110 protein-coding genes and 2 tRNA genes (1 of these 112 cut by a window edge) are annotated in these 102,960 nt (G+C 66.1%); 72 read left to right on the plus strand and 40 right to left on the minus strand.

The features are described from left to right. The 4 genes from ctaD to FQU96_RS20990 form a co-directional block, all read right to left on the minus strand. Positions 1-159, minus strand: the beginning of a protein-coding gene (ctaD, locus tag FQU96_RS20975; protein ID WP_146543273.1) for a cytochrome c oxidase subunit I. 1,461 nt of this gene lie to the left of the window's left edge; only the first 159 of its 1,620 coding nucleotides appear in the window; its start codon is at positions 157-159; the stop codon falls past the left edge of the window. Continuing rightward, entirely contained in the window at positions 156-674 is a 519-nt protein-coding gene (locus FQU96_RS20980; protein ID WP_146543274.1) for a group III truncated hemoglobin, read from the minus strand. The genes ctaD and FQU96_RS20980 overlap by 4 nt, the downstream gene beginning before the upstream one ends. A 131-nt stretch (positions 675-805) precedes the next feature. Continuing rightward, positions 806-1,258, minus strand: coding sequence for an Rrf2 family transcriptional regulator (locus tag FQU96_RS20985; RefSeq protein WP_146543275.1), 453 nt, complete (start codon positions 1,256-1,258; stop codon positions 806-808). Between the two features lie 95 nt (positions 1,259-1,353). After that, complete coding sequence (locus FQU96_RS20990; RefSeq protein ID WP_146543276.1) at positions 1,354-2,406, minus strand: alcohol dehydrogenase; 1,053 nt, start codon at positions 2,404-2,406, stop codon at positions 1,354-1,356. Between the two features lie 58 nt (positions 2,407-2,464). On the opposite strand from FQU96_RS20990, the gene FQU96_RS20995 reads away from it, so the two are divergent. Genes FQU96_RS20995 through FQU96_RS21015 form a run of 5 tightly spaced genes read left to right on the plus strand, consistent with a single transcriptional unit; the run spans position 2,465 to position 6,205 of the window. Beyond that, complete coding sequence (locus tag FQU96_RS20995) at positions 2,465-2,968, plus strand: MaoC family dehydratase (protein WP_146543277.1); 504 nt, start codon at positions 2,465-2,467, stop codon at positions 2,966-2,968. 24 nt (positions 2,969-2,992) lie between these two features. Next, positions 2,993-3,769, plus strand: coding sequence for an SDR family oxidoreductase (locus tag FQU96_RS21000; protein ID WP_146543278.1), 777 nt, complete (start codon positions 2,993-2,995; stop codon positions 3,767-3,769). Between the two features lie 26 nt (positions 3,770-3,795). Beyond that, entirely contained in the window at positions 3,796-4,080 is a 285-nt protein-coding gene (locus FQU96_RS21005; protein WP_146543279.1) for a putative quinol monooxygenase, read from the plus strand. Positions 4,081-4,108: 28 nt separating this feature from the next. Then, positions 4,109-5,176 (plus strand): magnesium/cobalt transporter CorA, encoded by a 1,068-nt coding sequence (gene corA / locus FQU96_RS21010; RefSeq protein ID WP_146543280.1) that lies wholly within the window; start codon positions 4,109-4,111, stop codon positions 5,174-5,176. Positions 5,177-5,200: 24 nt separating this feature from the next. Further along, on the plus strand, positions 5,201-6,205 hold the full coding sequence (locus tag FQU96_RS21015; protein WP_146543281.1) for a glutathione S-transferase family protein: 1,005 nt from the start codon (positions 5,201-5,203) through the stop codon (positions 6,203-6,205). A 114-nt stretch (positions 6,206-6,319) separates the two neighbouring features. Here the strand turns inward: FQU96_RS21015 and cynS are convergent, their stop codons facing one another. From cynS to FQU96_RS21035, 4 genes are all read right to left on the minus strand, one after another. Next, positions 6,320-6,766 carry a cyanase gene (cynS, locus tag FQU96_RS21020; RefSeq protein ID WP_146543282.1) on the minus strand — a complete coding sequence of 149 codons (447 nt, stop codon included), beginning with the start codon at positions 6,764-6,766 and terminating at the stop codon, positions 6,320-6,322. Between the two features lie 158 nt (positions 6,767-6,924). Further along, positions 6,925-8,163 (minus strand): hypothetical protein, encoded by a 1,239-nt coding sequence (locus FQU96_RS21025; RefSeq protein ID WP_146543283.1) that lies wholly within the window; start codon positions 8,161-8,163, stop codon positions 6,925-6,927. A 73-nt stretch (positions 8,164-8,236) separates the two neighbouring features. Further along, the gene (locus FQU96_RS21030) at positions 8,237-9,484 is read right to left on the minus strand and encodes a hypothetical protein (RefSeq protein WP_146543284.1); all 1,248 of its coding nucleotides are present in this window, start codon (positions 9,482-9,484) and stop codon (positions 8,237-8,239) included. A gap of 80 nt (positions 9,485-9,564) precedes the next feature. Next, positions 9,565-10,890, minus strand: a complete 1,326-nt coding sequence (locus tag FQU96_RS21035) for a hypothetical protein (protein WP_146543285.1) — start codon at positions 10,888-10,890, stop codon at positions 9,565-9,567. 205 nt (positions 10,891-11,095) lie between these two features. On the opposite strand from FQU96_RS21035, the gene FQU96_RS21040 reads away from it, so the two are divergent. Further along, positions 11,096-12,091 carry an AraC family transcriptional regulator gene (locus tag FQU96_RS21040; protein ID WP_178130614.1) on the plus strand — a complete coding sequence of 332 codons (996 nt, stop codon included), beginning with the start codon at positions 11,096-11,098 and terminating at the stop codon, positions 12,089-12,091. A gap of 86 nt (positions 12,092-12,177) precedes the next feature. Here the strand turns inward: FQU96_RS21040 and FQU96_RS21045 are convergent, their stop codons facing one another. Beyond that, the gene (locus FQU96_RS21045) at positions 12,178-12,696 is read right to left on the minus strand and encodes a DUF2867 domain-containing protein (protein WP_178130615.1); all 519 of its coding nucleotides are present in this window, start codon (positions 12,694-12,696) and stop codon (positions 12,178-12,180) included. 77 nt (positions 12,697-12,773) lie between these two features. Between FQU96_RS21045 and FQU96_RS21050 the strand changes: the two genes are divergently transcribed. After that, complete coding sequence (locus FQU96_RS21050; protein WP_146543288.1) at positions 12,774-13,379, plus strand: glutathione S-transferase family protein; 606 nt, start codon at positions 12,774-12,776, stop codon at positions 13,377-13,379. A gap of 116 nt (positions 13,380-13,495) precedes the next feature. On the opposite strand, the gene FQU96_RS21055 is transcribed toward FQU96_RS21050, so the two are convergent. Beyond that, positions 13,496-14,734 (minus strand): acyl-CoA dehydrogenase, encoded by a 1,239-nt coding sequence (locus tag FQU96_RS21055; protein ID WP_146543289.1) that lies wholly within the window; start codon positions 14,732-14,734, stop codon positions 13,496-13,498. Between the two features lie 250 nt (positions 14,735-14,984). Between FQU96_RS21055 and FQU96_RS21060 the strand changes: the two genes are divergently transcribed. From FQU96_RS21060 to FQU96_RS21075, 4 genes are all read left to right on the plus strand, one after another. Then, the gene (locus tag FQU96_RS21060) at positions 14,985-15,668 is read left to right on the plus strand and encodes a helix-turn-helix domain-containing protein (protein WP_218574786.1); all 684 of its coding nucleotides are present in this window, start codon (positions 14,985-14,987) and stop codon (positions 15,666-15,668) included. Positions 15,669-15,812: 144 nt separating this feature from the next. Next, on the plus strand, positions 15,813-16,997 hold the full coding sequence (locus FQU96_RS21065; RefSeq protein WP_146543290.1) for an ABC transporter substrate-binding protein: 1,185 nt from the start codon (positions 15,813-15,815) through the stop codon (positions 16,995-16,997). A gap of 235 nt (positions 16,998-17,232) precedes the next feature. Then, complete coding sequence (locus FQU96_RS21070; RefSeq protein ID WP_146543291.1) at positions 17,233-17,544, plus strand: EthD family reductase; 312 nt, start codon at positions 17,233-17,235, stop codon at positions 17,542-17,544. Between the two features lie 31 nt (positions 17,545-17,575). Further along, the gene (locus FQU96_RS21075; RefSeq protein WP_146543292.1) at positions 17,576-18,514 is read left to right on the plus strand and encodes a PLP-dependent cysteine synthase family protein; all 939 of its coding nucleotides are present in this window, start codon (positions 17,576-17,578) and stop codon (positions 18,512-18,514) included. Positions 18,515-18,531: 17 nt separating this feature from the next. Here the strand turns inward: FQU96_RS21075 and FQU96_RS21080 are convergent, their stop codons facing one another. Genes FQU96_RS21080 through FQU96_RS21095 form a run of 4 tightly spaced genes read right to left on the minus strand, consistent with a single transcriptional unit; the run spans position 18,532 to position 21,153 of the window. Continuing rightward, positions 18,532-19,503 carry an alpha/beta hydrolase fold domain-containing protein gene (locus FQU96_RS21080; RefSeq protein ID WP_146543293.1) on the minus strand — a complete coding sequence of 324 codons (972 nt, stop codon included), beginning with the start codon at positions 19,501-19,503 and terminating at the stop codon, positions 18,532-18,534. A 9-nt stretch (positions 19,504-19,512) separates the two neighbouring features. Further along, positions 19,513-20,253, minus strand: coding sequence for a GIN domain-containing protein (locus FQU96_RS21085; RefSeq protein WP_146543294.1), 741 nt, complete (start codon positions 20,251-20,253; stop codon positions 19,513-19,515). A 19-nt stretch (positions 20,254-20,272) separates the two neighbouring features. Beyond that, the gene (locus FQU96_RS21090) at positions 20,273-20,830 is read right to left on the minus strand and encodes a DUF1700 domain-containing protein (protein WP_178130616.1); all 558 of its coding nucleotides are present in this window, start codon (positions 20,828-20,830) and stop codon (positions 20,273-20,275) included. Next, positions 20,827-21,153, minus strand: a complete 327-nt coding sequence (locus FQU96_RS21095; protein ID WP_146543296.1) for a PadR family transcriptional regulator — start codon at positions 21,151-21,153, stop codon at positions 20,827-20,829. Before FQU96_RS21095 ends, FQU96_RS21090 begins: the two co-directional genes overlap by 4 nt. A 277-nt stretch (positions 21,154-21,430) precedes the next feature. Here FQU96_RS21095 and FQU96_RS21100 point away from each other — a divergent pair, with 277 nt between their 5' ends. From FQU96_RS21100 to FQU96_RS21150, 11 genes are all read left to right on the plus strand, one after another. Next, positions 21,431-22,345: a branched-chain amino acid ABC transporter permease LivH gene (locus FQU96_RS21100; protein WP_146543297.1), complete on the plus strand. Its 915-nt coding sequence runs from the start codon at positions 21,431-21,433 to the stop codon at positions 22,343-22,345. A gap of 2 nt (positions 22,346-22,347) precedes the next feature. After that, positions 22,348-23,799: a high-affinity branched-chain amino acid ABC transporter permease LivM gene (gene livM / locus FQU96_RS21105; RefSeq protein WP_255468425.1), complete on the plus strand. Its 1,452-nt coding sequence runs from the start codon at positions 22,348-22,350 to the stop codon at positions 23,797-23,799. Positions 23,800-23,905: 106 nt separating this feature from the next. Further along, the gene (locus FQU96_RS21110; RefSeq protein ID WP_304623181.1) at positions 23,906-24,757 is read left to right on the plus strand and encodes an ABC transporter ATP-binding protein; all 852 of its coding nucleotides are present in this window, start codon (positions 23,906-23,908) and stop codon (positions 24,755-24,757) included. After that, positions 24,750-25,502, plus strand: coding sequence for an ABC transporter ATP-binding protein (locus FQU96_RS21115; RefSeq protein WP_146543298.1), 753 nt, complete (start codon positions 24,750-24,752; stop codon positions 25,500-25,502). Before FQU96_RS21110 ends, FQU96_RS21115 begins: the two co-directional genes overlap by 8 nt. Before the next feature lie 11 nt (positions 25,503-25,513). Next, positions 25,514-25,867, plus strand: coding sequence for a DUF6867 family protein (locus FQU96_RS21120; RefSeq protein WP_146543299.1), 354 nt, complete (start codon positions 25,514-25,516; stop codon positions 25,865-25,867). Positions 25,868-25,980: 113 nt separating this feature from the next. Next, positions 25,981-27,102: a branched-chain amino acid ABC transporter substrate-binding protein gene (locus tag FQU96_RS21125; RefSeq protein ID WP_146543300.1), complete on the plus strand. Its 1,122-nt coding sequence runs from the start codon at positions 25,981-25,983 to the stop codon at positions 27,100-27,102. A 224-nt stretch (positions 27,103-27,326) separates the two neighbouring features. Continuing rightward, complete coding sequence (gene rpiB, locus FQU96_RS21130) at positions 27,327-27,752, plus strand: ribose 5-phosphate isomerase B (protein ID WP_218574787.1); 426 nt, start codon at positions 27,327-27,329, stop codon at positions 27,750-27,752. A gap of 21 nt (positions 27,753-27,773) precedes the next feature. Beyond that, positions 27,774-29,078: a serine hydroxymethyltransferase gene (gene glyA, locus FQU96_RS21135; RefSeq protein ID WP_146543302.1), complete on the plus strand. Its 1,305-nt coding sequence runs from the start codon at positions 27,774-27,776 to the stop codon at positions 29,076-29,078. A gap of 51 nt (positions 29,079-29,129) precedes the next feature. After that, positions 29,130-29,591 (plus strand): transcriptional regulator NrdR, encoded by a 462-nt coding sequence (nrdR, locus tag FQU96_RS21140; RefSeq protein WP_146543303.1) that lies wholly within the window; start codon positions 29,130-29,132, stop codon positions 29,589-29,591. A 103-nt stretch (positions 29,592-29,694) separates the two neighbouring features. Continuing rightward, complete coding sequence (locus tag FQU96_RS21145) at positions 29,695-30,369, plus strand: response regulator transcription factor (protein WP_146543304.1); 675 nt, start codon at positions 29,695-29,697, stop codon at positions 30,367-30,369. After that, complete coding sequence (locus tag FQU96_RS21150) at positions 30,366-31,721, plus strand: HAMP domain-containing sensor histidine kinase (RefSeq protein ID WP_255468426.1); 1,356 nt, start codon at positions 30,366-30,368, stop codon at positions 31,719-31,721. The genes FQU96_RS21145 and FQU96_RS21150 overlap by 4 nt, the downstream gene beginning before the upstream one ends. Positions 31,722-31,748: 27 nt before the next feature. Here FQU96_RS21150 and FQU96_RS21155 read toward each other — a convergent pair whose 3' ends face one another. Beyond that, positions 31,749-32,786, minus strand: coding sequence for an alpha/beta hydrolase (locus tag FQU96_RS21155; protein WP_146543306.1), 1,038 nt, complete (start codon positions 32,784-32,786; stop codon positions 31,749-31,751). Positions 32,787-32,876: 90 nt separating this feature from the next. Further along, a complete protein-coding gene (locus tag FQU96_RS21160) occupies positions 32,877-34,664 on the minus strand; it encodes an NAD(P)/FAD-dependent oxidoreductase (RefSeq protein WP_146543307.1) in 1,788 nt (595 codons plus the stop codon). Positions 34,665-34,841: 177 nt separating this feature from the next. Between FQU96_RS21160 and FQU96_RS21165 the strand changes: the two genes are divergently transcribed. Further along, complete coding sequence (locus FQU96_RS21165; protein WP_146543308.1) at positions 34,842-35,834, plus strand: AraC family transcriptional regulator; 993 nt, start codon at positions 34,842-34,844, stop codon at positions 35,832-35,834. A 16-nt stretch (positions 35,835-35,850) separates the two neighbouring features. Further along, positions 35,851-36,144, plus strand: coding sequence for a putative quinol monooxygenase (locus FQU96_RS21170; protein WP_146543309.1), 294 nt, complete (start codon positions 35,851-35,853; stop codon positions 36,142-36,144). A 12-nt stretch (positions 36,145-36,156) separates the two neighbouring features. On the opposite strand, the gene FQU96_RS21175 is transcribed toward FQU96_RS21170, so the two are convergent. Then, positions 36,157-39,255, minus strand: a complete 3,099-nt coding sequence (locus tag FQU96_RS21175; RefSeq protein WP_146543310.1) for an efflux RND transporter permease subunit — start codon at positions 39,253-39,255, stop codon at positions 36,157-36,159. Further along, complete coding sequence (locus FQU96_RS21180; protein WP_146543311.1) at positions 39,252-40,394, minus strand: efflux RND transporter periplasmic adaptor subunit; 1,143 nt, start codon at positions 40,392-40,394, stop codon at positions 39,252-39,254. Before FQU96_RS21180 ends, FQU96_RS21175 begins: the two co-directional genes overlap by 4 nt. 85 nt (positions 40,395-40,479) lie before the next feature. Between FQU96_RS21180 and soxR the strand changes: the two genes are divergently transcribed. After that, entirely contained in the window at positions 40,480-40,968 is a 489-nt protein-coding gene (soxR, locus tag FQU96_RS21185; protein ID WP_146543312.1) for a redox-sensitive transcriptional activator SoxR, read from the plus strand. A 70-nt stretch (positions 40,969-41,038) separates the two neighbouring features. Here soxR and FQU96_RS21190 read toward each other — a convergent pair whose 3' ends face one another. After that, positions 41,039-41,836, minus strand: coding sequence for an enoyl-CoA hydratase-related protein (locus FQU96_RS21190; protein ID WP_178130617.1), 798 nt, complete (start codon positions 41,834-41,836; stop codon positions 41,039-41,041). A 69-nt stretch (positions 41,837-41,905) separates the two neighbouring features. Then, positions 41,906-42,853 (minus strand): polysaccharide deacetylase family protein, encoded by a 948-nt coding sequence (locus FQU96_RS21195; RefSeq protein ID WP_178130618.1) that lies wholly within the window; start codon positions 42,851-42,853, stop codon positions 41,906-41,908. Between the two features lie 90 nt (positions 42,854-42,943). Between FQU96_RS21195 and FQU96_RS21200 the strand changes: the two genes are divergently transcribed. The 3 genes from FQU96_RS21200 to FQU96_RS21210 all read left to right on the plus strand — a co-directional run bounded on the left by FQU96_RS21200 (position 42,944) and on the right by FQU96_RS21210 (position 45,583). Beyond that, entirely contained in the window at positions 42,944-43,912 is a 969-nt protein-coding gene (locus tag FQU96_RS21200) for a lytic transglycosylase domain-containing protein (RefSeq protein ID WP_255468427.1), read from the plus strand. A gap of 236 nt (positions 43,913-44,148) precedes the next feature. After that, positions 44,149-44,913, plus strand: coding sequence for a hypothetical protein (locus FQU96_RS21205; protein WP_146543315.1), 765 nt, complete (start codon positions 44,149-44,151; stop codon positions 44,911-44,913). Positions 44,914-45,037: 124 nt separating this feature from the next. Next, on the plus strand, positions 45,038-45,583 hold the full coding sequence (locus FQU96_RS21210) for a DUF3592 domain-containing protein (protein WP_146543316.1): 546 nt from the start codon (positions 45,038-45,040) through the stop codon (positions 45,581-45,583). A 124-nt stretch (positions 45,584-45,707) separates the two neighbouring features. Here FQU96_RS21210 and FQU96_RS21215 read toward each other — a convergent pair whose 3' ends face one another. The 5 genes from FQU96_RS21215 to FQU96_RS21235 all read right to left on the minus strand — a co-directional run bounded on the left by FQU96_RS21215 (position 45,708) and on the right by FQU96_RS21235 (position 50,779). Further along, the gene (locus FQU96_RS21215; protein WP_218574798.1) at positions 45,708-47,981 is read right to left on the minus strand and encodes a xanthine dehydrogenase family protein molybdopterin-binding subunit; all 2,274 of its coding nucleotides are present in this window, start codon (positions 47,979-47,981) and stop codon (positions 45,708-45,710) included. A gap of 41 nt (positions 47,982-48,022) precedes the next feature. Beyond that, complete coding sequence (locus tag FQU96_RS21220; protein WP_146543317.1) at positions 48,023-49,009, minus strand: xanthine dehydrogenase family protein subunit M; 987 nt, start codon at positions 49,007-49,009, stop codon at positions 48,023-48,025. Then, positions 49,006-49,515 carry a (2Fe-2S)-binding protein gene (locus tag FQU96_RS21225; RefSeq protein WP_146543318.1) on the minus strand — a complete coding sequence of 170 codons (510 nt, stop codon included), beginning with the start codon at positions 49,513-49,515 and terminating at the stop codon, positions 49,006-49,008. The genes FQU96_RS21220 and FQU96_RS21225 overlap by 4 nt, the downstream gene beginning before the upstream one ends. Before the next feature lie 68 nt (positions 49,516-49,583). Further along, complete coding sequence (locus FQU96_RS21230; protein WP_146543319.1) at positions 49,584-50,018, minus strand: MarR family winged helix-turn-helix transcriptional regulator; 435 nt, start codon at positions 50,016-50,018, stop codon at positions 49,584-49,586. Between the two features lie 170 nt (positions 50,019-50,188). Continuing rightward, positions 50,189-50,779, minus strand: a complete 591-nt coding sequence (locus FQU96_RS21235; protein WP_218574788.1) for an AraC family transcriptional regulator — start codon at positions 50,777-50,779, stop codon at positions 50,189-50,191. A gap of 317 nt (positions 50,780-51,096) precedes the next feature. Between FQU96_RS21235 and FQU96_RS21240 the strand changes: the two genes are divergently transcribed. Together FQU96_RS21240 and FQU96_RS21245 are read left to right on the plus strand one after the other, a co-directional pair. After that, complete coding sequence (locus tag FQU96_RS21240; protein WP_146543321.1) at positions 51,097-51,588, plus strand: DinB family protein; 492 nt, start codon at positions 51,097-51,099, stop codon at positions 51,586-51,588. A 71-nt stretch (positions 51,589-51,659) separates the two neighbouring features. Further along, positions 51,660-52,049 (plus strand): hypothetical protein, encoded by a 390-nt coding sequence (locus FQU96_RS21245; RefSeq protein WP_146543322.1) that lies wholly within the window; start codon positions 51,660-51,662, stop codon positions 52,047-52,049. A gap of 16 nt (positions 52,050-52,065) precedes the next feature. Here FQU96_RS21245 and FQU96_RS21250 read toward each other — a convergent pair whose 3' ends face one another. Continuing rightward, positions 52,066-52,464: a DUF3037 domain-containing protein gene (locus FQU96_RS21250; RefSeq protein WP_146543323.1), complete on the minus strand. Its 399-nt coding sequence runs from the start codon at positions 52,462-52,464 to the stop codon at positions 52,066-52,068. Next, positions 52,442-53,197 carry a HipA family kinase gene (locus tag FQU96_RS21255; RefSeq protein WP_146543324.1) on the minus strand — a complete coding sequence of 252 codons (756 nt, stop codon included), beginning with the start codon at positions 53,195-53,197 and terminating at the stop codon, positions 52,442-52,444. Before FQU96_RS21255 ends, FQU96_RS21250 begins: the two co-directional genes overlap by 23 nt. 210 nt (positions 53,198-53,407) lie before the next feature. On the opposite strand from FQU96_RS21255, the gene FQU96_RS21260 reads away from it, so the two are divergent. From FQU96_RS21260 to thiL, 7 genes are all read left to right on the plus strand, one after another. Beyond that, positions 53,408-54,544, plus strand: coding sequence for a hypothetical protein (locus tag FQU96_RS21260; protein ID WP_146543325.1), 1,137 nt, complete (start codon positions 53,408-53,410; stop codon positions 54,542-54,544). A 557-nt stretch (positions 54,545-55,101) separates the two neighbouring features. After that, positions 55,102-56,226 (plus strand): bifunctional diaminohydroxyphosphoribosylaminopyrimidine deaminase/5-amino-6-(5-phosphoribosylamino)uracil reductase RibD, encoded by a 1,125-nt coding sequence (gene ribD, locus FQU96_RS21265; protein ID WP_218574789.1) that lies wholly within the window; start codon positions 55,102-55,104, stop codon positions 56,224-56,226. A 10-nt stretch (positions 56,227-56,236) separates the two neighbouring features. Further along, a complete protein-coding gene (locus FQU96_RS21270) occupies positions 56,237-56,848 on the plus strand; it encodes a riboflavin synthase (protein ID WP_146543326.1) in 612 nt (203 codons plus the stop codon). Between the two features lie 45 nt (positions 56,849-56,893). Beyond that, entirely contained in the window at positions 56,894-58,003 is a 1,110-nt protein-coding gene (gene ribB, locus FQU96_RS21275) for a 3,4-dihydroxy-2-butanone-4-phosphate synthase (protein WP_146543396.1), read from the plus strand. A 3-nt stretch (positions 58,004-58,006) separates the two neighbouring features. Then, a complete protein-coding gene (ribH, locus tag FQU96_RS21280) occupies positions 58,007-58,489 on the plus strand; it encodes a 6,7-dimethyl-8-ribityllumazine synthase (protein WP_146543327.1) in 483 nt (160 codons plus the stop codon). Further along, positions 58,486-58,998: a transcription antitermination factor NusB gene (gene nusB, locus FQU96_RS21285; RefSeq protein WP_178130620.1), complete on the plus strand. Its 513-nt coding sequence runs from the start codon at positions 58,486-58,488 to the stop codon at positions 58,996-58,998. The genes ribH and nusB overlap by 4 nt, the downstream gene beginning before the upstream one ends. Before the next feature lie 96 nt (positions 58,999-59,094). Next, a complete protein-coding gene (gene thiL / locus FQU96_RS21290) occupies positions 59,095-60,045 on the plus strand; it encodes a thiamine-phosphate kinase (protein ID WP_146543329.1) in 951 nt (316 codons plus the stop codon). A 130-nt stretch (positions 60,046-60,175) separates the two neighbouring features. On the opposite strand, the gene FQU96_RS21295 is transcribed toward thiL, so the two are convergent. Both FQU96_RS21295 and FQU96_RS21300 read right to left on the minus strand, forming a co-directional pair. Continuing rightward, on the minus strand, positions 60,176-60,949 hold the full coding sequence (locus FQU96_RS21295; RefSeq protein ID WP_178130621.1) for a slipin family protein: 774 nt from the start codon (positions 60,947-60,949) through the stop codon (positions 60,176-60,178). Positions 60,950-60,964: 15 nt separating this feature from the next. Further along, complete coding sequence (locus FQU96_RS21300) at positions 60,965-62,317, minus strand: nodulation protein NfeD (RefSeq protein WP_146543330.1); 1,353 nt, start codon at positions 62,315-62,317, stop codon at positions 60,965-60,967. Between the two features lie 160 nt (positions 62,318-62,477). Between FQU96_RS21300 and FQU96_RS21305 the strand changes: the two genes are divergently transcribed. From FQU96_RS21305 to FQU96_RS21325, 5 genes are all read left to right on the plus strand, one after another. Then, positions 62,478-62,861, plus strand: coding sequence for an encapsulin-associated ferritin-like protein (locus FQU96_RS21305; RefSeq protein ID WP_146543331.1), 384 nt, complete (start codon positions 62,478-62,480; stop codon positions 62,859-62,861). Beyond that, positions 62,858-63,673: a family 1 encapsulin nanocompartment shell protein gene (locus tag FQU96_RS21310; RefSeq protein ID WP_146543332.1), complete on the plus strand. Its 816-nt coding sequence runs from the start codon at positions 62,858-62,860 to the stop codon at positions 63,671-63,673. The genes FQU96_RS21305 and FQU96_RS21310 overlap by 4 nt, the downstream gene beginning before the upstream one ends. Positions 63,674-63,772: 99 nt before the next feature. Further along, positions 63,773-64,987, plus strand: a complete 1,215-nt coding sequence (locus FQU96_RS21315) for an MFS transporter (RefSeq protein ID WP_146543333.1) — start codon at positions 63,773-63,775, stop codon at positions 64,985-64,987. Positions 64,988-65,235: 248 nt separating this feature from the next. After that, complete coding sequence (locus tag FQU96_RS21320) at positions 65,236-67,356, plus strand: sodium-translocating pyrophosphatase (RefSeq protein WP_146543334.1); 2,121 nt, start codon at positions 65,236-65,238, stop codon at positions 67,354-67,356. A 147-nt stretch (positions 67,357-67,503) separates the two neighbouring features. Continuing rightward, positions 67,504-68,202: a hypothetical protein gene (locus FQU96_RS21325; protein ID WP_146543335.1), complete on the plus strand. Its 699-nt coding sequence runs from the start codon at positions 67,504-67,506 to the stop codon at positions 68,200-68,202. Between the two features lie 74 nt (positions 68,203-68,276). On the opposite strand, the gene FQU96_RS21330 is transcribed toward FQU96_RS21325, so the two are convergent. Then, positions 68,277-68,741 carry an outer membrane protein assembly factor BamE gene (locus tag FQU96_RS21330; protein ID WP_178130622.1) on the minus strand — a complete coding sequence of 155 codons (465 nt, stop codon included), beginning with the start codon at positions 68,739-68,741 and terminating at the stop codon, positions 68,277-68,279. A 115-nt stretch (positions 68,742-68,856) separates the two neighbouring features. Between FQU96_RS21330 and FQU96_RS21335 the strand changes: the two genes are divergently transcribed. The 8 genes from FQU96_RS21335 (at position 68,857) to FQU96_RS21370 (ending at position 73,735) form a co-directional block, all read left to right on the plus strand. Further along, complete coding sequence (locus FQU96_RS21335; RefSeq protein ID WP_146543337.1) at positions 68,857-69,384, plus strand: ubiquinol-cytochrome C chaperone family protein; 528 nt, start codon at positions 68,857-68,859, stop codon at positions 69,382-69,384. A 9-nt stretch (positions 69,385-69,393) separates the two neighbouring features. Continuing rightward, positions 69,394-69,945: a DUF177 domain-containing protein gene (locus tag FQU96_RS21340; RefSeq protein WP_146543338.1), complete on the plus strand. Its 552-nt coding sequence runs from the start codon at positions 69,394-69,396 to the stop codon at positions 69,943-69,945. A gap of 111 nt (positions 69,946-70,056) precedes the next feature. After that, positions 70,057-70,242, plus strand: a complete 186-nt coding sequence (gene rpmF, locus FQU96_RS21345; RefSeq protein ID WP_146543339.1) for a 50S ribosomal protein L32 — start codon at positions 70,057-70,059, stop codon at positions 70,240-70,242. A 43-nt stretch (positions 70,243-70,285) separates the two neighbouring features. After that, a complete protein-coding gene (gene plsX, locus FQU96_RS21350; RefSeq protein ID WP_146543340.1) occupies positions 70,286-71,359 on the plus strand; it encodes a phosphate acyltransferase PlsX in 1,074 nt (357 codons plus the stop codon). Further along, positions 71,356-72,327, plus strand: coding sequence for a beta-ketoacyl-ACP synthase III (locus FQU96_RS21355; RefSeq protein WP_146543341.1), 972 nt, complete (start codon positions 71,356-71,358; stop codon positions 72,325-72,327). The genes plsX and FQU96_RS21355 overlap by 4 nt, the downstream gene beginning before the upstream one ends. Positions 72,328-72,696: 369 nt before the next feature. Next, entirely contained in the window at positions 72,697-73,020 is a 324-nt protein-coding gene (locus FQU96_RS21360; protein ID WP_146543342.1) for an integration host factor subunit alpha, read from the plus strand. Then, on the plus strand, positions 73,020-73,520 hold the full coding sequence (locus FQU96_RS21365) for a MerR family transcriptional regulator (RefSeq protein ID WP_255468428.1): 501 nt from the start codon (positions 73,020-73,022) through the stop codon (positions 73,518-73,520). Before FQU96_RS21360 ends, FQU96_RS21365 begins: the two co-directional genes overlap by 1 nt. Before the next feature lie 138 nt (positions 73,521-73,658). Further along, positions 73,659-73,735, plus strand: a tRNA-Pro gene (locus FQU96_RS21370). Between the two features lie 110 nt (positions 73,736-73,845). Here FQU96_RS21370 and FQU96_RS42735 read toward each other — a convergent pair. Next, the gene (locus tag FQU96_RS42735; RefSeq protein ID WP_255468429.1) at positions 73,846-74,292 is read right to left on the minus strand and encodes a hypothetical protein; all 447 of its coding nucleotides are present in this window, start codon (positions 74,290-74,292) and stop codon (positions 73,846-73,848) included. Positions 74,293-74,324: 32 nt separating this feature from the next. On the opposite strand from FQU96_RS42735, the gene cutA reads away from it, so the two are divergent. After that, positions 74,325-74,657: a divalent-cation tolerance protein CutA gene (cutA, locus tag FQU96_RS21380; RefSeq protein ID WP_146543343.1), complete on the plus strand. Its 333-nt coding sequence runs from the start codon at positions 74,325-74,327 to the stop codon at positions 74,655-74,657. Between the two features lie 117 nt (positions 74,658-74,774). Continuing rightward, complete coding sequence (locus tag FQU96_RS21385) at positions 74,775-76,091, plus strand: MFS transporter (RefSeq protein WP_146543344.1); 1,317 nt, start codon at positions 74,775-74,777, stop codon at positions 76,089-76,091. Between the two features lie 9 nt (positions 76,092-76,100). Here FQU96_RS21385 and FQU96_RS21390 read toward each other — a convergent pair whose 3' ends face one another. Together FQU96_RS21390 and FQU96_RS21395 are read right to left on the minus strand one after the other, a co-directional pair. After that, positions 76,101-76,700 (minus strand): glutathione S-transferase family protein, encoded by a 600-nt coding sequence (locus FQU96_RS21390; RefSeq protein WP_146543345.1) that lies wholly within the window; start codon positions 76,698-76,700, stop codon positions 76,101-76,103. A 137-nt stretch (positions 76,701-76,837) separates the two neighbouring features. Beyond that, positions 76,838-78,151, minus strand: a complete 1,314-nt coding sequence (locus FQU96_RS21395) for an O-acetylhomoserine aminocarboxypropyltransferase (RefSeq protein WP_146543346.1) — start codon at positions 78,149-78,151, stop codon at positions 76,838-76,840. Between the two features lie 130 nt (positions 78,152-78,281). Here FQU96_RS21395 and FQU96_RS21400 point away from each other — a divergent pair, with 130 nt between their 5' ends. Together FQU96_RS21400 and FQU96_RS21405 are read left to right on the plus strand one after the other, a co-directional pair. Then, entirely contained in the window at positions 78,282-79,544 is a 1,263-nt protein-coding gene (locus tag FQU96_RS21400) for an alanine--glyoxylate aminotransferase family protein (protein ID WP_178130623.1), read from the plus strand. Positions 79,545-79,592: 48 nt separating this feature from the next. Then, positions 79,593-80,369, plus strand: coding sequence for a class II aldolase/adducin family protein (locus tag FQU96_RS21405; RefSeq protein ID WP_146543347.1), 777 nt, complete (start codon positions 79,593-79,595; stop codon positions 80,367-80,369). 12 nt (positions 80,370-80,381) lie between these two features. Here the strand turns inward: FQU96_RS21405 and FQU96_RS21410 are convergent, their stop codons facing one another. After that, positions 80,382-81,599, minus strand: a complete 1,218-nt coding sequence (locus FQU96_RS21410) for an MFS transporter (RefSeq protein WP_146543348.1) — start codon at positions 81,597-81,599, stop codon at positions 80,382-80,384. A 396-nt stretch (positions 81,600-81,995) separates the two neighbouring features. Here FQU96_RS21410 and FQU96_RS21415 point away from each other — a divergent pair, with 396 nt between their 5' ends. Both FQU96_RS21415 and FQU96_RS21420 read left to right on the plus strand, forming a co-directional pair. After that, the gene (locus FQU96_RS21415; RefSeq protein WP_178130624.1) at positions 81,996-82,877 is read left to right on the plus strand and encodes a tripartite tricarboxylate transporter substrate binding protein; all 882 of its coding nucleotides are present in this window, start codon (positions 81,996-81,998) and stop codon (positions 82,875-82,877) included. 38 nt (positions 82,878-82,915) lie between these two features. Then, positions 82,916-83,542, plus strand: coding sequence for a LysE family translocator (locus tag FQU96_RS21420; protein ID WP_146543350.1), 627 nt, complete (start codon positions 82,916-82,918; stop codon positions 83,540-83,542). Positions 83,543-83,549: 7 nt separating this feature from the next. On the opposite strand, the gene FQU96_RS21425 is transcribed toward FQU96_RS21420, so the two are convergent. The 3 genes from FQU96_RS21425 to FQU96_RS21435 all read right to left on the minus strand — a co-directional run bounded on the left by FQU96_RS21425 (position 83,550) and on the right by FQU96_RS21435 (position 85,930). Next, positions 83,550-84,557 carry an LLM class flavin-dependent oxidoreductase gene (locus tag FQU96_RS21425; protein ID WP_146543351.1) on the minus strand — a complete coding sequence of 336 codons (1,008 nt, stop codon included), beginning with the start codon at positions 84,555-84,557 and terminating at the stop codon, positions 83,550-83,552. Between the two features lie 99 nt (positions 84,558-84,656). Further along, complete coding sequence (locus FQU96_RS21430; RefSeq protein WP_146543352.1) at positions 84,657-85,013, minus strand: hypothetical protein; 357 nt, start codon at positions 85,011-85,013, stop codon at positions 84,657-84,659. Further along, complete coding sequence (locus tag FQU96_RS21435) at positions 85,010-85,930, minus strand: DnaJ C-terminal domain-containing protein (RefSeq protein ID WP_146543353.1); 921 nt, start codon at positions 85,928-85,930, stop codon at positions 85,010-85,012. Before FQU96_RS21435 ends, FQU96_RS21430 begins: the two co-directional genes overlap by 4 nt. A 349-nt stretch (positions 85,931-86,279) precedes the next feature. On the opposite strand from FQU96_RS21435, the gene FQU96_RS21440 reads away from it, so the two are divergent. Both FQU96_RS21440 and FQU96_RS21445 read left to right on the plus strand, forming a co-directional pair. Then, positions 86,280-87,557 carry a dicarboxylate/amino acid:cation symporter gene (locus tag FQU96_RS21440; RefSeq protein ID WP_146543354.1) on the plus strand — a complete coding sequence of 426 codons (1,278 nt, stop codon included), beginning with the start codon at positions 86,280-86,282 and terminating at the stop codon, positions 87,555-87,557. 9 nt (positions 87,558-87,566) lie between these two features. Further along, a complete protein-coding gene (locus FQU96_RS21445; protein WP_178130625.1) occupies positions 87,567-88,472 on the plus strand; it encodes an amino acid ABC transporter substrate-binding protein in 906 nt (301 codons plus the stop codon). A gap of 70 nt (positions 88,473-88,542) precedes the next feature. On the opposite strand, the gene FQU96_RS21450 is transcribed toward FQU96_RS21445, so the two are convergent. Both FQU96_RS21450 and tyrS read right to left on the minus strand, forming a co-directional pair. After that, complete coding sequence (locus FQU96_RS21450) at positions 88,543-89,133, minus strand: Spy/CpxP family protein refolding chaperone (RefSeq protein WP_178130626.1); 591 nt, start codon at positions 89,131-89,133, stop codon at positions 88,543-88,545. A gap of 90 nt (positions 89,134-89,223) precedes the next feature. After that, a complete protein-coding gene (gene tyrS / locus FQU96_RS21455) occupies positions 89,224-90,477 on the minus strand; it encodes a tyrosine--tRNA ligase (RefSeq protein WP_146543356.1) in 1,254 nt (417 codons plus the stop codon). 114 nt (positions 90,478-90,591) lie between these two features. Here tyrS and FQU96_RS21460 point away from each other — a divergent pair, with 114 nt between their 5' ends. Further along, on the plus strand, positions 90,592-91,716 hold the full coding sequence (locus FQU96_RS21460) for an anhydro-N-acetylmuramic acid kinase (RefSeq protein WP_255468430.1): 1,125 nt from the start codon (positions 90,592-90,594) through the stop codon (positions 91,714-91,716). 1 nt (position 91,717) lies between these two features. On the opposite strand, the gene FQU96_RS21465 is transcribed toward FQU96_RS21460, so the two are convergent. Then, on the minus strand, positions 91,718-92,386 hold the full coding sequence (locus FQU96_RS21465; RefSeq protein ID WP_146543357.1) for an alpha/beta hydrolase: 669 nt from the start codon (positions 92,384-92,386) through the stop codon (positions 91,718-91,720). Between the two features lie 291 nt (positions 92,387-92,677). Between FQU96_RS21465 and FQU96_RS21470 the strand changes: the two genes are divergently transcribed. From FQU96_RS21470 to FQU96_RS21530, 13 genes are all read left to right on the plus strand, one after another. Further along, complete coding sequence (locus tag FQU96_RS21470) at positions 92,678-93,190, plus strand: Rrf2 family transcriptional regulator (RefSeq protein WP_146543358.1); 513 nt, start codon at positions 92,678-92,680, stop codon at positions 93,188-93,190. 36 nt (positions 93,191-93,226) lie between these two features. After that, positions 93,227-94,357, plus strand: a complete 1,131-nt coding sequence (locus tag FQU96_RS21475; protein WP_146543359.1) for a cysteine desulfurase family protein — start codon at positions 93,227-93,229, stop codon at positions 94,355-94,357. A 16-nt stretch (positions 94,358-94,373) separates the two neighbouring features. Next, positions 94,374-95,612 carry an IscS subfamily cysteine desulfurase gene (locus tag FQU96_RS21480; protein WP_146543360.1) on the plus strand — a complete coding sequence of 413 codons (1,239 nt, stop codon included), beginning with the start codon at positions 94,374-94,376 and terminating at the stop codon, positions 95,610-95,612. A gap of 28 nt (positions 95,613-95,640) precedes the next feature. After that, complete coding sequence (iscU, locus tag FQU96_RS21485) at positions 95,641-96,063, plus strand: Fe-S cluster assembly scaffold IscU (RefSeq protein WP_146543361.1); 423 nt, start codon at positions 95,641-95,643, stop codon at positions 96,061-96,063. A gap of 5 nt (positions 96,064-96,068) precedes the next feature. Beyond that, on the plus strand, positions 96,069-96,461 hold the full coding sequence (locus FQU96_RS21490; protein ID WP_218574790.1) for an iron-sulfur cluster assembly accessory protein: 393 nt from the start codon (positions 96,069-96,071) through the stop codon (positions 96,459-96,461). 39 nt (positions 96,462-96,500) lie between these two features. Continuing rightward, complete coding sequence (gene hscB / locus FQU96_RS21495; RefSeq protein ID WP_146543362.1) at positions 96,501-97,136, plus strand: Fe-S protein assembly co-chaperone HscB; 636 nt, start codon at positions 96,501-96,503, stop codon at positions 97,134-97,136. After that, a complete protein-coding gene (hscA, locus tag FQU96_RS21500) occupies positions 97,133-99,025 on the plus strand; it encodes a Fe-S protein assembly chaperone HscA (protein ID WP_146543363.1) in 1,893 nt (630 codons plus the stop codon). Before hscB ends, hscA begins: the two co-directional genes overlap by 4 nt. A 31-nt stretch (positions 99,026-99,056) precedes the next feature. Further along, entirely contained in the window at positions 99,057-99,392 is a 336-nt protein-coding gene (locus FQU96_RS21505) for a ferredoxin family 2Fe-2S iron-sulfur cluster binding protein (RefSeq protein WP_146543364.1), read from the plus strand. Positions 99,393-99,423: 31 nt separating this feature from the next. After that, positions 99,424-99,627: a Fe-S cluster assembly protein IscX gene (gene iscX, locus FQU96_RS21510; RefSeq protein ID WP_218574791.1), complete on the plus strand. Its 204-nt coding sequence runs from the start codon at positions 99,424-99,426 to the stop codon at positions 99,625-99,627. Positions 99,628-99,701: 74 nt separating this feature from the next. Then, complete coding sequence (locus FQU96_RS21515) at positions 99,702-100,202, plus strand: glycine zipper 2TM domain-containing protein (RefSeq protein WP_146543365.1); 501 nt, start codon at positions 99,702-99,704, stop codon at positions 100,200-100,202. A gap of 68 nt (positions 100,203-100,270) precedes the next feature. Further along, positions 100,271-101,416, plus strand: coding sequence for a tRNA 2-thiouridine(34) synthase MnmA (mnmA, locus tag FQU96_RS21520; RefSeq protein WP_146543366.1), 1,146 nt, complete (start codon positions 100,271-100,273; stop codon positions 101,414-101,416). Positions 101,417-101,453: 37 nt separating this feature from the next. Then, positions 101,454-101,530: transfer RNA gene (locus tag FQU96_RS21525), tRNA-Met, on the plus strand. An 85-nt stretch (positions 101,531-101,615) separates the two neighbouring features. After that, the gene (locus FQU96_RS21530) at positions 101,616-102,647 is read left to right on the plus strand and encodes an NAD(P)/FAD-dependent oxidoreductase (RefSeq protein WP_146543367.1); all 1,032 of its coding nucleotides are present in this window, start codon (positions 101,616-101,618) and stop codon (positions 102,645-102,647) included. The last annotated feature ends 313 nt before the right edge of the window (positions 102,648-102,960 follow it).

Raw genomic sequence — 102,960 nt, forward strand, 5'->3', positions numbered from 1 at the left:
CCGCATGTAGACCGACAGCGCCGCGCCAAACAGGCCGGCACACGCCGAGAAGATCAGATAGAGCGTGCCGATGTCCTTGTGATTGGTGGACAGCAGCCAACGTCGCAGGAAGGTGGGGTGATCGTCGTGAAGGCTGCCGGCGACGGACACTGTGGTCATCCTTGCTCTCCTTCCTCGGGTGGGCTGGCCTCGGGTGGGCTGGCGCCTGCCGGCGCGGTGTTGCGCACGAAGCGCTGGCCCTTGGCCAGCAGCACGCCGTGGCTGCAGGCGATGCCGAGCTCAAGGCTTTCGGCGATGCGCCGCGCGCGTTCGATGAAGTGGTCGGCGGCGACGGCTGGGCAGATCTCGCGGGCGGCCATCTCGAACAACGCCAGCCAGCGATCGAAATGTCGTGCGTCGATGGGCAGCGGCAGATGCTTCTGCATCGGCTGTCCGTGGTAGCGGCCGCTCATCAGCGCGACCGACGACCAGAAGGCGCACATCTTCGCCAGATGTGGTCCCCAGTCGTCGACATGCGCCGCGAAGACGGGGCCGAGCAGGGGATCCCGTCGCACCCGATCGTAGAAGCCGTGGACCAGCCGGCCGATCATCGCGTCGTCGATGCCCGTTTCGGCCTGGACCCGAGCGGTGATGGCGGCGCGGTGTTGGACATCAGGCACAAGGGGCAGCGTCATCAGCTGGCCTTTAATAGGTATTCTATAGTCCTATTATCACATTAAGAGGTATATAAAATACCTATTTAAGGGGCTGCGCGATTCCGTCGCTGACGATCCACGGCGTCAGTACGATCGCGTCAAGGCAGGCTCTATGTAACGCGCGGTTCGGCCAGCTGGTGCCGCATGCGCTGCAACGCGCGCGGGTTCTTGATCAGCTCGGCCAGCGAGTAGCGATCGAGCACGGCCAGGAAGGCGCGCAGGGCTTCGTCCAGGGGCCCCCGCAGGCCGCATGCCGATGCGATCACGCAGGTATTGTGCTCGGCATCGAAGCATTCAACCAGCGCGAAGCCATCCTCCGTCGCGCGCACGACGGCGCCCAGGTTGATCGCCTCGGCCAGCCGGGCCAGGCGCAGGCCGCCACCGCGACCGCGCTGGCTCTCGACAAAGCCGGCCTGCACCAGCGTCTGCGTCACCTTCGTGAGATGATTGCGGGAGATGCCATAGCGGCGGGCAACCTCTTCGACCGTGTGCAGGTCGTCCGGCTCCATCGCCAGCAGCATCAGAAGCCGCAGGGCGTAGTCGGTGTGCAGGGTCAGGCGCATTCAGTCCGTGAAGCGGTATTGTCCATGCCCATTATCGACTGATAGCACACCGATGCCGCATCGCGGAAGGCACAGCGGCCCGGTCGACGCGGGGGCTACGGCTGCAGCACGACTCGGCCGACGACCTTGCCGGCGCGCAGCTCCTCCAGCACGTCGTTGGCCGCGTCCAGCGGCCGCGTGGCGTAGGGCATGGCGCCGATCTTGCCGTTGCGCACCAGCGCCATCAGGGCGTGGAACTCCTCGAGCGAGCCGACATAGGATCCCTCGATCGCGGCCATCTTGAAGGGCATCGCAATCGGCGAGAAGGGCGCATCACCGCCGAACAGGCCGACGATCACGATCTTGCCGCCGCGGCGCAGTGCGTCGAAGCCGAAACGGAACGAGGCGGCGGCGCCGACGAAATCGATGGCGGCGCAGACCCCGCCGCCGGTTTCCTGCTGCAGCGTGGCGAGCGCCCCCTCGGCCTTGGGGTTCACGACGCGATGGGCGCCGTGCTCCGTGGCTGTCTGCAATTTCTTGTCATCGATGTCGGCCACGATGATCTCGCCGTCGAAGATCGCCTTGGCCACTTCCAGGCCGGCCAGTCCGACGCCGCCGGCACCCACCAGCAGCAGCCGCTTGCGGTTCTTCACGCCGTCGGTCTTGCGGATGGCGCTGTAGGCGGTGAGGCCGGAGCAGGCGTAGGTGCATGCGAGTTCGATCGGCGAATTGCCGTGATCGACGAGGTATTTCGGGTGCGGCACCACGACATGCGTGGCATAGCCGCCGTCGCGCCGGGTGCCGAGCGTGCGCGGCGTCGCGCACAGCAACTCGTCGCCGCCCTGGCATGCAGCGCACTGGCCGCAACCAATCCAGGGGAAGACCACGAAGCGCTGACCCACACGCACGTCCTTGGCATCCGGCCCGACGGCAGTCACTTCACCGGCGATCTCGTGGCCCAGCGTGTGCGGCAGTTTCATACCGCGGTTGGTCACCTCCAGTTTCTGGCCGCCACCGAGATCGAAGAAGCCTTCCCATAGATGCAGGTCGGAGTGACAGACTCCGCTGGAGAGGATGCGCACGATGACCTCGCTGCCCTGCGGCGCCGGATCCGCATAGGTGTTCAGCTGCAGTGGCCGGCCGAACTCGACGATTTGCATGGCGCGCATGGTGTTTCCTCTCGTAGCATCGACATAGTGAAGCGAGACATCCTAGTCGGAGGTGGGCGTGCCCGAAAAGGTCGGCGATACGGCGACAAAGTTCGATCCGCGAAATCACAGCTTCGGTCCCTCGCATTATTTCGAGGACCTGACGGTTGGGCAGCGCTTCTATGTCAACTCACGCACGCAGACCGAGGCGCTGTTTGCCGCCTTCCAGCTCGCCAGCGGCGACAATCATCCGATTCACTACGACCGCGTCTATTGCCAGGCGCGCGGTCATCGCGACATGCTGGCGCACGGCCTGCAGGTGGCGATCCAGGCCGCCGCCGGCGCCGGCATCTTTCCGCATGTGGTGGGCGACTCGCTGATCGGGTTCATCGAGCAGTCGTCGCGATTCCTGAAACCCGTCTATGTCGGCGACACGCTCTTCCCGATGCTGGAGATCAGTGCGCTGCGGCCGGGACGCACGACCGGTGTCGTCGTCGTCAAGATCACGATTCATAACCAGGATGGCGTGCTGGTGATGGATGGCGAGCACCAGTATCTCGTCAAGAAGCGACCGGCGGGATGACGGCCGGCAGGGAGACGCAACACCATGGGATTGCTGGACGGCAAGATTGCCTGGATCACCGGCGCGGGCACCGGCATCGGCCGGGCCGGCGCCGTCGCGTTGGCCCGCGAGGGCGCGCATGTCGTGCTGTCGGGCCGCACGCGACAGACGCTGGATGAGACCGCAGATCAGGTCCAGGCGGCTGGCGGCCGCTGCGGAATCGAACTGCTGGATGTCGCCGACAAGGCGGCCGTGAAGCGCGTCGCCGACGGCGTGCTCGCGGCGCACGGCAAGATCGACATCCTGGTGAACAGCGCCGGCATCAATCTGCGCCAGCGGACCTGGGGCCAGGTGGCGGCCGAGGGCTGGGACGACATCGTGCGCGTCAACCTCGACGGCACGTTCTACTGCTGCCACGCCGTCCTGCCGTCGATGCGGGCGCGCCGCGACGGCCTGGTGATCAACGTCTCGAGCTGGTTCGGCAAGTACATCATGGGCCTGGCCGGGCCGGGCTACACCGCCTCGAAGTTCGGTGTCGCCGCACTGACCGAAACCATCAACGTCGAGGACGGGCCCAACGGCATTCGCGCCTGCGTGCTCTGTCCCGGCGAGGCCGCGACGCCGATCATGGAGCGCCGCCCGGTGAAGCCGCCGGCCGACCAGCTCGAACGCATGCTGCAGGAGGAGGACCTCGGCCGCACGATTCTCTTCGTGGCCAGCCTGCCGGCGCGCGTCTGCATCAACGAAATCATCATCAGCCCGACGCATAACCGCTTCTATGTCGGTGGCCTTGAAGCGGCCGCGCCGTCGACGAACTCGTGAACCCGCAACCCCTGAAGGAGAGAACCATGCTGGGCATCATCGCGACCTTGACCATCAAGCCGGGCACCAACAAGGATTTCGAGGACACCATGGGCAAGCTGGCCGCCGCGGTGCGCGCCAACGAGCCCGGCAACAAGCTCTACGCGCTGCACAAGACCGACGACGCTAACGTATATGTCATGTTGGAACGCTATGACGACCAGGCGGCGCTCGAGGCGCACCGGGCGGCCCCGCACTTCAAGGAACTGGGACGCAAGCTGGGCGACTACCTGGCGGGTCGCCCCGATGTGAAGGTGATGCAAGAGGTCTAGCTCAGCGCACGCCGAGGAGACGGATCCGATGGATGCCCTGGTTCATCGACCCATGGAGCCAGGCGCACCGCCGGGCACGCTGTCCGGCCGCGTGCCGGTCGGCGAGGAAGCGCTGCACTTCACCCTGGTCGAGTACTCGGCCGACCAGGTCCAGGTCGAGGAGGAGGTGACCGTCGAGCGCTGCTCTTTCCACCTGGCAACCCCGGAGAAGACCTGGATCGACGTCGCCGGACGGGCCAGCGCCCAGATGTTGAACTCGCTGGGCGATGCCTTCCACCTGCACCCGCTGGCGTTGGAGGACGTCTTTCATTCGCACCAGCGGCCCAAGCTCGACATCTACGACCAGCAGGGCTTCATCGTGCTCAACGATCCGCTGTATGTCGACGGCGCGATCAAGCAACGCCAGGTATCGATCTTCTTCGGTGAAAACTACGTCATCAGCTTCCATGACGAGGACGACGACATCTTCCGGCCGGTACGCGATCGCGTGCTGCGTACCGGGTCGCGGCTGCGGCGCAAGGGCATCGACTATCTGGTCTATGCCCTGGTCGATCTTGTGGTCGACCGCAAGTTCCCCGTCATCGAGAAGGTCAGCGCCCGGCTCGAGTCGCTGGAGGACGAGGCGCTGAACCGGCCAACCGGCCAGACGATGAAGCGCATCCACGAAGCGCGCCGGGCGCTGATGGCGTTCCACCGCATCCAGTGGGCCGAGCGCGAGACCGTGCTGGCGCTGATGCGGCCGGAGGTGCCGATCATCGCCAAGGAGACGCGCACCTTCCTGCGTGACTGCTTCGATCACACCGTCGCGGTGATGGACCTGATCGAGAGCTATCGCGAGATGGCCAACGGCCTGATGGAAGTCTACCTGATGGATTCGTCCAATCGCATGAACGAGGTGATGAAGACGCTGGCGATCATCACCGCCTTCTTCATGCCGTTGAGTTTCCTGGCCGGCATCTACGGCATGAACTTCGACCGCGACAGGGGCAACATGCCGGAGCTCGGCTGGCAGTACGGCTACCTGTTCTTCTGGGCGATCGTCGTCGTCGTCGTGGCCAGCCTGTTCATCTGGATGAAGCGCAAACGATGGTTTTGAGGAAAGAAGGGGAGGTAACCTGAGATGAATGCGCCGGCCTATCGCCTATTCGGTTCCGAGCTGTCACCCTATTCGGTGAAGGTGCGATCCTATCTGCGCTTCAAGGGCATTGCGCACGAGTGGATTCCGCGCGGGCCGGCCACGGCCGCCGAGTTCCAGAAGTATGCCAAGTTGCCGCTGATCCCGCTGCTGGTCACGGCGGACGGACAGGGGTTGCAGGACTCGACGCCGATCATCGAGCGCCTGGAGGCGGCCCACCCCGAGCCGTCGCTTCATCCTGATGACCCGGCGCTGCGCTTCCTGTCTGCCTTGATCGAGGAGTATGCGGACGAGTGGGGCAACAAGCCGATGTTCCACTATCGCTGGTTCTACGACGCGGACTGCAAATCGGCGGCCGGCCGCATCGCAACGCAGCTGGCGGGCGAGGGGGCGACGCCGGAGCAGATCGCCAAGGCGGCCGAAGGTGTGGCGCAGCGCATGGTACCGCGGCTGTCATTCGTCGGTTCGCACGCCGGCACGCGCGAGACCATCGAAGGATCGCTGCGCCGGGTGCTCGATACGCTCGAGGTTCATCTCGGCATCCGCAAGTACCTGTTCGGCGATCGCCCGTCGCTGGCCGATTTCGGCTTGTGGGGGCAGCTCTACGAATGCTGGACCGATCCCACGCCCGGCAAGCTGATCACCGACCTCTATCCCACGACGTGGCGCTGGATCGAGCGCATGCTGGACCCGAAGGTCGAGGGCGGCTGGGACCCGTGGAAATCAAGCCACTGGGGGATCGAGCGGCTGCTGGAGGCCGAGGTCGGTGGCCTGTTCCTGCCGTGGTCGGCGGCCAACGAGGCGGCGCTGGCCAAGGGCGATGCCGAGTTCACGGTCACGCTCGAGGGCAAGCCGTTCACGCAACAGGCGCAGAAGTACCACGCCCGGTCGCTGGCCGAGATCCGCCGTAAATACGCCGCGGCTAAGGACGTGCCCGGGCTCGACGAGATCCTGACCGAAACCGGCTGCAAACGCTGGCTGGAAGGGTAGAGCGCCTGTCATTCCGGTGCTGCTGTCATCCCGCGCGTAGCGAGGGATCTAGGAAGGCGCCTGGATTCCCCGCTGCGGCCAGGATGACGGAGGCCCTCCGGTGCTGATGCAGACCTAGTACGTCTTGTACGGCAGGAACTTGCCGCTCATGGTGATCTTCACCCGATCGCCCTTGGGATCGGGCAGGCGTTCCATCACCATGTCGAAGTCGATGGCGCTCATGATCCCGTCGCCGAACTCTTCCTGGATCAGCTCCTTCCACGTCGTGCCGTAGACCTGAACCAGTTCGTAGAAGCGATAGACCAGCGGATCGGTCGGCGGCACCGACAGCAGCGAGCCGCGATAGGGAATCTCCTGCAGCAGCAGCGTCTCTTCCTGGCCCAGGCCGAACAGCGTGGCGGCCTTGTCGGCCTGCGCCGGGGTCATCTTCATCTGGCCCAGGCAGGCGGCGCAGACCAGAATCGGTGACATGCCGCCGACGGCGGCGCCGATCTCCTTCCAGCTCAGGCCTTTCATCCGCTTGGCCGATAGAATCTTGTCGGTGACATCGCTGCGCTTCATCGGACTCTTTCCTGGCTGCCGTTCTGCTGCGTGGTCGAACGTCAGCAAGCGTCATGCCAGATCGGAAAAGCAGCGAATCGCCATCCGCGCTGGCAGGTCGTGCCCGGCGGCTGCGTTCAGGACGATCAGGTTGACCGGTTTTCGCCCATGGCCGATCTCTACTCCGGTATCAGCGCAGCGATCTCGGCCAGGGTGGGCGACCGGCGTGCCGGGTGCTGGATCATGTCGGCCGTCGCCAGCGCGGCGTCGAAGGCACGGGCCTCGGCCTGTTTCAGTGCGATGTCGGCCGACAGGTTGTCGAACGTGATTTCGTCGGCGAGGAAAGAGACCTGCCGCGCCTCGTCGAAGCGTCCGGCCGCAATCAGGCGGCGGGCCAGCACCGCGCGCGCTTCACCGATCGTCCACGTGCCCCCTAGAAGCGCATCGATCAGCTTCTCGGCCACCTGTTTGTCGCCGCGCAGCCAGTATACGGCCGCCAGTGCGCCGACCTCCGCCGCCAACGCCCGCGACGGTGATGGCGTGAGGTGCGTTTCCAGGGTCGTGCGCGCGCCGTCAAGGACGCCCAGCGCAATCTCGGCGCGCGCGATGGCGGCCCAGACCTCGTCCTCGTGGCCACGGCCGTCGAAGCCTGTAGCGTAGCCGCGCGCCTCGCCGAGGCGTCGCGGGTCCTGGGTCAGGGCGGCAATGTCGGCCAGCGCCTGGGCGCGGTGGTAGCTCACGGCGCTGCGGCGCACGGCATCAAGCGCCGGTTCGAGCGCGCCGAGCTCGGCGTGCGCGACGGCGAGCAGGGGCCACAGCGCGCTTTGCTCGTAGCCGTCATCGAGCCCGCGGATGGCGGTCGCGGCACGGTCCAGGTAGCGGGAATCTCGCGTCGTCCGCGCGATCCGCACCAGGGTGCGGACCTGCATGTCGATCGACGCCAGTCCTTCCACCGCCGCGACGGCCGCCGGCATCTGGCCGGCGCGCGCCCGGGCGATGGCGATGGCCTCGGCGGCGAAGCCACCGCCATCGCCGTCGTCGAGCGTCCTGGCCGCGTCGTCGGCGAAGCCGGCCCGCGCCTGGGCCGCGGCGACCCAGCGCAGGGCGGAGCGCCGCGAGTCGGCGATCAGGTTCGCCTCGGCAGATCGCTTGGCTTCGTCGAACAGAGCCCGATCGCGTTTCGCGGCGGCGATCTCGCTGAGTCGCAGGTAGAGCAGCTGGTCCCATTCGGCGAACTGCGGATCGCGGCCTGGCGGCGCATCGTCGCGCAAGCGGGCGATGGCCTCGGCGAAGACGCAGGCCCGTGTCGGATTGCGGCGGCACGCCTGCCACTCTTCACTGGGCGGCGCCGCCGCGCCCGGCACCGCGAGCGCCACCGCCATCAGCCAGGCCGACCACCATATCCAACGCCGGGTCATCACATCCTCTTGCTGCCGCATGCGCAGTTTACCGCCTGGGCGCACGGGCGTCCCACGCTTCGTGGTGAGCGCCTTACGGCGGCAGCAGAATGGCGATCCTGGCCAGCGCCGGCGATCGGGCGCCGGGCTCCTTGACCTTGTCGATCAGTTCGAGCGCCCTGGGGATCGATTGCGCCTGCGCCATGCGCAGCGCGATGTGGGCCACGGCCCAGTCGACGTTCGGCTCATCGCTCAGGAAGGCCATCAGCAGGGCGCTGTCGAACCGGCCGGCGTCTGCCAGTCCGACCGCGAGCGCGTAGCGCGCCGGCCCCCAGAAGCGCTCGGCATAGCCGTTCAGGATATCGGTCAGCACGCCTTCTGCGCTCTTGGAGCCGCTCTTGATCCAGTATGCCGCCGCCAATGCGCCGGCGTCGTCCGCCAACGTCCCGGGCAAGGTCTCCAGTTCCGGCCGCTTGAGGCTCTGCAGGGCATCCGACAGCCGCCCCATCGCAATCTGGGTCTGGAAGATGGCGCGCCAGGCATCCTGGTCGATCGGCTGCTCGTTCAGTCCCGCCGCCCGGCGTTTCGCCTCGTCGAGAAACGCGGCATTGCCCGTCAGTCCGGCGATGTCGGCCAGCGCCAGCGCTTCGTAGGCACGCAGTCCGATATCGCGAATGGTGCGCCGGGCGCGTGCGATCTGGCCCAGATCGGCCTGGGCAACGGCGAGGTACTGGCTCTGGGCGCCGTGCTCGTAGGCATCCCCGATATCGCGGATGCTTGCCGCCGCTTTCTCCAGGTAGGCCGCATTGCGGGTCGCGCGCGCCAGGCGACTCCAGGCCTGCGCCCGTGCCGCCGGAACGGCGGTGTGCTCGGCGATGGTGAGCGCGTAGGGCAGGCGGCCCGACACGGCCAGCGCGGCGACGATCTCGGCGGGGACCGGCCCGAGATCGCCGACCCCATCGATCGTGCGCACAGCGTCGTCGACAAAGCCGGCCCGGACTTCTGCCAGGGCGATGGTCCGCAGTGCCGCCTCGCGAGACGTCTGCAGCACGGCATGCGCACTCACGACGCGCTTGGCCTCGGTGAACAGGATGCGGTCCTTCTTGGCCTCGGCGATCGCGCTGAGGCGCACGTAGAGGCCGCTTTCCCATTCGGCGTAGCGCGGGATATCGCGTGACGGGGCATCGTCGCGGACCCGTTGGATCGCTTCGGCAAACAGACAGGTGCGCGTCGGGGCTTGCCGGCAGGCCTGCCAGCGGTCGGACGTCTGGGCCTCGGCGCCGGATGTGGCCAGCGGCGCAAGGACAAGCCAGACCGAGCAATGGGCCAGGAGCCTGCGCATCGGCGCCCCTCCCCGGATGGGGGAGGAGCATACCGCGAAATGCCTGGAACGACAGCCCCGACGCGTGGCCGGCGCTGGATCTAACCGACCCGCCGCCAGTCGCGCCCGCGGGCCCTGGCCGCGGCGCGCCGCTCGGCGGTGATACTGGAGATGTCGGGCACGAAAACCCGTTGTCCCGGCCACATCTTGTTCTGGTTGACGAACTTGATGGTGCCGGCCTTGCGTTCTTCGGCCTGGGTGGCCTCGAAGATCAACGGCCACAGAAGCTGATCGCCGTAGGCTTTCTCGGCCCTGACCGACAACCAGTCGTCGCGCGGGATGCCCTGGCGCACCGTATACCAGTAGGGCGGTTTGCCGAGGATGGTGACCTTCCAGTCCATGGGGTTGGTCCCGAGATCCGGCAGCGGCGGCGCCTTGTCGCCGAGCTTGCCCTGCAGGTATGTCCACACCGATTGGATGCCCTCGAACAGCGGGCTGCGCGGCCGCACGCCGGCCACGAACGGAATGGCGATGACGAAGGCGCCGTCCGCCATCTTCAGCAACTGGATGTACTGGCTGCTGAACTGCAGGACGGGATCCAGGCTGCTGCCGTAGAACGTCACCGCGCCCTTCGGAAGATTCCAGAGCTTCTCGAACTCGTCGATCGAGGCATACCCTTTGAACCCCTTCGCCTGACCCTCGAAGTAGTCGAGGATCTTGAGACGGCCCCAGGGATCCTTCATCGCCGTCAGCGCGTGTTCGGCGGGATTGCCGCTGGCATCGACCCATTTGACGTTGAAGGAAACCGGGCCGTCGGCCTTGCGCGCGGCATTGAGGGCGTCGTCGATCGAGTTCACGCCGTGCAGGCGTTTTACGTAGATGCCGGCGGCATCCATGATCGCTTTCACGCGCGGCATATTGACGATGCTCAGGCGCCAGGCGCCCGTCGGCGCGCCGCCAGCCGCCAGGATGTCGTCAACCGACGCGAAGATCTGCTTGGTCTGGCCGCGCAGCAGGGAAATCGCGTTGTTGGTCGCCACGTAGGCGCACGGGCCTTCGGCGAACGGAATGGTCTTCAGCTTGGAGGCCGCGGCCAGCCCGGCGTAGCGGCCGGCCCAGCCCAGCGCACGACCGGCCGGGCCGACCACGGATATCACCCGCAGCGCGTTGGCGCCGATGCCTTTGGTGATCCCCCATGCCGAGGTGTCGTCCGGATCGAACGTGCCCAGCCGCAACAGGTCGGCGACCGTTCCGGTCAGGATCTTCGAGCCGGTTCGCTGCGAGGTGCGCAGCACGTTGGCCAGAGTCGTGCCGACCAGGCCGACCTCGTTTTCGTAGAGTTTCTCCAGCAGCCAGGAGTCGATGAACTCCCAGAACTGCTCTTCCCACGCCTCGAGGTCGTCGGCGAATGCGGCCGGATCGTACATGTCTGCCTCCTGCAGGTGGGACCGCGTTTGAGTCAGGTCCCCAAGCCTGCGATGAGGATAGGAAGGCCCTCGCAGGGGCGAAATCCGACGTTGGCCGCCGCACTATCCGAAAATGGCAATACAGCCGCAGAGGGGTTTGCTATATTTCGCGCGGGGCAGGGAATAAATGCCGTTCAAGGCGCGTTGGCAGTGAGCAATGCCGACCATGGGATCCACCGACACGCACGTTCTGCAGCACCGGCGCGTTCTGGAGAGCCGGGATCCGGACATGACGCGCGGCTTCATGGCCGCCAAGGAATTCTATCTGGACCTGCCGGCCCGCGCCGCGCGCGCCTTCGATTTCGCCGCCAGCGCCGTCTACCTGCCCAACAGCTACCTTGGCTACATCCAGTATGGCGCCGCCGCGACGGTGCGGGTGCCCGACGGCCGGGCGCGCGACGACTACTTCATTCACTTCCCCCTGCGCGGCCAAGCCGAGGTGATCAATGACAGCGGCAGTATCATCTGTCGCCCGGATCACGCCGTCATTTCGTCGCCAGCCGGCCATCTGATGCATGCCGGCGCCGACAGCACGCGTATCACCTTGTCGATTACGGCGGCCGCCATTGCCGGTCAGATCGGCGCGCTGCTCGGCGACGCGCCGCGCCAGTCGCTGCAATTCGATCCCACCGTTGATCTGGCGACTCCAGCCGGCCGTCGCGTCCAGCGCCAGATCAGCCTGGCGATCGCCGATCTCGACGACAGTGCGCTGCCGGCCAGCCCGCTGATGGCGAGCGCCTACGAACAGCTCATCATCACCGGCCTGCTGCTCCACCAGGGCCACAATTACAGCAGCGCGCTGGAGCATCATTCGGCCCGCGTGGCGTCGCGCGATGTGCGCCGCGCACTCGACTACATACAGGGCCATCTGAGCGAGCCGGTGACCCTGGCCGACATCGTCGCGGCCTCGGGCATTCCCGGCCGGACGTTGATGAAGCACTTCAAGGACACCCGCGGCATGTCGCCGATGCGCTATCTGCGCCACGCCCGGATGGTGCGCGTGCGCGAGGCGTTGACGCGCCCGCGGCCCAGCGACAGCGTCACCGATATCGCGCTGGCCTGGGGCTTCAATCACCTGGGACGGTTCTCCGTCGAATACCGGGCCCAGTTCGGCGAAAGCCCATCCGAAACCTTCCGTCGCAGCCGCGCCAAGCTGAGTTAGGGCGCGACTGTCATCCCGAGCGCGGCGAGGGATCCAGGAACGGCGCCTGGGCCGTGTACCCGCTCGAAATTCGAGATTTCCCCGCTCTACTGCGGTTGTGTTTGTGCGCAGCGTGCCAGGTTGGCCCTGACCACGAGGTGATGAAAAGGCCTGATCGCGTTGAGATAGGTGAAGCCCAAGGCATTGTGGGCCTGCACGACGGTTGTCGCGATGAGCAACGTGCCTGTTGGAGAATGGCGTCGGAGCAGCGATAGCCGGAAGTCCAGGTGTCGGTCATCCGCACCGAGCACAATTTCGTCCTTGCTCTCCCAGTGCACCGGGAAGAAGGCCACCCGTTCATGGCTGTCCCGGGACATCCTGACCGTATCGGAGGTTTTGATGCCAAAGGGCGTAACCATGGCGTCGCGCAGCGCGATCAACGCCTTTTGCCACGCGGGTGGATTGACGAGTGTCCGGGTCGCCAGCTCGCGCATGCTCGACTGTTCCGATGCACTCAGGTCAATGCTGTAGCTGTCGAGTAAACTGGCGTTCTCGTACCAGCTCGCAACGACACTTTCCGACGGCGGCGTCGTCCGGCGAACCTGCGGTTTGCGGTCTAAACCCATGCTCGTGATGATGTCACCTGTTCTAGGGGCCATCAACTACGGGCGCGAAGACGAGGCTTAGCGTCTTGGAGTCAAAAATGCTGCTGATTGGCGTGAACCGTTCTCCCTACACGCGCCGCGTGGCGATCACGCTCCATATCTACGGCGTGGCCTACGAGCAGCAGGCGCTCTCGGGTTTCAACGACCGTAGCGACGTGCGGGCGCGCAATCCGCTGGGTCGCATCCCGGCGCTGATGCTCGACAGCGGCGAGACCTTGGTCGACAGCGGCGCCATCATCGACCATCTCGACGAGGCATATGGCGGTGACGGTGCGCTGACGCCGGCCGCGGGTGCCGATCGCCGCGCCGTGCTGAAGGTGGCGGCGATCATGATGGGTGCCTGCGACAAGGCCCTGCAGGCGGCCTACGAGCGCAACCACCGCCCGGCGGAAAAGGTGCATCAGCCTTGGATCGAAGACTGCATGGCGCAGGTCGAGGCTGCGCTGGTTTCAATCGCGGCGATGCTGGGGCCGGACCAGCCCTACCTGTTGCTGGGCCGCCTTACCCAGGCTGACGTCACAGCTTTTGTCGCCGAGCGCCTCGCACGGGGCGTCGGCCTGGACACCGAGGCATGCGTGCCCCGCCTGCACGCCTACACGCGGCGGCTGTTGGGCATACCCGCCTTCCGCGACACCGAGCCCTGACAGGTTCTCCTGGGAGCGCAGGCCTCTGGCCCGCTCATGTCATGGCCACACACACAGGCGAAAGCAGGGCTTTCGCCTGAAATGCGCGCGAGACGCCCGTGCTCCCAGGAAGCTCCTCAGGCCCCCGTGAACGACTGCATGCCGGTCATGGCGCGGCCCAGGATCAGGGCGTGCACGTCGTGCGTGCCCTCGTAGGTGTTGACCGCCTCGAGGTTCATGACGTGGCGGATGACGTGGTACTCGTCCGACACGCCGTTGCCGCCGTGCATGTCGCGCGCGACGCGGGCGATGTCGAGCGCCTTGCCGCAGTTGTTGCGCTTGATCAGGGAGATCATCTCCGGCTGCGCCTTGCCTTCGTCCTTCAGGCGGCCCACCCGCAGGCAGGCCTGCAGGCCGAGCGCGATCTCGGTCTGCATGTCGGCGAGCTTCTTCTGGATCAGCTGGTTGGCGGCCAGCGGCCGGCCGAACTGCTTGCGCTCCATGGTGTAGTCGCGCGCCCGCTGCCAGCACGACTCGGCGGCACCCATGGCACCCCAGGCGATGCCGTAGCGTGCGTTGTTGAGGCAGCCGAACGGACCGCCCAGCCCGGAGACGTTGGGCAGTAGGTTCTCCTCCGGCACGAACACGTCGCCCATCATGATGGCGCCGGTGACCGAGGCGCGCAGGCTGAACTTGCCCTCGATCTTGGGCGTCTCGAGGCCCTTCATGCCACGTTCCAGGATGAAGCCGCGGATGACGCCGTCATCGTTCTTGGCCCACACCACGGCCACGTCGGCGATCGGCGAGTTGGTGATCCACATCTTGGAGCCGTTGAGCTTGAAGCCACCGGCCACCTTGGTGGCGCGGGTCTTCATGCCGCCGGGATCGGAACCGTGGTCGGGCTCGGTCAGGCCGAAGCAGCCCACCCATTCGCCCGACGCCAGCTTGGGCAGGTACTTCTGACGCTGCTCCTCGGTGCCGTAGGCATAGATCGGATGCATCACCAGCGACGACTGCACGCTCATGGCCGAGCGATAGCCGCTGTCGACCGCCTCGACCTCGCGCGCCACCAGGCCGTAGGTGACGTAGTTGGTGGCGGCGCAGCCATATTTCTCGGGCAGGGTGCTGCCGAGCATGCCCAGCGCGCCCATCTCGTTCATGATCTCGCGATGGAATTTCTCGTGGCGATTGGCCTCGATCACCCGCGTCAGCAGCTTGTCCTGGCAGTACTCGCGCACCGCATCGCGGATCTGGCGTTCTTCCTCGCTGAGCTGGGTATCGAGGAAGAAGGGGTCCTTCCAGTCGAACGGCGGCGCACCTTCTCCGGTACCCCGGGCGTTGGCGATCTTGGTGGCGGCGGCGATGGCGGAAGACATGGCGGATCCCACTGCTGTTGCTCACGTACTGACCGCCCTATATCAGACGCCGTTCCACGGGGCGACAGGTCTTGTGGGGGGGCGCCGGCCGGTCCGGAATCCGTACCGTTCCGACGCCCCCGGCATGTTAAAGCCTGGGAGCGCGGTCCTCCGGCCCGCTCATGCATGGCGCACAGGCGAAAGCAAAGCTTTCGCCGAAGATGCAGGCGGGACGTCCGCGCTCCCAGGGCCAACTTGGCGGGGTACGCTCTTGGTCGGATATGGTCAATTCTGCGCCGTGGCGCGCGCCCACGAGGTTCTGGGTGGCCGCTGGACCCTGCTGGTCGTGCGTGAACTGCTCTGTGGCAGCCGGCGTTTCAACGATATCCGCCGCGGCATCCCGCGGGTTTCGCGCACCGTGCTGTCGGAGCGGCTTCAGGCCCTGGTCCACGTCGGCGCGGTGGTCCGGCTGGACGGCGAGCATGGTCCCGAATACAGGTTGACCGACGCCGGGCAGGAACTGGCCAACCTGGTGAGCGCGCTCGGCACCTGGGGGCAGCGCTGGCTGCCCCGGCATGCCGCGACCGAGGATCTCGAACTGGATCCGTTGCTGGTGGACATGCAGCGTCGCGTTCGCCTGGCGGCGTTGGGCAGGGATCCCATCGTCACACGGTTCGAGATCAAAGGCTGTCAAACCCGCTTCATGCTGCTGAAGCCGGCCGAGGCCTCGGTCTGCCTGCAGAACCCGGGCTTTCCCGAGCCCTTGCGCGTCCGCGGCGCGTTGCCGGCGCTTGTCGCATGGTGGCGGGGCGATGTCGGTTTCATCCAGGCGCAGCGGATGGGGCTGGTGATCGACGGACCGCGGCCGCTCGTGCGCGCGTTTCCGGAGTGGTTCGGCCGCTATCAGTTCGCCCATGTCGGCCCGGTTCGCGAGGCCTTGCACGCAGCGACCTGACACGATGGACGGCCGCAACGGCAACGGGTCGCCTGCGGCCTTGACAGGGCGCACACCAATCTAAATTCTACCGTCGGGTCGTTAAATTTTGCGACGCCGGGGGTGTCGCTGCGCGGCTCAACCAACCGCACCAGGAAGGAAACAATGAGGAACCGATTGCCGGCACTCGGCGGCATGCTTGTCGGCGCCATGATTTTGACGGGGCCTGCCGTGGCCAAGGACGGGCCGGGCGTGTCCGACACCGAGATCAGGATCGGCCATACCGTGCCCTACAGCGGTCCGGTGTCGGCTTACGGCTCGGCCGGCCGTGCGATGGCTGGCTATTTCAAGAAGATCAACAGCGAAGGCGGCATCAACGGACGGCAGGTGAACTTCCTGTCACTGGACGATGCCTACAGTCCGCCCAAGACCGTGGAGCAGACCCGCAAGCTGGTCGAGCAGGACCAGGTGTTGCTGATCTTCGGCACGACCGGCACGCCCACCAACACGGCGACCCATCGCTATCTCAACAGCAAGCAGGTGCCGCAGCTCTTCATCCAGACCGGCGCATCGAAGTTCAACGACACGGCCAAGTATCCGTGGACGACGCCGCTCTATCCTTCCTATCACCTCGAGCAGAAGATCTACGCCGAGTACATCCTCAAGCAGCGGCCCAACGCCAGGATCGCCGCCATCTATCCCAATGACGATTTCGGCAAGGACCATCTCAATGGTCTGAAGCAGGCGCTGGCCGCGAAGGGCAAGACGCTGGTGGCCGAGCAGAGCTACGAGACTACGGACGCGACCGTGGACTCGCAGATCATCACGCTCAAGGGTTCGGGCGCCGACGTCTTCGTGAACATCAGCACGCCGAAGTTCGCAGCCCAGGCCATTCGCAAGGCGACCGACATCGGCTGGGCGCCGCTGCAGCTCATCGTCAACGCGTCCAGCTCGATCAGCACGGTGCTGGCGCCGGCGGGCCTCAACAATGCCGAGGGGATTATCACGGCCGCCTTCATCAAGGAGCCCAGTGATTCGGTCTGGGCACAGGACGAGGACGTCAGGGCCTATGTCGCCTTCCTGAAGAAGTGGGATCCGCAGGATCCGCCCGACGACGTCGTGGGCATCATGGGGTATGTTGCGGCCAACACGCTGCACCATGTCCTGCAGCGCGCCGGCAAAACGCCAACCCGCGACAGCGTCATGGCGGTAGCGAAGAATCTCGATGCCTTCCGGCCGCCGATGCTGTTGCCGGGGCTCGCGCTCACGACGACACCGCAAGATGTCGGCGCCTATCGCCAGCTTCGCCTGCAGCGCTTCAACGGCCAGAAGTGGGTTCTGCTCGACTGAAGCCTGACAACGTTTCCCGCCGGGGAGAGGTACGGCATCTGATCCCAGGCAGACGATCAAACGCTGGGGCGCGCCACTCTGTGGCGCGTCTTCGTTTGTGAAGCTCAGCAAATGCTAGAAGTCGCGCCATCCGTAAGCGTGCCGCAGGATTGGTCCGTAATCCGTACCCCACGCACCCCGGCAGTCAGCTCATAACGCCTTTCGTTGCACCCGAAGCAACGTGAAGGAGCCTGTGATGACTGCCCACCTGCTGATCCTCTATCCGTATCCCCAGAACGCCGGCGAATTCGATCGCGCCTATCGCGAGGAGCATCTGCCCTATGCCGGGCCGCGGCTCGCCGGCGCCACGAGTGTCGCTACCAAGCGCGTGGTGGGGCCGGCATTTGCACCGCCGCCGTACCACCTGATGTCGGACGTGAGCTTTCCCACGATCGAGGCGCTGAAGGCGTGTGCCACCTCGAGCGGCGGCCAGGAAGCGCTGGCCCATGCCGCGTCGATCAGCTCCGGCGGTGCGCCGACCATCCTCGTGGTTGCTGACGATCGCTGACATCCGCGAACCATCGATCGGAGGTGTTGTCATGACCCTGGTGCGTCGGGACATCCTGCACTCGATTGGCAACACCTCCCTGGTGCCCTTGCGCAGGATCGCGCTGCCCAACGCCGCGCGTATCCTGCTGAAGCTGGAAAGCGAGAATCCCACCGGCAGCATGAAGGATCGCATGGCCCTGGCCATGATCGAGGCGGGGGAAGCGGATGGCCGCCTTACGCCGGGCGGTGTGGTGGTCGAATACACCGGCGGCAGCACCGGCGTGTCGCTGGCGCTGGTTTGCGCGGTAAGGGGCTACCCGCTGCACATCGTGACGTCGGATGCTTTCGCCCAGGAGAAGCGTGATCACATGCAGGCCCTGGGCGCCCGGCTGCATATCGTGCCCAGTGACAGCGGGCGCATGACCGAGAAGCTGACGCGCGACATGGTCGATGCCGCACGACTCATCGCAGCGGAAACCGGCGCCTTCTGGACCGACCAGCTGAACAACACCGACCAGATCACCGCCTATCATGCGTTGGCGGCTGAGATCTGGGCGCAGACCGAGGGGCGTATCGACGGCTTCGTCCAGAGTGTCGGAACGGCAGCATCGCTGCGCGGCACAGGCGAGGCGTTGTGCCGCTATAACGAACGGATTCGCATGGTTGCCGTGGAGCCGGCCGAATCGGCGGTTCTGTCGGGCGGACCGTCGGGCGCCCACAGGATCGACGGGGTCGGTGCCGGGTTTGTCGTGCCGCTGTGGCATGCGGACATCGCCGACGACATCGAGCGCGTATCCACCGGCGAGGCCGTGGCCATGGCGCTGCGCCTGGCGCGGGAGGAGGGGATCTTTGCCGGTACCTCCACCGGCGCCAACGTGATCGCCGCCGCGCGGCTGGCCGGACGCCTCGGACAAGGCGCGACCGTCGTCACCGTGATGTGTGATACCGGAATGAAGTACCTCAAGACCTATGGCGTGCACGGCGCATGAGTCGCGCGGCGCCTGGACTAGAGATGGTCGCGAAAGAATGTCGCGATTTCCATGCCGATCCGCACCTGCAAGGACGCGCGATCGACGCCGGGCGGATCATCGCACCACGCTTCCTGGGATCGTGCCTCGGGTGGACAGGTATCGAGGAAGACGAAATGGCCACCGGGGGTCATTTCCAGCCGCGGCGGATGTGACAGCGCTGCGGCGAGCGCCAGCGCGTTGCCGTCGGCGCGCAGCAGGCTGTCCTGCGGGCGGTACAGCAGGGTCGGCATGGTCACGTCGGCAAGGCCCGCGCGATCGAAGGGCACTGCCAACGGATCGAGCAGGACGATGGCCTTGAGCGGCAGGCGCGTCAGCGACGCGATGATGCCCGACGGCGGCGCCTCGCGCACGCCGCCATCGTTGCCGCCGGGTCGGGTGCAAGCCAGGGTGTCTTCCGGATGCGCGCCACAGTAGGCCGCCATATGGCCGACGTTGACCGCGCCACCGGCGAGAACCAGGGTCACCGCGCCGCCGAGTGAAAAACCGAGCATGCCAAGGCGCGTCGGATCGGCATGGCCGGCCATGCGAGGCGCCGCCAGCACCGCGTTGAGTGCTGCCGCGATCTGACGTGGCCGATTGACGAAGCTGCGCGCGGTCGTGCCGTGAAACGGCGCCACGACAATGTAGCCTTGCCGCGCCAGGCTGGCCGATAGCGTCCGCAGGGTGAGCGGTGATCCGCCGCGCAAGCCACCGCCGTGCGACAACAGGATGATCGGAAATATTCCCGGCGCCAACGCGGCGTCGCGGCTGGCGGGGATGGCAAAGATGCCCTCATGCCAGGGCGTCTCCGCGGCCGGGGTGGGATACCATACGAGGACATCGAACGGTGTGCCATCACTGTCGGCGGAGAGACGCGAGATGCCGGCGTGAAACGGCTGGGCATTGGCCACCGCCGTCAGCAGCCAAACCGTGGCGAATATGATGATCGCGCGAATGGATCGATGCACGTGTGCCTCCTACGGAGCGCGCCGGACTTTCCCTGAGCCGGATATGTGGGTCTGGAGCTTGCCGGGTTCGCCATGCAGCGTGATCGACCCGCTGCCTGCGATCCTGATGTCGGCCTCGTCCCGCGGCGCGATGGCCGCGTCGCCGCTGCCGTGGATCGTCACGGTTGCCCGGCGCACGGCCAGCTTGCTCAGGTCGGCGTTGCCCGAGCCGGCGACGTCGAGCGAAACCAGCTGCGCACGACCGCTCGCATTCACGTTGCCGCTGCCACGGATTCTGAGGTGAAGCGTGTCCTGGTCGATCGCCGACAGAACCAGGCGCGCCGAACCATGCAGCAGCCAGTTCGTGACGGGCGGACCCGTGAGCTGCACCACGATGTGCTCGGATGGCAGACAGACGGTATCGAGGGCGCCGTCCCACGCCAGCTTGCCGTCCTGCAGCCGCACGTGACGGATGAGCGCGCTGTCGCCGCTGATGATCGCCTCGGCTTTGGCGCCGGATTGGTACGTCACCGCGGCGGGCAGGTTGATCGTGATGGCCTCACCGCCGTTCCACGGAAGCGTGATCGTTCCGGGTTGACCGCTGTGAATATCGGGCGGAAGCGGCTCGAAGCCGAGCGTGCGCGCCAACGGCATCCGCCAGCAGCCGGCGACCCGGCTCGGCGCTGCGCTGGCGATCCAGGCTGCTGCGATCAGCGACACCGCCGAGGTGGCGAGCCCAATGGCAGCTGTCCAGGCGAGGCGTCGATTCATGAATCCTCTCCGTCGGATGTCAGGGAGACGTCGTCGGTTTGATCAGGCGGTAGTGCAGGCGCGCGTAGCGGCTCAGCAGCGTCAGCGCGCCGTTGACGGCGAGCAGCACCAGGGCGCCGACACCTACGCCACCGGCAGCCAGCCCAAACCCCGCCAGCGCGGCCGCCCAATGGGTCGCGTGCCCGAAGGGCAGGGCGCCGGCGAGCATGCCGAGCCCGACCACCGTCAGTGCGATAACCACAAGACCGGTGACCAGCGCGGCCAGCGCCAGGACGAGGAGCAGGGGCAACAGGATGAAGACGTCCACGGTGGCCAGGCCGCCCAGCGCAAGCAGCGCCGCGCCGACGGTTGCGGCGCTGCGCTGTGTTTCCCAGCGCCGCAGGCCCGCCTCGGCCCGCAACTCGCGCGCCAGTTGACGCGCATCGCCCAGCGCCGCCGCGACATCTTCTTCTCTGCGTCCCAGAGCCAAGCCTTCATCGAAGTGGGTGGCGTAGTCGGCCACGATGTCGTCGACCTCCGCGGCCGGCAGGCCCTTCAATCCGGCGCGCAGCACGGACAGGAAATCCGCGCGCGTCACCGGCTCTCTCCCAGCAGCTCGCTGACAGCGCTGACGAAGTGGCGCCATTCGCGCTTCTGCGCCTCGAAGGCGCTCCGACCGGCGGATGTCAGCCGGTAGTACTTGCGCGAAGGACCGCTGGCCGACTCGACGAGGTGCGTGTCAACGAGGCCGTCGTTCTGCATGCGCCGCATGAGCGGGTAGATCGTGCCTTCGCCGGTGCCCATCGCGACCGCCAGCGTGCTGGCAATCTCGTAGCCGTAGCTTTCGCGGCGGGACAGCAGCGCCAGCACGCACAATTCGAGAGCCCCCTTCTTGAGCTGGATCTGGATCGACTCGGTCATGCGATAGTTGTGACGCTCATAGGGTTATATATAGCAAGGTACCTTGTTATGCAAGGTATAGTGACCAACACCGCGTCGCATTGGTTCTTTCACTCGCGCGCTTGCTGTCAGCGCCTTGATGTGGCGGATTGACCTGTGGGTGGCTTGTTGTCGTGCGCTTGCTCACAACCGCACGATCGGGTTTAGTTCGATCCGAACCGGCCGATGAACGGCCGGCATGAAAAATGCGATGGACCGGGCAGGAATGCTTGCACCGGTTCACGTGTCACAGGGAAGCATGGAATATTTTCTTCAGCAGCTGATCAATGCCCTGACCCTGGGCGCCATCTACGGGCTCATCGCCATCGGCTACACGATGGTCTACGGCATCATCGGCATGATCAATTTCGCCCACGGCGACATCTTCATGGTGGGCGGCTTCATCGCCTTGATCGGCTTCATGATCTGCGCCGTGCTCGGCATCGGCTGGGCGCCGCTGGCCATCGTGCTGGTCCTGCTGATGGCGATGGCATTCACCTCCGTCTATGGCTGGGCTGTCGAGCGCATGGCCTACCGGCCGCTGCGCGGCTCGTTTCGGCTGGCGCCGCTGATCTCGGCGATCGGCGTGTCGATCGTGCTGCAGAACTTCGTGCAGCTGGCGCAGGGCGCGCGGCCCAAGCCGCACAATTCCCTGGTCACGGGATCGATCAAGCTGCACGAGGCCGACGGCTTCGCGGTCAATGTCAGCTACATCCAGATCGTGATCGTGATCGTGACCGTTGCGCTGATGACGGGCTTCACGCTGCTGATCACCCGCACGGCACTGGGCCGCCAGCAGCGCGCCTGCGAGCAGGACATGAAGATGGCGTCGCTGCTGGGCGTCGACGTCAACCGCACGATCTCGTTCACGTTCGTGATGGGCGCGGCGCTGGCGGCGGTCGCCGGCATGATGTTCATGATGTACTACGGCGTCGTCGACTTCTTCGTCGGCTTCCTCGCCGGCATCAAGGCCTTCACGGCGGCCGTGCTGGGCGGCATCGGCTCGCTGCCGGGGGCCATGCTGGGCGGCCTGCTGATCGGCCTGATCGAGGTGTTCTGGGCCGGCTACTTCTCCAGCGAATACAAGGACGTCGCCGCTTTCTCGGTGCTGGTGCTGGTGCTGATCTTCCGGCCCACCGGCCTGCTCGGCAAACCCGAGATCGAAAAGGTCTGATCATGGCCATCGCCCAACCCGCCGCCCCGGCCGGCACACCCTCGAACTGGCCGGCGGCGGTGTGGGACGCCGTTGTCACCGGGCTGCTCGCCGGCGCCCTGGGCCTCTTCATGGTGGGTTTCCGCACTGTCGATTCCGGCGCGGCGGGATTGCAGTTCGACTATCACCTCGTTGACCTGCTCGTTGCCTGCGTGGCGATCGTCCTCGGCCGGCTGGCGCTGACGGCCGCGTCCAACGGCTGGCCGCTGGTGACCTTTGTGATCGGCGCCGTCCTGCTGGCGGTGGCGCAGGGACTGAAGCTGCCGTCATCCTTCCTGACGGTGGTGATCAGCCTGGTCGGCGCCGCATTGATGCTGCGCGCGCTGTGGCTCTGGCTGCGTCGCTCCAGCGGTGGCGGCGCGGCGATCGCCGGCTTGTCGAGCAGCGTCGGGCAGAGCACGCAGCGGCTCTATCCGTGGCTCGGCGCGGCGCTGCTGACCTTCGCCGTGGTCCTGCCGTTCCTGCCGTTCTCGGACCAGAAGGTCATGGACCTGGGCATCCTGATCCTGACCTACGTGATGCTGGGCTGGGGCCTGAACATCGTGGTCGGCCTCGCCGGCCTGCTCGACCTTGGCTACGTCGCGTTCTATGCCGTCGGTGCCTATGCCTACGCGCTGCTCTCGACGCAGCACGGCTGGAGCTTCTGGATGTGCCTGCCCGTGGCCGGCGTCATGGCGGCGATGTTCGGCGTGCTGCTGGGCTTTCCCGTGCTGCGCTTGCGCGGTGACTACCTCGCCATCGTGACTTTGGGGTTCGGCGAGATCGTGAAGATCGTGATCCAGAACTGGGTCGACTTCACGGAGGGCCCGGCCGGCATCGGCGGCATTCCCGGACCGACCATCTGGGGACATGTCTTTGCCGAGCAGGCGCCGGAGGGCAAGACGACGTTCCACGAATGGGTGGGCATCGAGTTCTCCGGGAACCATCGCCTGATCTTTCTCTATTTCGTGATCCTGGCCCTGGCGCTGGTCACCAATTTCGTGACCCTGCGTCTGCGGCGCCTGCCCGTTGGCCGCGCCTGGGAGGCGCTGCGCGAGGACGAGGTGGCCTGCCAGGCGTTGGGTATCAACCCCACCAACACCAAGCTGACGGCCTTCGCCATCGGCGCGATGTTCGCCGGCTTCGCCGGCTCGTTCTTCGCCGCCAAGCAGCGCTTCATCAGCCCCGAGAGCTTCGTCTTCATCGAGTCAGCGATCATCCTGTCGATCGTGGTGCTGGGCGGCATGGGCAGCCAGTTCGGTGTGGTGCTGGCCGCGATCCTGCTGATCGGCCTGCCGGAGTGGTTCCGCGATCTGGGCGAGTACCGCATGCTGGCGTTCGGCTTGGCGATGGTCCTGATCATGGTGTTCAAGCCCAAGGGCCTCGTATCCCACCGTGATCCGACCGTGCGACTCCATCCTGCGGGCGCGGGCTGATGCGCATGAGAGTTCCTGGGGGCGCGGGCGTCTCGCCCGCATCGGTATGTCAGTGCCGCGGGGACAATGTCGCCCTCCGCTTACGCTATGGGCGAATGCGGGCAGGATGCCCGCGTTTCCGGGCCCGGGTCGTGCGCGCATGACGCCGTCATTGATCCAGGTCGACCACCTGACCATGCGGTTCGGCGGTCTTGTCGCCATCGACAATGTGTCCTTCGCGGCCGAAAGCCGGCAGATCACCGCCATCATCGGTCCCAACGGCGCCGGCAAGACGACAGTGTTCAACTGCATCACCGGCTTCTACCGGCCGACCGTGGGGCGCCTGGCGGTCTATCACAACGGGCGCGAGTTTCTGCTGGAACGCATGGCCGGCTTCGAGATCGCCGCCAAGGCGCGGGTGGCGCGCACGTTCCAGAACATCCGGCTGTTTCCGGGCATGAGCGTGCTGGAGAACCTGCTGGTGGCTCAGCACAACAAGCTGATGCTGGCCTCGGGCTATACGTTCCTGGGCGTCCTGGGACTGGCAAGCTATCGCGCCGCCGAGGCGCGGGCCATCGACAAGGCGCGCGGCTGGCTGGATCGCATCGGGCTTCTGGCGCACGCCGATCGCGAGGCGGGAGAACTGCCCTACGGCTACCAGCGGCGGCTGGAGATCGCGCGCGCCATGTGCACCGATCCGCTGCTGCTGTGCCTGGACGAGCCGGCCGCCGGCCTCAATCCGCGCGAATCGGCTGAGCTCAACGACCTGCTGATCTCCATCCGCGATCGCGACGGCATCGGCGTCCTGTTGATCGAACACGACATGAGCGTGGTGATGACCATCTCCGACCACATCATCGTGCTCGACTACGGCCGCAAGATCGCCGACGGCACGCCGGCGGCGGTGCGCGCCGATCCGGCCGTGATCCGCGCCTATCTCGGCGAGGAGGAAGACAGCGCGGGGGCCGGCCATGGCTGAGCCCAAGCTGGAGATTCGCGGTGTTGCGGCCATGCTCGAGGTGCGCGGCATCGAGACGTTCTATGGCGCCATCCAGGCGCTGCACGGCGTGGATCTCGCCGTGCGCCGTGGCGAAATCGTGACCCTGATCGGCGCCAACGGCGCCGGCAAGTCGACCCTGCTGATGACGATCTGCGGATCGCCGCAGGCGCGCCAGGGCGCCGTCCTGTTCGAAGGCAACGACATCACCCGCCTGCCGACGCACGAGATCATGCGTCGCGGCATTGCGCAGGTTCCCGAGGGCCGGCGGATCTTCGCCCGCATGTCGGTGTTCGAGAACCTGCAGATGGGCGCCGCCTTCGCCGATCCGGCGCACTTCGCCGCCGACCTCGAACGTGTCTACACGTTGTTCCCGCGCCTGAAGGAACGTCACCAGCAACGTGGCGGCACCTTGTCGGGCGGCGAGCAGCAGATGCTGGCGATCGGTCGGGCCTTGATGAGCCGGCCGCGGCTCTTGCTGCTGGACGAGCCGTCGCTGGGGCTGGCGCCGCTGATCGTGAAGCAGATCTTCGAGACCATCCGCGCGATTGCCCGCGACGAGGGAGTCACGATCTTCCTGGTCGAGCAGAACGCCTTCCATGCGTTGCGGCTGGCCGACCGTGGCTACGTGCTGGTGAACGGCCGCGTGAAGATGTCCGGCAGCGGCGCCGACCTGCTGGCCAACCCCGAGGTGCGCGCTGCGTACCTCGAGGGCGGTGCGCATTAGAGAGCGACGACATGGACCCGGCACCCATCCTCGGCAATACGCTCGGCATCTTTCTGCTGCTGACGTTCGTGGTGTTCGGCTGGGCGGCGTTTGCCACCGGCAACGGCATCGCATCGCGCTGGCAGTCGCCGGTGTGGGTGGCGGTCTATTGCACGCTCCTGGCGGCGGCGGAGCGGTTCGTCGACTACGCCCTGGCCGGAGGGGATCTGCTGTCGCCGCTAGGCTTCCTGGCGTCGGCGCTGATCCTGGTCGTGATCGGCCTGGTGGCGTGGCGGCTCACGCAGGCGCGCATGATGATCAGGCAGTATCCATGGCTTTATGAGCCGGCCGGACCGTTCGGTTGGCGCGAAAAAGCCGATCGCTGAGCACGCGGCGTCTTGGCGCCGTACCGAGGCCGCGATAGGCTTTCCTCAGTCGCTCCAGTCGGGGCGGAGCGCGGGGCACAGCCCCGCATACAGGGTGAAGAGGGAGACCGTTCATGACAAGGTTTGCTGTATCGCTGGGCACCGCGACGGCCATGGCGCTGGCGCTGGGTGCGGGCTCGGCATGGGCGCAGATCAAGATCGGCTCGGCCGGTCCCATGACCGGCCAGCTCGCGGCTTTCGGCGAGCAGTTGCGCCGTGGCGCCGAGATGGCGGTGGCCGACATCAACGCCGCCGGCGGCGTGAACGGCCAGAAGCTGCAGCTGGTCGTGGGCGACGATGCCTGCGATCCCAAGCAGGCCACGGCGGTGGCCAACAAGATGGTGTCGGACAAGGTCGCGTTCGTGGCCGGCCACTTCTGCTCGGGCTCGTCAATCCCGGCCTCCAAGATCTACAAGGAAGGCAAGGTCCTGCAGATCACGCCGGCATCCACCAATCCCAAGCTGACGGACGATGCGGCAGCCGAGGGCAATACGACGATCTTCCGCACCTGCGGTCGTGACGACGTACAAGGCATCACCGTCGGCAGCTACCTGCTGAAGCATCACAAGGACAAGAAAGTCGCGATCCTTCACGACAAGTCGCCCTATGGCAAAGGCGTCGCCGACGAGACCAAGAAGACCATCAACAAGGCCGGCATGAAGGAGGCGATGTACGAGGCGTACACCGACACCGACAAGGACTTCACGGCCCTCATCAACAAGATGAAGCTGGCCAAGATCGACATCATCGTGCTCGGCGGCTACCACCCCGCCGGCGGCCTGATCATCAAGCAGGCGCGCGAGCAGGGGCTGGGCGCCCAGATGATGGGCTTCGACTCGCTGCAGACGGCGGAGTTCGCCCAGATCGGCGGCGCCGCCACCAACGGCGTGCTGTATTCCTTCCCGCCGGCGGCCGAGAACGATCCCAAGAACGCAGCACTGGTCCAGAAGTTCAAGGACCAGAAGTACAATCCCGAGGGCTATACGCTCTTGAGCTACGCCGCCATCAAGGTCTGGGCCGAAGCCGCCACCAAGGCCAAGTCGACCGACGCCGCGGCCGTCGCCAAGGTGCTGCGCACCGGCAAGTACGACTCGGTGATTGGCCCGCTGGAGTTCGACGCCAAGGGCGATATCAAGAACCCGGTGTACGACATCTATGTCGTGAAGGACGGCAAGTCGTTCACGGCCCCGAAGTAGGTCTGGCTGGACCGCCTCCCGTCCCGGGACGGCGGTGGATTTACGGTCCGGCGGTCGCACCGCCGGACCGTTTTTTCTCGTAAAATGAACATGTTACGCAGGACCGCTGATCTTCACATCCAGCCATAGTGCGAGATTGGCGTCGGTCGGCGAGATATGGTATCGGTGCGCCGCCTGCCAACAGATATTGGGTCTGTCAGCCGATGTCGGCGCAAACCATAGCCATGGCGTCGGACCACGCCGGTTTCGACCTGAAGGAACTCCTGAAGCGCGAGCTGCAGGCGGCAGGCCATGACATTCTCGACCTCGGGACCACCGGCAGCGCGACGTCGGTCGACTATCCCGACTTCGGCACCGCGCTCGCCAAGGTGATCCGCGACGGCGGTGCCGGCCGGGGTGTGCTGGTGTGCGGCACCGGCATCGGCATCTCGATCGCCGCCAACCGCGAGCCCGCGGTGCGGGCCGCCGTGGTGCACGATGTTACGTCCGCCCGCCTGGCGCGCCAGCACAACGATGCCAACGTGATCGCGCTGGGTGCGCGCCTGGTCGGCACCGAGGTCGCCAAGGACTGTGTCCGCATCTTCCTGGAAACGCCTTTCGAGGGCGGCCGCCATGGCCCACGCGTGGCCAAGCTCTCGGCCGCCCGCTAGCCATTCCTTTCCGGAGCGTCCATGACCGTCACCGCCCCGCAAGCCCCTGTCGTTCCATCGGGCTTCTTCACCGCGCCGCTGGCCGATGCCGACGCCGAACTGAAGCACATCGTCGACGGTGAGCTGCAGCGGCAGAAGGACTGGATCGAGCTGATCGCGTCGGAGAACATCGTCTCGCGCGCTGTGCTGGAAGCGCAGGGCTCGGTGCTGACCAACAAGTATGCCGAGGGTTATCCCGGCCGGCGCTACTACGGCGGCTGCGAGGAGGTCGACAAGGCCGAGGCGCTGGCCATCGCGCGCGCCTGCAAGCTGTTCGGCTGCAGCTACGCCAACGTGCAGCCGCACTCGGGCGCGCAGGCCAACCAGGCCGTGTTCTTCGCGCTGATGAAGCCGGGTGACACGTTCCTGGGCATGTCGCTGAACGAGGGTGGCCATCTCACGCACGGCTCGCCCGCCAACCAGTCGGGCAAGTGGTTCAAGGTCGTGTCCTACGGCGTGCGGCCCGATACGCACCTGATCGACTACGAGCAGATGGAAGCCCGCGCCCGCGAGCACAAGCCCAAGATCATCGTCGCCGGTGCCTCGGCCTATTCGCGCCACATCGACTTCGCGCGCTTCCGCAAGATCGCCGACGAGGTCGGTGCCGTCTTCATGGTCGACATGGCGCACTACGCCGGCCTGGTCGCGGCCGGCGTCTATCCCAGCCCGCTGCCGCACGCCCATGTCGTCACCACCACGACGCATAAGACCTTGCGCGGACCGCGCGGCGGCATGGTGCTGTCGAACGATCCCGACATCGGCAAGAAGATCAACTCGGCGGTGTTCCCCGGCTTGCAGGGCGGCCCGCTGATGCACGTGATCGCCGCCAAGGCGGTGGCGTTCGGCGAGGCGCTGCAGCCGGAGTTCGCGACCTATGCCCGCCAGGTGGTCGAGAACGCCAAGGTGCTGTCGGCGACCCTGATCGAGCGCGGCCTGGACATCGTGTCCGGCGGCACCGACAGCCACCTGATGCTGGTCGACCTGCGGCCCAAGCGCACCACCGGCACCATCGCCGAGAAGGCGCTCGACCGCGCCGGGCTGACGGTGAACAAGAACGGCATTCCCAACGATCCCGAGAAGCCGACCGTGACGTCGGGTGTGCGCATCGGCACGCCGGCGGGCACCACGCGCGGCTTCGGCCCGGCCGAGTTCCGTCAGGTCGGCCACCTGATCGCCGACGTGCTGGATGGCCTGTCGGCCAACAGCGCCGAGGGCAACCGGCTGGTCGAGGAGCAGGTCCGCGCCAAGGCGCTGGAGCTGTGCCGGCGGTTTCCGATTTATCGCTAGAACTGGACGCGGCCGCGCGCGGCCGCCACGGATGAGACAGGGGGGCGGCTGATGCGGTGTCCGTTTTGCGGCCACGACGATACGCAGGTGAAGGACTCGCGTCCGACGGAAGACAACTCCGCCATTCGTCGGCGGCGTTACTGTCCGTCCTGCGGTTCGCGCTTCACGACATTCGAGCGCGTGCAGCTGCGTGAGTTGACGGTGGTCAAGAAGAACGGCCAGCGCGTGCAGTTCGATCGCGACAAGCTGGCGCGCTCCATCACGGTGGCGTGCCGCAAGCGGCCGGTCGACCCCGATCGCATCGAGCGCGTGGTGAACGGCATCGTGCGCCGCCTGGAAAGCTCCGGCGAAAGCGAGATCCCCTCGACCCAGGTCGGCGAGCTGGTGATGGACGCGCTGCGCGCGCTCGATCCGGTCGCCTATGTGCGCTTCGCCTCGGTCTACAAGAACTTCCGCGAGGCCAAGGACTTCGAGGATTTCGTCAGCGACCTCGGCGACGTCGTACGCGATTGATCTGCTGGGAGCGCGAGCGCCCGCGGTCCCAGGTCCCGCAATGCACCGGTAATCTTCGCTGCCGATAAGCCAACGCCGATCGGTAGACGAGGTGATACGGGACATGCGCGTTCTTCTGGTGGAGGACGAGCCGCAGATGGCGGCCGCGCTGCGTTCGGCGTTGGGTCGCCATGACATGGTGATCGACCATGTCCAGACGCTCGCCGACGCCGAAGTGGCCGTCGCCAACGCCACCTACCAGGCCGTGCTGCTCGACCGCGGTCTGCCCGATGGCGACGGACTGACGCTGATCCCGCGCGTCCGCGCCAAGACGGTCTGGGTGCCGGTGATCGTGCTGACGGCGCGGGGCGACGCAGCCGATCGCATTCACGGTCTCGACAGCGGCGCCGATGACTATCTGCCCAAGCCGTTCCTGGTCGAGGAATTGCTGGCGCGGCTGCGCGCCGTGGTCCGCCGCCGCGCCACGCCCGGTTCCGACGTCGTGCGCATCGGCCGCCTGGCCTTCGATGTCGTGCATCGCGAAGCCAGTGTCGGCGGCGTGCCGGTGTCGATGGCGCGGCGCGAGCTTCTGGTGCTGGAGGCGCTGATGCGCCGCGCCGGTCGCGCCGTGCTGCGCGAATTCCTCGAGGAGACGGTGTACGGCTTCGACGATGAGATTTCCTCCAACAGCCTCGACGCCCATGTCTCGCGGTTGCGGCGCAAGCTCGAGACCGCCGACGCCGGCGTGGCCATCCATGCCATCCGCGGTGTCGGCTATCTGCTGAAGGCCGCATCTTGAGAAAGGACCGCCATCCGTCGCTGCGCTGGCGCATCGTGCGGCACCTGACGGTCTTTCAGTCGATCGTGCTGTTGGCCGTCATCGCACTGGTCGTTGCCGTCCTGGTGGCCATCGACATCATCCAGATCAACGAGGACGACGACACCTTCGAGGCGCTGGAAAGCGCTGTGGCGCTGGATGCCAACGACAAGCTGGTGATCCGCTCGACCCCGGCCCTGGTGCAGTTGCGCCAGGTCACGCCCGATCTCTGGTTCGTGGTGCGCGACCAGCAGGGACGCACGGTGCGCGAAGGCCAGGTGCCCGACGCGTTCGCGCGCCTCGAGGCCGATCTCGACGGTTTCGGGGATGCGTCGATCGCGGCGGCCCAGAAAGGGCAGCGCGCCTCCATCAGGCGCATCAAGACAGAAGCCGGTCCGGTCGTTGTCCTCACCAACGCGCTCACCACTTTGGCGCCGGGCAAGATCGCCGTCGTGATCCTGGCATTCTTCGTCACCATCGTGCTGCCGATCTTCACGCCGCTGGTCATCACGACGGTGATCGTCACGCATCTCATCGTGCGCCGTGGCGTGGCCGGCCTGCAGGACGCGGCGGCCGAAGCCGAGCGCATCGACGTCGAGCGCCGCGGCGCCCGTCTACCGGTCGCCGGCGTGCCGAGCGAGATCGTGCCGCTGGTCAACGCCGTGAACAACGCCCTGGCGCGCCTCGACGAGGGCTACGAGCGGCACAAGCGCTTTCTGGCCGATGCCGCGCATGAGATCCGCACGCCCATTGCGATCCTGCAGACGCGGCTGGAGGCGCTCGCCGAGTCGGACGACAAGCACCTGCTGCTGGAGGATGTGGCCCGCCTGGCGCTGCTGGCCGAGCAGCTGCTTGATCTGCAACGCCTCGATCGCCAGCGGGAGAGCTTCGCCGCGGTGGAACTGGTGGGGCTGGGGCGCCAGGTGGCGGCGGAGCTGGCGCCACTCGCGATCTCGGCCGGCTATGATCTTTCCTTCGAGTCGGCGGCCACCGCTGTTGCGGTGAGTGGCGATGCCGCCTCGCTGGAGCGTGCGCTTGCCAATCTGGTGCAGAACGCCATCGCCTACGGCGGCCGCAAGGGCGCGATCACCATCCGGGTCGAGGCTGATGCGGCCATCGAGGTCCAGGACGAGGGGCCCGGCATCCCGCCGGAGGAGCGCGAGCGCATCTTCGAGCCGTTCTACCGCGTGCGGGCGCGCACCACCGGCGCCGGCCTGGGCCTGTACCTCGTCTGGGAAATCGCCCGCCTGCATGGAGGCCGCGCCGTGGCCTTGGATGGCATCGCGGGCGGCGCCTGCTTCCGCATCGAACTGCCGGTGCAGACCGCGGCTTAGGTCGAGATCGCGCGAGAAGGGTGCAGCTTACGGCGCCTGCGGCGGCGATATGCCGAGCGCGGCGTGGAACACGGCCGTCAATGGATGGCTGGGATCGGCCATGCGCGCCATGATGCTGAAGTGGTCTTCGTCGCCCAGAAGGAGCAGATCGCCGCGCCGTCCGCTCTGCAGCCAGGCGCTGTGGAACAGCACCGACTGCCGTACGAACTCCGGCGTCTCGCGGCCGCCGACGACGGCCACCAGGCGCGTTCGCGGGTCGGCGTCGGCGATGAAATCGAGCGGACTGGCCCGGCGGGCGGTGGGCAGGTCGAGCTTGATCACCTTGTTGTGCGGTACACGCAGGTGCGGTTCCATGTCGAAGACGCCGCTGACGGCGATCACCGCCGCCGGCGCAAGCGCGCTGCTGCCGAGACGGCGGTGCCAATCGGTCGTCGCGACGACGGCGCTCAGGTGGGCGCCGGCGGAATTGCCGGCGACGACGATGTGGCGTGGATTGCCGCCGAACGTGTCGGCATGGCGCGCCACCCATTCATAGGCGCGCCGCGTGCTGTCGCCGATGTCGGCCACGCTGGCGCCGCTTTGGACCAGAGGGTAGCCGACGAGAACGACCGTGGCGCCGCGCGGCACGAAGTGCGCGGCGATATAGCTCCAGTCCTCCTTGCGCGAGCGCGCCCATCCGCCGCCGTGGATGTACAGAAGGATGGGCGCTCCGGGCCGGTCGGCGGGGAAGATGTCGAGTCGTTCGGCCGGCAGCGCCCCGTAGGGAACGTCAAGCGTCGCCTTCAGCGTTGCCCGGGCGGCGCTGCTGCGCTCGGCGTAGGACCGCAGGATGCTCTCGACGTTCGGCACCGTCGCCTCGATCGCCAGGGCGCGTTCCAACGCCGGCTGGTCCAGGCGCTTCCAGGCATCGCGTGCCTGCGCGGCGCTGACGCCCAAGGCAGAGGCAGTGTCGTGCGACGGCGTCTGTGCCTGCGCGGCGTGGGCGCCCAGCACGAACGTAAGCATCGCAAGAACGTTGTACGGATGCCGCATGGCGAAGAACCTCATGCCCAGAACACCGGTCATGAGGCCAGTGCGGCACCGGCAGAACAAGGCACGCCGGGCGAGACATAGTCTCTCGCGCGGCGGCAGCAGCGGGGCGGAAGGACGCCCGCGTTACGCGACCTCGGCCGCCACGCGCTCGAACTGCAGGCCGTGGTAGTCGCCGGCGGCGCGCCAGGCGTTGAGGACGGCGATGAACGCCGGAGCGCCGCGGCCGTAGACGCCGTTCTGGATGTTGCGGTCCGACAGCTGGCCCTCGGCGTTGTAGTAGCCGGGCGTGCAGTCCTCCTGGTAGGCCTTGCGGAACACGCCGGCCTTCATGATCGTGTCGGTCCACGCGGCTTCGCCGGCGGCCGTGGGCTCCACCGAGTCGAAGGAGTCGGTGAGGCAGCGGCGCACGATGTAGGCGATATGCTCGGCCTGCTCCGTCAGCATGTGCGGGAAGTTGGGCGCCAGGCCCGACTGCATGGTGCTGACGATGAAGCAGTTGGGAAAATCGCGCGTCAGCAGGCCGTGCAGGGTCTGCACGCCGTCGGCCCATTTTTGCGCGAGCGTCCGCCCGCCGCGGCCGTGGATCTCCAGGCCCGAGCGCCGCTCGTAGCCGGTGCCGACCTCGAAGCCGGTGGCGAAGATCAGGCAGTCGATGGGATAGGCGCGGCCGCCGGCAACGATGGAATCGGCCGTGATGCGTTCCACGCCGCGGCCCTCGGTGTCGACCAGGGTCACGTTGGGCCGGTTGAACATGTCGAGATATTCGTCGTGGAAGCACGGCCGCTTGCAGAACTGCTTGTACCATGGCTTCAACGCGTCCGCGGCCGACGGGTCGCGTACCACCGCATCGACGCGGGCGCGCACCTGCTCCATCTTGGCGAAGTCGGCGATCTGCAGTGCCTGCAGCGGGTCGGCCGCCATCTGGTCGCGCCGGATCAGCTGCATGATCTCGGTCCAGCCGTCGCTCACCAGGTCTTCGTCCTGCGCGATGCCCGACACCAGGTTGTTGAAGTTCTCCATGCGCCGGCGCTGCCAGCCGGGCTCGAGCTGCGCCGCCCACACCGGATCGGTCGGCCGGTTTGCGCGCACGTCGATCGAGGAGGGCGTGCGCTGGAAGATGAAGAGATGCTGGGCCGATTGCGCGACATGCGGCGCGCACTGCACCGCGGTGGCACCGGTGCCGATGATGCCGACGCGCTTGTCGGCGAGCTTGTCGAGCCCGCCATGCGAGGTGCCGCCGGTATAGGCGTAGTCCCAGCGGCTGGTGTGGAAGCTGTGCCCGGCAAAGCTCTCGACACCGGGAATGCCCGGCAGCTTGGGCCGGTTGAGCGGCCCCGTGGTCAGCACCACGAAGCGCGCCGTCATGCGATCGCCGCGGTCGGTCTGGATGGCCCAGTGCGCTTTGCGGTCGTCCCAGCGCAGGTCCGTAACCGTGGTCTGGAAGAGGGCGTCGCGATAGAGGTCGAAGTGCCGGCCGACCGCCTGGGTGTGCGCCAGGATCTCGGGCGCCTTGGCGTATTTCTCGGTCGGCATGGCGCCGAGCTCTTCGAGCAGCGGCATATAGATATAGGACTCGATATCGCAGGCCGCGCCGGGGTAGCGGTTCCAGTACCACGTGCCGCCGAAATCGCCGCCTTTCTCGATGATGCGGATGCTCTTGACGCCGGCCTCGCGCAGCCGTGCCGCCGCCAGCAGCCCGCCGAACCCGCCGCCGACCACGACGACATCGACCGCATCGCTCACCGGCGCCCGCGTGAAGCCGGGCTCGACATAGGGATCGTCAGCGTAGTGGGCCAGCGTGCCGGCGATCTCGCGGTACTGGGTGTCGCCGTCGGGCCGCAGCCGCCGCTCGCGCTCGGCGCGGTATTTGGCGCGCAGCTGCTCGGGATCGAACGATTGGGCGGTCGGCATCAGGCGTTTCTCCACGGCATTCTCGGCACGTCGACGCTTTGCGTCGAAGTGCCTGACTTTGTCAGCCGACATTTAGGCGGAGCTGAAGGTGAATGTCCGTGACACGGTCCGCCAAATACTTGACATCAGACGCCACTGGATGCTGGATTTTCTGGCGCAAGATGTAAAGATCGGGCCATGGCGTCGCTCACCGTTGCCTCGACCTGGATGAATGCCGTGCTGGATCGCATGGCCCGTGAGGGCCTCGATCGCGCCGAGCTCACGGCTGACATCCGCGGTATCGAGCAGGGCCGGATTTCCACCACGGCGCGCATCGAGATCCAGCTGTCGCGGCTGATCTGGCGGCGCGCCGTGCAAATGACGGACGACCCGCTGCTGGGCCTCAAGGTCGGCAGCCAGCTGCCGACCCAGGCCGGCAATGTGGTGTCGGTGATTCGCGCCCACAGCCCGACCTTCGGCGACTTCATCCAGTCGCTGCTGCGCTACCAGTCGCTGCTGAGCGAAGGCGGCCGTTGGCTGGCGCTCCGGCCGGTGGCGCAGGGCGTGCGGCTGACCTACCGGCAGGCGCCGTCGGCCATCGCCATGGAGCCGCAGCAGATCGATTCCGCCGTAGCCTCGTTGGTGGCCTACGGTCCGCGCGCGCTCAGCGTCCGGTTGACCGGCCGTGGCAACCAGGACCCGGCGGCGTTCAGCGCCATGCTCGGTTGTCCCGTGACGCTGGGCGGGGCGCAGGCCAGCGTCGACTATGCGCACGCGACCATGACGCAACCGACGTCTGGCGCCGATCCGGCGTTGCTCAGCCTGAACATGGCCTATGCCGAATCGCTGCTGGCGGCGCATCGCACGATGGATGCACTCTGCGGCAACGTGCGGGTCGCGATCGAACGGCTGGGGCCGCGGCATGCCACGATCGACTCCGTGGCGCGCCATATCGGCTGTTCACCACGGACCCTGCAGCGGCGCTTGGCGGCGGCCGGATCGAGCTTCAAGGCGATCTTCGACGGCCACCGCATGGAGGAGGCACACATTCTGCTGTCCAAATCAGCGGCCAGCGTCGCACAGATCAGCGAACGGCTGGGCTATTCGGAAGCCAGTGCCTTCTCGCGCGCCGTCACCGCCTGGTGGGGCGTCTCGCCCCGCCAATTGCGTCGTGTCGTCCTGACCTCATAGGAACAAAGGAAAACGCATGTCGTGCTACGTCTTGCTGGAACTCGTTGCGAAACCCGGCACCGGACCTGAGGTCCTCGAGGACCTGCGTGAGGCCTTGCCGCAGACCCGCAACAAGGATGGCTGCCTCAACGTCGACGTGACCGTCAACGACGACAACCCCGACAACATCCTGCTCGTCATGCGCTGGGCCTCGCGCCGGCACTATGAGACCTACCGCGCCTGGCGTGATGCCAGCGGCGTCGTGAGCCAGTTTGCTGAAAAGACGGTTGGCGGCCTGTCGACCCGCTTCTTCAATCCCACCGACGTGTAGTCCCTCTGCCCGCTAAGCGGGCGGAGAGGGGCTTGGCGCTGGCTGGTCGTCGAACGCCGCCAGTGCGCGCTGGCGCTCGCCGGCGTGGCTGGGGCGGTGGTCGCGGGCCAGCAGCACGTAGAAGGTGGGCAGTACGAAGAGGGTGAAGAGCGTGCCCACCAGCATGCCCATCACCACGACGATGCCGATGGCGAAACGGCTGGCCGAGCCGGCACCGGTGGCGAACAGCAGGGGGACGAGGCCGGCCACCATCGCCGCGGTCGTCATCAGCACCGGCCGCATGCGCACCTTGGCGGCTTCCAGGATCGCCGTGGTGCGGTCGGCGCCCTTGCTGCTCTGGATCTCGTTGGCGAACGCCACCATCAGGATGCCGTGCTTGGAGATCAGGCCGATCAGCGTCACGAGGCCGATCTGGGTATAGATGTTGAGCGTCGTGAAGCCGAGATAGAGCGGCGTCAGCGCACCGCAGATCGCCAGCGGCACCGTGACCAGGATCACCAGCGGGTCGCGGAAGCTCTCGTACTGCGCCGCCAGCACCAGGAAGATAACAACCAGCGCGAAGCCGAACGAGATCGTGAGCCGGTTGCCTTCCTGCACGTACTGGCGGCTGTCCGACATCCAGTCGATGGTGACACCCGGGGCGCGCGGCAGGGCGGCCATGAAGTCGACGGCCTGGCCCATGGTCACGCCGGGTTTCAGCACGCCCGACAGGGTCGCCGCGTTCATCTGGTTGAACTGCGGCAGGCGGTTGGGCTGAACGCCGACATCGACCGCGACCACCGTCGACAGCGGCACCAGCGTGCCATTGGCGGCGCGCACATAATAGCGGCCGAGATTCTCCGGCGTGACGCGATCGACCCCGCGCACCTGCGGGATCACGTCATAGGAGCGGTCGAAGAAATTGAAGCGGTTGACGTAGTTCTCGCCGACCAGGACGGCCAGCGTATCGGCGATCGCCTGCATGGTCACGCCCAGGTCACCAGCCTTGGCCGTGTCGATGCGGATGCGTGCCTGCGGGCTGTCGAACGCCAGGTCGCTGTCGACGAAGACGAACAGCCCGCTGCGCCAGGCCGCCGCCTTCATCTTCTCCATCTCGGCGTTGAGCGTGGCGAAGTCGTCGGGCGCGCGCAGCACCATCTGGAACGGGAGGCCGCCGCTGGCGGCGGGCAGCGCCGCCGGCTGGAAGGGCGTCACCGAGCTGTCGGTCACCGAGGCGACGGCGCCGTAGAGGTGGTTCTGGATGTCGGTGGCGGTTCGCTGCCGTGTCTTCCAGTCGGTCATCACAAAACCGCCGAAGGCGTGGTTCTGCCCGTCGGTGCCGTTGACGAAGAAGCTGAAGGTGAACTCCGGTTGCTGCTGGAAGATCGCGACGACTTTCTTCGACGTCGCCGTCGTGTAGTCGATGTTCGCGTACTGCGGGGCGCGCGTGGCGGTGAAGACGTAACCCATGTCCTCCTGCGGCGCGAGTTCGCGCTCGGTCCCGAGAAACAGCACGACGATCGCCATCAGCATCGAGACCGCCACCAGCAGGACCGCGGCACGGGCCCGCAGCGTGTAGGCCAGCGCCTGCTTGTAGGTCTCGGAGACGGCGGCCATGGCATGCTCGATGGTGCGCGCCAGCCGGCTCTCCGACGTCTTGGCGCTCAGCAGGGCCGACGTCATCATCGGTGACAATGTCAGGGCGACGATTCCCGACACGATCACCGAGCCGGCGAGTGTGAAGGCGAACTCGCGGAAGAGGGCGCCGGTCAGTCCGCCCATCAGGCCGATCGGGGCGTAGACGGCGGCCAGGGTGATCGTCATCGCGATCACCGGACCCACGATCTCGCGGGCGCCGACCAGCGCCGCCGCTACGGGCGACAGGCCTTCCTCGATATGCCGATGGATGTTCTCGACCACCACGATGGCGTCGTCGACCACCAGCCCGATCGCCAGCACCATGGCCAGCAAGGTCAGCAGGTTGATCGAGAAACCGGCCATCAGCATCAGCGCCGCCGTTCCCACGATGGAGAGCGGAATGGTGACCACGGGGATGATCACGGCGCGCAAGGTGCCGAGGAACAGGAAGATCACCACGACGACGATCGCGACGGCCTCGATCAAGGTCGCCTCGACCTCGGCGATCGAGGCGTTGACGAAGTGCGTGACGTCAAAGACGCTGGTCACGCCGAGGCTGGGTGGCGCCAGCGCCTGGATGTCGGGGATCAGCTTGTTGGCCGCCTTGACGATATCCAGCGGGTTGCCGTCGGGCGTGGGCGAGATGCCGACCATGACCGAGCGCCGGTCGTCCTTGAGTGCCGAGCTCGTATAGTTCTGCCCGCCGATCTCCAGGGTGGCGACGTCGGACAGGCGCACCAGGCCGTCGGGAGTCGACTTCAGCACCAGGTGACGGAAGCCATCGAGGCTCTTCACGTCGGTCGAGGCTGTGATGTCGGTCACCGTCCATTCGCCCTTGAGCTGGCCGGGGGCTGCCTGCACGTTGTTGGCGCGCAGGGCGGCCGCGATGTCGCCGGCGGTGAGCCCACGGGCCGCCATCCTGTTGGGGTCGATCCAGATCCGCATGGCCAGCGTCTGGCTGCCGAAGAGATCGGCCGAGGCGACGCCGGGGATCGAGGTGAACAGCGGCTGCGCGATGCGGGTCACGAAGTCGGTGATCTGCGGAATGCTGAGGCTGTCGCTGGTGAACGCGACATACTGCACGGCCGAGGCGCCGTCCGTGATCTTGGTGACCACCGGGTCGGTGACGCCCTGCGGCAGCCGGTATTTGACCTGCTGGACCTTGGCCAGGATCTCGGTCATGGCCCGGTCGGCGTTGGCGTTGAGCACCAGCTTCGCCTTGATCTGGCTGCTGCCCATGGTCGAGTTCGAGGTCAGGTACTCGATGCCGCTGGCCGTGGCGATCGATTGCGCGATGGGCGACGTGACGAAACCCTGCATCACGTCCTGGGTTGCGCCGGGATACGTCGTCGTGACGGTGATCGTGGCGCTCTCGAGGTTCGGATACTGCCGCACCGGTAGCGAGAACATGGCGCTGCCGCCCACCAGCAGGATCAGCAGGCTCACGACGACCGACAGGATCGGCCGACGCACGAAGATGTCGGTGACGTTCATGGCTGCACGGCCGGCGGCAGGGAAGCGGTCTCGCCCGGCTTGACGGTCACGGCGGCGCCGGGCCGCACGCGCAGCTGGCCGCGGGTCACGATGACGTCGCCATCCTTGAGGCCGCGTTCCACCACGATCCTATCGCCGATGCGCTGGCCCGTGACCACGGGCACGACGTCGGCGGTACCGCCGCCACTGCGCCCCTCCGCATGGCGCACGACCACCACCGAGTCGCCCGATGCGCTCGCCATGATCGCGGTGAGCGGCACCACCATCGCATTGTCCCGCGGCGGCAACGCGACGCGCGCCGTCACATACATGCCCGGCCGTAACCGATGGCCTTCGTTGTCGATCACGGCCTGCACGGTGACGTTGCGGGTGCCTTCACCGATCTTGGGCTCGATGGCGTTGATGCGCGCCTGGAACGTCTGGCTGGGGAAGGGATCGGCGCTGACCGTGACCGTCCCGCCGACCCGCAGCCGCGCGAGCTCCTGCTGCGGCAGCGTGAAGTTGACATAGAGCCGGTCGAGGTTGGTGAGCGTCGCGACCGGATCGCCGGCATTGACGTACTGGCCGAGATTGACCCGCCGCAGGCCGATCTGGCCGGGGAAGGGCGCCTTGATCTGTTTCTGCGCGATGCGGGAGTCCAGCTGATCGATGGCGGCGCGGGACTGCGCCAGCTCGGCGTCGGCCTGGTCCAGGCGCGCCCGGGAATCGGCGCCGGTGGCCGAGAGCGCCGCGGCCCGCTTGTACTGCAGGTCGGCCAGCTGCAGCCGCGCTGCGGCCGCGGCACGGTCGGCCCGTTCGGGTGCGTCATAGAGCTGCAGCAGCGGCGCACCTGATGCCACCGTGCTGCCGGCCTCGAACCGGATGCTGACGATGCGGCCCGATACTTCCGCCGACAGCATCACCTCCTGGACCGATTGCAGCGAGCCGATCGCCTCCAGGAACTGCGGCAGCGTCTCGGGCGTCACCGCCTGCGCCACGACCTCGATGGGATGCGCCGGGTAGCTGGTGGCGGCGGCCGCACGGCGTTCCTGGCGCCATCCGTAGATGCCGCCCAGCACGGCGCCGACCAGGACGATGGCAGCGGCGATCGATCGCAGATGGCGCAAGGCTCCGCGAGGGGCGTCGGATCCTGAACTCATGTCGATTCCTTGGACCCCGCGGGGTCTTGCAGTGGCAGATCGTGCTGCTAGGCTACAACCTCAACCATAGTTGAGGTCAAGGACGATGAGTGACGATGGTGATGCCAGGGCCGTGCTGTCCGTGGGCGAGGTGGCGACACGCACCGGCGTCGCCGTGTCGACGATTCATTTCTATGAAAAGAAGGGAATGATCGAGGGGTGGCGCACGGACGGCAATCAGCGCCGCTATCCGCGCGCGGTGCTGCGGCGCGTGACCATCATCAAGATCGCGCAGCGGGCCGGCATACCGCTGCATGTCATTCGTGCGTCGCTCGCAGCCATTCCGCCTGACCACACGCCCAATGCGCGGGACTGGGCACGCTTCGTGTCGTCCTGGAAGAAGATGCTGGAGGAACGGATCGTCAGCCTGACCCAGCTGCGCGATCAGCTCACCAGCTGCATCGGCTGCGGCTGTCTGTCGCTGAGGGACTGCCCGCTGCGCAACCCCGGTGACAGGCTCGGCCGCGACGGCCCCGGCCCCCGGCGATTGATCAGTCCCTTCTCCCCGCGCAGGCGGGGAGAAGGTGGCGCGTAGGGCCGGATGAGGGGCTTCGTGCCGCTCAATCAGGCAACGCTATGTTGGCCTGCGCGAGGAGAAGGGTACGTCACCGCCCCGCGAACTTCGCCTCGCGTCCTTCGTTGAATGCCGCGACGCCCTCGCGGAAATCCGCCGTCTCGAAGGCGGCGTCCTGGTTGCCCGCTTCCAGCGCCAGCTGGGCGGCGAAGTCGTTGGTCGTGCTGACCTGGATCATGCGCTTGATCGCGGCATAGGCCAGCGTCGGGCCGTTGGCCATCTTCAGCGCCAGCGCGCGTGCCGCCGGCATCAGCGCGTCATCGTCGAGCACCTGGTGGATCAGGCCCCACTGCGCCGCGGTCTCGGCCGGGATCTTCTCGCCCAGCAGCATCATGGCCGATGACCGGCTGCGGCCGATCAGCCGCGGTAGCAGCCAGGAGCTGCCGCCATCCGGCACCACGCCCAGCCGCACGAAGGCCTGCAGGAAATTCGCCGAGCGTGCGGCCAGCACGATGTCGGCCGCCAGGGCCAGGCCGCAGCCGAAGCCCGCCGCCGGTCCGTTCACGGCGGCGATGATCGGCTTCGGCGCCGCCGCCATGCGCAACAACATGGGATTGACGGTCTTGCGCAGGTTGTCGCCGCCCTGGGCGCGCGCGGTGCCATCCTGGTTGCGCGCGTGCATGTCCTTGAGATCGGCACCGGCGCAGAAGCCGCGCCCGGCGCCCGTCAGCAGGATGGCGCGTACGCCGTCATCGCCCAGCAGCTGGTTCATCGCCGCCGGCAGTTCCTGCGCCATCACGCCGCTCATGGCGTTGAGCCGCGTGGGGCGATTGAGCGTCAGTGTCGCGAGCGGCCCGTCGCGCTCCAGCAAAAGCGTCTCGTAGGTCACGGTTCCTCCGGCATTCAATTATCGACCGACCGGTAGGTAATAACAGAAGCCACCGGCCGGCGCCAGCGATCAGCCCGGTGCGTAGCGGATGACCCAGTCCGGCGGCTCCTGCTCCAGCCGTCCATCGACCTTGACGCCGCGGTCGCGGGCCCAGCGATAGCCCCACATCGGGCCGAACGGTGTCGCGAAGCGGGTCGGCGCGCGGTAGGCCGGGTCGGACTGGGCTGCATCGAGGGTCACGAACCGGAAGCCCCGCTGACGGAACAGCGCCAGGATATCCGGCAGGCTGGTGCCGTTGATCCGGTTGAGATGCAGCAGCATCACCTCGGGCGGCGCGTAGCCCAGCACGCGCCGGTTCAAGTCGGCGTAGTAGTCGATCTGGATCGCGCTGTGGGCGAGATACGCAGCCTTGATCCGCTGCGCATCGGCGTCGCGTCCGGCGGCCAGTGCCCGGCCATAGGCACGCTCGAACACATAGTCAGAGGTGTCGATGGTCGACGCCGCCAGCGTATAGCCGCGTGCGCGCAGCAGATCGGCGATGGCATCGCGCCGCGCCGGCGTTTCGCCGGTGTGGTTGAGCGGAAAGCGCACGAAGCGCAGCGTCTTGTTCGCCGCCGTCATCAGGGGGCGGATGGTCGCGTCGCCGCGGTCGATCTCGGCTGCGATCGCGTCCAGGGACAGTCCGTTGATGTCGGCATGGGAATAGGTGTGGTTGCCCAGGCTGAGATCGCCGTCGGTCCATGCCGCCAGCAGGCGCCGTACGGCATCCCGTGGCAGGGACTGCACGGTCTTTTCGATGACGAAACCCGTGGCCGGAACCTTGTCGCGGCGCAGGACATCGAGGATCCGTCGGTTCAACGCCGCGACGTCGGCCAGCGGCGGCGCCGAAGATCCGGTATCGATGGCGGCAGGCAGGTCGTCGAACGTGATCGCCACGCGTCTTTCCTGGGCGCTGGCGGTGCCGATGACGAGCAGGTGCACCAGGGCCAGTCGCTGGATCAGTCCGATGACGCTCACGTGTCTGGCCTCGAGAGGGAAGCGGGGCAGGGGTGATGGCTGCCGACTGGGGCGTTTGTGCGACGGATGCGCGGATGTGCGGGCTGTGTCATGATTCGCGCGATGTTGGGGCAGGGGTTGAAGGCGCGCCGGACATCCTGGCATGTCGGCGGTTCCGTGAAGCGATCGGCGGCGTGGTGGCAGCTGGCCGCGCGCGGCGTGGCGCTGGTTGTCGGCCTGTCGCTGGCATCGGCCCATGCCCAGACCGGGGCCGACGCGGTTGCCGGACCCGACGTCAAGGGACCGGGCCCTTCCGTCGCCGAGCTCTGTCGCGTGCTGGCGCAGGCGGCTTCGGACAACGACCTGCCCGAGGCCTTCTTCACGCGCCTGATCTGGCAGGAGAGCCGGTTCGATCCCGAAGCCGTGAGCGAGGCGGGGGCCCAGGGCATCGCGCAATTCATGCCGCAGACCGCCGCCGGGCGCGGGCTGATCAACCCGTTCGATCCGGTGCAGGGCTTGCACGAATCGGCCAGCTACCTGCGCGAGCTGCGCGCCACGTTCAGCGGTAATCTGGGGCTGGCGGCGGCGGCCTACAACGCCGGCCCCAGCCGTGTCGAGGCGTGGATGGCCGGCCGCGGCCTGCTGCCGGGTGAGACACGGGCCTACGTCCATATCGTCACCGGCCATACCGCCGATGCCTGGGCTTCGCGCACGCCACCGACGTTCCAGGAGTCCGAGACGACCCGGAAGATGGGCTGCATCGAACTGGCAGCCTCGCTGAAGGAGAGCCAGCGCCGGCGGGTCGCGCTCACGTCGAGCCCGGCCTGGGGACCCTGGGGCGTGCAGCTCGCCGGCAACTGGTCCGAGGGGCGTGTGCTGGCGACCTACGAGCGGCTGCGTCGCCGACATGCTGCCGTGCTGGGGGATCGCCTGCCGCTGGTGCTGATCGCGCGCCGCCGCGTACCCTCGCGCTTCATCGTGCGTGTCTCCGAGAACAGCCAGGCGGCCGCCGACTCGTTGTGCGCCCGGCTGCGCGCCGCCGGCGGCGCCTGCATGGTCCTGCGCAATCCGCGCTACTGATTAACGCAACTGTCATCTTGACCTGTCACGGCGAACGAAGCGCGAGCATCGTCGATCAAGAAAATATCAGGCCGTGGCAACCTTCGCGTTCGTCTTAACCGTAATCGGTAAGTGTTTTGCTTGTCACAACATGGTCGGTACAAGCAAAATGCTTAGCATTCGTCGGGTCCTGGGGCAGCGGCGTCGCGCCGAGGGGGTAGCGATCGCTTGACCCGGCGTAGCAATGGGAGGCAACGATGCGGCCCCTGATCCTGGTGGCGACAGCAATGGCCATGTCGTCATGGCACCAGCCGGTCTACGCGCAGCAACCGCAGCAGTCCGCCACGACAGGCCAACCGGCCAACGCCGACGCGGCGGCGCGCGGCATGGCACAGCGGTTGGGGTACTGTGCCGCGTTCTTCAAACCCGATAGTGCGGCCGCCCAGCAATTCCAGTTCGCTGGGTTGCTGTCGCAGGCGGACGCAGCCAGGTTCGTGCTGTGGTTCTATTTCTCGGCGTCGACAGCCATTCCCGACCAATGGCGGCAGCCCTACGAGGCGGCGCGCCTGCACGGCACCCGCGACGCCGCATCGGCCACGCCTGCGCGCATCGCCGACGTCTACAAGTTCTGCAAGCCGGTGACGCCGTCGGCGTCGCTGACCGATACACCGCCGGCACCGACACCGTCAGGAACGGCGCCGGAGCGTCTGCCGGCGCAGCAGAACGGCACCATGGTGCGCAAGCTCAAGCGCTGCTGGCATGTTGCCGACACCGGCGGCACGGGCGGGCCGCCGGCCGTCCACGTTGTCGTCGACATGGCGGAGGGCGGCAGGGCGACCGATGCAAGGCTCGATGCCGAGACGCAGGCCCAGGTCGCTGGCAGCCCACGCGTGCGGGCCTTTGCCGCCGCGGCGCTGCAGGCGGTGCTGGATCCCCGGTGCCAGCCTTTGCCGTATCCGCGCGATCGCTATGATCAGTTCCGCCGCTTCGTGCTGACCTTCGATCCGGGCGCGGCGCGGTAACGGCGAGGAGGCCACGGCAGGCGCCGAGGCTTCCGTCCTTTCGCCCGCGATTCCTCATCGATTTTCTGCCACCCCTTCCTGTCCTGCTATACTACCATCGATTGTATGGAGTGGTGCGGGAACCATGATTGGTCAGTTGTTGGCAGTGCCTTTGGTTTGGCGGGTCGGGATATTGCTGTCGTTGCTGGCAGCGACCATCGTCGCCGAAAACCTGCATGCGTTTCAGGCCGAGGATGCGGAAGAAGCGGCTTTGATGCTGCGAGACGGCCGCCAGGCCGCGGCAAAGCCGCTTCACGCCAGCGACACGATCACAGTAGCCGTGTCGTTCGGTTTCACCCGCATCTATCGGGTGCACTATACATTCGCCGATGACCAGGGCCGGCAGTGGACCGGCGGCGACCAGATCACGGAAGCAGAATTCGCGAACCTAACCGACCCGTCGCGACCCGAACTCATGCGAGCCGATGCACGACTCATCGTTCTCTACGATCCCGCCGATCCGACGCGCAACGGCGTTCGTTCCACCTACGAGACCGTGCCGGGGCCGCGCATGTGGATGGTCATCGCCGCCTTCATCGCAGTCCTGATAACCGGGATCGGGCTGACATGGCGCGTGCACGCGGCCCGATCACGGCGACGGGCAACCAAGGGAGCTGCCCTGCCGCGGTAGAGCTGGCGCACGCGGTACCGGATGCACGATCTTCGATCCGGGCGAGGCCCGTTGATGTCGCGCTCCGGAATGCGATGACGGCACGGTCGTTCCTGGCGGTTTTCCCGCAGCGAGTGATGCCGGGTCAGGCGAACAGAAACTTGTCGGGTGTCAGCGGCAAGTCGCGAACGCGTTTTCCGGTGGCGTTGAACGCAGCGTTGGCGATGGCGGCCGCGACGCCGGTGATGCCGATTTCGCCGATGCCGCGTGCGCCCATGGGGGTGCGAGGATCCGCAATGTCGGTCCACAGAACATCGATGTCCGGCACGTCGAGATGTACGGGCACGTGATAGTCGGCGATCGATGCGCTCATGACCCGCCCGGTGCGCTCATCGAACAGAGTCTCCTCCGTCAGCGCCATGCCGATACCCATGATCATGCCGCCGCGGAACTGGCTCGCGGCGGTCCTGGGGTTGAGAATGCGGCCGCAGTCGAAACAGCCGACGAGGCGATCGATGCGGATCTCACCGGTCACGTCGCTCACGCGAAGCTCGCAGAAGATCGCCGATCTGCTGTGCATCGAGAACTTGAGCATTTCGAGGGGCGCGCCGCTCTCTCCCGTCACGCTGACCTCGCGGCGCGCGGCACGTTTGAGGATCGACACGAAGCTCTCGTGTCGGGACGAATCGTCGATCTTGCGCAGGCCGCCGTCGGCGAATTCGATGTCGCCCACTTTCAACCCGGCGAGAGGCGTATCGTTGCCGGCCAGGCGCAGCAACTGACTGGCCAGTTTGGCGCTGGCCGCGTTGATCGCCGCCCCCAGGGAAGCGGTCTGCGACGAGCCACCGGCAAAGCTGCCAAAGGGCAGACTCGTATCGCCGATCCTGACCGTGACCCTGTCCAGCGGCAAGCCAAGACGGTCTGCCGCATGCTGTTGTTGCACGGTCGTCGTGCCCATGCCCATCTCATGCGCAGCACTTGAGACCGTTGCATGACCGTTGTCGTCAATGGTGATCCGGGCCGACATGCCGGGCATCCGGGCGTACGGGAAAGAGCCCGTTGCGCAGCCCATGCCGAGGCGCCACTCGCCATCCTTGAGCGAACGCGGCGCAGCCACGCGGCGATGCCAGCCGAATCGCTCCGCGCCCAGCTCATAGGCCAGCATCATGTCGCTTTGCGAATGCGGCGCGCCGGTGATGGGATCGCCATCGGAGACGTTGCGGCGCCTCAGTTCGATGGGATCCATCCCCAGTGCGTGTGCCAGTTCGTCCATGGCGCACTCGAGGGCGAAGGTGCCGGGAGCCTCTCCGGGGGCCCGCATGAACGTGTTGGCCAACACGTCGAGATCGAGCGTGTGCTGCACGATATCGACGCTGTCTGACGCGTAGAGCGATCGGCCGCTCAAGGTGAAGGCCTCATCGCAGACGCTGTGCTGCGGCTTTACTGAAAAGCCGTGGTGGATCAGTCCCGTGAGCTTTCCGTCGGCTTCAGCGGAAAGGGCGACGCGCTGTTCCGTCGGCGATCGGCCGCCGATCAGGCGATGCATGCCGGCGCGGGACAGGGCGATCCGCACAGGTCGGCCCGCGAGCTTGGCCGCGGCGGCACCCAGGATCTGGTGATCCCATAGCCCCTTGCCGCCGAAGCCGCCGCCGACGAAGGGCGAACTGACATGCACCTGCGACTCCTTGATGCCGAAGACCTTGGCGAGCGAGCCGGCCGTGCCGTTCAGCATCTGCGTCGCGTCATGAACGATCAGCCGATCGCCGCTCCAGACGATCGTCGCGGCGTTGGGCTCGATCGGATTATGGTTATGCCAGGGCGTCCGATAGACCGCATCGACACGCCGTGCCGCCGCTTGGAACGCTGCCTGGACGTCGCCTTTCTTCAGCTGGTTCTTCTCGATCATGAGCGAGTCGGGCGTGCGCGCATCGGCCTTCGCCGTCTCGAACCGCGTGCGCGCGGCAACCGCCTCGTAGCGCGCTTTGACGAGTGATGCAGCGTGGTCGGCCTGCTCCTGCGTTTCGGCGAGCACCACCGCGATCGCCTGTCCGTTCCAGCGGATGTCCGGGTCCTGCATTACCGGTAGAATGCTGTTGCCCGCGGCCTTGAGGTTGGTCAGTCCGATCGGCGGCGGCAACGCCATCTTCGGCGCGTTGCGGTGCGTCATCACAAGAACGACGCCGGGCGCTGCCTCGGCGACGGAGACATCGAGCGCCGCGATCCTGCCGCGCGCGATCGTCGAATGGACGCAGGCCGCATAGAGCAGACCCTCCATCGGCACTTCGGCGGCGAACCGCGCGGCGCCTCTCACCTTGTCGGGCCCATCGACGCGCGGCTGCTGTGTGCCGAGGGTGACGCGTCTTGCGATCAGCGGATCGGGCTTGCCCCCCGGCAACCAACTGCTGGGAACATAGCTCATCGCGGTGCGGACACCGCCAACGATGGCGTTCTGCAACTTGCTCATGCGTCCACTCCCGCCAGTTCGCTGAGCACCGCAGCGGTGGTCCTTTTCACCAGTTCGACCTTGAAGGCGTTGCCGTCGAACGTCCTGGCGGCGGCGAGCTCCGCATCGGCGGCCTCGAGAAAACGCTCTCTCGTCGGCGCCTGGCCAAGCAGAACTTGCTCGGCCCGCGTGGCGCGCCATGGCTTCGCCGCGACGCCGCCCACGGCGATCCGCACGTGTTCGATTTTTCCTGCGACGAGCTGCAGTCCGGCGGCGATCGAGACCAGCGCGAATGCGTAGCTCGAACGGTCGCGAACCTTGCGATAGGTGGAATTCGCCGCAGCGGCGCTTGGCGCGAGTTCGATCTCGGTGATCAGTTCGCCTGGTCGTAGTGCCGTCTCGATCTCCGGATGATCGCCGGGCAATCGATGGAAATCGAGGAGGGGTACGCTTCGTTCTCCGCCGGGGCCGGCGAGATGGACCGTCGCGTCCAGTGCGGCGAGCGCCACGCACATGTCCGATGGGTGTGTCGCGATGCAGTGCTCCGACCCGCCGAAAATGGCGTGATAGCGGTTGAAACCGTCGATGGCGTCGCAGCCGATACCGGGTTCGCGCTTGTTGCAGCGCGATCCGGCAGCGTCGTAGAAGTAGGGGCAGCGCGTTCTCTGGAGGATGTTGCCTGCGATGGTCGCCATGTTGCGGATCTGCGCCGACGCACCCGCCAGAATGGCGCGTGACAGCATCGGATAACGCGTCCGCACGGCAGGATGCGCGGCGGCGGCGCTGTTGCGCACTGCCGCGCCGATGATCAGGCCGCCGTCTGGCGTCTCCTCAATGGCGGCCGGCAAGCGAGACACATCCACCAGCGCGGCCGGCGCTTCGATGTTCTGCCGCATCAGGTCCACCAGATTGGTGCCGCCGCCGAGGAAGCGGGCTTGTGCCGTGTCTGCCATGGATAAAGCTTCGGTTCGGTCGGCGGCGCACCGGTAATCGAACGATCTCATGGCGCAGCTCCGGCCAGCATCGCCTCGATTGCTTCGACGATCCCGTTATGCGCGCCGCACCGGCACAGATTGCCGCTCATCCGTTCGCGTATTTCCTGGCGCGTCGCGCTTTCCGGACCCGTAGCGAGATCGGCCGTCACGTAGCTGGGGTCACCCCGGCGCAACTCGTCGACCATCGCGACGGCCGAACAGATCTGACCGGGTGTGCAGTAGCCGCACTGGAGTCCGTCATGTTCAATGAAAGCCTGCTGCAGCGGATGAAGCTGCCCATCGTCCGACGGCAGTCCTTCGATCGTCCTCACCTCGCGCCCGTCCGCCTGGACCGCCAACGTCAGGCACGACAGCACGCGCGCGCCATCGACGATGACGGTGCATGCGCCACAGCCCCCCTGGTTGCAGCCCAGCTTGGTGCCGGTCAGGCCGAGCCGCTCTCGCAACAGATCGAGCAGCGAGACGCGGGGGTCGTCGGGTAACGGATACGCCGTTCCATTGATGACGATTGCCATCGGTGCCTCCGTTCACGGGTTGGCGTCGAAACAGGCTGATCATCAAGATAGTACGAAGTTCGTAATATTCAAGCCGCTGTGCCGGCGATCTTTTCCGTCAGCCGGATCAGCTCGCCCTGTTCCTGCGGATCGAGCGAACGAAGCATGATGCGGCACAACTCGCGATAGGCGGCGACGTGATCGTCGATGGCCTGCCGCCCACGATCCGTCACGGTCAGCGCCAGCGACCGGCGGTCGTCCTCGGTCCGGCGGCGCTCGATCAAGCGCTTGCGCACCATCCGGTCGACGGCGGAGGACATCGTCGTCATGGCGACATTGAGGTATCGGGCGACGTCGCCCATGCCGCAACCGGGATTGTCGCCGATGAACACGAGGGTTTCAGCGTCCAGGGCATTGAGCGCGTTGTCGGCGGCGGCAGCCGCTTCCGCTACCTTGAAGCGGCGCGTGAACCGCTCGAAGGCACGCGTGAGCTGCTCGACTTGAGCCTGCGTGGGTTCGGTCATGCCGGAACCAAAGCATGTTCGGTCCGACGATGCCAGCAACGGCCCCGATCGTCGGATGCTGACTGCGACGAGGCCGCGGCGCACATCGCAACGGTGCGAGCGATCGTCCTGTCAGCGCGAATTCTCCCCGGCGCAGATGGCGGCAAGGCCCAACGGCGGCTGGAAAATGATCAGGGCCCTGGCGCGCCGCCAGATCCATGCTGGATGAAGTACTGGCTGGGCAGGATGCCGGTGATGCGGCGGAACATGGCGGTGAAGGCGCTGGGTGTTTCGTAGCCGAGGTCGAGAGCGACGGTGATCACAGGCTCTCCCGCTGCCAGCCGGGGCAGCGCGGCAATGATGCGAAGCTGCTGCCGCCAGTTGACGAACGACGTGCCATATTCCTTGTGAAAGAGGCGTGCCAGCGTCCGTGAGGAAGCACCGGCTGTCGTTGCCCAGCGATCCAGTGTCCGATTGTCGCCGGGATCACGCGTCAGGGCGTCGTGAACGCGCCTGAGACGCGCGTCCTTGGGTAGGACGATCTGCAGGTGATCATCCGGCTCCCATGAGATTTCAGCCAGCGCGATGTCGGCGAGGCGGCCTGCGTGACTGGCCTCGGCTTTGTTGGTCGGCGGCATGGCCAGCCGGAGGATCAGTTCCCGCAACAGGGGATTGATATGCACCACGCGAGGAAGACCAGGGGCATCTGTGGGAACGACGTCCGCTCGAATCAGGAGGGTTCTCACGGAGGATGCCATGCGGCAGCGCAGCCCATGATCCATACGCGCCGGCAACCATAGGGCGTGCAGCGGCGGGATAAGGAACATGCTGCGCGCCGTCGTGACCTCAAGCAGGCCGGTGACGGCATAGAGCAGCTGTGCCCGTTCGCAGCGTCGCTTGGGATGCCGCCGGCCGCGGATAAACGTCCCGGCCGTGGCCACGACCGCTCGGGTGGTATTCCGAACACCGTTGCGGTCGACGCGCCTGGGCATATCGATCGCCTTGTCTGATTAAGCGTAATCTTTGTCAGGATACGCTTAGAAAGTCACGACGTCATCGGGCAGGAAATGCGCGGGCCGCAGGCCACGCAGGAGGCACGATGTCGATGCACCATGGAATGTTCCAATCCCTCTTTGCCTACAAGGCGTGGGCCAGCAGCCAGTTGCTGGCATTGCTCGAGGCTGGCGCTTTGGCGGACGATGCGAAAACATCGCATACCGTCCTGCGCATCCTGAACCACGCCTATGTCGTGGATAGGATATTTCAGGCCAACATGCAGGGCATCCGGCACGGCTACACGGCACTCAACACGCCCGAGACGCCGTCAGCCGCCGCTTTGCGCGCGGCCACACGCGACCTTGACCAATGGTATCGCGACTACATCGCGAGCCTGTCGCTGGACCACGTCAATGACAGCGTCGCGTTCACGTTTGTGGACGGCACCGCCGGCGTCATGACGCGCGCGCAAATGCTCATGCATGTCGCGACACACGGCGCCTATCACCGTGGTGAAGTCGGGCGCCTTCTGGAGGTCCACGGGATCGAGGCGCCACCAGACAGCCTGTCCAGGTTCCTGACGGTTGCGCATTGATCGCGAGAATCTTGACACTCGCCCAGAAAAATCCCTAAGTCTCGAACCAACTTGTCGTTTGAGATTCGACCGTGCCCATCAAATGGAGCGTAGATCACAACGCCCGCCTCGTTCGCGTCTTGGCAACGGGCGCACCGACGACCGCAGACTACGCCGAGATGATCGCTGCGATACAGGCGGAAGGCACCGTCGGCTATCGCTCGATCATCGTTTCCCGGGGGCTGAGCAATGTTCCCGCCGGGGATTTTGCGGCCTGGGCGGAAACGGCCGCGGCCCGCGCGAACACCGCGGTGTCGGGCGGCCAGATCGCGCTCGTTCCGTCCTCGGACGCCGGGCGGGAAATCGGTGCCTACTTCATCAAACGTCTCCGCGGCCGGCGGCCCTGTGCCGTGTTCGACAACGTGGCGGATGCCCTCGCCTGGCTCGGGTTGCCGCCGGATACGCCGACCGATCCGGATTGACGTCGGCCGTCGCGCCTCACGGCCGATGCGGCGGCCGCACCATCACATCGAGCAGACGCTCCAGCGTGTCGTGCGGGTTGGCGCAGCGGCCGGTGTGCACGGGGGACATCTGGATGATGGTGCTGCGCGGCGCCACCAGCCAGTGAAAGCGTTCGCGCTGGCTGAGCTGGCCGATCGGGCCGGCCGATGGGCCACCGGCACAGATGATCGGGATGCTGGCGAGGTGGCTGTGTACGACGTCGATGGCGACGGCCGGATCGATCGCGCGCAGGCGCTGCTCGTCGAGCGCAATGCGGGCCTCGAGAAACTGTTCGGCCGGGCAGGACAGGATCACGCCGGCATTGATGAACTCCTCGCGCTCGACCCGCGGCACCACGCGGATCGTGGCGTAGTCATACGAGCAGGGCGCGGGCACGGAGGGCCTCCTCGACGAAAGCGCGCGGGCTCGTCAGCCGGCGGACGAGATGGTCGGTGTAGGCATCGCGGCTGTGGGCGCCGAGCCAATCCTGCGGGATCAGCGCTGTGATGCCCGCGATGGTGTCGGGTGTGATGCGTGCCGCCAATGCCGCGTCGACCTCGCGCAGCGCCGCGGCGGCGGGCAGCAGGACGTGATCCTTGATGCGCGGGAACGGGTCCTGGCTGCGGTCGGTGCGGCCATCCCAGGCGTGGTGGAAGTAGAACGCGGCGCCATGGTCGATCAGCTGCAGCTGCTGGTGCCAGACCAGCAGGTTGGCGTTGCGCGCCGTGCGGTCGACATTGCTGACATAGGCGTCGAACCACACGACCTGTGATGCCAATAGCGCGTCGGGTGTCTGCACGACCGGATCGAACATGACGGCGCCCGGCAAGTAGTCGAGCGCAACGTTCAGTCCGGCGCTGCCGCGGATCAGGGCCTGGATCTCCGGGTCGGGCTCGGTGCGCGCCAGGTCGGCGTCGAGGTCGACGAACACGATCTCCGGCACCGCCAGCCCCCCAGCGCGTGCCAGTTCGCCGGCGACCAGCTCCGCGAGCAGCACCTTGGCGCCCTGGCCGGCACCGCGGAACTTCAAGACATACAGGCCATCGTCGTCGGCCTCGACGATGGCCGGCAACGAGCCGCCCTCGCGCAGCGGCATGACGTAGCGGGTTGCGGTGACTGTCCTCAACATCGGCGCACGATGCCATATCCGGCCCCGCCAGAGGGCGAAAATGCTGGACGTCGTCAACGGGAACCGCGGCAAGGCTTCAGGCGTCTTGAATGCGGGTACCCGGTTTCACGGGGCTGCCCGTGACATCGTAGACATTGAGTGATTTCAGTGTCGAAGGGGAAGGCCTTGGCAGACAGGGAGAGGGCGTCCGGTTGGTACCAGTGGTTCCCGTTGGGCTGGAATGTCTGGGCGCTCTTGACGCTGACGGGGGCGGTGGCGGTCGGCCTCGTCGGGTGGCGTTGGGCGGCGCCGATCACGGTGCCGATTTGCGCCGATCCGCCCGGGGCACCGGCGTCCGGCTGCATGGCCGGCTTCCCGATCCGGGATCTCGATCTCAGTAGAACAGGAACGATGGCATTGTCCGCGGATGGCGCGCGATTGATGCTGACCACCGCGGATCCACCGGCACTGGTGGCGTTGCGAACGGACGATGGCCGCGAAGACTGGCGCGTGTCCCTGGCGCCTCATCGGGAGGAATCCGTGGCGCTGTCTCCGCGAGGAGACCGCGTGGCGGTTTGGGCCCCCGCGCTGCCGCCAAGGATTCTGTCGATTCCAGATGGGGCGGTTGTCGCCCCGGTGGCGAAGGACATACCCAGCCTGTCCGCGGACGAGCAAAAGCGACGCCTGCCGGCTTTCGATGTGACCTTCGTGCCCAGTGGTGATGCGCTCGTTTTCGGCAGCGACCTGTCGCGACGGCTGCATCCGCTCTCCGGAACTGCCCCGGCGCCGGACCCGGCGGCCGCGGCAATCCAGGATACGGCATGCTCGAGTTCGATCGGGCAGGCGATGGAACTGCACCAGAGCGAGAGCGGCAGGATCGTCAGCCGGGATTTCCGCCTTGCCGTGCTGTTTGGACTCCAGAATGCCGATCGTCCTTCCGGCCGCGGCTCTGCCAGCGGATTCCGCCGGGACTGGCTCTGTGGCGTGGAGTCATTCCTGGTGGTACCGCCGCCGCCCCAGTGGTGGCCCGATCGCGCGCCGAGCGTCCAGATCGCGACCTTCTCACCGACCAACGACAGGGTGGCGCTCGCCTATTCCGACGGCTCCCAGACGTTGATCACGATCTTGGATACATCGGTGTCGGCGCCCAGGGAGAAGGGCGGTGCCGGGGCGTCGGCGCGGTCAAGCGACCGGCGGTGGTCGACCGCCGTCCTGGCCCATTTCCTGATGCGCGGGAGCATGGATTTTGGCCGCGGTCGCATCGGCTGGTCCCCGGACGGCCGCCGCTTCGTCGTCGTGACGTCGGTCGGTGATCAGCGGTCGTATGGGCAGAGACAGTACGAGGCCCGGATTTTCGCCGTTCCCTGAGGCGGGAGCAGGGGCGACATCAGGGCGGGCGGCATCATGGGACCCGAGGGTAGAGTGCCCTGCGGCTTGAAGGCATGGCCCAAGCCCGGGAAACACACGCTGGGGACGCGCCGCACAGCGGCGCGTCATGCTTGTGGTGATCGCGCCGAACGGGTCGCGTGCGATAGCTCGGCTCATTTTCTCAGGAAAGTTGCTTTTTTGTTCTTGTTCTCGGAACAAGAAAGTGCTATAGAGGTTCACGCTGCGCCCTGAGCAAAGCTGTGGAGGGAGGTGCCGGCGTGGCTGTTGAGCTTCTTCTGACATCGGACTTTCTGGCCGTATCTGGCCGTATTTTGGCCTGTCTCGGGCGGCTATGAGACGGTCTGTAAATTACTGAAATAGCTGTGAAAGTGATTAATTGGCCGTAACTGGCCAAGAATTGGCCAACAGAGAAAAGATCGATAACTATTTATATTATAATGAAAAAGTCCTTTTCTGGCCGTGCCGGCGATACTTAATTGATGAAACCCGGGTCGGAGACAGAAGTCGTCCGCACGAAGTGACGGAGCGCAGGCAGCATGAGTAGCCCCACCGGCAGATCGGACACCGAGTGGATGTCCAGTGCGCTGGCGCTCGCGCGGCGCGGGTGGGGTGAGACGTGGCCCAACCCGACGGTGGGGTGCGTGCTGGTCAAGGATGGCGCTGTTCTGGCGCGCGGCCGAACCGGGCGCGGCGGGCGGCCGCATGGCGAGGCCGTGGCTCTGGCGGCGGCGCAGGCGGCGGGTACCGATGTGCGCGGCGCGACGGCCTACGTTTCACTGGAGCCGTGTGCCCATCACGGCCGCACGCCACCCTGTGCCGAGGCCCTGGTCGGCGCCGGCATCGCGCGCTGCGTGGTGGCTACCGGTGATCCCGATCCGCGTGTGGCCGGGCGTGGCGTGGCCATCCTGCGCGCCGCCGGCATCGTGGTGGTGGAGGGCGTCGGCCGCGCCGAGGCCGACGAGATCAGCGCCGGTTTCTTCTGCCGGGTGCAGCAGGGCCGACCCCTGGTCACCCTGAAGCTGGCGACGTCGCTGGACGGGCGCATCGCCACGGCGGTGGGTGACAGCAAATGGATCACCGGAGCGCCGGCGCGGGCGCGCGGCCACCTGTTGCGGGCCGAGCATGACGGCATCCTGGTCGGTATCGGCACGGCGCTGGCGGACGATCCCGAGCTTACCTGCCGGCTGCCCGGCCTCGACAGCCGCTCGCCGGTGCGCATCGTCGCCGACAGCGGCGCCCGCCTGCCGGTCGACTCGGCGCTGGTGCGGTCAGCCCCGGCGGTGCCGCTGTGGCTGATGTGCGCCGAGGATGCCCCGGCCGATAACGTCACGGCACTGGAAGCGTGCGGCGTGATCGTGCGCCGCCTGCCGCGCGGCGCCGATGGTCATGTCCAGCCCGCCGCGCTGCTGCAGGCGCTGGGCGGGCAGGGGATGACCCGCCTGCTGGTGGAAGGCGGCGGCACCCTGGCGGCGGCCTTGCTGGCGGCCGACCTGGTCGACCGCCTGGCGATCTTCCGCGCCGGGGTGGTGATCGGCGGCGACGGCATCGCCGCCATTGGCGGCTTCGGGCTGCAGCGCCTGGCATCGGCGCGGCGTTTTGCGCGATCGTCGCTGGGCGAAACCGGCGACGACGTGCTGGAAACCTGGACACGAGGCGCTTAGGTTCGCCGCCATGTTTACAGGCATCATCACCGACGTCGGCGAGGTTACCGACATCAGGCCGGCGCAAGCTGCCGGCGACACGCGTTTCACCATCGCGACACGGTTCGACATGGATGCCGTGCCGATCGGTGCCTCGATTTGCTGCTCCGGCTGTTGCCTCACGGTGACCAGCAAGGGCAAGGCAGACGGCCGCGGCTGGTTCACGGCCGACGCCTCGGGCGAGACCTTGTCGAAGACCACACTGGGCTCGTGGCAGGTCGGCCGGCGCATCAACCTGGAGCGCTCCCTGAAGCTGGGCGACGAACTGGGCGGGCACCTGGTCTATGGCCATGTCGATGGTGTCGGCCGCATCGTCTCGATGACACCGGAAGGCGGCAGCATCCGCTTCGTGTTCGAGACGCCCGATGCGCTGGCGGGCTTCATGGCGTCGAAGGGGTCGGTGGCGATCGACGGCGTGTCGCTCACCGTCAACGAGGTCGACGCCAACCGCTTCGGCGTCAACATCATCCCCCATACCCAGACCGAGACGACGTTCGCGGGCGCCAAGCCCGGCGATCCGGTCAATCTTGAGGCTGACATGCTCGCGCGGTACGTTGCGCGACTGTTGGAAAGGACACGGTAGATGAGTGTCGTCGAGAAGGAACCCTGGCGCATCACCTTCCAGGAGATGAAGGCGCCGGCCGAGGCCCTGATCGAGGAAGCCCGCCGCGGCCGCATGTTCGTCCTGGTCGACGACGAGGACCGCGAGAACGAGGGCGACTTGGTCATCCCGGCGCAGATGGCCACCGCCGAGGCGATCAACTTCATGGCCCGGTACGGGCGCGGCCTGATCTGCCTCGCCATGCCCAAGGAGCGCTGCGAGCAGCTCGGTCTGCCGCTGATGGCGCGCGACAACGCCAGTCGCCACAGCACCGCCTTCACCGTGTCGATCGAGGCGCGCGAGGGCGTGACCACCGGCATCTCGGCGGCCGACCGCGCCCGCACCGTTGCCGTCGCCATCGATCCCAGCTGCGGGCCGCAGGACATCGTATCGCCCGGCCACGTGTTCCCGTTGATGGCGCGTGAGGGCGGCGTGCTGGAGCGTACCGGCCACACCGAGGCCGCCGTCGACCTGGCACGACTTGCGGGCCTGCAGCCCGCCGGCGTGATCTGCGAGATCATGAACGACGACGGCACCATGGCGCGCCGCGACGATCTGATCCGCTTCGCCCAGCTGCACGGGCTCAAGATCGGCACCATCGCCGACCTGATCGCCTATCGCCGCAAGTACGACTCCATCGTGCGCCGGCTCAGCGAGACCACGATCGACAGCCGCTACGGCGGCGCGTTCCGCTCCATCGTCTACATGAACAAGGCCACCAAGGCGCAGCACGTGGCGCTGGTGAAAGGCGACGTCGCCACCGACGAGCCGGTCCTGGTGCGCGTGCACGCCATGAACCTGTTCTCCGATTCGCTGGGCGAGAAGCTGCCCGGCCGCGGTGGCGAGATCGAAAGCGCCATGCGCCTGATCGCCCGGGAGGGAAGGGGCGTCGTGGTGCTGATCCGCGAGCCGCTCAACGTGCAGATGGCGCTCAGCAAGCGCCATGCCGGGCAGCCGATCGAAACCCCGGTGGGCGAGCTGCGCGACTACGGCGTCGGTGCCCAGATCCTGATCGACCTCGGCATCAAGAAGATGATCCTGCTGACCAACACCAAGAAGAACCTGGTAGGTGTCGGCGGCTTTGCCCTGCGCACGGTCGAGCAGCGCCCGCTGCCGCTGATCGACCCGGAGTCCTGATCCATGGCTGAAGCTCAACGCGGCGCCCGACCCCTCGTCACGCCGCTGCCGGCGGGCGCCCGCGTGCTGATCGTCGAGGCGCGCTTTTATGAGGCGCTCGCCGATGAACTGGCGACTGGCGCGCTGGCCGAACTGGCGCGCCATGACGTCGTCGGCGAACGGCTCGGCGTGCCCGGTGCCTTCGAGATTCCCGGTGCCATCGCCATGGCGGCCGACAGTGGCCGCTACCAGGGCTATATCGCGCTGGGCTGCGTCATCCGTGGCGAGACCTCGCACTACGACTATGTCTGCGGCGAGAGCGCGCGCGGCCTGATGGACCTCACCGTGCGGCGCCGCCTGGCCATCGGCTACGGCATCCTGACGGTCGAGAATGACGCGCAGGCCTGGGCGCGCGCCCGGCGTGGCGAGGGTGACAAGGGCGCCGACGCTGCCTACGCCGCGCTCAGCATGATGGCGCTGCGCCAGACCTACCGGGTGACATCGTGAACGCAGCCGTGCGCAAATCGGAATCGTCGGGCGTCAACACGCGCAGCCTGGCGCGGTTGTCGGCGGTGCAGGCGGTGTTCCAGCTGTTGCAGAGCGACGACAAGGCCAGCGACGTCGTCGACCAGTTCCTGAAGTTCCGCGTCGCCGAGGGTGGCGATGCCGGCATGCCGGCGGAAGCCGACCGGACGTTCTTCAAGTCACTGGTGAGCGGCGTCGAAGCCGACCAGCCGGCGCTCGCGGCGCTGATCGAAGGCGCGCTCGCGAGCGGCTGGACCATGGCGCGCCTGGACCGGCTGATGCGTGCCGTGCTGATGACCGGGGTGCACGAGATGAAGGCGCGGCGCGATGTGCCGGCGCATGTGGTGCTGTCGGAGTACGCCCGCGTCGCCGGCCAGTTCTACGAGGGCAACGAGCCCGGCTTCGTCACTTCGCTGCTCGACCGCGTCGGCCGCCAATTGCGCCCCGACGAGTTCACCGCCCGGGACGCGCAGACACCGAAGGACGGCTGAATCATGCCTTCCCCGGGAGCGCGGGCGTCCCGCCCGCATCGGGCGAAAGCGTCGCTTTCGTCCGACAAGAGCGGGCGGGACGCCCGCGCTCCCAGGATGGGCGAGTTCGAGTTCATCGCCAAGCTGCTGCGGCCCTTGGCGGCGGATTTCCCCGGTGCGTTCGACCTTGGTGACGATACCGCGCGCCTGGCTGTGCCGCCGGGCGAAGAGCTGGTGGTGAAGACCGACGCCGTGGTGTGCGGCGTGCATTTCCTGCCGCCACACGATCCCGGCCTGGTGGCGCGCAAGGCGCTGCGCGTGAACCTGTCCGACCTCGCCGCCGCCGGCGCCCGGCCGCTGGCCTATCAGCTGGCGCTGGTGCTGCCCGACGACATCGACGATGCCTGGCTGGAAGCGTTCTGCGCCGGTCTGGCGGCCGACCAGAAGACCTACGGCATCGCGCTGTGCGGCGGTGATACGACATCGACACCCGGCGCGCTCACCATCGCCGTCACCGCCTTCGGCACGGCGCCTGCCGCCACCACGCCGGGCCGCGGCGGCGCCCGCCCCGGTGATCGCGTGTTCGTCAGCGGCACCATCGGCGATGGCGCGCTGGGCCTGCTGGCCAACACCGGGCGTCTGCCGCAGGCGAGCGCCGCGCATCGCGCCTTCCTCGACGACCGCTACCTGCTGCCGCAACCGCGCCTGGCGCTGGGCCAGCACCTGCGCGACGTGGCGAGCGCCGGGATGGATGTCTCAGACGGCCTGGTCGGCGACCTCGGCCACATCTGTCAGCGCTCCGCCGTGCGCGCCGTGATCGACGCCGACAAGGTGCCGCTGTCGGAAGCGGCCGCAGCCGTGCTCGCCCGCCGCCCCGAACTGCTGGAAACGGTGCTCACCGGCGGCGACGACTACGAGCTGCTGTTCACGATGCCGCCAGGACGATCACTGCCAGCCACCGACGTGGCGGTGACCGAGATCGGGGTCATCGAGTCCGGCAGCGGCGTCGCCGTCGAGCGCCAGGGCCAGCCGCTGCCGCTGTCACGCGCCAGCTACACCCACCGCTGATTCCCTCCCCCAGCTTCGCTGGGGGAGGTGGCCGAAGGCCGGAGGGGGACCCCAGGTGGTCTCTATTACTAAGACCACGTCGGCTCCCCTCCGCCCCTTCGGGGCACCTCCCCACTGCGTGGGGAGGAGTTCATTCCGCCGGCTTCTTCGTCAGGCCGCTGAGGAAGCGGCCGATGTCGATGGGGAAGGGGAAGACGATGGTCGAACTGTGCTGACTGGAGATGCTGCTGAGCGTGCCGAGATAGCGCAGCTGCATGGCCTCGGGCTGGGCGCTCAAGATTCGTGCCGCCTCGAGCAGCTTCTCGGCCGCCTGCTGCTCGCCCTCGGCGTGGATCACCTTGGCGCGCCGTTCGCGCTCGGCCTCGGCCTGGCGCGCGATCATGCGCACCATGCTTTCATTGATGTCGACGTGCTTGATCTCGACATTGGCCACCTTGATGCCCCAGGCATCGGTCTGGGCGTCGAGGATGTCCTGGATGTCGTCGTTGAGCTTGTCGCGCTCGGCCAGCATCTCGTCGAGGTCGTGCTTGCCCAGCACCGAACGCAAGGTGGTCTGCGCCAGCTGGCCGGTGGCCTGCAGGAAGTCGGCGACCTGGATGATCGCCTTGGCCGGATCGACGATGCGGAAGTAGATGACGGCGTTGACCTTCACCGACACGTTGTCGCGCGAGATCACGTCCTGGCTCGGCACGTCGAGCACCACCGTGCGCAGGTCGGTGCGCACGAACTGTTGTACCAGCGGCACCAGGACGATCAGACCCGGCCCCTTGACGCCGGTGAAGCGACCCAGGGTGAAGACGACGCCGCGCTCGTACTCGCGCAGGATCTTGATCGCCGTGGCCAGGAAGGCGACGACGATGACGAGGATCGGCACATAGAAGGCAAGGTCGGACCACACGGGCATGGGCGCAGTCTCCGGTCAGTGGGGGTCGGTGGGCTCGACGTTGAGGGTGAGGCCGTCGAGCGCCGTCACGCGCACGGGCTGGCCCGGCCGCAGCGCGGTGGCGGATACTGCCTTCCAGCGTTCGCCGTGGACCAGCACGCGGCCCGCCGTGTCGCGCCATTCCAGCACCTCGCCACGGCCGCCGATCATCTGCTCGCGGCCGGTGATCACCTGGCGCTTGTAGGCGCCGACCGCGACACGGCCGACCAGCACGGCAAACGCGAGGCCGCAAGCGGCCACGCCGCCGATGACGGACCACGCGACCTCGAACTCGGGCAGGTCGGTATCGATGAGCATCGCGGCACCCAGCGCAAACGAGATCACGCCGGCAATGCCGAGCGCGCCCAGGGTCGGGGTGAACGCCTCCGCCACCATCAGGCCGATGCCAAGGACCATCAGGGCCAGCCCGGCGAAGTTCACTGGCAGCGCGGCCAGTGCGTAGAGGCCGACCAGCAGGGAAATCGCGCCGATGGTGCCGGGATAGAGCGCACCGGGGTGCATGAACTCGAAGATCAGGCCATAGATCCCGATCATCATCAGGATCAACGCTACGTTGGGATTGGTGATGGCGCCGAGGAAGCGGGTGCGCCAGTCGGCATCGAGCCGCTCCAGGGTGAGGTTGCGCGTGTCGAGCGTGACCTTGCCGTTGCCCACGGTCACCGTGCGGCCCTGCGCCTGCGCCAGCAGATCGTCGATGTCGCGGGCGACGATGTCGATCACCTTGCTGTCGAGCGCTTCTCGCGCCGCCATGCTGGCGCCGTCGCGCACGGCCTTCTCGGCCCAGTCGGCGTTGCGTTCGCGCATGTCGGCCAACGAGCGGATGTAGGCGACGGCGTCATTGACGATCTTGGTCTCCATCGGATCGCGTGCCGACTTGCTCTTGTCGCCGCTCTTCCTGTCGCGCCGCTCGTCGTCCTGGCCCGGCATCGGCAGGCCGCCGCCGAGGGAGACCGGCGTCGCGGCGCCGAGATTGGTGCCGGGGGCCATCGCCGCGACATGGCTGGCATACATCATGAACGCCCCGGCGCTGGCGGCGCGTGCGCCGCTGGGACCGACATACATCAGCACCGGCACGGGCGAGGCGAGGATGGCGCGGATGATCTCGCGCATGGAGGTGTCGAGGCCACCGGGCGTGTCCAGCCGCAGGATCACGACGCGCGCACCGCGCTTGGACGCGGTGGCGAGGCCACGCGCTACATAGTCCGACGTCGCCGGCCCGATCGCGCCTTCCACGCTGAGCACGACACCCACGCGATCCGGCGCTGCCGCGCTCGACGTCGCGGCCAGAAGTCCGAGGCCAACCGCCAGCAGCCAAAGCCACCGCCGCATGTGCAGGCCCTCCAAGACACTGATGTGAATGTAGGGAGTCTAGACGCGGTCGAAAAGGCGGTGGGCGGACTTACCGGAACTGTCGGCGGGGTGCTGCGTTGCAATAAACTGATTGCCGGCAGACTATGCGATTCTCAACCTCGCGTGGAGAGCGGACCCTATGGCGAGTGAAACGCTGCACGAAGATCCTGAAAAACTCGGCCCTCTTGCGATTGACCAGCATCGCGCGATCGTATCTCTGATGGAGGAACTCGAAGCGGTCGACTGGTACAACCAGCGCGTCCAGGCCGCGACCGACGACGAACTGCGCACGATCCTGGCGCATAACCGCGACGAGGAGAAGGAACACGCCGCCATGGTGCTGGAGTGGCTGCGGCGGCGCGATCCGGTGCTGGATGAGCACCTGCGGACCTTCCTGTTCAGCGAGGGACCAATCGGTGCGAAGGAGGCTGCGCTGCATGGCGAGGGCGACACAACGACGGCGCCCGCCGGCAGTGATGGCAGCCTGGGGATCGGCAGCTTGCGGGGAGTGAACAAGCGATGAATCATCTTTATCGCGAACTTGCGCCCATCTCCTCGGCGGCGTGGCAGGAGATCGAGAAGGAAGCCAAGCGGACTCTCACCACCACGCTGGGCGCGCGCCGGGTGGTCGACTTCGTCGGTCCGCAAGGCTGGCAGGCGTCGGCGGTCTGCACCGGCCGCAGCGAGGCCATCGCGGCGCCGGCCAGCGGCATCGAGGCCAGGGTTCGTCAGATCCAGCCGCTGATCGAACTGCGGGTGCCGTTCGAACTCAGTCGGGCCGAACTCGATGCGGTCGAGCGCGGCGCCCAGGATTTCGACACCGACCCGGTGATCCATGCCGCGCGCACGATCGCCATCGCCGAGGACCGCGCGATCTTCCACGGCTACGCGGCGGCGGGCATCCAGGGCATCTGCGAACTTCAGGCCGACGTCGGCATTCCCATCAGCGACGACTACGAGGCCTATCCGGTGGCTGTGGCGACGGCGCTCAACAAATTGCGCAACGAGGGTGTCAGCGGGCCTTACGCCATCGCACTCAGCGAGCGCTACTACACGGACCTGACGGAAAGCACCAAGGGCGGCTATCCGGTGCTCGAGCACGTGCGTCGCCTGGTCGACGGGCCGCTGATCTGGGCACCGGGCATGGATGGCGGTGCCGTGCTGTCGACGCGTGGCGGCGATTTCGAATTGACGGTCGGGCAGGACTTCTCGATCGGCTACCTGGATCACGATGCCAAGCGGGTGCAGCTCTATCTCGAGGAGAGCTTCACCTTCCGCGTGCTGTCGCCCCAGGCGGCGGTGCCGTTCCTGTACGGCGGCCCGCCGGCGCGCTAGACCCCGCAGGGCGAAAACCGGGCAGGGCAGGGACCGCATAGCGGCTTCCCTGCCGCCGTGCTTGCGCCCGGGCGGCAGGCCACTATTGTCGCGCGCCCCATGAGTTCGCCTCCCTCCCAGGTTGCTGCCGGGTCCGGCGCCAGTGTGATCCGCAACGTATTCCTGCTCGCCGTGTGCCAGGCCCTGGCGCAGAGCGGCAACGTGCTGATCATCTCGACCACGGCGCTGGCGGCGCAGACGCTGGAGGGCCGCGACTTCTATTGGACCACCCTGCCGGTCACCCTGCAGCACCTGGGCGTGATGCTGTCGGTGTTTCCGGCCGCCATGATGGGCCAGCGCGCCGGCCGTGCCGTCGGCTTCGGCCTGGGTGCGGTGGGCGGCATGCTGGGCGGTGCGTTGTGCAGCCTCGCGATCTGGCTGGGCAGCTTCCCGCTGCTGTGCATCGGCGGCCTGGCGATGGGCTTTGCGGTCGCCAACATGCAGCTCTACCGGTTCGCGGCCACGGAACTGGCGCCGCCGCACTATCGCGCCAAGGCGATTTCCTACGTGACGTCCAGCGGCGTGGTGGCGGGCATCATCGGCCCGGCGATCGCGCGCCTGACGCCGGAGCTGCTGCCGCAGCAGTTCCTGGCGACCTACATGGGCCTGATCGTCCTGCACGTGCTGGCGTTCGGCGTGCTGCGCCTGATCGAGTTCCCGGCCGTGAAGGTCGAGCAGGGCGGTGGCCCGCAGCGCAGCATGGCCGAGATCGCCACCCAGCCGGTCTACCTGGTGGCCGTGATCGCGGCGATGGTGTCGTTCGGCGTGATGTCGTTCCTGATGACGGCCACGCCGCTGGCCATCGTCGCCTGCGGCATCGACGGCCGGGAGGCGCCGATCACCATCTTCTGGCACGTGATGGGAATGTTCGTGCCGGCCTTCTTCACCGGGCACCTGATCAACCGCTTCGGCGTACTCAACATCATGATGCTGGGCATCGTCACCCTGGTCGCCGCCACGGTGGTCGACCTGGCCGGCATCGACGTCTGGAACTTCCGCCTGGGCCTGCTGCTGGTCGGGGTCGGCTGGAACTTCCTGTTCGTCGGCGCCACCGCGCTGGTGACTACGGCCTATCGCCCGTCCGAGCGCGGCAAGGCGCAGGCGCTCAACGATTTCCTGGTGTTCGGCACCACCGCGACCTCCAGTCTGCTGGCCGGCATCCTGCAGCAGGCATGGGGCTGGAACGCGCTCAATTATCTCGCGCTGCCGCTGGTCGGCATCGCCCTGCTGGCCTTGCTCTGGCTGCGCCTGCGGCCGGGCGCTGCCGCGATCTGATCGTTCGCAGGGCGGTAGCTCTGCGTGGAATGCAGCGTGCAGCCCATTGAAAATGCCGGGGAAATCGAGATTCTCTCAGACTTGACGCAGTTGCATGGTTGCAGGGGTTCTGGCATGTTCCGCCCGCCTTGCATCCGGGGGAGTGCCGAGAGGTCCGCCCTTGCGGCTCCGGAAATTGTGCCCGGCGGTCGTTGGGATTCCCCGCGATCATCCATCACTAAAAGCTTGAAAAACAACGGGAAAGACTGATGTCGACGATACTCTGGGCCGTCATAGGTTGCGGCGTGGTCGCCCTCATATACGGCCTCGTAACGGGACGCGCGGTGCTGGCCAAGGATGCCGGCACGCCACGCATGCAGGAAATCGCTCTGGCCGTTCAGGAGGGCGCCAGCGCCTACCTGAAACGCCAGTACATAACCATCGCCATGGTCGGCGTTGTAGTCCTGGTGGTGCTGGGACTGCTGCTCGGCCTGTGGGCCGCCATCGGCTTTCTGATTGGCGCGGTGCTGTCGGGTGCGGCCGGCTTCATCGGCATGAACGTCTCGGTGCGCGCCAACGTGCGCACGGCCGTCGCGGCGCAGAAGAGCCTGGGTGAGGGCCTGGACCTGTCGTTCAAGGCCGGCGCCGTCACCGGCATGCTGGTGGCCGGCCTCGCGCTGTTGGGCGTCGCCGTCTATTACATGGTTCTGCTGAACGCCAAGGTCGACAGCCGTACCATGGTCGACTCGCTGGTGGCGCTGGGCTTCGGCGCCTCGCTGATCTCGATCTTCGCCCGTCTGGGCGGCGGCATCTTCACCAAGGGTGCCGACGTCGGTGCCGACCTGGTCGGCAAGGTCGAAGAGGACTTCCCCGAGGACGATCCGCGCAACCCGGCCACGATTGCCGACAACGTCGGTGACAACGTCGGCGACTGCGCCGGCATGGCGGCCGATCTGTTCGAGACCTATGCCGTCACCACCGTGGCGACCATGGTTCTGGCCTCGATCTTCTTCAAGGACGCGCTGGCCCAAGGCCTGATGCTCTATCCGCTGGCCATCGGCGGCGCCTGCATCATCACTTCGATCATCGGCACGTACTTCGTGAAGCTGGGGTCGGACAACAACATCATGTGGGCGATGTACAAGGGCTTCATCGCCTCCGCGATCCTGTCGGCGATCGTGTTCTACCCGATCACCGACTACGTCGTGGGCATGAAGACGGCAATGACGGTGGGGACGCAGACCTTCACCGGCATGAGCCTGTTCATCTGTGCCCTCGTGGGCTTGGTCGTGACCGGCCTCATCGTCTGGGTCACCGAGTACTACACCGGTACGGGCTATCGTCCCGTGAAGTCGGTGGCGCAGGCCTCGGTGACCGGCCATGGCACCAACGTGATCCAGGGTCTGGCCGTGTCGATGGAAGCCACGGCGCTGCCGGCGCTCATCATCTGCGTCGGCATCGTGGTCTGCTACCTGCAAGCCGGCCTGTTCGGCATCGCCATCGCCACGACCGCGATGCTGGCGCTGGCCGGCATGGTGGTGGCGCTCGACGCCTATGGCCCGGTCACCGACAACGCCGGCGGCATCGCCGAGATGGCCGGTCTGCCCAAGGAAGTGCGCAAGAACACCGACGCGCTCGACGCCGTGGGCAACACCACCAAGGCGGTCACCAAGGGCTACGCCATCGGCTCGGCCGGCCTGGGCGCGCTGGTGCTGTTCGCCGCCTACACCTCGGACCTCGAGTACTTCATCGCGCAGGGCAAGCTGGGCGTGAAGGCGGTCGAGTTCTCGCTGAAGAACCCGTTCGTCGTCGTCGGCCTGCTGCTGGGCGGCCTGCTGCCGTACCTGTTCGGGGCGATGGGCATGACGGCCGTCGGCCGCGCTGCCGGTTCGGTGGTCGAGGAGGTGCGTCGTCAGCTGAAGTCGATCCCCGGCCTGCGCGAAGGCAAGCCGGGCGTGCGGCCGGAGTATGGCCGCCTGGTCGACATGCTCACCAAGGCCGCGATCCGCGAGATGGTCATCCCGTCGCTGCTGCCGGTGCTGTCGCCGATCGTGCTGTTCTTCGTCGTGCGCTGGATCGCCGGCCCCGAGAATGCCTACGCGGCACTCGGCGCCATGCTGCTGGGCGTGATCGTCACCGGCCTGTTCGTCGCCATCTCGATGACGGCCGGCGGCGGCGCCTGGGACAACGCCAAGAAGTCGTTCGAGGACGGCTTCGTGGACAAGGACGGCGTGAAGCACGTGAAGGGCTCCGACGCCCACAAGGCGGCGGTCACCGGTGACACCGTCGGCGATCCGTACAAGGACACCGCCGGCCCGGCCGTGAACCCGATGATCAAGATCACCAACATCGTGGCGCTGTTGCTGCTGGCCATCCTGGCCCACCAGTAAGCGCCACACTTCACGGACAAGATGAAACCCCGGCGGTGCGAACCGCCGGGGTTTTTTCGTTGACGCATGGATCGCATCCTTCAGATGGAGGACGCTTCGGCTGCGAATTGGCGTCACCTTCAAGGTGGCCGACCCAGCCGGACGGACATGAATACTGCGCTCAGCGAGCATCTATTGCCCGGCGAAAAGCTGCTCTGGTCAGGACAGCCGCAGCGGATCGATCGTTGGCGACGACTCAACACGCTGCCCGACCGCACGGGGATGTCGTGGATCACGGCGATCGCGGCGATTAGCGGCGCAGTCGCTACCGTCAGTTACATCGTTACGACCACCGAAGGGCGGTTGCTGTCCTGGCCCGCGATCCTCGCCACGGCGGTGCTCGGCCTGGTTCTGTACGGCAGTATCCGCAAGATCCGGATTGTGATCAGCGGCCTCGGAACCGCCGGCTCCATCACCTACGGTATCACCGATCGGCGAATCTTGTTCGTCGATACCGGCAACCAGAGGAGCCCCCAGTCGATCAGTATCGATCTACTGCCCGAACCCGGTCTGTCGGTGTCGGAAGATGGACTGTACACGATTGTCTTCTGGTGGAAGGACATCAAGGCCATCGGCTCGCTTGAGAGAGCGGCTGTCCTGAACTCCCTGCGCGACGGTCGTCCGCTGACGCCGACATTCAACCAGGCTCAGGCTTTTCGATCTGCCGTGGAGCAGGCCGGGTTCAAAGTGCGGAGGGGCGGCAGGCAATACCCGCCGCGCTTCGAGAACATCACGGACGGGCCGGCGGCGCTACGGTGTGTCCAGGAAGCAAGCGAGCGCCAACGCCAGCTCACTGCAGTGCAATGAGTGCTTCGTTCGTCGATCGTCTTAAAAATTACAATCAGATCAGACTATTAGCAATCGATCCTGAGATCTCACTGTCATTTGCCCTTGGGCGCTGCGAAGCGACCGACGTTGCCGAAGATCTGCTCCAGGATCGTGAGTTCCTTGCCGGCTGTCGGCGTCTTGCGGCCGACCATGCCCGGGTCCTTGGCGTCGTCCGGGCCGAAGACCTTGATCTCGCGGATGCGATCATTGTCGCCGAAATAGATCGCCGTCACCTTCTGCTCGGCCATCTTCGGCTCGAAGAACGCCACCGCCTCCTGGCGCTGGCTGATGTAGTACCAGACGTTGTTGTCGAAGCTGGCCACGGTGGACGGGCTTCCGAGCAGGCGCAGCACGTCGTCTCGGCTTTGCGTGCCGACCTCCAGCTTCTCCATCGTGCCCGGCGTCGGCACGTGCCCGCGCACGTCGGTGATCGGATCGCAGGCTGCGACGACCAGGGCACCGGCGGCCAGGATGGCGACGGAAGGTGACAGTACGCGATAGAGGGGAGTACGGCGCATTCGGGTTGCCCCCGGCTTGATTAGAGACATTGGCAGGCCTAAAGGACCCGCCGGGCGCCGGCACAATGCCGATGGCTCCAGGGCAAGTCAAATCCTGACAGGACCACGACCATCCATGTTCGGTCTGCTACGCCGACAGTCACCGCACCGTGACACTGCTGAACGGCTCTACACGGCCATCGCGGCACAGTCGCGCCAGCCGGTGTTCTTTGCCGATCTGCAGATACCCGACACCGTCGACGGCCGGTTCGACGTGCTGGCCCTGCACGCCTGGATGGTGATCGACCGGATCCGGCCGGAGGCCGACGGCGAGGCCGTGGCCCAGGCCTTGTTCGACGCCATGTTCGCGCACCTCGATTTCGCCGTCCGCGAGATGGGAGCCCAGGATCTCGGCGTCGGGCGGCGGATCAAGGTGATGGCCGAGGGGCTGCACGGTCGCGCACTGTCTTTCCGGACAGCGATCGCCGACCCCGATCCCGCCGTCCTGCATCGTGCCTTGCGCCGCAACGTCTTCGGCAAGGCCGAGGTCGGTGACGATAGCGTCGTCCGGCTGGCGGGCTATGTACGTAACAGCGTGGCGGCGCTGGCGGCCCTGGAGCAGGATGGCCTGAACGGCGGCGTCCTGCCGTGGCCATCGGTGTGAGGATCGCCCATGTATGTCGACCGCAACCCCGATATCGAACTCTCCCGCCTGCTGCGGCTGGATCGTGTTCCGCCGGCCGGCGCGTCGCTCGACGTCGCGGCGAGCGATCTCGAGCGCGAGGCGCTCGTGCGGCGGTTTGGCGTGTTGGCACTGCCCGAGATGGTTGCCACCGTCACGCTCAGTCCTGAAGCCAACGGCCGCTGGCGGGTCGAGGGGCGCCTGCGTGCCCTGGTGGTGCAGGCGTGCGGCATTACGCTCGAGCCGGTGGAGCAGCGCATCGATGAAGGCTTCCTTCTGCGCTTCAGTACCGATGCCGAGGAAATCGATCGCGACAGCGGCGAATTGATCGTCGACAGCGACGCCGCCGAGCCCCTGGAGGGCGACTCCCTGGACCTGGGCGAGATTGTCGCAGACCAGTTGGCCTTGGCGATCGATCCGTTTCCCCGCAAGCCCGGCGCCCAATTGACCGATATTCTGCCGGCACAGCCCACGGGATCGGCCAGTGACAGTCCCTTCGCGCCACTGGCAGCCCTGAAAAGGGACCGCAAGGGGCAAGCGTGAGGTAAAGTCCTTGCCGCCCCGACGGCTTTTGGCTAGGAAGGCGCCCTTGCGACAACCCGCCCCGGATTTCGAGACGCTGGGACCTGCGGCGTCCGCATTGGAGATTGTGTTATGGCCGTTCCCAAGAAGAAAGTGAGCAAGTCGCGACGCGACATGCGACGCTCGCACCACGCGCCCAAGGCCTCGGCCTATGTCGAGTGCGCGAACTGCGGCGAGCTGATGCGTCCGCATCATGTCTGCGGCGCCTGCGGTCACTACCGCAAGCGCGAGGTTGTGACGCAAGCGGCCAGTGCATGAGAGGCTGGGGCCGCTCTAGGGGCGGTCCCGACGCCGCGCGACGATGAGTGCTTCCGGCAAAATCGTCATCGCACTTGACGGGATGGGTGGTGACCGGGCGCCGGATATGGTCGTCCGCGGTGCCGATATCGCGCGACAGCGCTATCCCGACGCCACGTTCCTGCTGTTCGGCGACAAGGCCCGTCTGGAGCCGATGGTCGCCAAAACCCGCTGGCTCAAGACTGCCTGCGAAATCATTGCGGCCGCCGATGTCGTCACCAATGACGACAAGCCGACGGCGGCTCTGCGCAAGCGCCGCTCTTCCAGCATGGGTATGGCCATCGACGCGGTGGCCGAGGGGAAGGCCGACTGTGTCGTGTCGGCCGGTAATACTGGAGCCTTGCTGGCGACGGCCACGGTCGGGCTGCGCATGCTGCCGGGCGTTCGGCGTCCGGCGCTGTGCTCATTCCTGCCCACCATGCGCGGCGAGACAGCCATGCTCGATCTCGGCGCTAACCTGCAATGCGACGCGAACAACCTGATCGAGTTCGCCGTCATGGGCTCGGTCTTTGCCAAGAGTGTGCTGGGCATCGATGCGCCGACCGTCGGTCTACTCAACGTCGGTGCCGAGGAAGGCAAGGGCAACGAGACCCTGCGCGATGCGGCAGCCATGCTGCGCGTCGAGGACAGCCCGGTCGTCTTTCACGGCTTCGTCGAAGGCGACGATATCGGTGCCGGAACCGTTGACGTCGTGGTCACCGACGGCTTCACTGGCAATGTCGCGCTGAAGACGATCGAAGGCACCGCCAAGCTTTACGCGGGCTTCGTGCGCCAGACCTTCAAGACGTCGACCCTGGCCAAGCTCAGCTATGTGTTGTCCAGCAGCGCCTGGAAGAAGTTTGGCCAGCGTGTCGATCCGCGGCGCTACAATGGTGGCGTGTTCCTGGGCCTGAACGGCGTCTGCGTCAAAAGCCATGGCGGCACCGACGAGCTTGGTTTCGCCTATGCACTCGGTGTCGCTGTGGATCTCGCGAAATACCACTTCAGCGACAAGGTGGTCGAAGAGTTGAGTCTCTTCCGTCGAGCGCTCGGCGAGGTGCCGGCCGCCGCGGCAGGTGGCGTGGTGGGGGCAGCATGATCCGGTCGATCGTCGAAAGCTGCGGCACCTACCTGCCCGAGCGCGTGATGACCAACGAGGAGTTGGCGCGCAAAATCGACACGTCCGATGAATGGATCGTGCAGCGCACCGGGATCCGCACACGGCACGTCGCTGCCGAGGGCGAGTTCACGTCACATCTGGCCACGAAGGCAGCTGCCAAGGCACTGGAGCGCGCCGGCGTTGCGGCTTCGGATCTCGACCTGATCGTACTGGCGACATCAACGCCGGATGAAACCTTCCCCGCCACCGCCACCGCCGTGCAGGCCAATCTGGGCATGACCCGGGGGGCGGCCTTCGACGTGCAGGCGGTCTGTTCCGGGTTCGTCTATGCATTGTCGGTCGCCGACAGCATGATCAAGAACCGCATGGCCGGCACGGCCCTGGTCATCGGTGCCGAAACCTTCTCGCGGATCCTCGACTGGAACGATCGCGGCACCTGCGTGCTGTTCGGCGATGGCGCGGGCGCGGTAGTGGTGAAGGCGGGCGAGGGCCAGGGGACGGCCGCAGACCGGGGCATCCTGGCCTCGACGCTGCATTCCGACGGGCGCCATCACGACCTTCTCTATGTCGATGGCGGACCCTCGTCGACCCGGACCACGGGCTACCTGCGTATGCAGGGGCGCGAGGTGTTCAAGCACGCCGTGACCAACCTGGCGGCCGTGGTGGGGGAGTCCCTGCAATTGGCGGGTCTGGCACCTCAGGATGTCGATTGGCTGGTGCCGCACCAGGCGAACAAGCGCATCATCGACGGCACCGGCCGGAAGCTCGGCCTGTCCGGTGACAAAGTCGTGGTCACTGTCGATCGCCACGCCAACACATCGGCGGCATCGATCCCCCTGGCACTGGATGTGGCCATCAGCGATGGTCGTATTCAGCGTGGCCACGTGGTCCTGCTGGAGGCCATGGGTGGCGGGTTGACCTGGGGTGCCAACGTTATTCGTTGGTAGATCAATAGGTTATCGATGTTTTAGAACGTCATGTGATATTATATGCGTGTTATTAATTAATGCAGCTGCAGATAATCTCAATTCAAGATAAACTTGAAGATAAGTTTTAACGTTAGATATCCCCGGTAACGGCCTAAAATCAGGTTGTTTAGAGGGGTTTCTTTGATATTTAATGAACCTCGTGGAGGAAGCGCGGTCTCCACCGGTGATTGAGGGAACGCCGGCACGGATCCGCGACCTGACTTCCAGATGTCATGAGAGCCTGCTTTGTTCTCGTCGACACTATGATGCAAGGGGGGTAGCCATCTCCTTGTTATTGACGCATTTCCAGTTTCAGATTAAGGTTTAAGTGGGGAAGGGGAATGCTGGATGGATCAACGGACGATCACCCGCGCTGATCTCAGCGAAGCGGTGTTCCAAGAGGTCGGTTTATCTCGAAACGAATCAGCAGACCTTGTCGAGGTCATTCTCGCCGAGATCGCTGCATCGTTGGCGCGTGGCGAGACCGTGAAGATTTCCAGTTTTGGCAGCTTCACCGTTCGCGACAAGGGCCAACGGATCGGCCGTAATCCAAAAACAGGTCAGGAAGTTCCAATCCTGCCCCGGCGTGTCCTCGTCTTCCGTGCGTCGAATGTGTTGAAATCGAGAATAAATAACACGGCGCCAACGACGGTTGATGTGGAAGGTGAATAATGGTCACTGCCAGCGCATCCATGCCGGAACGTCGGCTCGAGAAATCGGCCCATGCGTTCCGCACAATCAGTGAAGTTGCGACCGAACTCGACGTGCCGCAGCACGTTCTGCGGTTCTGGGAAAGCAAGTTCAGCCAGGTCCGTCCGCTTAAACGCGGTGGCGGGCGCCGTTACTATCGGCCAGAGGATATCGACCTGCTGCGTCGAATCCGCTCGCTGCTGTACGACGACGGCTACACCATCAAGGGCGTGCAGCGCCTGTTGAAGGAAAGCCGGGGGCGCCTCAGCCAGCGTGACGGCCTTGCCGCGCTGCCCGAGCCACGCCTCGTCGAGGTCGACGCGCCCCGGGCTGAGCTGCCGCGGACGGGCCCGCAGCCGTCGACGGAGCGTCTGCTGCCGCGTACGGCCCGCGTCGATCCCGGCAAACGCCAGGAGATCGAGACCGTTCTGGAAGATCTGCAGAACGCGCTCGAACTGCTGCGCAAGACGCTGCACACGTAAGGCACGTCAAGAAACACATGGTGTCGTCGTGCGTGACGGCACCGTGTCGTCTTTCGCATACGAAGCATTGCAATCCGCAGACGGGAAGGGCTATGGTCCGCCCGCTTTGACGCCACGGAAGTGGCGTCTGCACCCGGTCGGGGCGTAGCGCAGTCTGGTAGCGCATCAGTCTGGGGGACTGGGGGTCGTCGGTTCAAATCCGGCCGCCCCGACCAATCATCTCAAGGGCTCAACCAGTTTCCTTGATCAACACGGAAGGCCTACCTGTGCCTTCTGTGCGTTCACTAATGTCACTGTTCACGGCCCTCAGAGAGGGCCGGCAGCGTCAGTCGACCAGGGTCATGCGGTGGCTGATGCCCGGTGACATCTTCAGATCGAGTGCCTGTTCGACCGCGGCGCGCCCCGATGCCGTGAGCTTGCAGACAAGCCAGTCGGGCTTCAGTGGATTGCTGAACCACGGTTCGGCCCAGCCGCGCTCAATGCAGTGGCGAACGATCGATGCCTCGAACTCCTGGCCGTCGAGGTCGAACAGCGGCAGCTTGCCGCCAGGCTGGTTCAAGCCGCGTCTGAGATAAGAAATCTCTCTATCATTAATAAAAACAGTATCTTGATGGTCGATATTCGATTGATTTATTAACTTCGATGCTGGCCGCGCCAGCTTACGTGCAGCACCCATGATTGACCCCATGCAGAACGCATCCCCGCTGAAAGAATACTCGACAACCATATGAAAATAAAACAAAAATCCTGATTGGCGGTGGTTGGTGCCCAAATCACCGCATGTAGTGGCGAGCGGAGGAGCGCATGTCCCAGGTGTTGTTCGTTTACGCCACGGCGAGTGATGCCGCGGAGGCCGAGCGCATCGGCGAGGCCGTGGTTGATGAACGCCTGGCTGCCTGTGCCAATGTCATCGATGGCATGCGATCGATTTTCCGCTGGCAGGGCAGTGTGCAGAAGGGGCGTGAGGCGATCCTGATCCTGAAAACCCGCGAGGATCTGTTCGACGAGCTCAAGCAACGGATCGTCGAACTGCACTCCTATGAGCTGCCGTGCATCGTGGCGATGCCGGTCACCGTGGGGCACGAGCCGTTTCTCGACTGGGTTGCCAGCGAAACCGGGCCCAGCGAGATGGTCTGAGGCGATACGCAATACGGCGATGCATCGCCGGTGATTGTTTGCCCTGCGACATATGCCCAAGATGCGGGCAAATAAAATTGCCGGGCATGCGAGTGCCCGCTGATCGAGTAACCCCCGATGTCCACTCTGTCGCCACCCGCGCCGTCCGCACGCATCGCCAACGAGGGGCTGATTCTCGGCTACTCCTCGATGGGCCATGCCCTGATGCACTACATGGCGGCCTTCTTTCCCTACATCGCCGTGGGCATGGCAGCGTCCTGGGGCGAGCCGGGCAAGCCGCTCGATCACCAGGTTGTCCTGCTGCCGCTGTGGCAGCTGGCGGCGTTCCTGCTCGGCCTGGTGGCATTGCCGTCCGGCTGGCTCAGCGATCGCTGGAGCGCGCCCGGCATGATCGTGGTGATGTTCATGGGCATGGGCGTATCGTCGATCGCCTGTGCGTTTGTGCCCGACCGGGATTTCCTGCTGCTTGAGCTGGCGATGGCGGCACTGGGGGTATTCGCGGCGATCTACCATGCCGTCGGTATCGCCTGGGTGATGCGCAACTCCTCGCGTCCGGGCCACGCAATGGGGATCAACGGCGTTTTCGGTAGCGCCGGCCTGGCTGCGTGCGGCGCCGTGACGGGACTGCTGATCAACTTCTTTTCGTGGCGGGCGGCTTTTCTCGTACCCGGCGTCGTCTGCCTGATCATCGGCCTGGGGCTGCTCTATCATTGGAAGACCGGCAGGGTGAGTGATCGGCCGATGCCGGCGATGACCGGCAAGGCGCCCAGCCGTGGCGATCTGGTGCGGGTGTTCATCATCCTGACGGTCACGATGTTCGCCGGCGGTGTCATCTGGCAGGCGATCCAATATGGTGCACCCGGGTTGTTCGAACAGCGCATGGCCACCGAGATCGACTGGCTGCAGACCGTGACCAACGGGCAGCTCGCGGCAGAAGCCAAGAAGATGGCTTTCTGGGTCGGTCTGTTCGGCTCGGCCGTCTACCTCGCCTCGGGCGTTACCCAGTATTTCCTGGGCGGCCTGTCCGACCGCTATTCACTGAAGACCGTCTATACGATCTGCGCGTTCCTGCAGATCCTGGCCATGGTGGGCCTGGGGTTGCTGCCGGGATACGGCGTCCTGGTGGCAGCGATGGCATCGGCCATCATCAGCTCGGCCTCTGGCCCGGCTGAGAACCTGCTGATCGGGCGCTATACGCCGACTAAGTATCACGGTCTGGGCTTCGGCGCGAAGTTCATCGTCGCGTTCGGTGCCGGTCCGGTGGCGATCTGGCTGATCGCGCACCTCAAGGCGCTCACCGGAAGCCTGGAACTGCTGTTCCTGGGCCTGGCGGCAACCGGCGTACTGGTGTGGCTCGTGGCGCTGATGCTGCCGTCAGGCGACAGCAAGCCGGCGGCCTCGCCGGCAGTGCCACGTCCTGTACCGGCTGAATAAACCGGACGCCTACTTCCCGCGGAACGCCGGTCGCGACAGGCAGCGGTCGAGCCAGTTGGCGACGTCGCTGTTGCCGGTCATGTCGAGCTTGACCAGCTTTGCCCAAGCCATGATGGCAGCCAGATTGAGGTCGGCAATCGTGAAGGTGTCGCCCAGCAAGTAGGACTTGCCCTTCAGCGCCTGATTGAGAACGCTCAGGGGCGACTGCAGCGCCGTCTTGGCGTCCTCGACGGCCTTCGGGTTCTTCTTGTCAGCGGGCGTCATGAACGTGTCGATGACGATGGTCAGGAGCGGCTTCTCGACCTCGGTCATGCCCCAGAAGCTCCACTGATAGGTGCGGGCTTCATCACCGATCGTCGTCGGCCACAGGGACTTGCCGTACTTGTGCGCCAGATAGAGATTGATCGCCATCGACTCGAACAGCGTGACGTCGCCGTCCACCATCGCCGGCACTTTGCCGTTCGGGTTGATCCTCGCGAACTCGGGATCGGCCTTCAGCGCTTTGGAGTCCGTGCCCAGATGCTCGAACTCGATGCCGCATTCGCGCGCGCACCACAACGCGCGCGCGGCGCGCGACTGCACGGATCCGTAGATCTTCACCTGGGCCATCGTTTCCTCGGTTGTTCGCTGCCGTGCCGGCGCGCCGGCAGATCTCCATTCAAGAGCGTGAGGCGCCGGCAGTGCAAACAAAAAAGCCCGCCGATGATGGCGGGCTTTCGCACGGCGAGGGGACCGCGGCGCAATGGCTATTGCGCCGCTTTGGCGACGCCTGAAGTGGCCTTCGCCAATCCCTGTTCGAGGTCGGCGATGATGTCGGCGACACTCTCGATGCCGATCGACAGACGCACGACATCGGGGCCGGCGCCGGCGGCCACGCGCTGCTCTTCGGTGAGCTGGCGATGCGTCGTGGAGGCGGGGTGGATGATCAGGCTCTTGGCATCACCGATATTGGCCAGGTGCGAGAACAGCTCGACCGAGTCGACCAGCCGCACGCCTGCCTCGTAGCCGCTCTTCAGCCCGAACGTGAACACCGACCCGGCGCCCTTGGGCAGGTATTTCCGGGCCAGCGCGTGATACTTGTTGGACTTCAGGCCGGCATAGTTGACCCACGCCACCGCCGGGTGGGCTTCGAGATACTCGGCGACCGTCTGCGCATTGGCCGAGTGTCGTTCCATGCGCAGCGCCAGGGTCTCGATGCCGAGCATGGTGATCCAGGCATTGATGGGCGCCTGCGAGGGGCCGAGATCGCGCAAGCCCACGGCATGGCTGTGGAACGTGTAGGCCATGTCGCCGAAGGTCTCGTAGAAGTTCAGCCCATGGTATGCCGGCTCCGGGCCGGCCAGCGATGGAAACTTGCCGCCGCGCGACCAGTCGAACTTGCCCGAGTCGACGATGGCGCCGCCCATGGTCGTGCCGGTGCCGCACAGGAACTTGGTGGTGGAGTGCACCACCAAGGTGGCGCCCCACTCGATGGGACGGCAGAGGTAGGGCGAGGCCAGCGTGTTGTCGACCAGGAGCGGCACGCCGACCTGGTCGGCAATCTTCGCGATCGCCTCGATGTCGCAGACGACCCCGCCGGGATTGGCCAGGCTCTCGATAAAGAATGCCTTGGTCTTTGCCGTCACGGCCTTGCGGAAGTTCTCCGGGTCATCCGGATCGACGAACACCGCCTTCCAGCCGAACTTGGGATAGGTGTTCTTCATCTGCTGGATCGAGCCGCCGTAGAGCTTGGTGCTGGCGACGATCTCGTCCCCGGGCGCCATCAACGGAAAGAGCCCGAGGACCTGGGCGGCGTGGCCCGACGACGCGACAACGGCGCCACGGCCGCCCTCGAGTGCTGCAAGCCGTGCCTCCAGCGCCGCCGTGGTGGGGTTGGTCAGGCGCGAATAGATGAAGCCGACGGTCTGAAGGTTGAACAGCGCGGCGGCATGGTCGGCGTCTTCGAAAACGTAGGCCGTCGTCTGATGGATCGGCAACGCACGCGAGCCGGTCGTGGGGTCCGGCGCCGCGCCGGCGTGGATCGATAGCGTTTCGAAACCGTAATTCGATGGGCCGGTCATGTGTGTTTACCTCCGCTGTTCCTGGCGCTGTATAGCCGCTTTGAGTGTCTTGTGTGAACATCCGGACGCGGCATCCTCATGTCCGGTATGCCGCGGCCAGACGTGACAGGCATTCGACTGGCGGAATAAGGTGCAGGACGACAAGAACGCGCAGGGAGTCTTTCGCGTGAACGCCAAGCCGAGAGGTCGTCAGTTCTTCCAGAATCCGGGGCCGACGAATATTCCCGACCGCGTGTTGCGCGCGATGGACCGCGCGGTGCTCGATTTCCTCAGCGAGGAGTTCCTGGCCATTCACCGCGCCTGTCACGCCGGCGTGAAGCGGGTGCTGAAGACACAGCAACAGCTGTTCATGTATGCCGCCAGCGGCCATGGCGCCTGGGAAGCCGCGCTCAGCAACGTGCTGTCGCCCGGCGATCGTGTCCTGATGCTGGAGTCCGGTTACTTTTCCGACAGCTGGACCCAGATGGCGAACCATCTCGGACTGCAGGTCGAGACCGTGCCGGCCGAATGGCGTCATGGCGTGGGCCTGGATGCCGTTATCGAGAAGCTGACGGCTGATGCAGCGCACGCGATCAAGGCCGTGCTGGTGGTGCACAACGAGACGGCGACGGGCCTGACGCTGTCGGTGCCGGAGGTGCGTCGCGCGATCGATGAAGCGAGGCACCCGGCCTTGCTCTTCGTTGACACGATCTCCTCGCTCGGCTGCATGGACTTCCGCATGGATGCGTGGGGCGTCGACATTGCCGTGGGCGGCAGCCAGAAGGGGCTGATGCTGCCCACCGGGATGTCGTTCACCGGCGTCAGCGCGAAAGCCGTGGCCGCCTCGGCGGAGGGCAAGACACGCCGCCACTACTGGGACTGGCGTGAGATGGGCGGGCGCGATCCGCAGCGCTTCCTGGGAACGACGCCTGTACACCTGTTCTTCGGGCTCGAAGAGGCGCTGAAACTTCTGGATGAAGAAGGGCTCGATGCGGTGTTTGCGCGTCATCACCGCTTGGCCGCCGCAACGCGGGCCGCGGTGGTGCACTGGGGCGGCAACGCCAGAAGCAATGTCAAGGCGGACGCCAAAGGCATCTCGAAGGGCGTGAAGGCGATCGAGCTGTTCTGCGCCGACGACGCACGCCTATCGAATTCGGTGACAGCGGTGATGCTGCCGGAAGGTCACGATGCCGATGCGGTTCGCCGCACCGCGCTCAACCGGTTCAACCTGTCGCTCGGCGGTGGTTTGGGTACGCTCGGTGGCCGTGTGTTCCGGATCGGGCATATGGGTGATCTGAACGAACCGATGCTCCTGGGCGCGCTGGCGACGGTGGAGTTGACGTTCAAGACCTGCGGCGTGCCGCACCAAGCGGGTGGAGTCGAAGCGGCGATCCAGGCTCTGGCCGCGAACTGAGAGGTTCGAGGCCGGACATGACACGGCGACAGATCGGAGGAGGGTACCATGGCAGTCACGGCACTCAGGAATGCGCGGTCGGTGCGCGACCAGGTCAGCCCGGAGGAGTGGCAGAAGCGTGTCGACCTCGCGGCCTGCTATCGCCTGGTGCATCTCTACGGCATGGACGAGATGATCGCCAACCACATCTCGACGCGTGTGCCGGGTGAGGACAACGCCTTCCTGCTCAACCCCTATGGTCTGCTCTATGAGCAGATGCATGCCTCGTGTTTCATCAAGGTCGATCTCGAGGGCAACACCCTGTTCAATCCGACCGACATGGAGATCAACCATGCCGGTTTCGTGATCCACAGTGCCGTTCACAAGGCACGTCATGACATCGACTGCGTGATCCACACGCACACGCTGGCCGGCATGGCGGTGTCGGCCATGAAGGCGGGCCTGCTGCCGCTGGCGCAGACCGCGATGCGCTTCATCGATGTCGCCTACCACGACTATGAAGGGCCGGCGATCCGCATGGATGAGCAGGAGCGGCTGGTGAACAACCTCGGCAACCGCGAGGTCATGATCCTGCGCAACCACGGTCTGCTGGCGACCGGTGCCAGCATTCCCGAGGCGTTCAACAACATCTTCCGGCTTGAACGCGCCTGCCAGCTCCAGGTCATGACGCTGTCGTGCAACACGGAACTCTCAATGCCGCAGCGGGAGATCGTCGAAGAGACGAATCACCTGTTCAAGCCGGGTGTGCGCCGGCGCCTGGGCCTGCTGGAATGGCCGGCCTTGCTGTGCAAGCTCGATGCCACCGATCCGTCCTTCCGGGACTGAACAGTCCGTTCGCTATTCTTGAACAGGCCGCGGCCGCGGCAGGATGATCGCCGCGGCCAGCAGCTCGGTGGCAATGCAGACATAGAGCGGCACGGTGTAGCCGCCGGTGGTATCGCGCAGGATGCCCAGCAGGCCGGGCGCGAAAGCATAGGTGAAGCCGCCTACAGCCGTGGACAGGTTGGCGATCGTGGCAAAGGACGCTGCCGGGAATTCGCGCTGGATGATCAGGGCCGGCAGGGTGATGAGATTGCCCACCGTGATGCCGAAGGCGGCGCAGGCGCCGTAGAGTATCAGCGGATCGCTGGTTCGCGTGATGGCGAACACGGCGACGGCTTGGTTGAGCAGCAGCAGCGCCGTCACTTTCCGTTGGTCGAGCCGGTCGATGAACAGGCTCAGGAGAAGGCGCGCGCCAATGGCGAACGCGCCCGTGATGGCCACGGCAACGCTTGCCTCCACCGTGCCGATCAATGGCTCCAGAAGCGCAAGCTGGTGAACGATGAAGCCCACTTGAGCGGAGATGCCCAGCGCGAAGGGAAGGGAAACACTCCAGAAGGCCAGGCTGCGGATGGCGCGCGCCCGGGTCCAGGTGGTTGCCGACGAAACGGCGGAACCGGTTGATGCATTCGCGGGTGGTGTCGGCAGTGTACTGCGCGGCGGCCAGTCGACCCACATCAGGACCATCGGTATCAGAATGACTGCCATGCCGAGGACGGTCAGCGGCACCGCCCAGGTGAAGCCGAGGACCGCCGTCAGCGCGACCATGGCGGGGGTCACGACGATACTGCCGGCGCTGGCACCGTTCAGAGCCAGGCTGATCGCCATGCCGCGTCGCGTCTGGAACCACAGGCCCAGGATGGTGACGATGGCAGCCACGCTGGTCGCGGCCCATCCGAACGCCATGACCAGGTAAGCAGCGTAAAGCTGCCAGGGGGCGACAATGAAAGGGATGACCGCGGATGACGCACCCAGCAATACCAGGCCGAGCAGCATGAAGCGCTTGGGACCCAGGCGGGCCACGGCGTCGCCGACGAAGGCAACCAGCACGGCGCTGACCAGGTAGTAGACGGTCGTCGCCGAGGAGATCAGCCCGGACGACCAGCCGTGCTGTTTCTTGAGTTCAGCCAGGAAAACGCCATGACCGTAAAAGCCGAAACCCCAGGCACATATGGCCGCGAAAAAGCAAGCCACCACCACACGCCAGCCGGCGTAACGCCACGACAACTCGTTCATGTCCGGATCATACGAAGGCACCAGGGACGGTTACTTCGGCCATGGCCGTAGTAAGGATATGACGATAGGCAGTGCGGAACGCGTCGTCCGCCAAGCGTGACCACGTCATCCGGCGAATACCATGGCAGTGCGGCGGCCGACACGCCATCCGTTCCGCGTGGTGCCGCGCAGCTGTCATCGGTTGTGGGCAGTATTGCCTTGCTGACCAAGGTCCTGTCCTGGCAGCGTCCGTCGCACAGACGCAAGACTTGGCGGTCAAGCCCGCCTGACATGATGGAGAGGGGAATGCCTTGCTCCTACACGCGACGCCGCGCGGCACAAGCAATCACGGCATCCCTGTTGTTATGGCCCGCTGTGGCGTCGAGCCAGGACGCCGCCGGATATCCGGATCGTCCCGTGCGCCTGGTTGTAGGCTATCCGCCGGGCGGACCCAACGACCTGCTGGCGCGCATCGTTGCACCCAAACTCGCGGCGTTGTTGAAGCAGGCCGTGATCGTGGAGAACAGACCCGGCTCCAACAGCGAGATCGCCGCCGGCCTGGTCGCCAAGGCAAACCCCGACGGCTACACGCTGCTCTTCGCGTCGAGCGGGGCGATTTCGATCAGTCCGGGGCTGGGCCGCCAGCTTCCCTACGACGCGCGTACCGATTTCGCGCCGGTGTCGATCGTCGGCAGTGGCCCGATGCTGCTGGTCGTGAAACCCGATCTGCCGGCGTCGTCGCCGGCGGAACTGATTGCGTTGGCGAAGGCACGCCCCGGCAAGCTCAACGGCGCGTCGGCCGGCTCGGGCAGTTCACCGCATCTGGCGTTGGAGTTGTTCCGTGCCATGGCGAAGCTGGATTTCGTGCACGTGCCGTACCGCGGGGCAGGGCCGGCGTTCGCCGACCTCGTTGCCGGGCAGGTCGATTTCTACTTCGGCGGCCTGCCGACGGCGCTGCCGCAGGTCCGCGCCGGGAAGTTGCGGGCCCTGGCGGTCACCAGCACGACCCGCTCGGGCATCGCGCCCGAAATCCCGACCCTCAACGAGGTGGCCCTGCCTGGCTACGATGCCAGCATCTGGTACGGCATCTTCGCACCGGTCGGCACGCCGCCGGGCGTCGTTGCGAGACTGCACGCCGCCGTCACCGAAGCGACCCGTGATCCTGACGTGCGCCGCCACTTCGCAACACATGGAGCTGATCCCCTGGAGAGTCCGCGCGACGATTTCGTGCGCTTCATTGCTCAGGACATCGACAAGTGGACGCGCGTCGTGCGCGACGCCGGGATCAAGGTGGAATAGGGTGGCTATGCAAGGCTTTCGATCTGGAGGAGCGTGACGTGCTCGATCTTGGCAGCTGGCTTCTGTTCCTGGGCGCGGCGCTCATCATCGCCATCACGCCGGGACCGGCGATTTTCTACGTTGCAGCACGCACATTGGCCGGCGGACGCGATGAAGGCCTGGCGTCCAGCCTCGGCACCGGCCTTGGCGGGCTGGTACACGTCGCTGCCGGTGCCGCCGGTGTATCAGCGCTGATCATGGCCAGCGCCGAGGCCTTCACGGCCCTGAAGATCGCCGGCGCTGTTTATCTGGTCTGGCTCGGATTCAAGACCATCCGCGAGGCGCGCGTGGCGTTGCCACTGGCGGCGACCGTCACCGGCGCGCGGCGGGCCCTGCGCGAAGGTGTCGTGGTCGAGGCGCTCAATCCGAAGACCGCTGCATTCTTTCTCGCCTTCATCCCGCAGTTCGTGGATCCGGCGGGTGCCGTCGCGCTGCAGTTCGTCGTGCTGGGCCTGATTTCGGTCTGCCTGAACACGGCTGCCGATGTCGTGGTGACGTTGATGGCGACGTCGGCGCGCACGGCATTGATGGAGCGGCCGAGCCTGATCCGACGCATCCGTAAAGGTTCAGGGCTGGTGATTTGCGGCTTGGGCCTTTCGCTCGCCTTCGCGCGGCGGCCGACCTGAACCCGCGCTACCGCAATGCCGGCATCACCTCGCGCGCGAACAGCTCGATGGAGCGCCGGGACTCGTCGTAGGATAAATCCCCGAACGCCATGCGACACAGGCAGTAGTTGATGCCGGCCATGTCGTTGTCCCGGCGCATGCGATCGCGGACGGTGCCTGGCGCGCCGGCGACGATGTAGCCGCCCGCCACGGCGTCATCGAAGGCGGCTGGAATGAGCTGGCGTGGCAGGCCGACGCCGTTCTTGCGCCACAGATGTTCCAGGGCGGCGTACCACAGCTTGAAGGCGCGCTGCGCCGCGGCGACGGCCTCCGCGTCGGTATCACCCACGACGACGTGGCGGCTGAGGCCCAGCAGCGGTAACTCCTCGGCGCGTTTGCCCTGGGCCAGCCACTCGGCACGATAGCGATCGACGAAGGCCCGCACCCCGGATGCCGGCAGACCGACCACGACGTTGTAGCCCTGCCGCGCCAATCGCTCGGCACTGTCGGGTGTGTTGGCGCCATACCACAGCGGCGGGTGCGGTCGTTGCACAGGTTCCAACTCCATCGGCACGTCGCGAAACGTGAAGTAGGTGCCGTCATGGGTCAGCGTGCGTGTCGTCAGGCCCTTGAGAAGGACAGCCAGCGTCTCGGCAAAGCGCTCGGGGCCGGTTGCCGGATCGACGCCGTAGTAGCCAACCTCGAAGGGTGAGATGCCGCGGCCGACGCCCAGCTCAAGCCGCCCGCCGCTCATCTGGTCGAGCATGCAGATTTCGTCGATCAGGCGCAGGGGATGGTAGAGGTTCAGCGTATAGACCAGCGGGCCGAACCGCAGCCGCTTCGTGCGTTGCGCTACGGCGGCGAGAAACACGCTGGGGGAAGGCGCCATGCCCAGCGGCGTCGCATGGTGCTCGGCGACATGATAGGCGTGGAAGCCGAGGTGGTCGTAAGCCTCGATCAGCTTCAGCCGGGCTTCGAACTGTGCCCCCAAGGGCGCGGCGGCACGATCCATGTGGTCGAAGACGCCAAACTTCATCGCTTATCCCCCCAATCAGAGGGGCGAAGCTTGCGCGCGCGGCAAAGCGGCGATCAAGTCCTCTGGCGCACAGGGCACTCTTGCATGCCGCCGGGGGCTTCAGCGCCGCCCGGCCTCGATCGTCTTGACGGCAGTGGCGATGGTGCGCTGTACGTCCTCCGGCTGTTGCATGATCGCCTGGGCCAGCGTGCCGAGCTGGTGCCGAAGGCCATGCACCTGGTCGATCAGGTCGACCACCGTCTCCAGCGAGTTGTCGTCGAACCGCAGTTCCTCGCTCAACTCGTAGAGCAGGGACACCCGGGCGGCGTCGATGGTGGTGAAACCGCAGCAGAAATCGCAGCCGCTGGCCGCGCCCTGCACATCGACCGGCCGAAGCAGCCCGCGTTCGATCCAGGCTTCGACACGGCGAACGGTCAGCCGCTGATGCCGGCGCACGAGGTCATCGAACGTGATCATGTGAAGCGCTCCATCTCACGGCGCGGATCATAGGTCTTGCCGGCTTCCCAGCCCTGCAGGAACTCCTTCAGCTTGTCGTCCGGGAGGTCGGGCAGCACAACGCGCAGCTTGACGTACTGGTCGCCGTGCATGCCGGCCTTGCGGTCGAGTACACCGCGCCCCTTGAGGCGCAGGGTCGTGCCGGTGTTGGAGCCTGCCGGCACGTTCAGCATCACCGGTCCGCCGATGGTCGGCACGCGCACCTTGCCGCCGAGCACGGCCTCGTTGAGTGTCACGGGCAATTCCATATGGATGTTGCTGTCGCGGCGCTCGAAGAAGGCATGCGGCTCGATATGAAGTTCGACGAAGGCGTCGCCAGCCGGTCCACCGTTGGGATCGGGCAGGCCCTGGCCTTTCAGGCGCAGCATCTGGCGGTCGGTGGCACCTTCGGGGATATCGATCTCCAGGGACCGGCCGTCGGGCAGGCCCACCCGCTGGCGCCCGCCGCGTGCGGCGATCAGGAACGGCACGGCCAGGGTGAAGGAGAGCGAGCCGCCGGTACCGCTGAAGCCGCGCGCGAAACCACCCTGACGGCCGAACATGTCGGAAAAGACACCGCCTAGATCGGCAAAGTCCTCCGAAGTACCGGCTCGATAGTAACGCTCGGCGCCTGGGCTTGTCGCATGCTCACGCCAGAAGCCGCGTGGCGGTACCTCCTGGCCCGACGCGTCGATCTCGCCGGCGTCGAAGCGGCGGCGTTTGTCGGCATCGGACAACAGCTCATAGGCTGCCGAGACTTCCTTGAACGTCGCTTCGGCAGCCTTGTCACCCGGGTTGAGGTCGGGGTGGTGCTTCTTCGCGAGCTGCCGGTAGGCGGCGCGGAGGTCGTCCGCCGAGACGGTTTTCGATACGCCCAAGACTGAATAAGGGTCCTGCATCCTGGTTTCCTGCGAGGCACATGACAACCCGCCGCCGCACCGTTCGGCCGTCGGTCGCTATGCACTCAATACCAAGGTAGTGCGCATGCCAACCGCAACAAGCCCTTGCGACAGGTTGCAGGTGGCGCGGGATGACCCGGTCCGTACCCGCAAAGAGAGATGGCGCGGATTGAAATTCTACTTGTAATGACAGAACCAAGTGATGCGATTTCTGACGATTTCCTGACGTGATCATACGATATCAAATTATTTAGTTGCACTTAGAGGAGAAAATCGAATCAGGTTTGCCGCCGGTCTCTGTCCATGATGTCATGACGTCGTCATCAGCGTCGATTGGGGAGGTAAGCCGATGCGTTCTAAACTTACCCTGATAATCCTGATTGGGATGGTGCTGGGTATCCTGGTCGGGTGGGGGTGCAATAGCCTTTGGCCCGACCCCAAGATCGCGGGCGCGATCGCCGGCTACATATCGCTGCTGACGGATATCTTCCTGCGGTTGATCAAGATGATCATCGCGCCCCTGGTGTTCACGACATTGGTGGTGGGTGTCGCCCATATGGGCGATACGAAGACCATCGGCCGCATCGGCATGAAGGCCATGGCGTGGTTCGTGTCGGCGTCGCTCGTATCGCTGCTGCTGGGCATGGTCATGGTCAACCTGCTGCGGCCCGGCGATAACCTGAACATGCCGTTACCCGACTCGACGGCGACGACGAACCTCAAGGTCGCGTCGCTCTCGTTGAAGGAATTCATCACGCACCTGGTGCCCAAGAGCGCCGTTGAAGCAATGGCGACCAACGAGATCCTGCAGATCGTGGTGTTCTCGTTGTTCTTCGGCGTCGCCGCCGCGGCGCTGGGCGAGCGGGCCCGTCCGCTTGTGGAGATCATCGACCAGACCTCGCATGTGATCCTGAAGATCACCGGCTACATCATGGGGCTGGCCCCGATCGCCGTCTTCGCGGCCATGGCGGCGACGATCACGACTCAGGGGATCGGTATATTGGTCACCTACCTGAAATTCATGGCCTCGTTCTATTTCAGTCTTGCCGTTCTGTGGGCCGTGTTGATCGTAGTCGGGTTCCTGTTCCTGCAAGGTGCGGTCTTCAGGCTGGTAAAGCTGATCCGGGAACCCTTCCTGCTGGCGTTCAGCACGGCCAGCAGCGAGGCGGCCTACCCGGTAACCATGGCGCAACTGGAGAAGCTGCCGGTCAGCAAACGGATCATCAGCTTCGTGCTGCCCATGGGCTATTCGTTCAACCTTGACGGCTCGATGATGTACTGCACGTTCGCAGTCATCTTCATCGCACAGGCCTACGGCATCGAACTGACCCTGGCGCAGCAGATCACCATGCTGCTGGTGTTGATGCTGACCAGCAAAGGCATGGCCGGCGTGCCGCGCGCATCGCTGGTGGTGATCGCCGCGACCCTGGCCAGCTTCAACCTGCCGGAGGCTGGCTTGCTGTTGCTGCTGGGCATCGACCAGTTCCTCGACATGGGCCGCTCAGCGACCAACGTGGTGGGCAACAGCCTGGCCACCGCCGTCGTCGCCAAGTGGGAGGGCGAGGACGTTGCCTCCGATGAGCCGGCACCGTCGGGCGCTGCTCCGGCGGCCATGCCGGCACAGTAGAGGTGCACCATGGGTGACCGTGGACTTCGGCACCTGACACAGGCTGTGATGATGGTGGCAGCCATGGCTGCTGCCGCCATCGGCCCGGCCGCTGCCGACGAACTGAAAGGCACGCTCAAGAAGGTGAAGGAAAGCCGGACGATCGTGATCGGCTACCGCGAGAGTTCGCTGCCTTTCTCCTATCTCAACAAGGCGGGTCAGCCGACGGGCTACTCGATCGACCTGTGCGGCGAGATCGTGAACGATGTCGCCGACGCGCTCGGCATACCGGTGACCACCAAGTACAAGCCGGTCACCTCGGCGACCCGCATCCAGGCGCTGCTCGACAACGAGATCGACCTGGAGTGCGGATCGACCACGGGCAACACGGAGCGGCGCAAGCAGGTGGCCTTTTCGCCTGTCTTCTTCGTCTCCGGCACCAAGCTGCTGGTCAAGCGCGACTCGCCGATCGCCTCGTATCGAGACCTGCGCGACAAGACGGTCGTGGTCACGGCGGGCACGACCAATGAAGCGGCGCTGCGCGCGATCGCTGACAAGCAGAAGATCCCGATCAAGATCGTGACGGGCAAGGACCACAGCGACTCGTTTGCCATGGTGGGGAGCGGCAGCGCCGATGCGTTCGCCACCGACGATGTCCTTCTCTACGGCCTTATCGCGACATCGAAGACGGAACGCGACTACAAGGTGGTCGGCGAGTATCTGTCCTACGATCCTTACGGACTGATGTTCCGCAAGGACGATCCGGACTTTGCCGCGCTCGTTCAGCGCACGTTCGCGCGTCTGGCCGAGAGCCGGGACCTGGTGATGATCTACACGCGTTGGTTCGAAATGAAACTGCCGACCGGCGAGCGACTGAACCTGCCCATGAGTCCACAGCTCGTCGAATTCTTCGGCGCGTTGGGCGTACCCGATTGATCACCCTACAAAGAAAGAGCCGCAGCCTGCGAAGGCTGCGGCTCCACGATACGGCGCCAGTCAGGCCTGATTAACGCGGCTGGCCAGCCGGCGGAGGCGGCGGGCTGACGTTACCGCCTGGGCCTGGACCATGGCCGGGGCGATGCATGTGCTGCGCATGCATGCGATGGCCCCAGCGCGGGCCGTGCCCGATGCGGGCAACGATCTCGCCCAACTGCTTCTTCTGCTCATCGTTCAGCGACGGCGTCAGCTTCTCGACGGCGAGCCGGATGCCCTTGGTGGTCTCCAGCGTCGCGGTCAGACCTTTTTCCCGCTCGGCCAGTTGCGCCGCGGCATCCGGTGGCGTGGCCGGCCGTGTCGCGGCGGCACGCTCGGTGCAGAGCTTCTGCACCGGTTGCATCGCGGCCTTGGTTTCCTGCGCGAAGGTCTGCCAGGCGCTCTTCTGCTGCTCGGTGATGCCGAGCTTGACCTCGGCATAGCCCAGGCGTCCAGCGACTCGCGCCGGCATTTCACTGCAGGCTCGCTGCATCATCACCTGTCGACGATCGGACTGCGGCGGGCCCTGCTCGGGTTTGGGCGCCGGCTGGGCCAGGGCAACCGCACCACCCGCAAGCGCCGATCCGGCGATCAGGCCGGCCAAGAGGTACTTTCTGCCAGACATGTATGCTCCTTCGGGACGGAGGGAGTTGTCCCGACCATGCATACGTGACGGCTCACAAAGATATCCCCGCGCGAGGATCGCCCGCTGTGATCACACGGCCTTGATCAGGACGTGGCGCTTGCGGCCGGCCGATAGCTTTACCCGTCCGTCGGCGCCAGCGTCGGCCAGCGATACGACCTGGACGTCCGTCTTCACCGCGACATCATTGACGCGGGCGCCGCCGCCCTTGATCAGCCGGCGGGCTTCACCCTTGCTGTCGGCGAGGCCCGCTTCGGCGAACAGCTCGAAGGCAGGCACACCGTCCTGCAGGCGCGCCCGGGGGATTTCGACGGTCGGCAGGTCCGCCGCCAGCGCGCCCTGTTCGAAGGTCTGGCGCGCCGTCTCGGCGGCCTGCTGGGCGGCTGCTGTGCCGTGGCACAGGCTGGTCACTGCGGTCGCCAGGATCTTCTTGGCATCGTTGATTTCGGCGCCGCCAAGTGTCTCCAGCCGGGCCACCTCATCGAGCGGCAGTTCGGTGAACAACCGCAGGAAGCGCCCGACATCGGCATCCTCGGTGTTGCGCCAGTACTGCCAGAAGTCATACGGCGACAGGCGATTGCCATTGAGCCAAACGGCGCCGGCTGCGGTTTTGCCCATCTTGGCGCCGGAACTGGTGGCCAGCAGCGGCGAGGTGAGCGCGAACAGATCAGCGCTGTGCATCCGGCGCCCCAGGTCGGCGCCCATCACGATGTTGCCCCACTGATCGGAACCGCCCATCTGCACGATGCAGCGATGGCGTTTCCAGAGCTCTACGAAATCGTAGGACTGCAGGATCATGTAATTGAACTCGAGGAATGTCAGCGGCTGGTCGCGCTCCAGCCGCAGCTTCACCGAGTCCATGGTCAGCATGCGGTTGACCGAGAAGTGGCGGCCGACATCGCGCAGCAGTGGGATGTAGAGCAGCGTGTCGAGCCAGTCGGCGTTGTTGGCCATGACCGCATCGGTCGGACCATCGCCGAAGGTCAGGTAGTTGGTGAACGTGCCCTTGATGCTCGCCATGTTGGCGGCGATCTGCTCGGTGGTCAGCAGTTGGCGCGTCTCGTCGCGGCCCGACGGATCGCCGACCTTGGTCGTACCGCCACCCATCAGTGCGATCGGCTTGTGTCCGGTCTTCTGCCACCAGCGCAGCAGCATGATCTGCAGCAGGTGGCCGACATGCAGCGAGTCGGCGGTACAGTCGAAGCCGATATAGGCCACGCGCGTTCCCGATGCGAGCTCGGCGTCCAGGCGTTCGGCGTCGCTGCATTGATGCACCATGCCGCGCTCGTGCACGATGCGCATGAAATCGGACTTGAACGTCGACATCTCGTGGCCGTCTTATGTGTGCAATCCGCCGGTACCGGCGGGGCGGGTCGTGTAGCACGGGGCAGGGGATGCGAACAACGCAGCGTTCCCGACGGAAGATGATGGGGCTCGATCATGGATGATCTGCTGGCGCGCGCCCGCCGCGGCGAGATGCTGCGGGTCATGGGCCTGATGAGCGGCACGTCGCTGGACGGCGTCGACGTGGCGGTGATCGAGACCGATGGCGAACGGGTGGGCACCTTCGGGCCGTCGCTCACGGTGCCCTATGACGCGGCTGTGCGTGATGCCGTGCGGGCCGTTCTGGGGGCGGAAGCGCCGTCGCCCGACACGCAGCGGGCCGAGCTGTTGCTGACACAGGCGCACCGCGACGCGATCACCGCTTTCGCCGCCGGGAGCTCGCAGGGGATCCTCGACGGGATCGACGTGATCGGATTTCACGGCCAGACGATTACCCATCGGCCCGAGAAGCGTTTCACCTGGCAGATCGGTGATGGCGCCTGGCTCGCCCGGGAAACCGGTGTGCCGGTTGTGGCCGATTTCCGATCGGCCGATGTCGCCGCCGGCGGCCAAGGTGCCCCGCTGGTCCCGGTCTATCACCAAGCGCTGGTGCGCGAGGCCCTGCGCAGCGGCCGGCTGCAACTGCCGCTCGCCGTGGTCAATATCGGCGGTGTCGCCAACGTCACCTGGATCGGCGCCGACGGGACACTGCTGGCATTCGATACGGGACCCGGCAATGCGCCGTTGGACGACTGGATCAAACGGCAGGGCGTCGGGACGTGCGATCTCGACGGGCAGATCTCCAGTGGCGGTACGGTCGATAGTGCACGGATCGAGCGTTTCTTATTTTCATCTTATTTTTTAGAAAAACCACCTAAATCACTAGATAGAAATGATTTTACTGCAGATTTCGTTCACGGACTTTCGCTGGCAGACGGAGCGGCGACCCTGGCTTGGGCGTGTGCGGCCGGCGTTGCGGCGGCTGTCAAACATATGCCAGCGCCACCCAGCGTCTGGTTAATATGTGGTGGCGGTGCAAAAAATCCGTTTATTATTAATTCATTAGAAAAGATATCTAATATTTCAGTTGAGAATTGTCCGGCAGATTGGTCGATCGACGCGATGGAGGCGCAGGCGTTCGGTTTTCTTGCCGCTCGCAGCCTGCGCGGCCTCCCTTTGAGCTTTCCGGCGACGACCGGAGTGCCGTCACCGTTAAACGGTGGTCGTATGTTTTTGCCTTAGATTATTGTTTTTCTTCTGTTTTCGGCTCCTGTTCCTTCATGGAGCCGGTAACATAGCGGTCGACTTCGACGGCCAGCTTGTCCAGGCAATCGTGGAAGAAGTGGTTGGCGCCCTTGACGGTGCGGGACTCGACCGTGATGCCCCTCTGCTGTGACAGGCGGCCGACCAGCTTGGCAATGTCGGCGGCGGGGACGACCTCGTCGCGGTCGCCGTGCACAATCAGCCCCGACGAGGGGCAGGGTGCCAGGAAGGCGAAGTCATAGCTGTTGGCAGGCGGCGCCACGGAAATGAAGCCGTCGATCTCGGGTCTGCGCATCAGGAGCTGCATGCCGATCCAGGCGCCGAAGGAAAAGCCCGCCACCCAGCAGGCCTTGGCGTCCGGATTCATGCTTTGCAGCCAATCCAGCGATGCCGCCGCGTCACTGAGCTCGCCCAGGCCGTTGTCGAACGTGCCCTGCGAGCGGCCAACGCCGCGGAAATTGAAACGCAAAACGGAAAATCCACGTGTCGCAAAGACATGGAACAGCGTGAACACCACCTTGTTGTTCATGTTGCCGCCCGCCTGTGGGTGCGGGTGCAGCATGAGCGCGATGGGCGCGTTCTTTTCCTTGCTCTGGTGGTAGCGGCCCTCGAGACGTCCGTCGGGGCCTGTATAGATCACATCAGGCATTCGCCTTCCTGCTACGCTGGCGCATCGGCGCCTTTCGCTCAGTATCCGATTTGGATGCTCGGATACTAGGTCGTTGATATGCTGCAACCCGGCCTAAAAACTTGACCAACGCACTTGGGCTTTCTATATGCAGTGGCGACAGCCGGGTTTTGACGCCGAGAATTCGTGTCCACCGGCACTATGCGGGGTCGGGTCGCGCGATTTCAAGAGCGATTTCAAGATGATCGCGGGAAAGGGCGGTTCTGCCGCGGGTTGCACCGCAGAGCGGAGCCAGGTTGGAGGAGAATGATCATGAAGCTGAGCACCAAGGGACGCTACGCTGTCATGGCCATGGTCGACCTCGCCCGTCATGGGGCGCAAAGGCCAGTATCCCTGGCGGACATATCGACCCGGCAGGAGATCTCCCTCTCGTACCTCGAACAGCTGTTTGCCCGGCTGCGCCGTGGTGGCCTGGTCAAGAGCGTGCGCGGTCCCGGCGGCGGCTACCGGCTGGCTCGGGGTGCCGAGGAAACACGGATCTCGGACATCATCCTGTCGGTCGACGAGCCGATCAAAGCGACCCGGTGCAAGACCGATTCGCCGTTGGGTTGCCATAGCGACAAGTCGCGATGCCTGACCCACGACCTCTGGGCCGAACTGGGCAACCAGATTCATCTCTACCTCAGCTCCGTGACGTTGCTGGACGTCGTCGAGAAGCGCGTCCTGGGAACCGCACGCCCGTTCGCGGCGCCACAGCCTGACGCCGGTGGACCGCTGCCGACGCTGAACACCGCCGTGCCGGCCAACGCCGTCGCCGCGGAGTGAGTCGACGCACAGCTGCAAGAGGGTAACCCCGCGATCATGATCGACAGCGTTTACCTGGACCACAACGCCACGACGCCGATGCGCCCGCAGGCCATCGCGGCGATGGCCGAGGTCATGCACGCTGTCGGCAATGCCTCTTCGGTACATACGTTCGGGCGCGCCATGCGCGCGCGGGTCGACCGGGCGCGCGCCACGGTCGCAACCCTGGTCGGGGCCAAGGCTGCCGATATCGTCTTCACCGGCGGCGGGACCGAAGCAAACAACACTGTCCTGCAGGGCGCAGGTCGACGGCGCGTGGTTATCTCCGCCATCGAGCACGACAGCGTGCGCCTGGCGACGGACGGCGCTGTCGTGGTGCCCGTGACGGCCGATGGCGTGATCGATCTCGATGCCTTGTCCCATCTGCTGGCGGCGTCGAGCGAACCGGGCCTGGTCAGCGTGATGCTGGCCAACAATGAGACCGGTGTCATCCAGCCGGTGGCCGATGTCGTGCGCATCGCGCGCACGGCGGGGGCGCTGGTGCACTGCGATGCCGTTCAGGCCGCCGGCAAGATCGCGATCGACATGACGGCGCTGGGCGTCGACTACCTCACGCTGTCGGCGCACAAGCTCGGTGGTCCGCAGGGTGTGGGCGCGGTCGTGCTGCGTCCGGGCGTGCCGTTCACGGCTGGGCAGCGGGGCGGTGGCCAGGAACGCGGCCGGCGGGCGGGTACCGAGAATACCGCGGGCATCGCAGGCTTCGGCGCGGCGGCGACGGTTGCGGCAGAGGCATTGTCGTCATCGGCCGCGCTTGCGGTCCTGCGCGACAAGATGGAGCACGATCTGGCGCAGGTCGCGCCGGACGCCCAGATCTTCGGTGGCGGAACATCTCGCCTGCCCAACACGTCGTGTGTGGCGATGCCGGGCGTTGCCGCGACGACGCAGCTCATGGCGCTTGATCTGGCCGGCGTCGCCGTCAGTGCCGGATCGGCCTGTTCGTCAGGCAAGGTGAAACCCTCGCACGTGTTGGCAGCCATGGGAGCGACCGAGAGCGAGGCGGCCTCAGCCCTGCGCATCAGCCTGGGCTGGACAACGACGGCGGACCATGTCGGGCGGTTCGTCGGTGCCTGGAGTGACCTTTATCGCCGGCTCAGCCCGGCATCGCGGCCGGCGACGGCTGCGGCGTGAGTTTGGAGAGTTGGCCATGAACGCGATCAACGGACTGCGGCGCAACGACCAGCCGATCTATCTCGACTACCAGGCCACGACGCCGATGGATCCGCGCGTGCTGGATGCGATGATGCCGTACTTCACCACGAAGTTCGGCAATCCGCATTCGCGCAGCCACAGCTACGGCTGGGAAGCGGAAGAGGCGGTCGAGAAGGCGCGGGCGCAGATCGGCAAACTGATCGGCGCTGACGAGAAGGAAGTGATCTTCACATCCGGCGCTACCGAGTCGAACAACCTGGCGATCAAGGGCGTCGCGCACTTCTACAAGGAGCGCAAGAACCACATCGTGACTCTTGTGACCGAGCATAAGTGCGTGCTCGATACCTGCCGGCATCTCGAGCAGGAGGGGTTCGAGGTGACCTACCTGCCGGTGCAGCAGAACGGCCTGGTCGATCTGGAGCGCCTGCGCGAGGCGATCACCGACAAGACGGTGGTGGTCTCGATCATGGCGGTGAACAACGAGATCGGTGTCATCCAGCCGCTCAAGGAGATTGGCGCGCTGTGCCGTGAGAAGAAGACCTTCTTCCACACCGACGCCGCCCAGGCGGTGGGCAAGATCCCGCTCGATGTCGAAGAGATGAACATCGACCTGATGTCGATCTCGGGCCACAAGATCTACGGGCCCAAGGGCATCGGCGCGCTCTACGTGCGGCGCAAGCCCCGGGTGCGGCTGGTGGCGTTGATCGACGGCGGCGGCCAGGAGCGTGGCTTCCGTTCCGGCACCCTGCCCACGCCGCTGTGCGTCGGGCTGGGCGAAGCCTGTGAGATCGCCCTGAAGGAGATGGGCGCCGAGGCGTCGCGCCTGCAGACGCTGCGGGACCGGTTCCTGACCAGCATCCAGGCCAAGCTGCCCGATATCTATGTCAACGGCGACCTGGAGCAGCGCATCCCCGGCAACCTGAACATCAGCTTCGCCTATGTCGAGGGCGAGTCGCTGATGATGGGCATCAAGTCGCTCTCGGTGTCGTCGGGTTCGGCGTGTACATCCGCGTCGCTGGAACCGAGCTACGTGTTGCGGGCGTTGGGTGTCGAGGAAGAGCTGGCGCATACGTCGCTGCGGATCGGCTTTGGCCGTTTCACGACCGAGCAGGAAGTGGATACGGCGGCCGAGGATATCGCACGGCACGTCAGCAGATTGCGGCAGATGAGCCCGCTCTGGGAGATGGTCCAGGAGGGCGTCGATCTGAAATCGATCCAGTGGGCAGCCCACTGAATCGCGGACATCAGCAAGGGAGTAAGTCATGGCCTACAGCGAGAAGCTGATCGACCACTACGAGAATCCGCGCAACATCGGGTCGCTCGATAAGAATGCCGAGGATGTCGGCACCGGTCTGGTCGGTGCGCCGGCCTGTGGCGACGTCATGAAGCTGCAGATCAAGGTCAGTGCCGATGGCCTGATCGAGGATGCCAAGTTCAAGACCTTCGGCTGCGGCTCGGCCATCGCGTCGAGTTCGCTGGTGACCGAGTGGGTCAAGGGCAAGACGCTCGACGAGGCCGGCACGATCAAGAACACCGACATCGCCAAGCACTTGGCGCTGCCGCCGGTGAAGATCCACTGCTCGGTCCTGGCCGAGGACGCGATCAAGGCGGCCATCGCCGACTATCGCGCCAAGACGGAGAAGAAGACCGTCGAGGCCGAAGAGAGCGCCCAGGCAGCGGAGTAGTCGACATGAGCGTGGAAACGGCATCCGCCGAGCGCAAGCCGGCCGCGCCGCGGCCGGCCCGGCCGCGGCCGCAGCTGATGACGATCTCGGAGTCGGCGGCGGCGCGCGTGAAGGAACTGATCGCGCAGCGCGGCAAACCGACGGCCGGCGTGCGCATCGGCGTGCGCACCAAGGGCTGCTCGGGGCTGTCGTACACGCTGGAATATGCCGACGAGAAGGGGCCGAAGGACGAGGTCATCGAAGCCCAGGGCATCACCTTGCTGGTCGATCCGAAGGCAACCCTGTTCCTGATCGGCACCGAGATGGACTACGTCGAGGAGAAGCTGAAGACCGGGTTCGTCTTCAAGAACCCCAACGAGAAAGGCCGCTGCGGCTGCGGCGAATCCTTCCACGTGTGAGACCCCGGCGACAGGGAATCGCCCGGGCGGGATTGGCTCATGACCATGTCAACTGCGGCTACGACGGCCAGCGAGACCGCCGTGTGCTGGTCGTGCGGCACAGCAACTGCCGATACGACGACGTTCTGCGCGGCGTGCGGCCTGGTGCAGCCGCCGGGCCAGAGCGATCACTTCGCGCGACTGGCGCAGCCACGCAGCTTCGATATCGACGCGGCCGGTCTTGACCGGCGCTATTTCGAGCTGCAGCGCCAGCTGCATCCCGACCGCTTCGCGCGCAAGACGGCGCGCGAGAAGGCGATATCGCAGCAGCAGGCGGCGGCGCTGAACGAGGCCTATGAGACGCTCAAGAATCCGCTGCGACGGGCGCGCTATCTGGCGCAGCAACGGGGCGTCGATCTCCCGGGCGAAGGCCGCACGATCGATGATCCAGAGCTGCTGATGGAAGCGATGGAACGACGCGAGGCTTTGGCCGAGTCGACGACGGTATCCGCGGTGCAGGCATTGGAAAGCACCGCCCAGGAGGAGCGCGCCGGGCTGCTGCAGGGCTTGTCGGCGCAGTTTGCCGCCAACGACAAGAGTGGCGTGCGCGCGGCGATATTGCGGCTTGCCTACCTCGACAAATTCACCGAAGAGGCGCGCGCCCGCCGCTTCAACCTGGGTGCTTCAGGCCAATGACGCTGCTTGAGATCCATGAGCCCGGTGAGACGCCGCTGCCGCATGCCGGCGAGGAGGCCCTGGCCATCGGCATCGACCTGGGAACGACGAACTCGGTTGTCGCCGTCGCCCGTGACGGCACGCCCGAGGCGCTGCGTGACGACCATGGCGCCGCGCTGGTGCCCTCGGTTGTCTACTACGGCGCCGACGGCCAGGTTGCCGTCGGCGCGGCGGCGCAGGGGCACCTGGCGGACGCGCCCGACCGTGTCGCCTCCTCGATCAAGCGGCTGATGGGCCGCGGCGCCGGCGATGTCGCCACGCTGGGTGATGTGCGGGCCGCGGTCGTGGAGCCGGGCAGCGGCGAGACCGACATGGTGCGCCTGCGCGTCGGTGATCGCGCCCGCACGCCGGTCGAGATCTCGGCCGATATCCTGCGCGCGTTGCGCATGCGTGCCGAGGTGGCGCTGGGCAAGACGATCGAGCGCGCCGTCGTCACGGTGCCGGCGTATTTCGACGATGCCGCGCGAACGGCCACGCGCGATGCGGCCCGGCTGGCCGGCCTCGAGGTCCTGCGCCTGGTCAACGAGCCCACCGCGGCGGCGCTGGCTTATGGCCTGGATAAGGCCGTGGAAGGCATCTACGCGGTCTACGATCTGGGGGGCGGCACGTTCGACTTCTCGCTGCTGCGGCTGGAGAAGGGCGTCTTCCAGGTTTTGGCGACCGGCGGCGACGCGGCGCTGGGCGGCGATGATCTCGATCATGCCATTGCTGAACGGGCCCTGGCCGAACGGGCTGCGCGGGGGCAGCCCGGCGCCTCAAATGCCGGCGAAGCCAAGATCGCCCTTCTGGCGGCGCGGCGCGCGAAGGAGGCTCTGACCGACACCGCGCAGGCCGAGATCAGCCTGTCGCTGGGCGGGACGGCGTCCACCCATGTCCTCGATCGCGAGGCGTTCGAGAGCCTCGCTGCCGCCCTGGTCGATCGCAGTATCGGCATCTGCGCGCGCGTGCTGGCTGACGCCGTGGTTGATCCTGCTGATGTCAACGGCGTCGTGCTGGTCGGCGGCTCGACCCGCGTGCCGCTGGTCCGCCGTCGCGTGGCCGAACTCTTCGACAAGCCGTCGTTGGACGATATTGATCCCGATGAGGTCGTGGCGCTGGGCGCCGCCCTGCAGGCGGAGGCGCTGACAGTCGGCTCCGATACGCTGCTGCTGGATGTGACGCCGCTGTCGCTGGGCATCGAGACCATGGGCGGCATCGTCGAGAAGGTGATTCCGCGCAATACGCCGACCCCGGTCTCGCTGGCCCAGGAATTCACGACCTACCAGGACGGGCAGGGCGCCATGGCTTTGCACGTGGTGCAGGGCGAGCGCGAACTGGCCGCCGACTGTCGCAGCCTGGCGCGTTTCGAGTTGCAGGGCATCCCGCCGATGGCCGCGGGTGCCGCGCGCATCCGCGTGACGTTCACGGTCGATGCCGACGGGCTGCTGGCGGTCGCGGCCCAGGAGAAGACCACGGGCGTGGTGCAGCGCATCGAGGTGAAGCCGACCTACGGCATCTCCGAAGAAGACATGGCGCGCATGCTCTACGACAGCCTGGAGCACGCACAGGACGACATGGAAGGCCGCCTGCTGGTCGAGGCCCGCGTCGAGGCCGAACAACTGCTGCTGGCGCTGGATGCGGCGCTGGCTGTCGATGCCGATCTGCTGAGCGCATCGGAGCGTGCCGATCTCGACGCCGATGCAACGCGGTTGCGATCGGCGATCGCCGGCACCGACCGCGATGTCATCGGTGCTGCAGCGCAGGCGTTGGAGGAGCGTTCCAAGGCGTTCGCCGAACGACGCATGGACCGCGGCATCCGCTCGGCGTTGTCGGGCCTGTCGCTGGATCAGCTTGAATCGAAGGTCGGCTGACGCGCGGGGCGTCGGCCGTACGGAGTTTGTTATGCCGAAGATGGTATTCATTGAGAAGAACGGGAACCGCAAGGAGGTCGATGCGCCGCTAGGCTTGTCCGTGCTCGAAATCGCGCACCGCAACGGTATCGATCTCGAAGGTGCCTGCGAAGGGTCCCTGGCCTGTTCGACCTGCCATGTGGTCGTGGACAAGGCGTGGTACGACAAGCTCGCGGAGGCGAGCGAGGACGAGGAGGACATGCTCGATCTGGCCTTCGGCCTGACGCACACGTCGCGCCTGGGATGCCAGATCAAGATCACGCCGGAACTGGATGGCCTGACGGTCAGGCTGCCGGCGGCGACCCGCAACATGATGGTCGACAAGTAACAACCAGCCGACGACGAGGATGGGGAATGCCATGCGCAAGCTGAAGTGGGTCGACGTGCGCGACATCGCCATCGAGCTGGAGGAACGCCACCCGGACGCCGACAACGTCAATCTGCGCTTCACCGACCTGCATCGCTGGGTGACGGAACTGCCGATGTTCGAGGACGACCCCAACCGCTCCAACGAGAAGATCCTGGAGGCGATCCAGGCTGCCTGGATCGAGGAGCGGGACTAGCGGTACTGGGTGAGCGCCCGATTTCAGCCGTATTTCTGCAGCAGGATTGATCATTCTCGGGGGTAGAGGTGCTCATGAGCGCGAAGGTGATTGCCCGCATGCCGGCCATCCTGGCGGCAGCGGTGCTGTCGCTGTCCGTGACGGCGTGTGGTCCGTCCTACACGGGCGAGACGTACAGTCGCAGTGAGATGCAACGTGGCGGCGTCGTGCAGTACGGTCGCATCATCTCTGTCGATGATGCACCGATCTCCGGCACCAGTTCGGGCCTCGGCACCCTGGGTGGCGGCGTCGCCGGCGGTACGATCGGTGCAGCACTGGCGCATGGTCGCACGGGCAGCATTCTCGCCGGCGTCGGCGGCGCCATTATCGGTGCAGTCGCCGGCAATGCCATCGAGCGGGGCATCACCGCCGGTCGCGGTACGCGCTTCATCGTGCAGGTCGACAACGGGCCGGTGATCAACGTCGTGCAGACCAACGAGGCCGGCCTGCAGACCGGCGAGCGGGTCATGATCCTGGAAGGCGGTGAAAAGACCCGGCTGGCCCGTGAGGGCAGCCCGCCGCCGCCCGTGCAGTGACAGGCAGCATCGCCTGACGATGGTGCCGAGGCCCTTGATCGGGCTGGTTTCTGGCCTATACCGGCACCATGAACGCCTTGGATATCGACAAGGAGCCGTCTCGCACCCGCGTGGTTGTCGCCATGTCGGGCGGGGTCGATTCGTCGGTCACGGCCGCCCTGCTGAAGGCGCAGGGTTTCGACGTCATCGGCGTGACGCTGCAGCTCTATGACCAGGGCGCCGTCGCGGCGCGCAAGGGCGCCTGCTGTGCTGGCCAGGACATCTACGATGCAGCGCAGGTGGCGGAGCGCATCGGTATCCCGCACTACGTGCTGGACTACGAAAGCCGGTTCAAGGCCGACGTGATCGATGCCTTCGCCGATGCCTATGTCCGCGGCGAGACGCCGATCCCGTGCATCGCCTGCAACCGGACCGTGAAGTTCCGTGACTTGCTGGCTACGGCGCGCGACCTCGATGCCGATGCCTTGGCGACCGGACACTACGTGCGACGGACAATGGGAGCTCATGGCCCCGAGTTGCACCGTGCCGTCGATCCGGCCAAGGACCAGAGCTACTTCCTCTACGGCACGACGCGAACGCAACTGGAGATGCTGCGCTTTCCGCTCGGTGCCATGGGCAAAACTCAGACCCGTGCCTTGGCGGAGCACCACGGCCTGGCGGTGGCCGACAAGCCCGACAGCCAGGATATCTGCTTCGTTCCCGACGGCGACTATGCCGGCGTCGTCGCCCGACTGCGGCCCGAGGCGATCGAATCCGGCGACATCGTCGATCTGCACGGAATGGTTGTAGGTCAGCATCAGGGCATCGTGCATTTCACGGTCGGCCAGCGGCGGGGGCTGCACATCGACGGGCGGTCGGGCACCGACAACGCGCCGCTCTACGTGGTGCGCCTGGACGCCGCGCGCCGGCAGGTGGTCGTGGGGCCGCGCGCGGCGCTTGGCCGGTCGGCGATCCGCATCGGTGCGGTGAATTGGCTGGGCGATGTACCGCTGTCCGGCGAGGGCCTTGCTGTCCAGGTGCGCCTGCGCTCCAGCCAGCCGCTGCGGCCGGCAACGGTCCTGCACGAGGGCGACGCGGTCATGGTCCGCTTCGATGCGCCGGAATTCGGCGTGGCGCCGGGGCAGGCCTGTGTGGTCTACGACCGCGCCACCGGCGAGCGGGTGCTGGGGGGCGGGACGATCCTCGCGTCGATCCCGGTCGCGGGAGAGGCTTGACCTCGCGCCCCGGTATCATTACCAAGCCGGCGCGTAGGGCTGGGTAGCTCAGCTGGTTAGAGCACGGCACTCATAATGCCGGGGTCGGCGGTTCGAGCCCGCCCCCAGCTACCAAAAATCCGGGACCCCCGATTTCTTCCGAATCGGGGGTCTTGTTTTTCCACCGGCACACCAGCAGCCGGTAGCGAGGCGGAGCCTGATGAGCGACAGCCGCCCTGTCACTGAGACGCACGCCACCGATGTGGTGGTGATTGGCGCCGGGCCGGTGGGCCTGTTCGCGGTGTTCGAATGCGGCATGGTCCGCTTGCGCTGCCATGTCGTCGATGCGCTCGACGCCGTCGGCGGGCAGTGCACGGCGCTCTATCCGGAAAAACCAATCTACGACATCCCCGGCTATCCGCGCATCGATGCGGCGGACCTGGTGCGCAATCTCGAAGCACAGGCGGCGCCGTTCCATCCCGTCTACCATCTGGGCCAGCGCGTCGAGCGATTGGAGCGAACGGCTGACGGCTGGCGCGTGACGACGTCGCGCGGCATCGAGATCGTCGCCAAAGCAGTCATCATCGCCGCCGGTGTTGGCGCCTTCGGTCCCAATCGGCCGCCGTTGGCAGGCATCGAGGCCTATGAGGGGCAAAGCGTTTTCTACTACGTCACGCGACGCGAAGACTTTCGCGGTAAGCGCGTGGTGATTGCCGGCGGCGGTGATTCCGCTGTCGACTGGGCGCTGTCGCTGCAGGATGTTGCGGCGCAGGTGATGGTCGTGCACCGGCGCGCGAAGTTCCGTGCCGCGCCTGAAAGCGAAGCACGGCTGAAGACGCTGGCGAAGAGCGGCGCCATCGATCTTGTCGTTCCCTATCAGCTGCATGCGCTGGAGGGACGTGAGGGACGGCTGGAGGCCGTCATCGTCGCGACATTGGACGGCGAGACGCGACGGTTGGATGCCGATGTATTGCTGCCGTTCTTCGGCCTGGCCATGGAATTGGGGCCGATCGCGACGTGGGGACTCAACCTCGAGCGCGATCTGATTGTTGTCGATCCGGCAACCGGCGCAACATCAGCCGACGGCGTCTATGCCATCGGTGACATCGTGACGTATCCCGGCAAGCTGAAGCTGATCCTGTGTGGCTTCAGCGAAGCCGCGATGGCGGCGCGCGCGATTTATCCGCGCGTGCATCCCGAAACGCCGCTGCACTTCGAATACTCGACCACGTCAGGCGTCCCCAGCGTCTGAAAAAGAGATGATGGGGCGCGTCGTCGTGTGTGCATGTGCGACAAGAAAGCCCTGATTTTCCGGGCTTCGCATTGAATCGCACAACAAATCATTTTCCTGTTTGACACCAAGGAGTCACGCTTCTATAAGCCCGCTCCTCGACGGCGGGCGGGACGCGAAAGCGAAACGGGCGCCGACGAAAAAGGACCGAGAGGTCCGACGCTTTATGGACAGGTCTAAGGAAGGGAAACGCTGGCGGCGGTGTAAGAGCCGGGGCTGGGGCAGAGATGTTCTGGTCTTGGTGTTGGACACTGTCGCGAGCGAGGACGCAGGT

This window comes from Reyranella sp. CPCC 100927 (genome assembly GCF_007859315.1).
In the GTDB taxonomy this organism is placed as follows: domain Bacteria; phylum Pseudomonadota; class Alphaproteobacteria; order Reyranellales; family Reyranellaceae; genus Vineibacter.

Excerpts from the sequence above, each read along its gene's own strand:
- FQU96_RS21165 (WP_146543308.1), top strand. The coding sequence starts at position 34,842 with ATGGCGTCGCTCACCGTTGCCTCGACCTGGATGAATGCCGTGCTGGAT.
- FQU96_RS21270 (WP_146543326.1), top strand. The coding sequence starts at position 56,237 with ATGTTTACAGGCATCATCACCGACGTCGGCGAGGTTACCGACATCAGG.
- FQU96_RS20990 (WP_146543276.1), bottom strand. The coding sequence starts at position 2,406 with ATGCGCGCCATGCAAATCGTCGAGTTCGGCCGGCCACTGCAGCTGAAC.
- FQU96_RS21100 (WP_146543297.1), top strand. The coding sequence starts at position 21,431 with ATGGAATATTTTCTTCAGCAGCTGATCAATGCCCTGACCCTGGGCGCC.
- FQU96_RS21095 (WP_146543296.1), bottom strand. The coding sequence starts at position 21,153 with ATGACCGAGTCGATCCAGATCCAGCTCAAGAAGGGGGCTCTCGAATTG.
- FQU96_RS21355 (WP_146543341.1), top strand. The coding sequence starts at position 71,356 with ATGATCCGGTCGATCGTCGAAAGCTGCGGCACCTACCTGCCCGAGCGC.
- FQU96_RS21315 (WP_146543333.1), top strand. The coding sequence starts at position 63,773 with ATGAGTTCGCCTCCCTCCCAGGTTGCTGCCGGGTCCGGCGCCAGTGTG.
- FQU96_RS21300 (WP_146543330.1), bottom strand. The coding sequence starts at position 62,317 with ATGCGGCGGTGGCTTTGGCTGCTGGCGGTTGGCCTCGGACTTCTGGCC.
- hscA (WP_146543363.1), top strand. The coding sequence starts at position 97,133 with ATGACGCTGCTTGAGATCCATGAGCCCGGTGAGACGCCGCTGCCGCAT.
- glyA (WP_146543302.1), top strand. The coding sequence starts at position 27,774 with ATGACCGTCACCGCCCCGCAAGCCCCTGTCGTTCCATCGGGCTTCTTC.
- FQU96_RS21460 (WP_255468430.1), top strand. The coding sequence starts at position 90,592 with ATGGATGATCTGCTGGCGCGCGCCCGCCGCGGCGAGATGCTGCGGGTC.
- FQU96_RS21330 (WP_178130622.1), bottom strand. The coding sequence starts at position 68,741 with ATGCGCCGTACTCCCCTCTATCGCGTACTGTCACCTTCCGTCGCCATC.
- FQU96_RS21085 (WP_146543294.1), bottom strand. The coding sequence starts at position 20,253 with ATGAATCGACGCCTCGCCTGGACAGCTGCCATTGGGCTCGCCACCTCG.
- FQU96_RS21120 (WP_146543299.1), top strand. The coding sequence starts at position 25,514 with ATGGACCCGGCACCCATCCTCGGCAATACGCTCGGCATCTTTCTGCTG.
- FQU96_RS21450 (WP_178130626.1), bottom strand. The coding sequence starts at position 89,133 with ATGTCTGGCAGAAAGTACCTCTTGGCCGGCCTGATCGCCGGATCGGCG.
- plsX (WP_146543340.1), top strand. The coding sequence starts at position 70,286 with ATGAGTGCTTCCGGCAAAATCGTCATCGCACTTGACGGGATGGGTGGT.
- FQU96_RS21005 (WP_146543279.1), top strand. The coding sequence starts at position 3,796 with ATGCTGGGCATCATCGCGACCTTGACCATCAAGCCGGGCACCAACAAG.
- FQU96_RS21305 (WP_146543331.1), top strand. The coding sequence starts at position 62,478 with ATGGCGAGTGAAACGCTGCACGAAGATCCTGAAAAACTCGGCCCTCTT.
- FQU96_RS21075 (WP_146543292.1), top strand. The coding sequence starts at position 17,576 with ATGACCCTGGTGCGTCGGGACATCCTGCACTCGATTGGCAACACCTCC.
- FQU96_RS21335 (WP_146543337.1), top strand. The coding sequence starts at position 68,857 with ATGTTCGGTCTGCTACGCCGACAGTCACCGCACCGTGACACTGCTGAA.
- FQU96_RS21180 (WP_146543311.1), bottom strand. The coding sequence starts at position 40,394 with ATGAGTTCAGGATCCGACGCCCCTCGCGGAGCCTTGCGCCATCTGCGA.
- FQU96_RS21425 (WP_146543351.1), bottom strand. The coding sequence starts at position 84,557 with ATGAAGTTTGGCGTCTTCGACCACATGGATCGTGCCGCCGCGCCCTTG.
- FQU96_RS21390 (WP_146543345.1), bottom strand. The coding sequence starts at position 76,700 with ATGGCCCAGGTGAAGATCTACGGATCCGTGCAGTCGCGCGCCGCGCGC.
- FQU96_RS21365 (WP_255468428.1), top strand. The coding sequence starts at position 73,020 with ATGGTCACTGCCAGCGCATCCATGCCGGAACGTCGGCTCGAGAAATCG.
- FQU96_RS21025 (WP_146543283.1), bottom strand. The coding sequence starts at position 8,163 with ATGACCCGGCGTTGGATATGGTGGTCGGCCTGGCTGATGGCGGTGGCG.
- FQU96_RS21410 (WP_146543348.1), bottom strand. The coding sequence starts at position 81,599 with ATGAACGAGTTGTCGTGGCGTTACGCCGGCTGGCGTGTGGTGGTGGCT.
- FQU96_RS21240 (WP_146543321.1), top strand. The coding sequence starts at position 51,097 with ATGTCGATGCACCATGGAATGTTCCAATCCCTCTTTGCCTACAAGGCG.
- hscB (WP_146543362.1), top strand. The coding sequence starts at position 96,501 with ATGACCATGTCAACTGCGGCTACGACGGCCAGCGAGACCGCCGTGTGC.
- FQU96_RS21445 (WP_178130625.1), top strand. The coding sequence starts at position 87,567 with ATGGGTGACCGTGGACTTCGGCACCTGACACAGGCTGTGATGATGGTG.
- FQU96_RS21325 (WP_146543335.1), top strand. The coding sequence starts at position 67,504 with ATGAATACTGCGCTCAGCGAGCATCTATTGCCCGGCGAAAAGCTGCTC.
- FQU96_RS21205 (WP_146543315.1), top strand. The coding sequence starts at position 44,149 with ATGCGGCCCCTGATCCTGGTGGCGACAGCAATGGCCATGTCGTCATGG.
- FQU96_RS21235 (WP_218574788.1), bottom strand. The coding sequence starts at position 50,779 with ATGGATCATGGGCTGCGCTGCCGCATGGCATCCTCCGTGAGAACCCTC.
- ribD (WP_218574789.1), top strand. The coding sequence starts at position 55,102 with ATGAGTAGCCCCACCGGCAGATCGGACACCGAGTGGATGTCCAGTGCG.
- FQU96_RS21110 (WP_304623181.1), top strand. The coding sequence starts at position 23,906 with ATGCCCGCGTTTCCGGGCCCGGGTCGTGCGCGCATGACGCCGTCATTG.
- FQU96_RS21475 (WP_146543359.1), top strand. The coding sequence starts at position 93,227 with ATGATCGACAGCGTTTACCTGGACCACAACGCCACGACGCCGATGCGC.
- thiL (WP_146543329.1), top strand. The coding sequence starts at position 59,095 with ATGGGCGAGTTCGAGTTCATCGCCAAGCTGCTGCGGCCCTTGGCGGCG.
- cynS (WP_146543282.1), bottom strand. The coding sequence starts at position 6,766 with ATGAAGCGCAGCGATGTCACCGACAAGATTCTATCGGCCAAGCGGATG.
- FQU96_RS20985 (WP_146543275.1), bottom strand. The coding sequence starts at position 1,258 with ATGCGCCTGACCCTGCACACCGACTACGCCCTGCGGCTTCTGATGCTG.
- FQU96_RS21170 (WP_146543309.1), top strand. The coding sequence starts at position 35,851 with ATGTCGTGCTACGTCTTGCTGGAACTCGTTGCGAAACCCGGCACCGGA.
- FQU96_RS20980 (WP_146543274.1), bottom strand. The coding sequence starts at position 674 with ATGACGCTGCCCCTTGTGCCTGATGTCCAACACCGCGCCGCCATCACC.
- FQU96_RS21015 (WP_146543281.1), top strand. The coding sequence starts at position 5,201 with ATGAATGCGCCGGCCTATCGCCTATTCGGTTCCGAGCTGTCACCCTAT.
- FQU96_RS21430 (WP_146543352.1), bottom strand. The coding sequence starts at position 85,013 with ATGATCACGTTCGATGACCTCGTGCGCCGGCATCAGCGGCTGACCGTT.
- rpmF (WP_146543339.1), top strand. The coding sequence starts at position 70,057 with ATGGCCGTTCCCAAGAAGAAAGTGAGCAAGTCGCGACGCGACATGCGA.
- FQU96_RS21295 (WP_178130621.1), bottom strand. The coding sequence starts at position 60,949 with ATGCCCGTGTGGTCCGACCTTGCCTTCTATGTGCCGATCCTCGTCATC.
- livM (WP_255468425.1), top strand. The coding sequence starts at position 22,348 with ATGGCCATCGCCCAACCCGCCGCCCCGGCCGGCACACCCTCGAACTGG.
- FQU96_RS21225 (WP_146543318.1), bottom strand. The coding sequence starts at position 49,515 with ATGGCAATCGTCATCAATGGAACGGCGTATCCGTTACCCGACGACCCC.
- FQU96_RS21385 (WP_146543344.1), top strand. The coding sequence starts at position 74,775 with ATGTCCACTCTGTCGCCACCCGCGCCGTCCGCACGCATCGCCAACGAG.
- FQU96_RS21220 (WP_146543317.1), bottom strand. The coding sequence starts at position 49,009 with ATGAGATCGTTCGATTACCGGTGCGCCGCCGACCGAACCGAAGCTTTA.
- FQU96_RS21035 (WP_146543285.1), bottom strand. The coding sequence starts at position 10,890 with ATGTACGATCCGGCCGCATTCGCCGACGACCTCGAGGCGTGGGAAGAG.
- FQU96_RS21115 (WP_146543298.1), top strand. The coding sequence starts at position 24,750 with ATGGCTGAGCCCAAGCTGGAGATTCGCGGTGTTGCGGCCATGCTCGAG.
- FQU96_RS21050 (WP_146543288.1), top strand. The coding sequence starts at position 12,774 with ATGCTGCTGATTGGCGTGAACCGTTCTCCCTACACGCGCCGCGTGGCG.
- nrdR (WP_146543303.1), top strand. The coding sequence starts at position 29,130 with ATGCGGTGTCCGTTTTGCGGCCACGACGATACGCAGGTGAAGGACTCG.
- FQU96_RS21395 (WP_146543346.1), bottom strand. The coding sequence starts at position 78,151 with ATGACCGGCCCATCGAATTACGGTTTCGAAACGCTATCGATCCACGCC.
- cutA (WP_146543343.1), top strand. The coding sequence starts at position 74,325 with ATGTCCCAGGTGTTGTTCGTTTACGCCACGGCGAGTGATGCCGCGGAG.
- FQU96_RS21070 (WP_146543291.1), top strand. The coding sequence starts at position 17,233 with ATGACTGCCCACCTGCTGATCCTCTATCCGTATCCCCAGAACGCCGGC.
- corA (WP_146543280.1), top strand. The coding sequence starts at position 4,109 with ATGGATGCCCTGGTTCATCGACCCATGGAGCCAGGCGCACCGCCGGGC.
- iscX (WP_218574791.1), top strand. The coding sequence starts at position 99,424 with ATGCGCAAGCTGAAGTGGGTCGACGTGCGCGACATCGCCATCGAGCTG.
- iscU (WP_146543361.1), top strand. The coding sequence starts at position 95,641 with ATGGCCTACAGCGAGAAGCTGATCGACCACTACGAGAATCCGCGCAAC.
- FQU96_RS21405 (WP_146543347.1), top strand. The coding sequence starts at position 79,593 with ATGGCAGTCACGGCACTCAGGAATGCGCGGTCGGTGCGCGACCAGGTC.
- ribB (WP_146543396.1), top strand. The coding sequence starts at position 56,894 with ATGAAGGCGCCGGCCGAGGCCCTGATCGAGGAAGCCCGCCGCGGCCGC.
- FQU96_RS21155 (WP_146543306.1), bottom strand. The coding sequence starts at position 32,786 with ATGACCGGTGTTCTGGGCATGAGGTTCTTCGCCATGCGGCATCCGTAC.
- FQU96_RS21310 (WP_146543332.1), top strand. The coding sequence starts at position 62,858 with ATGAATCATCTTTATCGCGAACTTGCGCCCATCTCCTCGGCGGCGTGG.
- FQU96_RS21435 (WP_146543353.1), bottom strand. The coding sequence starts at position 85,930 with ATGCAGGACCCTTATTCAGTCTTGGGCGTATCGAAAACCGTCTCGGCG.
- FQU96_RS21030 (WP_146543284.1), bottom strand. The coding sequence starts at position 9,484 with ATGCGCAGGCTCCTGGCCCATTGCTCGGTCTGGCTTGTCCTTGCGCCG.
- FQU96_RS21465 (WP_146543357.1), bottom strand. The coding sequence starts at position 92,386 with ATGCCTGATGTGATCTATACAGGCCCCGACGGACGTCTCGAGGGCCGC.
- mnmA (WP_146543366.1), top strand. The coding sequence starts at position 100,271 with ATGAACGCCTTGGATATCGACAAGGAGCCGTCTCGCACCCGCGTGGTT.
- FQU96_RS21160 (WP_146543307.1), bottom strand. The coding sequence starts at position 34,664 with ATGCCGACCGCCCAATCGTTCGATCCCGAGCAGCTGCGCGCCAAATAC.
- FQU96_RS21065 (WP_146543290.1), top strand. The coding sequence starts at position 15,813 with ATGAGGAACCGATTGCCGGCACTCGGCGGCATGCTTGTCGGCGCCATG.
- FQU96_RS21230 (WP_146543319.1), bottom strand. The coding sequence starts at position 50,018 with ATGACCGAACCCACGCAGGCTCAAGTCGAGCAGCTCACGCGTGCCTTC.
- FQU96_RS21255 (WP_146543324.1), bottom strand. The coding sequence starts at position 53,197 with ATGTTGAGGACAGTCACCGCAACCCGCTACGTCATGCCGCTGCGCGAG.
- FQU96_RS21055 (WP_146543289.1), bottom strand. The coding sequence starts at position 14,734 with ATGTCTTCCGCCATCGCCGCCGCCACCAAGATCGCCAACGCCCGGGGT.
- rpiB (WP_218574787.1), top strand. The coding sequence starts at position 27,327 with ATGGCGTCGGACCACGCCGGTTTCGACCTGAAGGAACTCCTGAAGCGC.
- FQU96_RS21320 (WP_146543334.1), top strand. The coding sequence starts at position 65,236 with ATGTCGACGATACTCTGGGCCGTCATAGGTTGCGGCGTGGTCGCCCTC.
- FQU96_RS21490 (WP_218574790.1), top strand. The coding sequence starts at position 96,069 with ATGAGCGTGGAAACGGCATCCGCCGAGCGCAAGCCGGCCGCGCCGCGG.
- FQU96_RS21505 (WP_146543364.1), top strand. The coding sequence starts at position 99,057 with ATGCCGAAGATGGTATTCATTGAGAAGAACGGGAACCGCAAGGAGGTC.
- FQU96_RS21440 (WP_146543354.1), top strand. The coding sequence starts at position 86,280 with ATGCGTTCTAAACTTACCCTGATAATCCTGATTGGGATGGTGCTGGGT.
- FQU96_RS21360 (WP_146543342.1), top strand. The coding sequence starts at position 72,697 with ATGGATCAACGGACGATCACCCGCGCTGATCTCAGCGAAGCGGTGTTC.
- FQU96_RS21215 (WP_218574798.1), bottom strand. The coding sequence starts at position 47,981 with ATGAGCTATGTTCCCAGCAGTTGGTTGCCGGGGGGCAAGCCCGATCCG.
- ribH (WP_146543327.1), top strand. The coding sequence starts at position 58,007 with ATGGCTGAAGCTCAACGCGGCGCCCGACCCCTCGTCACGCCGCTGCCG.
- FQU96_RS21145 (WP_146543304.1), top strand. The coding sequence starts at position 29,695 with ATGCGCGTTCTTCTGGTGGAGGACGAGCCGCAGATGGCGGCCGCGCTG.
- FQU96_RS21040 (WP_178130614.1), top strand. The coding sequence starts at position 11,096 with ATGGGATCCACCGACACGCACGTTCTGCAGCACCGGCGCGTTCTGGAG.
- FQU96_RS21515 (WP_146543365.1), top strand. The coding sequence starts at position 99,702 with ATGAGCGCGAAGGTGATTGCCCGCATGCCGGCCATCCTGGCGGCAGCG.
- FQU96_RS21200 (WP_255468427.1), top strand. The coding sequence starts at position 42,944 with ATGATTCGCGCGATGTTGGGGCAGGGGTTGAAGGCGCGCCGGACATCC.
- FQU96_RS21530 (WP_146543367.1), top strand. The coding sequence starts at position 101,616 with ATGAGCGACAGCCGCCCTGTCACTGAGACGCACGCCACCGATGTGGTG.
- FQU96_RS21125 (WP_146543300.1), top strand. The coding sequence starts at position 25,981 with ATGACAAGGTTTGCTGTATCGCTGGGCACCGCGACGGCCATGGCGCTG.
- FQU96_RS21000 (WP_146543278.1), top strand. The coding sequence starts at position 2,993 with ATGGGATTGCTGGACGGCAAGATTGCCTGGATCACCGGCGCGGGCACC.
- FQU96_RS21480 (WP_146543360.1), top strand. The coding sequence starts at position 94,374 with ATGAACGCGATCAACGGACTGCGGCGCAACGACCAGCCGATCTATCTC.
- tyrS (WP_146543356.1), bottom strand. The coding sequence starts at position 90,477 with ATGTCGACGTTCAAGTCCGATTTCATGCGCATCGTGCACGAGCGCGGC.
- FQU96_RS21470 (WP_146543358.1), top strand. The coding sequence starts at position 92,678 with ATGAAGCTGAGCACCAAGGGACGCTACGCTGTCATGGCCATGGTCGAC.
- soxR (WP_146543312.1), top strand. The coding sequence starts at position 40,480 with ATGAGTGACGATGGTGATGCCAGGGCCGTGCTGTCCGTGGGCGAGGTG.
- FQU96_RS21175 (WP_146543310.1), bottom strand. The coding sequence starts at position 39,255 with ATGAACGTCACCGACATCTTCGTGCGTCGGCCGATCCTGTCGGTCGTC.
- FQU96_RS21210 (WP_146543316.1), top strand. The coding sequence starts at position 45,038 with ATGATTGGTCAGTTGTTGGCAGTGCCTTTGGTTTGGCGGGTCGGGATA.
- FQU96_RS21045 (WP_178130615.1), bottom strand. The coding sequence starts at position 12,696 with ATGGGTTTAGACCGCAAACCGCAGGTTCGCCGGACGACGCCGCCGTCG.
- FQU96_RS21340 (WP_146543338.1), top strand. The coding sequence starts at position 69,394 with ATGTATGTCGACCGCAACCCCGATATCGAACTCTCCCGCCTGCTGCGG.